The 112792-nt window shown below is 65.6% G+C and carries 107 protein-coding genes and 1 pseudogene (1 of these 108 running past the window's edge); 55 read left to right on the top strand and 53 right to left on the bottom strand.

The annotated features are described in order from the left end of the window. Window positions 1-15 precede the first annotated feature (15 nt). Complete coding sequence (locus ACNQVK_RS26625) at window positions 16-1368, top strand: flavin-containing monooxygenase (RefSeq protein ID WP_418031918.1); 1353 nt, start codon at window positions 16-18, stop codon at window positions 1366-1368. Then, window positions 1365-2279 (top strand): alpha/beta hydrolase, encoded by a 915-nt coding sequence (locus tag ACNQVK_RS26620; protein ID WP_418031917.1) that lies wholly within the window; start codon window positions 1365-1367, stop codon window positions 2277-2279. The genes ACNQVK_RS26625 and ACNQVK_RS26620 overlap by 4 nt, the downstream gene beginning before the upstream one ends. 8 nt (window positions 2280-2287) lie before the next feature. On the opposite strand, the gene ACNQVK_RS26615 is transcribed toward ACNQVK_RS26620, so the two are convergent. Then, entirely contained in the window at window positions 2288-3100 is an 813-nt protein-coding gene (locus ACNQVK_RS26615; protein ID WP_418031916.1) for an SDR family NAD(P)-dependent oxidoreductase, read from the bottom strand. Window positions 3101-3144: 44 nt separating this feature from the next. Between ACNQVK_RS26615 and ACNQVK_RS26610 the strand changes: the two genes are divergently transcribed. From ACNQVK_RS26610 to ACNQVK_RS26600, 3 genes are all read left to right on the top strand, one after another. Further along, entirely contained in the window at window positions 3145-3753 is a 609-nt protein-coding gene (locus ACNQVK_RS26610; RefSeq protein ID WP_418031915.1) for a carboxymuconolactone decarboxylase family protein, read from the top strand. Between the two features lie 85 nt (window positions 3754-3838). Next, on the top strand, window positions 3839-5440 hold the full coding sequence (locus tag ACNQVK_RS26605; protein WP_418031914.1) for a GMC family oxidoreductase: 1602 nt from the start codon (window positions 3839-3841) through the stop codon (window positions 5438-5440). 69 nt (window positions 5441-5509) lie between these two features. Continuing rightward, window positions 5510-6280, top strand: a complete 771-nt coding sequence (locus tag ACNQVK_RS26600) for an SDR family NAD(P)-dependent oxidoreductase (protein WP_418031913.1) — start codon at window positions 5510-5512, stop codon at window positions 6278-6280. 60 nt (window positions 6281-6340) lie between these two features. On the opposite strand, the gene ACNQVK_RS26595 is transcribed toward ACNQVK_RS26600, so the two are convergent. Further along, on the bottom strand, window positions 6341-7162 hold the full coding sequence (locus ACNQVK_RS26595) for a mycofactocin-coupled SDR family oxidoreductase (protein ID WP_418031912.1): 822 nt from the start codon (window positions 7160-7162) through the stop codon (window positions 6341-6343). Between the two features lies 1 nt (window position 7163). Next, on the bottom strand, window positions 7164-8351 hold the full coding sequence (locus ACNQVK_RS26590) for a cytochrome P450 (RefSeq protein ID WP_418031911.1): 1188 nt from the start codon (window positions 8349-8351) through the stop codon (window positions 7164-7166). A gap of 152 nt (window positions 8352-8503) precedes the next feature. On the opposite strand from ACNQVK_RS26590, the gene ACNQVK_RS26585 reads away from it, so the two are divergent. From ACNQVK_RS26585 to ACNQVK_RS26555, 7 genes are read left to right on the top strand one after another with little or no spacing between them, the layout of a single operon-like run. Next, window positions 8504-9277, top strand: a complete 774-nt coding sequence (locus tag ACNQVK_RS26585; RefSeq protein WP_418031910.1) for an SDR family oxidoreductase — start codon at window positions 8504-8506, stop codon at window positions 9275-9277. A 60-nt stretch (window positions 9278-9337) separates the two neighbouring features. After that, complete coding sequence (locus tag ACNQVK_RS26580; RefSeq protein ID WP_409549279.1) at window positions 9338-9580, top strand: ferredoxin; 243 nt, start codon at window positions 9338-9340, stop codon at window positions 9578-9580. Beyond that, entirely contained in the window at window positions 9558-10958 is a 1401-nt protein-coding gene (locus tag ACNQVK_RS26575; protein WP_418031909.1) for a cytochrome P450, read from the top strand. The genes ACNQVK_RS26580 and ACNQVK_RS26575 overlap by 23 nt, the downstream gene beginning before the upstream one ends. Window positions 10959-10979: 21 nt before the next feature. Next, window positions 10980-11843, top strand: a complete 864-nt coding sequence (locus tag ACNQVK_RS26570; protein ID WP_409549277.1) for an SDR family NAD(P)-dependent oxidoreductase — start codon at window positions 10980-10982, stop codon at window positions 11841-11843. Window positions 11844-11853: 10 nt separating this feature from the next. Next, a complete protein-coding gene (locus tag ACNQVK_RS26565; RefSeq protein ID WP_418034350.1) occupies window positions 11854-12780 on the top strand; it encodes a TIGR03564 family F420-dependent LLM class oxidoreductase in 927 nt (308 codons plus the stop codon). 21 nt (window positions 12781-12801) lie between these two features. Continuing rightward, complete coding sequence (locus tag ACNQVK_RS26560; protein WP_418031908.1) at window positions 12802-14178, top strand: NtaA/DmoA family FMN-dependent monooxygenase; 1377 nt, start codon at window positions 12802-12804, stop codon at window positions 14176-14178. An 18-nt stretch (window positions 14179-14196) separates the two neighbouring features. Beyond that, window positions 14197-15396 carry an acyl-CoA dehydrogenase family protein gene (locus ACNQVK_RS26555; RefSeq protein WP_409549274.1) on the top strand — a complete coding sequence of 400 codons (1200 nt, stop codon included), beginning with the start codon at window positions 14197-14199 and terminating at the stop codon, window positions 15394-15396. Here ACNQVK_RS26555 and ACNQVK_RS26550 read toward each other — a convergent pair. Then, window positions 15388-16032: a TetR/AcrR family transcriptional regulator gene (locus ACNQVK_RS26550; protein ID WP_418031907.1), complete on the bottom strand. Its 645-nt coding sequence runs from the start codon at window positions 16030-16032 to the stop codon at window positions 15388-15390. The genes ACNQVK_RS26555 and ACNQVK_RS26550 overlap by 9 nt on opposite strands. 141 nt (window positions 16033-16173) lie before the next feature. Between ACNQVK_RS26550 and ACNQVK_RS26545 the strand changes: the two genes are divergently transcribed. Next, window positions 16174-16737 (top strand): nuclear transport factor 2 family protein, encoded by a 564-nt coding sequence (locus ACNQVK_RS26545; protein WP_409549272.1) that lies wholly within the window; start codon window positions 16174-16176, stop codon window positions 16735-16737. 3 nt (window positions 16738-16740) lie between these two features. Here ACNQVK_RS26545 and ACNQVK_RS26540 read toward each other — a convergent pair whose 3' ends face one another. After that, on the bottom strand, window positions 16741-18231 hold the full coding sequence (locus ACNQVK_RS26540; RefSeq protein WP_418031906.1) for a class I adenylate-forming enzyme family protein: 1491 nt from the start codon (window positions 18229-18231) through the stop codon (window positions 16741-16743). A gap of 52 nt (window positions 18232-18283) precedes the next feature. On the opposite strand from ACNQVK_RS26540, the gene ACNQVK_RS26535 reads away from it, so the two are divergent. Beyond that, entirely contained in the window at window positions 18284-19369 is a 1086-nt protein-coding gene (locus ACNQVK_RS26535; RefSeq protein ID WP_025997290.1) for an IS630 family transposase, read from the top strand. Here the strand turns inward: ACNQVK_RS26535 and ACNQVK_RS26530 are convergent. Further along, window positions 19366-20187, bottom strand: coding sequence for a mycofactocin-coupled SDR family oxidoreductase (locus tag ACNQVK_RS26530; RefSeq protein WP_044517170.1), 822 nt, complete (start codon window positions 20185-20187; stop codon window positions 19366-19368). The two genes, ACNQVK_RS26535 and ACNQVK_RS26530, sit on opposite strands and share 4 nt — an antisense overlap. A gap of 39 nt (window positions 20188-20226) precedes the next feature. Further along, window positions 20227-21421 (bottom strand): annotated as a pseudogene (locus ACNQVK_RS26525) (acyl-CoA dehydrogenase family protein). A gap of 66 nt (window positions 21422-21487) precedes the next feature. On the opposite strand from ACNQVK_RS26525, the gene fabG reads away from it, so the two are divergent. The 5 genes from fabG to ACNQVK_RS26500 all read left to right on the top strand — a co-directional run bounded on the left by fabG (window position 21488) and on the right by ACNQVK_RS26500 (window position 26633). Next, window positions 21488-22276, top strand: coding sequence for a 3-oxoacyl-ACP reductase FabG (gene fabG, locus ACNQVK_RS26520; protein WP_418031905.1), 789 nt, complete (start codon window positions 21488-21490; stop codon window positions 22274-22276). Continuing rightward, the gene (locus ACNQVK_RS26515; protein WP_418031904.1) at window positions 22273-23493 is read left to right on the top strand and encodes an acetyl-CoA C-acetyltransferase; all 1221 of its coding nucleotides are present in this window, start codon (window positions 22273-22275) and stop codon (window positions 23491-23493) included. The genes fabG and ACNQVK_RS26515 overlap by 4 nt, the downstream gene beginning before the upstream one ends. Then, window positions 23490-24683, top strand: coding sequence for an acyl-CoA dehydrogenase family protein (locus ACNQVK_RS26510; protein ID WP_418031903.1), 1194 nt, complete (start codon window positions 23490-23492; stop codon window positions 24681-24683). The genes ACNQVK_RS26515 and ACNQVK_RS26510 overlap by 4 nt, the downstream gene beginning before the upstream one ends. A gap of 3 nt (window positions 24684-24686) precedes the next feature. After that, complete coding sequence (locus ACNQVK_RS26505) at window positions 24687-25355, top strand: GntR family transcriptional regulator (protein WP_090434129.1); 669 nt, start codon at window positions 24687-24689, stop codon at window positions 25353-25355. Window positions 25356-25445: 90 nt separating this feature from the next. Beyond that, window positions 25446-26633 carry a CaiB/BaiF CoA transferase family protein gene (locus tag ACNQVK_RS26500; RefSeq protein ID WP_418031902.1) on the top strand — a complete coding sequence of 396 codons (1188 nt, stop codon included), beginning with the start codon at window positions 25446-25448 and terminating at the stop codon, window positions 26631-26633. A gap of 91 nt (window positions 26634-26724) precedes the next feature. Here ACNQVK_RS26500 and ACNQVK_RS26495 read toward each other — a convergent pair whose 3' ends face one another. From ACNQVK_RS26495 to ACNQVK_RS26455, 9 genes are read right to left on the bottom strand one after another with little or no spacing between them, the layout of a single operon-like run. Further along, on the bottom strand, window positions 26725-27552 hold the full coding sequence (locus tag ACNQVK_RS26495) for a TIGR03619 family F420-dependent LLM class oxidoreductase (protein WP_418031901.1): 828 nt from the start codon (window positions 27550-27552) through the stop codon (window positions 26725-26727). After that, window positions 27549-27947 (bottom strand): PaaI family thioesterase, encoded by a 399-nt coding sequence (locus tag ACNQVK_RS26490; protein WP_418031900.1) that lies wholly within the window; start codon window positions 27945-27947, stop codon window positions 27549-27551. Before ACNQVK_RS26490 ends, ACNQVK_RS26495 begins: the two co-directional genes overlap by 4 nt. Beyond that, a complete protein-coding gene (locus tag ACNQVK_RS26485) occupies window positions 27944-29071 on the bottom strand; it encodes an NDMA-dependent alcohol dehydrogenase (protein WP_418031899.1) in 1128 nt (375 codons plus the stop codon). The genes ACNQVK_RS26490 and ACNQVK_RS26485 overlap by 4 nt, the downstream gene beginning before the upstream one ends. Then, window positions 29068-30579: a class I adenylate-forming enzyme family protein gene (locus tag ACNQVK_RS26480; RefSeq protein WP_418031898.1), complete on the bottom strand. Its 1512-nt coding sequence runs from the start codon at window positions 30577-30579 to the stop codon at window positions 29068-29070. Before ACNQVK_RS26480 ends, ACNQVK_RS26485 begins: the two co-directional genes overlap by 4 nt. After that, on the bottom strand, window positions 30572-32008 hold the full coding sequence (locus tag ACNQVK_RS26475; RefSeq protein ID WP_418031897.1) for a class I adenylate-forming enzyme family protein: 1437 nt from the start codon (window positions 32006-32008) through the stop codon (window positions 30572-30574). Before ACNQVK_RS26475 ends, ACNQVK_RS26480 begins: the two co-directional genes overlap by 8 nt. Next, entirely contained in the window at window positions 32001-33449 is a 1449-nt protein-coding gene (locus ACNQVK_RS26470; RefSeq protein ID WP_418031896.1) for a class I adenylate-forming enzyme family protein, read from the bottom strand. The genes ACNQVK_RS26475 and ACNQVK_RS26470 overlap by 8 nt, the downstream gene beginning before the upstream one ends. After that, window positions 33449-34222, bottom strand: coding sequence for an enoyl-CoA hydratase/isomerase family protein (locus tag ACNQVK_RS26465; protein ID WP_418031895.1), 774 nt, complete (start codon window positions 34220-34222; stop codon window positions 33449-33451). Before ACNQVK_RS26465 ends, ACNQVK_RS26470 begins: the two co-directional genes overlap by 1 nt. Before the next feature lie 31 nt (window positions 34223-34253). Next, window positions 34254-35069, bottom strand: a complete 816-nt coding sequence (locus tag ACNQVK_RS26460) for an enoyl-CoA hydratase/isomerase family protein (RefSeq protein WP_418031894.1) — start codon at window positions 35067-35069, stop codon at window positions 34254-34256. Between the two features lie 16 nt (window positions 35070-35085). After that, a complete protein-coding gene (locus ACNQVK_RS26455; protein ID WP_418031893.1) occupies window positions 35086-35880 on the bottom strand; it encodes an enoyl-CoA hydratase/isomerase family protein in 795 nt (264 codons plus the stop codon). Between the two features lie 91 nt (window positions 35881-35971). Between ACNQVK_RS26455 and ACNQVK_RS26450 the strand changes: the two genes are divergently transcribed. Genes ACNQVK_RS26450 through ACNQVK_RS26440 form a run of 3 tightly spaced genes read left to right on the top strand, consistent with a single transcriptional unit; the run spans window position 35972 to window position 38841 of the window. Beyond that, window positions 35972-36745: a FadR/GntR family transcriptional regulator gene (locus ACNQVK_RS26450; RefSeq protein WP_418031892.1), complete on the top strand. Its 774-nt coding sequence runs from the start codon at window positions 35972-35974 to the stop codon at window positions 36743-36745. Next, complete coding sequence (locus tag ACNQVK_RS26445) at window positions 36735-37607, top strand: enoyl-CoA hydratase/isomerase family protein (RefSeq protein ID WP_418031891.1); 873 nt, start codon at window positions 36735-36737, stop codon at window positions 37605-37607. Before ACNQVK_RS26450 ends, ACNQVK_RS26445 begins: the two co-directional genes overlap by 11 nt. A 52-nt stretch (window positions 37608-37659) precedes the next feature. Then, window positions 37660-38841 carry a thiolase family protein gene (locus ACNQVK_RS26440; protein ID WP_276127869.1) on the top strand — a complete coding sequence of 394 codons (1182 nt, stop codon included), beginning with the start codon at window positions 37660-37662 and terminating at the stop codon, window positions 38839-38841. A gap of 61 nt (window positions 38842-38902) precedes the next feature. On the opposite strand, the gene ACNQVK_RS26435 is transcribed toward ACNQVK_RS26440, so the two are convergent. Beyond that, complete coding sequence (locus ACNQVK_RS26435) at window positions 38903-39670, bottom strand: TetR/AcrR family transcriptional regulator (RefSeq protein WP_418031890.1); 768 nt, start codon at window positions 39668-39670, stop codon at window positions 38903-38905. Between the two features lie 264 nt (window positions 39671-39934). Between ACNQVK_RS26435 and ACNQVK_RS26430 the strand changes: the two genes are divergently transcribed. The 9 genes from ACNQVK_RS26430 to ACNQVK_RS26390 all read left to right on the top strand — a co-directional run bounded on the left by ACNQVK_RS26430 (window position 39935) and on the right by ACNQVK_RS26390 (window position 49488). After that, the gene (locus ACNQVK_RS26430; protein WP_418031889.1) at window positions 39935-40696 is read left to right on the top strand and encodes a crotonase/enoyl-CoA hydratase family protein; all 762 of its coding nucleotides are present in this window, start codon (window positions 39935-39937) and stop codon (window positions 40694-40696) included. Between the two features lie 41 nt (window positions 40697-40737). Further along, a complete protein-coding gene (locus ACNQVK_RS26425) occupies window positions 40738-41532 on the top strand; it encodes an SDR family NAD(P)-dependent oxidoreductase (RefSeq protein ID WP_418031888.1) in 795 nt (264 codons plus the stop codon). A gap of 17 nt (window positions 41533-41549) precedes the next feature. Then, complete coding sequence (locus ACNQVK_RS26420; RefSeq protein WP_418031887.1) at window positions 41550-42557, top strand: dihydrodipicolinate synthase family protein; 1008 nt, start codon at window positions 41550-41552, stop codon at window positions 42555-42557. A gap of 111 nt (window positions 42558-42668) precedes the next feature. After that, a complete protein-coding gene (locus ACNQVK_RS26415) occupies window positions 42669-43490 on the top strand; it encodes an enoyl-CoA hydratase (protein ID WP_418031886.1) in 822 nt (273 codons plus the stop codon). A gap of 4 nt (window positions 43491-43494) precedes the next feature. Next, window positions 43495-44745: an amidohydrolase family protein gene (locus tag ACNQVK_RS26410; protein ID WP_418031885.1), complete on the top strand. Its 1251-nt coding sequence runs from the start codon at window positions 43495-43497 to the stop codon at window positions 44743-44745. A gap of 8 nt (window positions 44746-44753) precedes the next feature. Further along, window positions 44754-46370, top strand: coding sequence for an acyl-CoA synthetase (locus tag ACNQVK_RS26405; RefSeq protein WP_418031884.1), 1617 nt, complete (start codon window positions 44754-44756; stop codon window positions 46368-46370). Continuing rightward, complete coding sequence (locus ACNQVK_RS26400; protein ID WP_418031883.1) at window positions 46367-47212, top strand: amidohydrolase family protein; 846 nt, start codon at window positions 46367-46369, stop codon at window positions 47210-47212. The genes ACNQVK_RS26405 and ACNQVK_RS26400 overlap by 4 nt, the downstream gene beginning before the upstream one ends. Beyond that, window positions 47212-48285 (top strand): acyl-CoA dehydrogenase family protein, encoded by a 1074-nt coding sequence (locus ACNQVK_RS26395; protein WP_418031882.1) that lies wholly within the window; start codon window positions 47212-47214, stop codon window positions 48283-48285. Before ACNQVK_RS26400 ends, ACNQVK_RS26395 begins: the two co-directional genes overlap by 1 nt. 12 nt (window positions 48286-48297) lie before the next feature. Further along, a complete protein-coding gene (locus tag ACNQVK_RS26390) occupies window positions 48298-49488 on the top strand; it encodes an acyl-CoA dehydrogenase family protein (RefSeq protein ID WP_418031881.1) in 1191 nt (396 codons plus the stop codon). Window positions 49489-49500: 12 nt separating this feature from the next. On the opposite strand, the gene ACNQVK_RS26385 is transcribed toward ACNQVK_RS26390, so the two are convergent. Then, on the bottom strand, window positions 49501-50601 hold the full coding sequence (locus tag ACNQVK_RS26385; RefSeq protein ID WP_418031880.1) for a DUF6670 family protein: 1101 nt from the start codon (window positions 50599-50601) through the stop codon (window positions 49501-49503). 196 nt (window positions 50602-50797) lie between these two features. On the opposite strand from ACNQVK_RS26385, the gene ACNQVK_RS26380 reads away from it, so the two are divergent. Beyond that, on the top strand, window positions 50798-51385 hold the full coding sequence (locus ACNQVK_RS26380; protein WP_418034348.1) for a TetR/AcrR family transcriptional regulator: 588 nt from the start codon (window positions 50798-50800) through the stop codon (window positions 51383-51385). Between the two features lie 13 nt (window positions 51386-51398). On the opposite strand, the gene ACNQVK_RS26375 is transcribed toward ACNQVK_RS26380, so the two are convergent. Then, entirely contained in the window at window positions 51399-52397 is a 999-nt protein-coding gene (locus ACNQVK_RS26375; protein WP_418031879.1) for an amidohydrolase family protein, read from the bottom strand. A gap of 16 nt (window positions 52398-52413) precedes the next feature. Then, window positions 52414-53052 (bottom strand): TetR family transcriptional regulator, encoded by a 639-nt coding sequence (locus ACNQVK_RS26370; RefSeq protein WP_418031878.1) that lies wholly within the window; start codon window positions 53050-53052, stop codon window positions 52414-52416. Window positions 53053-53163: 111 nt separating this feature from the next. Here ACNQVK_RS26370 and ACNQVK_RS26365 point away from each other — a divergent pair, with 111 nt between their 5' ends. After that, complete coding sequence (locus ACNQVK_RS26365) at window positions 53164-54909, top strand: CocE/NonD family hydrolase (protein ID WP_418031877.1); 1746 nt, start codon at window positions 53164-53166, stop codon at window positions 54907-54909. A 3-nt stretch (window positions 54910-54912) separates the two neighbouring features. On the opposite strand, the gene ACNQVK_RS26360 is transcribed toward ACNQVK_RS26365, so the two are convergent. Genes ACNQVK_RS26360 through ACNQVK_RS26350 form a run of 3 tightly spaced genes read right to left on the bottom strand, consistent with a single transcriptional unit; the run spans window position 54913 to window position 57742 of the window. Next, window positions 54913-56145, bottom strand: coding sequence for an amidohydrolase family protein (locus tag ACNQVK_RS26360; RefSeq protein WP_418031876.1), 1233 nt, complete (start codon window positions 56143-56145; stop codon window positions 54913-54915). A 9-nt stretch (window positions 56146-56154) separates the two neighbouring features. Further along, entirely contained in the window at window positions 56155-57303 is a 1149-nt protein-coding gene (locus ACNQVK_RS26355; protein ID WP_418031875.1) for a thiolase family protein, read from the bottom strand. 13 nt (window positions 57304-57316) lie between these two features. Then, a complete protein-coding gene (locus ACNQVK_RS26350; protein ID WP_418031874.1) occupies window positions 57317-57742 on the bottom strand; it encodes a Zn-ribbon domain-containing OB-fold protein in 426 nt (141 codons plus the stop codon). Window positions 57743-57833: 91 nt separating this feature from the next. Here ACNQVK_RS26350 and ACNQVK_RS26345 point away from each other — a divergent pair, with 91 nt between their 5' ends. Then, window positions 57834-60005 (top strand): molybdopterin-containing oxidoreductase family protein, encoded by a 2172-nt coding sequence (locus tag ACNQVK_RS26345; RefSeq protein ID WP_418034346.1) that lies wholly within the window; start codon window positions 57834-57836, stop codon window positions 60003-60005. Window positions 60006-60036: 31 nt separating this feature from the next. Beyond that, window positions 60037-61572, top strand: a complete 1536-nt coding sequence (locus ACNQVK_RS26340) for an aldehyde dehydrogenase family protein (RefSeq protein ID WP_418031873.1) — start codon at window positions 60037-60039, stop codon at window positions 61570-61572. 54 nt (window positions 61573-61626) lie between these two features. Here ACNQVK_RS26340 and ACNQVK_RS26335 read toward each other — a convergent pair whose 3' ends face one another. After that, entirely contained in the window at window positions 61627-62325 is a 699-nt protein-coding gene (locus tag ACNQVK_RS26335) for a TetR/AcrR family transcriptional regulator (protein ID WP_418031872.1), read from the bottom strand. A 59-nt stretch (window positions 62326-62384) separates the two neighbouring features. Between ACNQVK_RS26335 and ACNQVK_RS26330 the strand changes: the two genes are divergently transcribed. After that, window positions 62385-63446 carry an IS630 family transposase gene (locus tag ACNQVK_RS26330; RefSeq protein ID WP_016895231.1) on the top strand — a complete coding sequence of 354 codons (1062 nt, stop codon included), beginning with the start codon at window positions 62385-62387 and terminating at the stop codon, window positions 63444-63446. Here ACNQVK_RS26330 and ACNQVK_RS26325 read toward each other — a convergent pair. Then, on the bottom strand, window positions 63443-64663 hold the full coding sequence (locus ACNQVK_RS26325) for a cytochrome P450 (protein WP_418031871.1): 1221 nt from the start codon (window positions 64661-64663) through the stop codon (window positions 63443-63445). The genes ACNQVK_RS26330 and ACNQVK_RS26325 overlap by 4 nt on opposite strands. 89 nt (window positions 64664-64752) lie before the next feature. Then, window positions 64753-65538: an SDR family oxidoreductase gene (locus ACNQVK_RS26320; protein ID WP_418031870.1), complete on the bottom strand. Its 786-nt coding sequence runs from the start codon at window positions 65536-65538 to the stop codon at window positions 64753-64755. A gap of 160 nt (window positions 65539-65698) precedes the next feature. Between ACNQVK_RS26320 and ACNQVK_RS26315 the strand changes: the two genes are divergently transcribed. Further along, complete coding sequence (locus tag ACNQVK_RS26315) at window positions 65699-67186, top strand: aldehyde dehydrogenase family protein (RefSeq protein WP_418031869.1); 1488 nt, start codon at window positions 65699-65701, stop codon at window positions 67184-67186. On the opposite strand, the gene ACNQVK_RS26310 is transcribed toward ACNQVK_RS26315, so the two are convergent. Genes ACNQVK_RS26310 through ACNQVK_RS26300 form a run of 3 tightly spaced genes read right to left on the bottom strand, consistent with a single transcriptional unit; the run spans window position 67170 to window position 70507 of the window. Further along, window positions 67170-68837, bottom strand: a complete 1668-nt coding sequence (locus tag ACNQVK_RS26310; protein ID WP_418031868.1) for an acyl-CoA synthetase — start codon at window positions 68835-68837, stop codon at window positions 67170-67172. The two genes, ACNQVK_RS26315 and ACNQVK_RS26310, sit on opposite strands and share 17 nt — an antisense overlap. 33 nt (window positions 68838-68870) lie before the next feature. Next, window positions 68871-69488, bottom strand: coding sequence for a cysteine hydrolase (locus ACNQVK_RS26305; protein ID WP_418031867.1), 618 nt, complete (start codon window positions 69486-69488; stop codon window positions 68871-68873). Continuing rightward, window positions 69485-70507, bottom strand: a complete 1023-nt coding sequence (locus ACNQVK_RS26300; RefSeq protein WP_418031866.1) for a Rieske 2Fe-2S domain-containing protein — start codon at window positions 70505-70507, stop codon at window positions 69485-69487. The genes ACNQVK_RS26305 and ACNQVK_RS26300 overlap by 4 nt, the downstream gene beginning before the upstream one ends. A gap of 154 nt (window positions 70508-70661) precedes the next feature. Between ACNQVK_RS26300 and ACNQVK_RS26295 the strand changes: the two genes are divergently transcribed. Both ACNQVK_RS26295 and ACNQVK_RS26290 read left to right on the top strand, forming a co-directional pair. Next, the gene (locus ACNQVK_RS26295) at window positions 70662-71096 is read left to right on the top strand and encodes a nuclear transport factor 2 family protein (RefSeq protein WP_418031865.1); all 435 of its coding nucleotides are present in this window, start codon (window positions 70662-70664) and stop codon (window positions 71094-71096) included. A gap of 62 nt (window positions 71097-71158) precedes the next feature. Beyond that, complete coding sequence (locus tag ACNQVK_RS26290) at window positions 71159-71764, top strand: TetR/AcrR family transcriptional regulator (protein ID WP_418031864.1); 606 nt, start codon at window positions 71159-71161, stop codon at window positions 71762-71764. 11 nt (window positions 71765-71775) lie between these two features. Here the strand turns inward: ACNQVK_RS26290 and ACNQVK_RS26285 are convergent, their stop codons facing one another. The 11 genes from ACNQVK_RS26285 to ACNQVK_RS26235 all read right to left on the bottom strand — a co-directional run bounded on the left by ACNQVK_RS26285 (window position 71776) and on the right by ACNQVK_RS26235 (window position 82737). After that, window positions 71776-72771, bottom strand: a complete 996-nt coding sequence (locus tag ACNQVK_RS26285) for an aldo/keto reductase family protein (protein WP_418031863.1) — start codon at window positions 72769-72771, stop codon at window positions 71776-71778. A 9-nt stretch (window positions 72772-72780) separates the two neighbouring features. Further along, on the bottom strand, window positions 72781-73548 hold the full coding sequence (locus ACNQVK_RS26280; protein ID WP_418031862.1) for an enoyl-CoA hydratase: 768 nt from the start codon (window positions 73546-73548) through the stop codon (window positions 72781-72783). Beyond that, complete coding sequence (locus ACNQVK_RS26275; RefSeq protein WP_418031861.1) at window positions 73545-74396, bottom strand: SMP-30/gluconolactonase/LRE family protein; 852 nt, start codon at window positions 74394-74396, stop codon at window positions 73545-73547. Before ACNQVK_RS26275 ends, ACNQVK_RS26280 begins: the two co-directional genes overlap by 4 nt. Next, window positions 74393-75862, bottom strand: a complete 1470-nt coding sequence (locus ACNQVK_RS26270; protein WP_418031860.1) for an acyl-CoA reductase — start codon at window positions 75860-75862, stop codon at window positions 74393-74395. Before ACNQVK_RS26270 ends, ACNQVK_RS26275 begins: the two co-directional genes overlap by 4 nt. Beyond that, window positions 75859-77280 carry a hypothetical protein gene (locus ACNQVK_RS26265; protein ID WP_418031859.1) on the bottom strand — a complete coding sequence of 474 codons (1422 nt, stop codon included), beginning with the start codon at window positions 77278-77280 and terminating at the stop codon, window positions 75859-75861. Before ACNQVK_RS26265 ends, ACNQVK_RS26270 begins: the two co-directional genes overlap by 4 nt. An 88-nt stretch (window positions 77281-77368) precedes the next feature. Further along, complete coding sequence (locus tag ACNQVK_RS26260) at window positions 77369-77974, bottom strand: TetR/AcrR family transcriptional regulator (protein WP_418031858.1); 606 nt, start codon at window positions 77972-77974, stop codon at window positions 77369-77371. A gap of 12 nt (window positions 77975-77986) precedes the next feature. Then, on the bottom strand, window positions 77987-79000 hold the full coding sequence (locus ACNQVK_RS26255; RefSeq protein ID WP_418031857.1) for a TIGR03617 family F420-dependent LLM class oxidoreductase: 1014 nt from the start codon (window positions 78998-79000) through the stop codon (window positions 77987-77989). A 38-nt stretch (window positions 79001-79038) separates the two neighbouring features. Then, a complete protein-coding gene (locus ACNQVK_RS26250) occupies window positions 79039-80025 on the bottom strand; it encodes an alpha/beta hydrolase (RefSeq protein ID WP_418031856.1) in 987 nt (328 codons plus the stop codon). After that, on the bottom strand, window positions 80022-81041 hold the full coding sequence (locus tag ACNQVK_RS26245) for a phosphotransferase family protein (RefSeq protein ID WP_418031855.1): 1020 nt from the start codon (window positions 81039-81041) through the stop codon (window positions 80022-80024). The genes ACNQVK_RS26250 and ACNQVK_RS26245 overlap by 4 nt, the downstream gene beginning before the upstream one ends. Then, on the bottom strand, window positions 81038-82084 hold the full coding sequence (locus tag ACNQVK_RS26240) for a TIGR03857 family LLM class F420-dependent oxidoreductase (protein WP_418031854.1): 1047 nt from the start codon (window positions 82082-82084) through the stop codon (window positions 81038-81040). Before ACNQVK_RS26240 ends, ACNQVK_RS26245 begins: the two co-directional genes overlap by 4 nt. Next, on the bottom strand, window positions 82084-82737 hold the full coding sequence (locus tag ACNQVK_RS26235) for a TetR/AcrR family transcriptional regulator (RefSeq protein WP_418031853.1): 654 nt from the start codon (window positions 82735-82737) through the stop codon (window positions 82084-82086). The genes ACNQVK_RS26240 and ACNQVK_RS26235 overlap by 1 nt, the downstream gene beginning before the upstream one ends. A gap of 54 nt (window positions 82738-82791) precedes the next feature. Here ACNQVK_RS26235 and ACNQVK_RS26230 point away from each other — a divergent pair, with 54 nt between their 5' ends. Then, window positions 82792-83655 carry an SDR family oxidoreductase gene (locus tag ACNQVK_RS26230; RefSeq protein WP_418031852.1) on the top strand — a complete coding sequence of 288 codons (864 nt, stop codon included), beginning with the start codon at window positions 82792-82794 and terminating at the stop codon, window positions 83653-83655. Between the two features lie 44 nt (window positions 83656-83699). Here ACNQVK_RS26230 and ACNQVK_RS26225 read toward each other — a convergent pair whose 3' ends face one another. Then, window positions 83700-84608 carry an LLM class F420-dependent oxidoreductase gene (locus ACNQVK_RS26225; protein ID WP_418031851.1) on the bottom strand — a complete coding sequence of 303 codons (909 nt, stop codon included), beginning with the start codon at window positions 84606-84608 and terminating at the stop codon, window positions 83700-83702. A 78-nt stretch (window positions 84609-84686) separates the two neighbouring features. On the opposite strand from ACNQVK_RS26225, the gene ACNQVK_RS26220 reads away from it, so the two are divergent. Genes ACNQVK_RS26220 through ACNQVK_RS26210 form a run of 3 tightly spaced genes read left to right on the top strand, consistent with a single transcriptional unit; the run spans window position 84687 to window position 88397 of the window. Further along, complete coding sequence (locus tag ACNQVK_RS26220) at window positions 84687-85706, top strand: NAD-dependent epimerase/dehydratase family protein (RefSeq protein ID WP_418031850.1); 1020 nt, start codon at window positions 84687-84689, stop codon at window positions 85704-85706. Continuing rightward, complete coding sequence (locus ACNQVK_RS26215) at window positions 85703-87319, top strand: flavin-containing monooxygenase (RefSeq protein ID WP_418031849.1); 1617 nt, start codon at window positions 85703-85705, stop codon at window positions 87317-87319. The genes ACNQVK_RS26220 and ACNQVK_RS26215 overlap by 4 nt, the downstream gene beginning before the upstream one ends. Next, on the top strand, window positions 87273-88397 hold the full coding sequence (locus ACNQVK_RS26210; RefSeq protein ID WP_418031848.1) for an alpha/beta hydrolase: 1125 nt from the start codon (window positions 87273-87275) through the stop codon (window positions 88395-88397). The genes ACNQVK_RS26215 and ACNQVK_RS26210 overlap by 47 nt, the downstream gene beginning before the upstream one ends. Here the strand turns inward: ACNQVK_RS26210 and ACNQVK_RS26205 are convergent. Continuing rightward, window positions 88380-88988: a TetR/AcrR family transcriptional regulator gene (locus tag ACNQVK_RS26205; RefSeq protein WP_418031847.1), complete on the bottom strand. Its 609-nt coding sequence runs from the start codon at window positions 88986-88988 to the stop codon at window positions 88380-88382. The two genes, ACNQVK_RS26210 and ACNQVK_RS26205, sit on opposite strands and share 18 nt — an antisense overlap. A 68-nt stretch (window positions 88989-89056) precedes the next feature. On the opposite strand from ACNQVK_RS26205, the gene ACNQVK_RS26200 reads away from it, so the two are divergent. The 5 genes from ACNQVK_RS26200 (at window position 89057) to ACNQVK_RS26180 (ending at window position 93945) form a co-directional block, all read left to right on the top strand. Next, the gene (locus ACNQVK_RS26200; RefSeq protein ID WP_418031846.1) at window positions 89057-90115 is read left to right on the top strand and encodes a phosphotransferase; all 1059 of its coding nucleotides are present in this window, start codon (window positions 89057-89059) and stop codon (window positions 90113-90115) included. After that, complete coding sequence (locus ACNQVK_RS26195) at window positions 90099-90470, top strand: nuclear transport factor 2 family protein (protein ID WP_418031845.1); 372 nt, start codon at window positions 90099-90101, stop codon at window positions 90468-90470. The genes ACNQVK_RS26200 and ACNQVK_RS26195 overlap by 17 nt, the downstream gene beginning before the upstream one ends. Window positions 90471-90505: 35 nt before the next feature. Continuing rightward, window positions 90506-91627 carry an LLM class flavin-dependent oxidoreductase gene (locus ACNQVK_RS26190; protein ID WP_418034344.1) on the top strand — a complete coding sequence of 374 codons (1122 nt, stop codon included), beginning with the start codon at window positions 90506-90508 and terminating at the stop codon, window positions 91625-91627. A 15-nt stretch (window positions 91628-91642) separates the two neighbouring features. After that, entirely contained in the window at window positions 91643-92707 is a 1065-nt protein-coding gene (locus ACNQVK_RS26185) for a TIGR03857 family LLM class F420-dependent oxidoreductase (protein WP_418031844.1), read from the top strand. Between the two features lie 173 nt (window positions 92708-92880). After that, window positions 92881-93945 (top strand): cupin domain-containing protein, encoded by a 1065-nt coding sequence (locus ACNQVK_RS26180; RefSeq protein ID WP_418031843.1) that lies wholly within the window; start codon window positions 92881-92883, stop codon window positions 93943-93945. 81 nt (window positions 93946-94026) lie between these two features. On the opposite strand, the gene ACNQVK_RS26175 is transcribed toward ACNQVK_RS26180, so the two are convergent. Then, window positions 94027-95523: an acyl-CoA carboxylase subunit beta gene (locus tag ACNQVK_RS26175; protein ID WP_418031842.1), complete on the bottom strand. Its 1497-nt coding sequence runs from the start codon at window positions 95521-95523 to the stop codon at window positions 94027-94029. A 138-nt stretch (window positions 95524-95661) separates the two neighbouring features. Between ACNQVK_RS26175 and ACNQVK_RS26170 the strand changes: the two genes are divergently transcribed. Both ACNQVK_RS26170 and ACNQVK_RS26165 read left to right on the top strand, forming a co-directional pair. Further along, the gene (locus tag ACNQVK_RS26170) at window positions 95662-96717 is read left to right on the top strand and encodes an LLM class F420-dependent oxidoreductase (RefSeq protein WP_418031841.1); all 1056 of its coding nucleotides are present in this window, start codon (window positions 95662-95664) and stop codon (window positions 96715-96717) included. Then, entirely contained in the window at window positions 96714-97949 is a 1236-nt protein-coding gene (locus tag ACNQVK_RS26165) for a cytochrome P450 (protein WP_418031840.1), read from the top strand. Before ACNQVK_RS26170 ends, ACNQVK_RS26165 begins: the two co-directional genes overlap by 4 nt. A 72-nt stretch (window positions 97950-98021) precedes the next feature. On the opposite strand, the gene ACNQVK_RS26160 is transcribed toward ACNQVK_RS26165, so the two are convergent. From ACNQVK_RS26160 to ACNQVK_RS26135, 6 genes are all read right to left on the bottom strand, one after another. Beyond that, the gene (locus ACNQVK_RS26160; protein WP_418031839.1) at window positions 98022-99308 is read right to left on the bottom strand and encodes an amidohydrolase family protein; all 1287 of its coding nucleotides are present in this window, start codon (window positions 99306-99308) and stop codon (window positions 98022-98024) included. 36 nt (window positions 99309-99344) lie between these two features. Then, window positions 99345-100229, bottom strand: coding sequence for an SDR family oxidoreductase (locus ACNQVK_RS26155; protein WP_418031838.1), 885 nt, complete (start codon window positions 100227-100229; stop codon window positions 99345-99347). A gap of 39 nt (window positions 100230-100268) precedes the next feature. Beyond that, on the bottom strand, window positions 100269-100406 hold the full coding sequence (locus ACNQVK_RS26150; protein ID WP_234927090.1) for a YbdD/YjiX family protein: 138 nt from the start codon (window positions 100404-100406) through the stop codon (window positions 100269-100271). Then, complete coding sequence (locus ACNQVK_RS26145; RefSeq protein WP_418031837.1) at window positions 100406-102712, bottom strand: carbon starvation CstA family protein; 2307 nt, start codon at window positions 102710-102712, stop codon at window positions 100406-100408. Before ACNQVK_RS26145 ends, ACNQVK_RS26150 begins: the two co-directional genes overlap by 1 nt. A 114-nt stretch (window positions 102713-102826) precedes the next feature. Then, window positions 102827-104350, bottom strand: coding sequence for an ATP-dependent DNA ligase (locus tag ACNQVK_RS26140; RefSeq protein WP_418031836.1), 1524 nt, complete (start codon window positions 104348-104350; stop codon window positions 102827-102829). Between the two features lie 21 nt (window positions 104351-104371). Next, window positions 104372-104752: a glutamyl-tRNA amidotransferase gene (locus ACNQVK_RS26135; protein ID WP_418031835.1), complete on the bottom strand. Its 381-nt coding sequence runs from the start codon at window positions 104750-104752 to the stop codon at window positions 104372-104374. A 255-nt stretch (window positions 104753-105007) separates the two neighbouring features. On the opposite strand from ACNQVK_RS26135, the gene ACNQVK_RS26130 reads away from it, so the two are divergent. Both ACNQVK_RS26130 and poxB read left to right on the top strand, forming a co-directional pair. Next, window positions 105008-105775 carry an SDR family NAD(P)-dependent oxidoreductase gene (locus ACNQVK_RS26130; protein ID WP_418031834.1) on the top strand — a complete coding sequence of 256 codons (768 nt, stop codon included), beginning with the start codon at window positions 105008-105010 and terminating at the stop codon, window positions 105773-105775. A 72-nt stretch (window positions 105776-105847) separates the two neighbouring features. Beyond that, window positions 105848-107584, top strand: a complete 1737-nt coding sequence (poxB, locus tag ACNQVK_RS26125; RefSeq protein WP_418031833.1) for a ubiquinone-dependent pyruvate dehydrogenase — start codon at window positions 105848-105850, stop codon at window positions 107582-107584. Between the two features lie 4 nt (window positions 107585-107588). Here poxB and ACNQVK_RS26120 read toward each other — a convergent pair whose 3' ends face one another. Continuing rightward, a complete protein-coding gene (locus tag ACNQVK_RS26120) occupies window positions 107589-108263 on the bottom strand; it encodes a winged helix-turn-helix transcriptional regulator (RefSeq protein ID WP_418031832.1) in 675 nt (224 codons plus the stop codon). A gap of 132 nt (window positions 108264-108395) precedes the next feature. Between ACNQVK_RS26120 and ACNQVK_RS26115 the strand changes: the two genes are divergently transcribed. Then, on the top strand, window positions 108396-109211 hold the full coding sequence (locus tag ACNQVK_RS26115; protein WP_418031831.1) for a class I SAM-dependent methyltransferase: 816 nt from the start codon (window positions 108396-108398) through the stop codon (window positions 109209-109211). 29 nt (window positions 109212-109240) lie between these two features. Further along, window positions 109241-110305 carry a phosphotransferase family protein gene (locus tag ACNQVK_RS26110; RefSeq protein WP_418031830.1) on the top strand — a complete coding sequence of 355 codons (1065 nt, stop codon included), beginning with the start codon at window positions 109241-109243 and terminating at the stop codon, window positions 110303-110305. Window positions 110306-110326: 21 nt separating this feature from the next. Here the strand turns inward: ACNQVK_RS26110 and ACNQVK_RS26105 are convergent, their stop codons facing one another. Then, entirely contained in the window at window positions 110327-111088 is a 762-nt protein-coding gene (locus ACNQVK_RS26105; RefSeq protein ID WP_409549198.1) for a sulfite exporter TauE/SafE family protein, read from the bottom strand. Between the two features lie 189 nt (window positions 111089-111277). On the opposite strand from ACNQVK_RS26105, the gene ACNQVK_RS26100 reads away from it, so the two are divergent. Next, complete coding sequence (locus ACNQVK_RS26100; protein WP_418031829.1) at window positions 111278-111775, top strand: homocitrate synthase; 498 nt, start codon at window positions 111278-111280, stop codon at window positions 111773-111775. A gap of 4 nt (window positions 111776-111779) precedes the next feature. Here ACNQVK_RS26100 and ACNQVK_RS26095 read toward each other — a convergent pair whose 3' ends face one another. Together ACNQVK_RS26095 and ACNQVK_RS26090 are read right to left on the bottom strand one after the other, a co-directional pair. After that, on the bottom strand, window positions 111780-112445 hold the full coding sequence (locus ACNQVK_RS26095) for a nitroreductase (RefSeq protein WP_418034342.1): 666 nt from the start codon (window positions 112443-112445) through the stop codon (window positions 111780-111782). A 93-nt stretch (window positions 112446-112538) separates the two neighbouring features. After that, on the bottom strand, window positions 112539-112792 hold the 3' portion of the coding sequence (locus ACNQVK_RS26090) for a MarR family winged helix-turn-helix transcriptional regulator (protein ID WP_418031828.1). It continues 226 nt past the right edge of the window; only the last 254 of its 480 coding nucleotides appear in the window; the start codon falls outside the window, past its right edge; it ends in the stop codon at window positions 112539-112541.

Below are 112792 nucleotides of genomic sequence, written 5' to 3'. Positions count from 1 at the left end.
TGAAGGAGCACTGTGTTGCAGCGTTCACTGCCGCGGACCGCGATCATCGGCGCGGGCATCAGCGGGCTCACCGCCGGGAAGATGCTCAAGGACTACCGGGTGCCGTACACCACGTTCGAGACGTCGGACCGTATCGGTGGGAACTGGGCCTTCGGCAATCCGAACGGGCACAGCAGCGCGTACCGCTCCCTGCACATCGACACCAGCAAGCATCGGTTGTCGTTCAAGGACTTCCCGATCCCCGAGCACTTCCCGTCGTTCCCGCACCACTCCGACATCAAGTCCTACCTGGACGCCTACGCGAATGCCTTCGGGCTGTTAGACAACATCGAGTTCGGTAACGGCGTCGTGCACGCGGCCCGGATCGACGGTGGCGGATGGGAGATCGAGGATCAGGCCGGTGCCCGCCGCGAGTTCGATCTGCTCGTCGTTGCCAACGGTCATCACTGGGACCCCCGACTGCCGGAGTTTCCCGGGACGTTCACCGGTGAAGAGATCCATTCGCACCACTACATCGACCCGAAGGAACCGCTCGAGCTGACCGGCAAGCGGATCCTGGTGGTGGGTATCGGAAACAGCGCCGCAGACATCACCGTGGAGCTGTCGTCCAAGTCCCTGCAGAACAAGGTCACGCTGTCCACCCGATCGAGCGCCTGGATCGTACCGAAATACATTGCGGGACAACCGGGTGACAAATACTTCCGCACCAACCCGTACGTGCCGTTGTCCTGGCAACGCAAGTTGGTCCAGCTGATCGGCCCGATGCTCGGCACCGATCCCACGATGTACGGGCTACCCGCGCCGAATCACAAGCTCTTCGAAGCGCATCCGACGCAGTCGGTGGAGTTGCCGTTGCGGCTGGGATCGGGCGATGTCATCCCGAAGCCCAACGTGTCCCGCCTGGACGGTGCCACCGTGCATTTCGACGACGGGACCAGTGACGACTTCGACGTGATCGTCTACGCGACGGGCTACAACATCACCTTCCCGTTCTTCGACCACGATGTCGTCGATGCCCCCGACAACCACATCCGGCTCTACAAGCGGATGTTCAAGCCCGGTATGGACGATCTGGTGTTCATGGGTTTCGCACAGGCGATTCCGACGTTGTTCCCGTTCGTGGAATGTCAGTCCAGGCTGTTGGCGGCCTACGCGGTCGGACGCTACGCCCTGCCGCCGGTGGCCGAGATGGAGCGGGTGATCGATGCCGACCAGCAGCTGCACGGCGGACACTGCACAGACCGGCCGCGGCACACCCAGCAGGTGGACTACTTCTATTACGAGCACGACATCCGCACGCGCGAATTGGCCGCCGGGGCCAAACGGGCGGCCGGCCGCGTCGGCGCGACGGCCGGAGTGACGGCATGACCTACACCGAGCTCACGTTCCGTTCAGCCGGTGAGCGGTGCAGCGCCTGGCATTTCGCCGCGGCGGGTGATGGGCTGACCGGGGCGGCGGGACGTCCGGTGGTGGTGATGGCACACGGGTTCGGCGGAACGAAGGACTCCGGCCTGCAGCCGTTCGCGGAGCGGTTCAGCGCGGCCGGCCTGGACGTGGTGGCCTTCGACTATCGCGGCTTCGGCGCCTCCGATGGGCAACCGCGGCAGAGCGTTTCGGTCGAGCGCCAGATGGCGGACTACGGAGCGGCCATCGCTGCCGCCCAACAACTGCCGGGGGTGGATCGCGGCCGGGTGGTGCTGTGGGGATCGTCGTTCTCGGGTAGTCACGTCCTGCGGGTGGCCGCACAGTGCGCCGATGTGGCCGCGGTGATCGGGATGACCCCGCTGACGAGTGGGCTTGCCGCCAGTCGTGCGGCTGTCGTGCACCGCGATGTCGCATCGGCATTGCGCTGGACACTTGCGGGAGTGAAGAGCCGGGTGGCGGTGGCGGCGGGCCGGGCGCCGACGTTGATGCCGTTGGCGGCCAAACCGGGGGAGGCCGGTGCGCTGGCCCTCGACGGTGCATACGACAGCTATCACTCCATCGCCGGGCCGACGTGGCGCAACGAGGTCGATTCGGCCATCGGGATGGAGCTGGTGCAGATCCGCACCGGCGCCGCGGCCAAAGCACTGAAATGTCCTGTGCTGATTCAGATCGCCGACTTCGACCGGTTCGTGCCGGCCAACTCGGTGATGAAGACCGCGGTGCAGGCCCGGGCTCAGGTCCACCACTACCCGTGCGACCATTTCGACGTGTGGCCGGGCCATGACTGGTTCGACACCGCCGCCGCGGACCAGGTGAAGTTCCTGGCCCGGACCTTGGGCGCGGCGGACATGTGAGCGCGGCGTCACCCGAACTGGGTGATGCCGCCGTCGATGGCCAGAGACTGGGCGGTGATGTACGCGGCCTCGCCGCTCAGCATGAAGACCGTGGCATAGGCGATGTCCCAGGCGGTCGCCTGGCGTCCCAGCGGCCAGCGGATCTTTGATCTCCGCTCCACAGAGGCATCGCCGACCCGCCCGAGAGGGGTGTCGACCGGGCCGGGAATCACGTGATTCGCGCGGATGCCGCGGGGCGCACCCTCCAGGGCGACGTGCCGGCACAGCCCGAACAGCGCGGCCTTCGACGAGTCGTACGCGGGAATTCGGGTGCCACCCTTTACTCCCGCCACCGAGCCGATGAACACCAAGGCGCTTCCGTCGTCCAACAGCGGCATTGCCGCCCGGGCGACGAGGAAGTGCGATCGTACGTTGAGCGCGAAGAGGTCGTCCCATAACTCGGGAGATGTGCCCGCCAGTCCCTGCCCCATGCCGAATCCGACATTGGCGACCACACCGTCGAGCCCGCCGAGCTTCTCGTGGGCCTCGTGAACCAGACGTTCGCACGCGGAGGCATCACGCACGTCGGCGACTATCGCAATGCTCTCGCTGCCTTCCTCCGCGCAAAGGTCGGCTGTCGCCTTCGCGGCCGCCTCATCGATATCGACGCACACCACCTGGGCACCCTCACGCGCCGAAAGCACCGAGATGGCTCGGCCGTTGCCGAATGTGACTTCAGGGTCGGTTGACGGTCGTGACCCCGCACCGACGACGACGATCCGGCGGCCCGCGAGCCTGCCGCGGCCCGGTGCGGTGCCTGCTGATTCGGGGCTGAGCGTCATGGTTCGAACGTACCATCCATGCTGTACAGATGTACAGTGTGGCGATGACGCCAGAAGATGGGTCGGGGTGCCACCCGCGGATCACGCCGGTCCCGCCCGCGGAGTGGGATGAAAATGCCGTTGACGCTGTGGCTTCGGCCTTCTCGGCCGAGGCGGTCCGGCACTTTCGGCAGACCGGGGCTGCGCCGAATGTGTTGGCGACGATGGTTCGTCATCCGGCATTGGCCGGGGCGTTCAACAAGTTCGGCAATGTGCTGTTGCGCGAGCCGGCAATCGGTCATCGGGAACGCGAGTTGATGCTTCTCCGGGTGGCTTGGCGGACGCGCGCGCAGTACGAGTGGGTCCATCATGTGCGCCTGGCTGCGCAATATGGGCTCGACGCCGACGACGTGCAAGGCGTGATCGACGGTGCGAGCGACCGCTGGTCGGCGCTTGAGAGCGACCTTGTGGGGGCGGCTGATCAGCTTCTCGACAACTATCGGATCGACGATGAGACCTGGCGTCGCCTCGCCCGGCATCTCGATGAGCGTCAGTTGGTGGAACTGCCGTTCATCGTGGGCGCCTATACCTGCCTGGCGATGGCATTCAACAGCTGGAACCTTCAGGTGGAACACGGTGTTGACGCCAGTGATATCCCGCGGCTGCCGGACTGATCGCGGATTGTGGTGTGCTCGGCCTTCCGGATGTTGTACGGTCGTACAGCGCGCCACACGGTAGGGAAATGGGAAGGGGCACACCATGGCCGGGTACGACTACGTCATCGCCGGAGCGGGATCTGCCGGATGCGTGCTGGCCGATCGCCTCACCGAGGACCCTGGCGTGCGCGTGCTGCTGTTGGAGGCGGGAGGCGGTGACCGCAATCCGCTGTTCATGATCCCCAAGGGGTCCGGCAAGCTGTTCGACAGCCCGAAGCACATGTGGCATTACCGGACGACGCCATTCGGTCCGGGTGGTCAGCCCGAGCAATGGATGCGCGGCAAGGTGATCGGCGGGTCGAGCTCGATCAACGGGATGATCTACAACCGTGGGCATCGCGCCGACTGGGACGGGATCGAGCGGCTGGGCAACAAGGGTTGGGCTTGGGACCAGATGCTGCCCATCTTCAAGAGTTTCGAAGACAATGCGTTCGGGCCTTCCTCGACTCGCGGAACGGGCGGTCCACTCCATGTCTCGGTGCCCCGGGATCCCGATCCGCTGTGTGAGGAGATGGTCGCAGCGGGAGAGGCGCTCGGCCTGACCCGGGTGCGGGACATCAATGAGTCTGACGGCGAACGCATCGGATACGCCACGTCGACCATCAGGAACGGTCGCCGGGTGAGCGCTGCGACAGCATTTCTGAAGCGGGCGCTACGCCGCCCCAACCTCACCGTGCAGACGAACACGATGGTGCGCAAGGTCGTGTTCGAGGGGGGTCGGGCCGTGGGGTTGGAGGTGGCGTGTCGCGGCGCGACCGCGACTGTCCGGGCAACCCGGGAGGTGATCATTGCGCTGGGCAGCCTCAATACCCCTGTGCTGCTGCAGCAGTCGGGGATCGGCCCGCGTGAGGTGCTTGTCGCTGCCGGTGTCGACGTGTACCTGGATCGGGACCAGGTGGGTCGGGGGCTTCGTGAACACCGATGCGCGACCTTGCGGTTCCAGCTCAAGGAAGATCTCGGGTACAACCGCCTGCTGTCCAGTGCTGTAGGCCAGGCGCTGACCGGAGCACGGTACCTTGCAACCAGAAAAGGTCCCTTGGCCGCACCATCTTTCGATATCGTGGGCTTCGCCAAGACGCGCCCCGACATCGAGCGCCCGGACGGTCAGGTGATGCTCGGCCCGTGGACGATACCGCCGTACAACGTCGGCGAGCCGGTGGCCATCGAGCGCCAGGCGGGGGTGTCCTGCTTGGGCATGGTGCTGCGGCCAACCTCTGAGGGTTCCATCGAGATCACCTCCACCGATCCACTCGGCCCACCGCGAATAGATCCGAATTACCTTGGCACGGAATATGACCGCACGACCACGGCAGGCCTGGTCCGCCGGATTCGGGCACTGTTCGAGCAGTCCCCGATCGCCGAACGGATCAGTCATGAGACGTACCCGGGGCCGGCAGTGCAATCCGACGACGAGCTCGTCGAGGCGGTGCTCACCGGTGGCTACTGCGGGTACCACGCTGCCGGCAGCTGCGCCATGGGGCCTGACGATGACGATGTCGTCGATGGCCGACTGCGGGTACGCGGCGTCGAAGGACTTCGCGTAGTGGACTGTTCGATCCTTCCGACAATGGTCGCGGGCAACCTCAACGGACCGATCATGGCGATGGCGTGGCGGGCGGCGGATCTGATCCTGGAGGACCTGTGACCAGGAGAGTGCCTTGACCCCTGCCGACCCGCGCCGAGAGACAGCCTTCCCCGAACCCCGAGGAGTTTCATGACCAGCAGATTCTCACTAGAGGGCCGCGTGGCCGTCATCACGGGAGGCGGCACCGGAATCGGCCGCGGAACCGCACTGGTGCTTGCTGAGCACGGTGCGGACGTGGTGTTGGCGGGACGTCGTCCTGATCCATTGCAGGCCACGTCGAATGAGGTGACAGACCTGGGCCGACGTGCTCTTGCCGTCTCGACCGATGTCACCACCGCGGAGGCCTGCGATGCGCTGATCGGCGAGGCACTCGACAAGTTCGGACGAGTTGACATCCTGATCAACTGTGCCGGAGGCGCAGAGACGAAGTCGATCATGAAGTTCCAGGAAGACGAATTCGAAAAGGTGTTGGCGCTCAACTTCAAGGCCGTATGGCACCTGTCGAAGGCAGCTGCCCGTCCGATGATCGCTCAGGGTAAAGGATCGATCGTCAACATCTCCTCAGGTGCGAGTCTTCTTGCGATGCCGCAAGCGGCGCCATATGGGGCGGCAAAGGCCGCAGTGAACAATCTGACCGGATCGATGGCAGCTGCCTGGGCCAAGAAAGGTGTGCGGGTCAATGCGATCGCCGTCGGTGCGGTGCGGGCTGCGACACTCACAGACGATGCGGCGCGGTACGGCCTCGATCCCGATGCGATCGCGTTGACCAATGGGCTGGGTCGCCTCGGCGAACCTGACGAAATCGGCTATGGCGCCTTGTTCTTCGCATCGGACGCCGCCAGCTTCTGCTCCGGCCAGACGTTGTACATGCACGGGGCGCCGGGGCCCGCTGGAGTGTGAATCCAAAGGAATGAGCCCCGACGGGAGACTGTCGGGGCTCATTCCTTTTGTGGTCTGCAATTACTTGACGGCGAACCCTGCGTCGACCGGCAGCGTCATCCCGGTGACATAACGCGCGGTGTCGCTGATCAGGAACAGCACCGCGTTCGTGACATCGACGGGCTCCACGAACGGGATTGGAAGCAGGTTTCCTGACATTGCGCTGGAGTCGGGGTTCGCTTCGAAGACACGCGCCATGTGCTCATTGAAGATCATGGGTGTCGCGACCCCGGTCGGGTGGATCGAATTGACCCGAATCTGGTGTGGTGCATAGGCATAAGCGGCCGAGCGCATGAGGCCTACGACACCATGCTTGGAGGCTGCGTACGCGAAGGTGGCCGCGCTGCCATCACCGCCTCGGCCGACGAGCCCTTGCATCGAGCTGATGAGGATGATTGCTCCACCCGTCTGCTTGCGGATGATCGAGGGAGCCGTGGTGGCGATGGTGTGCCACACACCGTTCAGATTGGTGTCGACGATATCCCGGTACACCCGGGCGTCCAATGGATCCGGCAGTCCCATACCGACGACGCCGGCATTCGCGACTACGACATCGATGTCACCAAATCGAGCTATACCCGCATCGATTCCAGTTTGAAGGTCGTAAAGATTCCGGACGTCGGCGACCACAGGCTCGATGCGGCCTCCGGCGTCGGTTACCAGGCGGACGGTGTCGGCGAGATCGGCCTTCGAAGCCAGCGGGTATGGGATGGACTCGACATCGGCGCAGCGGTCGATGGCAATGATGTCGAAACCTTCGGCCGCGAGCGCCACCGCGTGACTGCGTCCTTGACCGCGCGCGGCGCCGGTGATGACCGCGACTCGGTTCTTCGGCTCGGTCATATCAGGACACCACCGCCGGCATGCTGTCCCAGCCCCGCACCGTCGAAGTGCGTGACCGATGTGCTCCAGACATGTCGATCTCCCACTCGGGCCACCGTTTGAGCACCTCCTCGAGAGCCACCCGGCCCTCGAGGCGCGCCAGGGGAGACCCGACGCAGAAGTGTGGGCCGCGACCGAACGTCAGATGGCCTCCTGGCTTGCGGTGGATGTCGAACCTGTCTGGGTCCTCGAAGTGCCGTTCGTCGCGATTCGCCGAAGCGAGCATCAGGAGTAGTGGCTTCCCGGCCGGGACAACCTGTCCCTGGAAAGCGACGTCGTCGGTCGTGATGTACCGCGCGACGTGCGGGCCTGGCGGCTCGTAGCGAAGCAGCTCTTCGATGGCAGTCGGGATGAGAGCGCGGTTTTCGGCCAGCTCCTTCCGCTGGTCGGGATGCTCGGCCAACACCTTGCCCATCCATCCGAACAAACGGCCCGTAGTCTCGACGCCCGCGCCGGCGACCACGGCGAGGAATACGATGAGCTCCTGCTTGACCAGTTTGCGGGTAATTCCGTTCTCGTCGACGAACTCCACGTTGAGCAGTTCGGTGATCAAGTCGTCAGAAGGGTTCTTCTCGCGCCATTCGACGTATTCACCGAACATTTCACCGGTGAAGTAGCGGTCTTTCTTGATCTCCATCGGCTTGCCTCGTTCGTTGCGCAAGACCTGATTGGCGTGCTCGCGAACGGCGGGCTGCTCGGAGTCCGGGATACCGGCGAGCATGCCGATGGTGCGCATCGGAAGCTCGGCGCCCAAGTCTTCGACGAAGTCGAATCGGTCCCCACCGACGAGCGGGTCCAGGCAGGCGACGCAGAACGCCCGGATCTTGTCTTCGATGGCGCGCATCTTCTTGGGTGTGAACGCCCGGGACACGATGGCCCGGTGAATCGTGTGGAGTGGCGGATCCTCATTGATGAAGATCCCGGGCGGCATCACCGGATCCGTCATGACGACTTCGAGGATGTCGCCTTTGGCCGAGCTGAGTCGTGCGGTGTCCTTGAGTGCCGCATCCACATCTGAGTAGCGGCTGACACCCCAGAAGTCATGCCGTTCGTTGTAGTAGACCGGGCACTCATCACGCAGCCGCCGGTACGTCGGATAGGGGTCGAGGTCAATGTCGAAGTCCCATGGGTCGTAATACAAATCGGTCAACGTCGGCTCCTCGGCAGGGATTGTTCGTGCACGCGTGACGCGGCTGCTGTACGACTGTATAGGACTCGGCGATCGACCGGCAACCATTTCGATGGGTGCTCACTGTTGTGCGGCGATCCAGTGTCCGCTATACATACGTACAGCAGCATTCGATGCTGGCCACAGACGAGGAGCCGGGTGAGTTGAGTCGAACAGCAGTGGTGACCGGTGGTGGGTCGGGCTTGGGCCGGGCCATCAGCGCCAAACTTGCGGCCGACGGACATCGGGTAGGCGTGATGGATGTCGACGCCGAAGCGGCCGAGAAGGTGGCCGCCGAAGTACGGGCTGCCTGCGGGACTGCCGTAGCGATAGCTGTCGACGTATCGGACGAGGCCGCCGTGATCGACGGATTCAACGTTGTCCGTGACACTTTCGGACCCGCGGAGGTTCTCGTGACCAGTGCCGCAATTGCGGGTTTCACCCGGTTCGACAAGATCACCCTCGATGAGTGGAACCGCTATATGGCGGTCAATCTCACCGGCACGTTCCTGTGCGCCCGCGCAGTCCTCTCCGATATGGTTGCCGCCGGCTGGGGCCGCATCGTGACCATCTCATCGGCGGCCGGTCAGCAGGGCGCTCCCCGCCAGGGGCACTACGCGGCCACCAAGGGCGGGGTCATCGCGATGACCAAGACCATCGCGCTGGATTACGCCCGCAAAGGCATTACGGCCAACACTGTCCCGCCGTTCGTGATCGACTCGCCGATGCTGCGGCAACAACAAGAAGCGGGCAAGCTGCCCCCGACCGAACATCTCACGCAAGCCATCCCTGCGGGGCGTCTCGGAGCCGGAGCTGACGTGGCCGCCGTGTGCTCTTTTTTGTGCTCTGACGGTGCCGGTTACGTGAACGGCCAAGTGATCGGTGTGAACGGCGGGGCGGTCGTGTGACAGCGGTCCATCGAAAACCGCTGGGAATGTCATTGTTCGGCGATCAAGGTGGGAGATAACGTGCGCGTCAAAGTGGATTCTGCACGGTGCCAGGGGCACACGTTGTGTGCAATGATCGCGCCGGAGTCATTCGAACTGGACGACGTGGACGGTCATGCCCGTGCCATCGCCGAAGACGTCCCGGACGAACATCGCGACCAGATGCTGGAAGCAGTCAATTCCTGCCCGGAACAAGCCATCGAAGTCCTGATCGACCAAGTGGTCTCGGCCCGCGCAGCTCATGGCCGGCGAACGGGGAACTGACGTGAGCACGTTGTCCGACAGCGCCGCCGACTCACCGAATCGCGCTGAGCAGCCGCGCTACCACTTCGATCGGCACCGGCCGGACTACCGCGAGAATTTCCTGGACATCAGCCATGAGATGCACCGTGAGTGCCCGATCGCGTGGACGGATACCTATGACGGACATTGGGTCGCTGCGGGGAGCCACGAGGTCTTCGAACTCGCACGGTGCCCACACATTTCGAATGACCACGACGTGCACAACCAACGACGCGGGTACAAAGGCATCTCCATACCGTTGATGGTCGAAGGCGAGAACTTCCGCGGCGGCATGCTGGAGATGGACGACCCCGAACACCGCTTCTATCGCACCGCACTCAACCCATACCTGTCGCCGGCGGCGGTGCGGCGCTGGGAGCCCTTCGTCGATGAGATCGTGCGGGCATGCCTCGATGACCACATCGAAAGCGGCCAGATCGATTTCGTCGACGATCTTGCCAACGTCGTGCCGGCCGTGCTCACCCTGGCCATGCTCGGAGTACGGCTGGACAAGTGGACGCTCTACAACGAGCCTGCGCACGCATCCGTTTACACGCCGCCCGATTCACCTGACGCCCCTCGCGTGCGCGAACTGTACGTGGCCATGGGTGTGGACCTGTTCACGAATCTGGTGGAGATACGGGAACGGCCCCGTCCAGGAATCATCGACGCCTTGGCGAATCTCAGGATCAACGGTGAAGCCCCACCGGACATCGAATTGATCGGCATGCTCAATCTGCTGATCGGCGGAGGTTTCGACACCACGACAGCGCTCACCGCGCATGCCCTGGAGTGGCTCGCCGAGAATCCCGGCGAAAGGACACGTCTCAGCATCAATCGTTCGGAACTGCTGAATCCCGCCACCGAGGAATTTCTTCGCTACTTCACTCCGGCACCCGGTGATGCCCGAACGGTGGCGCAAGACATGAACCTCAGCGGCGCGGTGTTGCAGGAAGGCGAGCGCCTCTGGCTGTCCTGGGCGATGGCCAATCGTGACCCCGCCGTGTTCAGCGATCCCGACGAAGTGATGCTCGACCGAAAAGGCAACCGTCACTTCAGCTTCGGTCTCGGCGTACACCGGTGCATCGGTTCAAACGTGGCGCGGACAGTCTTCAAGTCGATGCTCACCGCTGTGCTCGACCGCATGCCGGATTACCGATGCGATGCAGCGGACACCGTCCACTACGACACCATCGGTGTCATTCAGGGCATGCGTCATCTGCCTGCCACCTTCACGCCGGGGCGACGGCTCGGACCCGGTGTTGACGAGACGGTGGAGAAGCTCCAGGTCATCTGTGATGAGCAGGGCCTGGCCCGGCCTATCACGGAATTCAAAGAGGCAGCGAAGATTTCCGACTGATTCACGTCTGGGAGGGCGAGAATGAACAGCACCCCACCGGTTGTCGTCGTCACGGGAGCCAGTCGAGGCGCCGGCGCGGGGATAGCTCACGCGCTCGGCAGTCACGGCTGCACCGTCTATGTCACTGGCCGCACCCGTGACAGCAGTCCGGAACGACAGGCGGGCACCATCGACGAGACCGCCGCCCGTGTCAGCGCTGCGGGCGGAACCGGGATCGCCGTGGCTGTCGACCACGGCGATGACGATCAGGTCGAGGCGCTGTTCGAGCAGATCGCGCGTGACCACGGCCGGGTCGACATCTTGGTCAACAACGCAGCGATCATCCGCGACGAGATGATGGGGCGCACCAAATTCTGGGAAGAGCCGATCAACGTGATCGACACCTTGGACGTCGGCCTGCGTAGCAGCTACGTCGCCACAGTCCTTGCCGCGCCACTCATGCTGCCGCAACGGAAGGGCCTGGTGGCCTTTTCGTCGTCATCGGGTGCGGTCCACTATGCGTTCGGGCCCGCGTATGGCGTACCGAAGGCGGCCACCGACAAGATGGCGGCCGACATGGCCTTCGATCTGCGCGAGTTCGACATTGCCGCGGTCTCGATCTGGATGGGTTCGCTGTTGACCGACCGGGTCCGTAAGATCATCGCCGGCAATCCCGAAAAGTTCGGCCACATACTGGATTCCGCCGAGTCACCTGAACTGACAGGACACGTGATCTGGGCGCTGTTCAACGATCCCGACTTGATGCAGGTGAGCGGCCAGACGCTGATCGGCGCGGAACTGGCCGTCAAGTACGGCATTGCCGACGAGGATGGTCGTCGACCACGGTCATACCGCGATATGTTCGATGTGCATCCACCCCGCCAGCATGCGCACGTGATGCGCTGAGGGTATGGCGATGCGCATCGGCTTGACCGGCGGCGGTTCCACGGTCGACAAGATCATCGTTCACGCTCAGCAGGCTGAAGCCGATGGGTTCAGTACGCTGTGGTACGCCAGCGCTGTCGCCGGGGATCCCTTGGTGGCCATGGCGATCGCCGGACGTGCCACCTCATCGATAGAACTCGGCACGGCAGTGTTGCAGACCTATCCGTGCCATCCGTTGCTGCAGGCCAACAGGGTTGCGGCGGCCGCGAACGCGATGGGGCGGGCGGGCTTGACACTTGGTATCGGTCCCTCGCACGACGCGGTGGTCCGCGATGTTCTGGGTTTGTCCTATGCGAATGTCGCCGACAACACCGAGGAGTACCTCCGCATCCTCACGGCGCTGTTGGACGGAGAAGACGTCGACTTCGCGGGAGATCACTGGTCGCTGCACGGTGGCGGCCGGATGTCCGAGTTGGACCGCCCGGTGCCCGTGCTACTGGCCGCGATGGGGCCGCGGATGGTGCGGATCGCGGGCCGGTACGCCGACGGCGTGGTGCTGTGGATGGCAGGTGCCAGGGCAATCGAGACCCGCATCGCTCCTGCTCTTTTGGAGACAGCATCGGAAGCCGGACGTCCGGCTCCCCGGATCGTGGCCGGGTTGCCCGTCGCGGTGCACGCCGATGCCGATGAAGCACGCCGGGCTGTCACCGCGACAGCCGATGGCTACGCCGGCATGACCAACTATCAACGGATCATCGACGTGAGTGGGGGATCGTCGGCGGCTGATCTGGCCATCGTGGGAGATGAAGATGCCGTATGCGCCGGCCTGCAGCGTCTTCTCGATGCCGGAGCCACGGACATCTGGGTCCAACCGGTCGCGGTGGGCGCCGACCGAGAAGCCCGGCGGGCCTCGCTTCGCCGAACTCACGAACTCCTGCGCGATCTCGTGCGGGAATGAAATCTCGAAACGAGGATGCAAATGTCGAAACGGATGATCTTCACGCTGCTGCTGATGGACTCGATCGGCCACAATTTCCACGGCAGCTGGCGGCACCCGCGAGCTCGCAACCGGGAGTTCAAGGGCTTCGACCTGTGGGTGGAGCTGGCGAGGAAGGCCGAGGAGGCCAAGGTCGACGCCTTCTTCTTCACCGACGTGATCGGTGTACAGGGCGAGTTCAACGGATCGCGTGACGTGATCTTCGAGATGGCGATGAACGTGCCGATCGGGGACTGCACCATGGTGATCCCGGCGATGGCGCATCAGACCACGGATCTCGGTTTCCTGTACACGAGCTCGGTGATCCAGCATCACCCGTTCGTCTTCGCGCGCGCGGTGTCAACGTTGGACAACCTCACCAACGGCAGGGTCGGCTGGAACATCGTCACTTCGGCGAATGAGAAGGCCTTCCGCAACCTCGGGTTGCCCATCAGCCCCTCCCATGAAGAGCGCTACGCGTGGGCTGCTGAGTATGTCGACGTCGCGTACAAGCTGTGGGAGGGCTCCTGGGACGTCGATGCGATCGTCAACGACCCGGATGCCGGGGTGTACGCGGATCCGACGAAAGTCCACGACATCAACCACGAGGGCAAGCGCTACAGCGTCGAAGGCTTCAACTTGATGGAGCCGTCACCCCAACGCACACCGGTCCTGGCACAGGCCGGCGGGTCACCCGCGGGCCTGGACTTCGCCAGTAGCCATGCCGAGCTCATGTTCCTGTCTGCCATGACTTTGGAAACCATTGCCCTTCAGGTGGATACCGTCCGCAGGCTGGCGCGTGAGCGGGGCCGGCGCGACGGCGACATCCTCTTCCTCCAGGGCATGATGTTCATCATCGGATCGACCGATGAAGAGGCCTACCGTAAGTGGGGTGAGCTGGAGGAGTTCCGGAGCCAGGAAGCCCAAACTGCGTACTTCTCCAGCCTGAGTGGCCTCGACCTGGGGCAGTACGACCCGGCTACCCCGCTGGAAGACATCCTCGACCAGCTTCCGGGCATCCGTGGAGCATTTCTCTCCGTCATCAATGCCTGGCCCGAAGGCACCAAGCCGACGATCAGGGACTTCCTCACCTCGCTGTCACTGCCCCAGATGGTCGTCGGTTCACCGGAAACGATTGCCAAACGTCTTGCCGAGTACCAGAAAGCGGGCGTTGACGGCGTCCAGGTGATGAACGCGCTCATGCCGGAGAGCTACGACGACTTCTTCACCCACCTGGTGCCGGTCCTGCAAGCCGAGGGGCTGATGCAGAAGGAGTATCGACGCGGCACGCTGCGCGAAAAGCTGTTCGACTCGCCCACCGCGGACATCAGTGAACGGCATCCCGCCTACGGCTATCGGGGCATGTTCAGCAATGGATGACCAGCAGGAGGAGGCATAGTGCAGCTCGACTTCGACCCGGCGGTGGAGGCATTCCGAGCCGAATTCGCCGAGTTTCTCGATACACATCTGCCGCAGGCCGCGGTGGCTTCCGTGGAGCGATCATCGTCGAGTGCTCATGTTCCCGAGTGGGCGCGGCGATGGCAGCGCCTGATGTTCGACAACGGTTGGTTGCAGCCCGGATACCCACCCGAATTCGGCGGCCGCAACGCGACTGTCGTCGAGCAGTACGTGTACTTCGAAGAACTGTCCCGCCGCCGGGTCTATCAGACTTTCAACCCCCAAGGGGTGGGGATCATCGCCGCATCACTCATCCATTTCGGAACACCGGAACAGCAGAGTCGTTGGGCGATACCGATTCTGCGCGCGGAGATGACGGCGGCGCTGGGCATGAGCGAGCCTGGGGCCGGATCGGATCTGGCGTCATTGCGTACCCGCGCAGTCCGCGACGGCGACCACTTCGTGGTCAACGGTCAGAAGGTCTGGACCTCCGGTGCGCACGATGCCGACGTGCTGTTCACGCTGGTGCGAACCGATCAGAACGCGCCGAAACACAAGGGCATCAGCGTTCTGCTCATACCAACGGATCTGCCAGGCGTGACCCGCCGGCCGTTCGCCTCAGCCTGCGGCCCCGATGACATCGATTTCAATGAGGTGTTCTTCTCCGATGCGCGGGTGCCCGTCGACAATCTTGTCGGTGAACTCAACGGAGGGTGGCGAGTGGCCAACGGCTCACTCGGCCATGAGCGGACATTGCTGTGGCTGAGCTATGCCGACCGGTTGCAGGAGTTCATCGAGGACTGGAGACCTGCGTCGGACATTGACCGCGACGCCTACGCCACGTTGGTCATGGACGACTGGGCACTGCGCCTGATGGGGTCGGCGGAACTCGCCAGAACCTCGCGGGGAGTGGACGACCCGTCGAGGATGTCGGTGCTGAAACTGATGGGCTCCGAGGCGATTCAGGCGGCAGCCGAGGCCGCTTTCAACAATTCGGGTTCCGATGCGCTGACCGATCCCGTTCAGACCGGGTCATTCTCGCCCTACCACCTCGAGAGCTACACCAGTAGTTGGTTCACGAGATATCTGCGTAGTTTCGGTGCAACGATCGCGGGCGGAACGTCCGAAATTCAACGCAACATCATCGCCCAACGCGCACTCGGAATGCCGCGTGGTCGCACGGCGGATGGCTCAGCGTGAGGTTTGGGTCTTACGTCGGCGCGGCATAGCTTTCTTCTTCGGCGACACCGGCGGCTCGACGAGATCCAGGTAGCGTTCGAACGCTTCAGTGACCTCCGCATGGGCGGTCTTGACGCCGATGCCTTTCTCCAGGTTGAGGAACTTCGGCAGTCCGGAGATGAGTACCTGGAGCGCGGGCAGCGAGAGATCCCCGATCGGGCGGGCGTCCTCGCCGAACTTGGCCATCAGTGCGTCGAGTTGCATCTTGCGCACGTTTTCGGTCACCTTGGCGATCTCGGTGCGGATCGATTTGCGGTGGTTGCCCAGGGCCATGAACTCGGTGATGAGGGCACCGGTGGCCTCATCCCAGCTGTACTCCCATACGGCTCGCAGCGGATCGTCTGCGCGTGACGTGAGTAGCTCGGAGAGGTGAGTGACCCCGCGTTCGGAGTACCGCCGGATCGCGGCGATGAAGATGTCGTCGAGGGTGGGGAAGTAGTACTGCACGAGACTGGGGGTCACCTCGGCTTTTGCGGCCAGAGCGCGGTAGGTGACACTCGCGTAGCCCTCGTTGAGCATCATCCGCTCGACACAATCCAGCAGAGTGTCCCTGGTCTTGGACGTTTCGGCGCCCACCCGTCGCGACGTTGCTGCCATGGTCTCCTCGCTCGGTCGATACAAGCATTTTGACACTCGATTGATGCTGTACGTTCGTATAGTCTAATTTCGGAGTTGTAAACGCATGCGAGCGTGCGTCCCCTGGACGCCTTTCTTCTACCTGACTGAGCAGGAGTTCCGATGACTGTCGATTCCGCCCTGGATGGGCTTCAGCGAGACGTGCGGTTTCTGTTGGACCGAACCGAGATCCTCGACTGCGTTGCTCGACATGCCCGTGGATGCGACCGGCACGACGTCGATCTCATTGCCTCGGCTTACCATCCTGACGGCGTCGATGAACACGGCCACACCATCAATGCGGGTCCTGATTACGGCGCGTGGGCCAACGAAACCCATGCCGAAACATCGCGCGTCCACACTCACAACATCACCACGCACACATGTGAGATCGATGGCGATACGGCGCATGCGGAGAGCTACGTCATCGTGGTGCTGATCGGAATCGACGGCAAGAGCGCTCAATTCATCACAGGACGCTACATCGACCGGCTGGAGCGCCGAGACGATCAGTGGCGCATCGTCGTTCGCCGATCGACCGTCGAAGGGATGTTCCTCGCCGATGCGAGAGTGCTGCAATCGTCCTTTTTCACCGAGAAGGGTTATCTCGTGGGCACCCGCGACCGGTCAGACCTGTCGTATGACCGCCCACTGTCGTTGGACAACTCGGCACCGGCACGCTGGTAGCCGCTATCGGGTGTACAGCGCCGCGACGTCTCCCGGCCGCACCTTGAGGGCGGCGTTGCGGGGGAGTGCGTCGACCACCAGTACCGCCACCGGCACATGATGGCTCGGTAGCGCCTCGCGCACCAGGTCTTTCAACTCGGCTTCGGCGGGCACGACGGCATCGCGCCGCAGCTCGACCGCGGCGAAGGGAACCGCGCCGAGGCGGGCATCTGGAACGCCCACGACGCAGGCGTCGAGCACACTGGGATGTGAGATCAGAACCCGCCGAACCGTTTCCGGGAGGATCTTGAAGCCGCCGCGGTTGATCGCGCCGTCGCCGCGCCCGTGCAGTGTCACGAACCCGTCCTCGTCCATGGAGGCCAGATCGGTGGTGCGCACCCAGTCCGGTCCGATGACCTCGACGCGGGCTTCGAGCAGTCCGATGCTGCCCGCCGGAACCTCGGCGGAGGAGTCGGGGTTGACGATGCGGATGCGTACGCCGGGCAGCGTACGTCCGACGCTGTCGGGCTTGTCCGCGCCGTACCGGCGGTACAACTCGGGTGTCCAGCTGCACACCGACCCGGCGAATTCGGTTGCCCCGTAGGCCCATAGCAGTGGTATGCCGTAACGATTCTCGAACTCCGCCCGCAGCTCCGGCTCCAACGGTCCGGAACCGCCCGAGAGTCCCTCCAGCGACGCCAGATCCTCGGGAGGAACGTCGGCCTGCAGCAGCATCCGGAGGATCGCGGGCTGCACACCCGCCCGGGTGATCCGGTAGGTCTTGATCGCCTGAACCCACTCGGGGACGCTGAATTTCTCCAACAGCACCATCCGCTTGCCCGAGCACGGTGCGGCCAGCAGCTGGCAGACACCGATGCTGCCGAACGGCCAGTAGACCAGCGCGGGTGGAGCGTCGGGACCGACCACTTCGGTGCCCGCGCCGATCGTCATGCTCAGCACGGTGTGGGCGAGCACCTTGGTGGCGACCGGGATTCGCTTCGGCGGGCCGGTGGTGCCGCTGCTCAGGATATGCAGGCCGGACTGTCCCAGGGCCGGGTCGTGTCGGCTGCCGGGTTGCCGCGCCGCGATCACGCCGACCCCGAGCGGCGCACCGGACAACGAGATCCCGGCCGATCCGGCTGCGCGCACCGCGCCGTTGAGTTCCGGTGTCCAGTCGTCGATATCGGCGAGGATTGCCGGCAGCGCCAGGCTTTCGGCGTCGCGGGCGATCGCGGTGGCGGACTGGTACGAGTAGATCATCACCACCGGGCGGCGCGACGCGATGAACCCGAGGATCGCCGCGGCGTGGGCCACCCGGTTGCGCACGACGATGCCGACAGGCTCGTCGGGCTCAACGCCGGCGTCCCGCAGCGCGGCCGAGACCTGCTCGATGAACTGCGTGATCTCGTTGCCCGAATACCATTTTCGGTCGAACTCGATGAACGGCCGGTCGCCGTAGGCGCCCAGCCCGCTGGCCAGGCCGTCGGCGAAGTCCGTGGATACGGGGCTGGGCATGCCGGCCTAGTGTCCTGAGTCATTAATTACGATCTAGCTGTTAGACTGGGTCGTGCCGACTCCGCGTGCTGCCAAGATTGTGTTGACCGCTGATGAGCGGGCTGAGCTTGAGGGTTGGGCCAGGCGTCGGACTAGTGCTGCAGGCTTGGCGATGCGGTCGCGAATTGTGTTGGCAGCCGCCGATGGTGGGTCCAATACCGAACTGGCGCGGCGGCTGGATCTGTCGATCACCACGGTGCGTCGGTGGCGTAATCGGTTCGTCGTGGACCGCTGCGACGGATTGCTCGACGAGCCGCGCCCGGGCCGGCCGCGTGTCGTGGGTGATGAGCAGATCAAGGATCTGATCACTGCAACGTTGGAAACGACTCCACCGGATGCCACGCATTGGTCGACGCGGTCGATGGCCGATCACCTGGGCTTGAGTCAGTCGATGGTCTCGCGGGTCTGGCGCGCATTCGGATTAGCTCCACACAAACAGGATTCATGGAAACTGTCCAAGGATCCGCTGTTCGTGGAAAAGGTCCGCGACGTGGTCGGTCTGTACCTGGACCCGCCGGAGCGGGCGGTGGTGCTCTGCGTTGACGAAAAGACGCAGATCCAGGCTCTGAACCGCACCCAGCCCGTGTTCCCGATGCTGCCCGGTACCCCAGCGCGGGCCAGTCACGACTACATCCGCCACGGCACCTCGAGCCTGTATGCGGCCTTGAACCTGACCACAGGAACGGTGATCGGCTCACTGCACGCGCGCCACCGCTCCACTGAATTTCTCGCCTTCTTGAAGAAAATCGACGCCGAAGTCCCCGCCGATCTGGATTGTCACGTCGTGCTCGACAACGCCTCCACCCATAAGACCCCCGCCGTAAAACGTTGGCTGACAAGCCATCCCCGCTTTGTGCTGCACTTCACCCCGACCAGCTCATCATGGCTCAACCTGGTCGAACGGTGGTTCGCCGAGCTGACCACCAAGAAACTGCGCCGCGGCACCCACACCTCAGTGCGCCAACTCAACGCCGACATCCGAGCATGGATCGACACCTGGAACGACAATCCGCGCCCCTACGTCTGGACGAAGACCGCCGACCAAATCCTAGCCAGCATCGGGAACTACTGCACTCGAATTAATGACTCAAGACACTAGAACTGGGTGGAGCCCAGATCGACGGCCACGCGGCTGGCGGTGACATACCGTGACTCGTCGCTCGCCAGCCAGATCGCGGCATCAGCGATGTCCTCGGGTTCGGCGATGTAGTCCGGCAGGAACGGCGTCACCATCTGCATCAGGCCGGGGTTGGTGTCATTGGCCCGGTTGAGCGCGGCCAGCATGTCGCCGGTGCCCATCGGGGTGTTGACCGCACCCGGATGCAGGCTGTTCACCCGGATCTTGTGCTTGCCCAACTCGGCGGCGAACGCCCGGGCCATGCCGGCGACGGCGTGCTTGCTGGCGGTGTAGTGCACCATGAACGGCTGCATCTTGATGCCGGCGGCCGAGCTGATCAGGATGATGGACCCGCCACGGCCGCCGTCGATGATGTGCTGGGCACCGGCCATCACGGTGTTCCAGGTGCCGGTGACGTTGATGTCCATCACGTCGCGGAACGACTCCGGGGTGGTCTCGTTCCAGGGTTCGGGAACCGTGATGCCCGCGTTGGCCACGATGACGTCGAGCCTGCCGAACTCGGCGACGCCCTTACCGACGATCTCCCGCAGCGCGTCGTGGTCGCGGGTGTCGGCGGCGGTCGCGATGATGCGCTTGCCGGTGGCCTCGACGAGGCGCACGGTTTCGGTCAGATCCTCGGGGGTGGCCGAGTCGTAGGGCACGCTCGGTGGCAGCGGACCGGCGATGTCCACCGCGATGATATCGGCGCCCTCTTTGGCCATCCGGACCGCGTGTGCGCGGCCCTGCCCACGGGCAGCTCCGGTGATGAAGGCGACCTTTCCGGCGAGCCGCTCGGTCATGGATTCTCCTTGGTCAGTCTGTTGATTCGGTGGGTGGATTCAGTGCTGGCGCTGGGCGGCCTTGACCAGCCCGCCGCCGATGATGAGTCGCTGGATCTCGCTGGTCCCCTCGTAGAGGCGAAGCAGCCGGACCTCGCGGTAGATGCGTTCGACCGGGACCTCGCGCATGTAGCCGGTGCCGCCGTGGATCTGAACCGCGAGATCAGCCACGTTGCCTGCCATTTCGGTGCAGAACAGTTTGGCTGCCGAGGGGGCGATGCGGCGGTCTTCGCCGGACACCCACTTGGCCGCGGCGTCACGGACCAAAGCCCGGCCGGCCATCACCCCGGTCTGCTGGTCGGCGATCATCGCCTGCACCAACTGGAAGCTTCCGATCGGTTGGCCCCCCTGCGTCGCCGCGGCGGCGTAGGCGACTGATTCATCGAGCGCGCGTTGGGCGGATCCCACCGCGAGGGCCGCGATATGGACCCGGCCGCGCGCCAGGGAGGTCATCGCGGCGCGGTAGCCGACGTCCTCACTGCCGCCGACGAGTGCACTGTTCGGCACCCGTACGTCGGTGAAGTTGACATCGGCGGTCCAGGCGCCCTCCTGACCCATTTTGGCGTCCTTGGCGCCCACCTCGACACCGGCGGCGTCGGCGGGCACGAGAAACACGGCGATGCCAGGGCCGTCGGCATCGGCGGGACGGGTGCGGGCGAACACGACGAACAGGTTCGCGGTGGGTGCGTTCGTGATGAACCGCTTCTGGCCGTTGATCACCCAGTCCGCGTCATCGCCGGAGCCGTCGCGAACGGCCTTGGTGCGCAGGCCCGCCGGGTTGGATCCGGCGCCGGGCTGCAGTCAGGGCGAACGAGGCGACGACGTCGCCGGAGGCGATGCCCTCCAGCCACCGGGTTTTCTGTTCATCGGTACCGAACCCCACCAGAACCTGCCCGGCGATGCCGTTGTTGGTGCCGAACATCGACCGCAGGGCCAGCGAGGTGTAGCCGAATTCCATTGCCAGTTCGACATCCTGGGCCAGGTTGAGCCCGAGGCCACCCCACTGCTGGGGGATCGCGTAACCGAACAACCCCATGTCTTTCGCCTGCTCGCGCAGATCGTCGGGTACCTGATCGGTGGCCAGGATCTCGTTCTCGCGGGGCACCACGGCGGAGCGGATGAAGCTGCGGGTCTGCGCCAGGATCTCCTGGAAGTCCTCGTCGCTGACTTCGGTAGTGGCCGCGGTGGTGGTCACAGGGGAGCTCCATTTCGTCGCGCGGGATCCGCGGGGGTGATGAATCTCCAATATCGTATATGAAATATGATCTGCCTCAGACAGAGCCCCCGGGATCGAAAGTTAGGTGATCAGGTGTCGTTGCTGACCGGTCAGACTGCAGTGGTGACAGGCGGTGCCCAGGGTCTGGGCCTGGCCATCGCGAGACGCTTCATCGACGAGGGTGCCCGGGTGGTGCTCGGCGACGTCAACCTGGAGGCCACCGAGGCGGCCGCCGCCGAACTCGGCGGGCCCGAGGTGGCGACTGCGGTGCGTTGTGATGTGACGTCGTCCGCCGAGGTCGAGGCCCTCGTGCAGGCCGCGGTCGAGCGGTTCGGCCGCCTGGACATCATGGTGAACAACGCGGGCATCACGCGTGACGCCACCCTGCGCAAGATGACCGAGGAGCAGTTCGACCAGGTCATCGCGGTGCACCTGAAGGGCACCTGGAACGGCACCAAATCGGCCGCGGCGATCATGCGGGAGAACCAGCGCGGCGCGATCGTGAACATGTCCTCGATCTCGGGCAAGGTCGGCCTGGTCGGCCAGACCAACTACTCGGCGGCCAAGGCCGGGATCGTCGGCATGACCAAGGCGTCCGCCAAGGAACTCGCGCACCTCGGCGTGCGCGTCAACGCCATCCAGCCGGGGCTGATCCGCTCGGCGATGACCGAGGCCATGCCGCAACGGATTTGGGATCAGAAACTGGCCGAGATCCCGATGGGCCGCGCCGGTGAACCCGACGAGGTGGCCAAGGTCGCGCTGTTCCTGGCCAGCGACCTGTCGTCGTACATGACCGGCACCGTGCTCGAGGTGACCGGCGGTCGGCACGTATGAGCACCCGCGAGGCGGTCATCTGCGAACCGGTCCGCACCCCGATCGGCCGCTATGGCGGCATGTTTGCGTCACTGACGGCCGTCGAACTCGGTGTCGTCGCCCTCAAGGGCCTGTTGGGGCGCACCGGTGTGGCACCGGAGCAGGTGCAGGACGTGATTCTGGGGCACTGCTATCCCAACAGTGAGGCCCCGGCCATCGGCCGCGTGGTGGCGCTCGACGCCGGGCTGCCGGTGACCGTTCCGGGCATGCAGGTCGACCGCCGATGCGGTTCCGGGCTGCAGGCCGTGATCCAGGCCTGCCTGCAGGTGCGCAGTGGCGACAACGATCTGGTCGTGGCCGGCGGTGCCGAGAGCATGAGCAACGTCGCGTTCTATTCGACCGACATGCGTTGGGGTGGAGCCCGAAGCGGCGTGCAGCTTCACGACGGACTCGCACGGGGACGCACCACGGCCGGCGGGCAGTTCTATCCGGTGCCGGGTGGAATGCTGGAGACCGCCGAGAATCTGCGCCGCGACTACGGCATCAGCCGCGCCGAGCAGGACGAACTTGCGGTGCGCTCGCATCGAAGTGCTGTGGCGGCCCAGGAGTCCGGGGTTCTGGCCGAGGAGATCATTCCCGTGACGGTCCGCTCCCGTAAAGGCGAGACAGTGATCGACACCGATGAGCACCCGCGTGCCGACACCACGGTCGAGGCGCTGGCCAAGCTGAAACCTGTTCTGCTCAAGCAGGACCCGGAGTCCACCGTGACCGCGGGCAACTCCAGTGGTCAGAACGACGCCGCGTCCATGTGCATCGTCACCACCCCGGAGAAGGCCGCCGAGCTGGGCCTGCGGCCGCTGGTGCGCATGGTGTCGTGGGGTTCGGCGGGTGTCGCCCCCAACGTCATGGGCATCGGCCCGGTTCCGGCTACCGAGGTGGCCCTGGCAAAGGCCGATCTGCAGCTCAGCGACATCGACCTGATCGAGCTCAACGAGGCGTTCGCCGCCCAGGCACTGGCCGTGACGAAGGAGTGGAAGTTCGGCGAGGCCGACTTCGAGCGCACCAACGTCCGGGGATCCGGCATCTCGCTGGGGCACCCGGTCGGGGCGACCGGCGGGCGGATGCTGGCCACGCTGGCGCGGGAACTTGATCGGCGTCAGGCCCGCTACGGGTTGGAGACCATGTGCATCGGCGGTGGCCAGGGGCTGGCCGCCGTGTTCGAAAGGGTGACCCCATGACCAGACTCGCGCAAACCCTGGGGCTCACCGAGTTCCAGACCGAGATCGTCTCGACGGTAAGGCAATTCGTCGACAAGGAGGTCATCCCGACCGCCCAGGAGCTGGAACACTCCGACACCTACCCGCAGGCCATCGTCGACCAGATGAAGGAGATGGGCCTGTTCGGGCTCATGATCCCCGAGGAGTACGGCGGGCTCGGCGAGTCGCTGCTCACCTACGCGCTGTGCGTCGAGGAGCTGGCCCGCGGCTGGATGAGCGTGTCCGGGGTGATCAACACCCACTTCATCGTCGCGTACATGGTCCGCCAGCACGGAACCGACGCCCAGAAGCAGAAGTTCCTGCCGCGCATGGCGACTGGTGAGACACGGGGTGCATTCTCGATGTCCGAGCCCGAGCTGGGCTCCGACGTGGCAGCGATCCGCACCCGGGCCAAGAAGAACGACGACGGCACGTACACGATCGACGGCCAGAAGATGTGGCTGACCAACGGCGGCAGTTCCACCCTGGTGGCCGCGCTGGTGCGCACGGACGAGGGCGCCGACAAGCCGCACCGCAACCTGACCGCGTTCCTGGTCGAAAAGCCCACCGGCTTCGGTGAAGTCGTTCCCGGTCTGACCATTCCGGGCAAGCTCGACAAGCTGGGCTACAAGGGCATCGACACCACCGAGCTGATTTTCGACGGCTACCGGGCCAGTGCCGACGACGTCCTCGGCGGGGTCACCGGGCAGGGCTTCTTCCAGATGATGGACGGGGTCGAGGTCGGCCGCGTCAACGTCTCGGCCCGGGCCTGCGGCGTGGGAATCCGCGCCTTCGAGCTGGCGGTCCGTTATGCCCAGCAGCGGGAGACGTTCGGCAAGCCGATCGCCGAGCATCAGGCCGTGGCCTTCCAATTGGCCGAGATGGCAACCAAAGTCGAGGCCGCCCATCTGATGATGGTCAACGCCGCCCGGCTCAAGGACTCCGGCGAGCGCAACGACGTGGCCGCGGGCATGGCCAAGTATCTGGCCAGCGAGTTTTGTTCGGAGGTCACCCAGCAGAGCTTCCGGATTCACGGCGGGTACGGCTATTCCAAGGAGTACGAGATCGAACGGCTGATGCGCGACGCACCGTTCCTGCTGATCGGTGAGGGCACCAGCGAGATCCAGAAGAACATCATCAGCAAGCGCCTGCTGTCCGACTATCGGGTCTGAACCGTGTCCATCCCCGATTTCGCTTCTCGGCCACAGCTGGCCGAGGATGTGGCGCGACTGATCCGGCGCCGGATCTTCGACGGCACCTATCCGGCGGGCAATTACATCCGGCTCGAGCAACTGGCGGCCGAGCTGGGGATCAGCGTGACGCCGGTACGCGAGGCGTTGTTCGGCCTGCGCACCGAGGGGCTGCTGACCCAGCAGCCACGGCGCGGGTTCCTGGTGCTGCCGGTCACGCGGCGCGACATCGACGACGTGGCGGGCGTGCAGGCGCACATCGGCGGGCAGCTGGCGTCCCGGGCGGCCGGGCAGATCACCGACGGCCAACTCGGTGAGCTCGCCCGGATCCAGCGGGAGCTGGAGGACGCGTATGCGCAAGACGATCATGAGGCAGCGGTACGGCTCAACCATGCGTTCCACCGCGGTGTCAACCGGGCGGCCGAATCGCCGAAACTTGCCCAGCTGATGTCCCAAATCACCCGTTACGCACTGGAATCGGTGTATCCGACGGTGGAGGGCTGGCCCGAGCAGTCCACCCACGACCACCGCCGGATCCTGGCCGCGCTCAAGGCCCGCGACGGGGATGCGGCCCGCGACGCCATGGCCGAGCACCTGTGTGCCGCGTCCAAACCGCTGACCGAGCACCTCGACCGGCTGGGTGTGCTGGAGTAGCGAGTTGATCCGCGAGCAGACGCAAATGTACCCATTTCGGTAGGAAAACAGGGACTTTCGCGTCTGCTCGCCGAGGAAAAGGATGGGTGCATGGCAGGTGTTCTCGACGGGATACGGGTGCTCGACTACGGCCGGTTCATCGCGGCCCCCTGGTGCAGCGCGATCCTGGCCGACATGGGTGCCGACGTGCTGCGGGTGGAGAAACGCGAAGGCGGGGAAGACCGTTGGGTGCAGGCCGTCACCGAGGGCGGTGAAGGCGGCACCTTCCTGCAGTGCAACCGCAACAAGCGCTCACTCACGCTGGACTCCACCACTGCTGAGGGCGCGGAGATCACCCGCCGGCTGGTGGCGGAGGCCGACATCGTGATCGCCAACATGCCCGCGGCCGGGATGCGGGCCAGCGGGCTGGACTACGAGACACTCAAGGCGGTCAAGCCCGACATCATCCTGGCCAGTGCAACGGCCTACGGCGAGGGCGGTCCGTACAGCGAAAAGATCGGCTTCGACGGCGCCGGACAGGTGATGTCGGGGGCGGTCTACCGTCAGGGGCTGCCCGACCAACCGATCCGAACGGTGGTGCCCTACGCGGATTTCGGGACCGCGCTCACGCTCGCGATCGGCGTCATGATGGCGCTGTATCACCGCGACAAGACCGGGGAGGGGCAGCACGTCGAAGGCGCCCTGCTGCCCACCGCTCTGATGCTGTCGAACGCCTTCCTGATCGAGCGTGAACTGCTGCAGGTCGACAAGCCCCGGATGGGCAACAAAGGTGCGTCGGTCGCGCCGTGCGATCTCTATCGCACCGCCGACGACCAGTGGGTCCTGCTGCAGGTCGCCGGGCAGCCGATGTTCAAGCGCTGGTGCCGGCTGGTGGGTCGAGAAGAACTGTTCGACGATCCACGTTTCGCCAACGACGACATCCGCTGGGCCAACGGCGACATCCTCAACGACATCATGGCCGAGTGGTGTGCCGACAAGACCAAGGCGGCCGTGCTGGAGCTGTTGGAGAAGGCGAAAATGCCCGCCGCCCCGCTGCATTCCACGCAGGACGTGCTCGACGACCCGCATGTGCAGGCCATGGGCTACCTACAGCGGGTCCCGTTCCCAGGTGCGTCGCGCGATGTGCCGATCATCGAGACGCCGTTCCGGATGTCGGCGACGCCGGGGACGATCCGGCGACGGGCTCCGCTGTTGGGTGAGCACACCGATGAGGTGCTCGCCGAGATCGGTTATGACGCAGCGCAGATCGCCCAGTTGCGGACGAACCAGATCGTGTAAGAGTGAACCGTTGAGATTGCATACAGGGTCGTGAAGTTCGTGGATTCACGACCCTGTACGCAATCTCAACATCGCACGACCAGGTGTGAATCTACAGCGATTCGCCGATCGCATGAAGCGCCGCGAGCTGCTCGCAGAAGTGTTCGGCGCTGCGCGCCTGCACCGTGCAGTTGGCGACGGTGGCCCCGGCATCGCGCAACCGGCCCAGACGGCCTCGTGCGTTGTCTGGGTCTCCCAGCGGGTCCAGGGACACCCCGGGGGAGAGGACGACATCGAAGTCCGCAGGCAAGTGGTGCGGTGCGAGAAACTCGGCGATGGTGTCGGGCGAAAGGCCGAAAGGGACCCAGCCGGTGCCCAATTCGACGGCACGCCGTAGCGAGCGTTTGGTGCGCCCGCCCACCCAGACCTCGAGATCCGTCGTGGAGGCGTGCGGTTCGATGACGAATCCGTCGACCTCGCGTTGCCCCCACGCGGCCCGCAGTCGGGCGATGTCGCGGTCGGCCGCGGCCCCGCGGTCTTCCCACTGGGCGCCGAGCAGTTCGAATTCCTCGGTCAGTGACCCGACGCCGACGCCGAGGATCACTCGTCCGCCGCTGAGCCGGTCGAGGGTCCCATAGCTCTTCGCCAGTGCCACCGGGTGGTGATAGGGCAGCACCACCACGGCGGTGGCCAACCGGATGCGCCGGGTCCGGGCCGCCAGGAACGACAAGGTGGCCAGCGGGTCCCAGTACACCGTCCCGCGCACCGCGGCGGCGGAGGCGGGTATCCCGGTGTGCTCGGCACACGTGAGGTGGTGAAACCCCAAGCCGTCAGCCGCCTCGGCGATCAAAGCCAGCTCGTCGGGTCCGGCGTCGGCCTCCCACGGCGAGAACTCACCGGGATGCTGCATGACAATGGGTGTGGACAGTCCGAGCTTCACGACGTTGCCTCCTTGGCCTGGATCTTCGCAAAGCTGACGGTGGCCACGACGGCCAGGTCATCGTTCGGGACCGTGAAGATGTCGACCTGGATCACCATGGATCGCTTACCGGCGTGCACGATGCGGGCCACGGCCCGCGCGGCGCCGTCGGTCACCGGCCGTAGGTAACGCAGGTTGAGGTCCGAGGTCACCACGCTGTGGCCCGGTGGCAATTGACGCATGGCGAGCTTGCCGGCCGCGGTGTCCACCAGGGTGGCAAGCAGACCACCCTGCAGACCGCCGTTGGTGTTCACCACGTGTGGGGCCACGGGAAGCTCGACGACGGCCTCGTCGTCGGAGCCCGGGGCGTCCCGATAACCGATCAGCTCGAACAGTTCGAAGATGTTGGTGGTCATCGGTCTGCCTCGGTATAGCGGATGACACCGCGGATGTTGCGTCCTTCCAGCATGTCCCGGTAGGCATCGTTGATCTGGTCGAGCCGGTATTCGCGGGTCACCATGTCGTCGAGATTCAACTCACCCAGCTGATACAGGGTGAGCAGCTCGGGTATGTCGAACTGGGGATTGCCGCCACCGAACAGGCTTCCTTGCAGACTCTTCTGCAGCAAGGTCAAGCCGGCCAGGTTGAGCGTCGTCTCGGAATCGATCACGCTGCCCATCGCCGTCAGCACACAGGTCCCGCCCTTGGCGGTGAGCTGCATCCATGACTCGACGTCGCGGCCCTCGGTACGCCCGACAGTGACGATGACCTTGCGGCACATGCGACCACCGGTCGCTGCGGCCACTCCGGCCAAGGCGGTGGTTACGTCCGGATAGGCCTCGTGGGCCCCGAACTTCAGAGCCTGTTCCCGCTTCCATTCGACCGGGTCCACCGCGAAGATGCGCCGGGCCCCGGCGATGGCTGCGCCTTGCAGAGCTGCGATGCCGACGCCGCCGACGCCGACGATTGCCACGTCCTCACCGGGACGGACGTTGGCGCTGCGCACGGCCGAGCCGTATCCGGTGGTCACCCCACAGCCGACGAGGCACGCCACCTCGAAGGGAATTGTCGGGTCGATCTTGACCACCGAGGTCCGATGCACCACTACGTACGGGGAGAAGGTGCCGAGGAGGGACATGGGAATCACGTTCTGTCCCTTTGCCTGTACCCGGAACGAACCGTCGGACACCGATGCACCGGCGAGGAGGCCCATGCCGAGGTCACAGAGATTGCGCAGGCCGGTCTGGCAGGCCGGGCAGCTACCGCAGGACGGGATGAACGACATCACCACGTGATCCCCGACCTCCAGACCTTCGGTGTCGGGGCCGACTTCAACGATCACCCCGGCACCCTCATGCCCGCCCAGGATGGGGAAGTCGGCCATCGGGATGTCTCCGGTCATCAGGTGATGGTCGGAGTGACACAGCCCCGCGGTTTCCAGGGCCACCTTTACCTCGCCCTTGCGAGGGTCGCCGATCTCGATCTCCTCGATCGACCACGGTTGACCGAAGTCCCATACCAGGGCGCCTTTGGTTTTCATCGGTGGACACCTTCCCTCAACATGGCTCGCAACGCGGCGTTGTCGACTTTCCCGGTGCCCCCGCGGGGGAGGGCATCCTCCCTGTCGAGGAGCAGCCACAGCGTGGGCACCTTGAACGAGCTGATGATCGCGTGGGTGGCCGAGCGTAGTGCTTCGACGGTCAGCCCGTCGCCCACCACGGCCGCACCGACCCGGTTGGCAGGGCCGTCAGGAACGCTCACCACATGTGCTGCGCGGACCCCCGGAAGGGACCGCAGCGCTCGCGCCACTTCACTCGGATACACCGTGGCGCCACGGACCTTGAACATGTCGTCGGATCGGCCGCGGTAGAACAGGAACCCGTCGGCATCCAGGTGTCCGAGATCGCCGGTCGGGTAGTAGCCGTCGGCGGTGAACACCTGCTCTCGGCTACGCCGGCAGATTCCCCGCATCACGTGCGGGCCCCGGATCTGGATTGCCCCGGCTTCCCCGCGGGGCAGCACAACGCCGGTCTCGACGTCGGCGATGCGCACGTCCGTACCGTCGAACGGTCTGCCGCAGCTGCCCCAGGCCGATTCCGGCATGTCGGCGTCGGCCCTGAATCCGCAGTACGGGCCGAACGATTCGGTCATTCCCAACAATGACGCCCGCGCCCCGGGCCGTGACCGCATCCCGTCCGGCAGCAGCGCTTCCAGGCTTCCGGGCCGCAATGAGCTCAGATCCGCGGCGCCGGCGTGGCGGGCCAGCGCCTCGGCCTGCTCGGGCCAACCCCGGAACAGCGTGACCTGTTCGCGCTGAAGCAGTTCGAGCGTGGATTCGGGGTGGGGTACGGGTTCGGTCACCAGGGTGGCCCCGGCGACCAGGGCGGAGAGGATGCCTGCGCCGAAACCGCCCACCCAGAAGAACGGCATGGGCAGATACAGCCGGGTGTCGGCGGTGATGCACCGCGCCTCGAGCCCAGAGCGCACCGCGCCCAGGGCGCTCCGGTGCGAATGAACGGTCCCCTTCGGTGGCCCGCTGCTGCCCGAGGTGAACATGATGACCATCGGGTCGCTTTCGCGTACGCAGCTGGCCAGCGCGTCCGCAGTGCCACGCGCTCCGCTGAATCCCATTGCTTCCCCGGCGGTCCACACCGCGCGCAGCGCGGGTACCTGATTCCGGTCCACCGGGTATCGGTGGCCACGGAATTCCTCGACCGCGAACAGGAACTGCACCGACGCCATGCGTAATTGGGCCGTCAGTTCGCTTGGGCGCAGCAGTGTGCTCAGCGGCACCAGGACGGCGCCGATCCGCATCAGTGCGATCGCGATCCGGACCCAGTCCACCCCGTTGGGCATGATGAGCCCGACCCGAGACCCTTTGGTGATGCCCGCCGCGATGAATCCGGAGGCCAGTCCGGCTGTGCTCGTGTCCAGTTCGGCGTAGGTGAGACGAGCATCAGGGTCGGTCACCGCGGACTTCGAGGCCTGCGCAGACAGGGCGTGCGCGCGCACCAGCGCGTCGATGGTGTCGGGCTCCCGATCAGGCACTGAACAGCCTCGCGAGTGCGGGTAGATCGAGCTTTCCGCTGGAGAGCGTCGGCACGTCGCCGGTACCGCATACCGCGAACACCCGAGGGACCTTGTAGGCCGACAGCGTGGCGCGCAGCTCGCTGCGCACCGCGTCGATGTCGACGGGGTCGTCGGTGACGATGACTGCCGCGACGATCTGACCGCGAGTCGTATCGGGCAGGCCGAGGACGTGCGCGGTGAGTCCCAGTGCCGCCACCGCCTTCTCGACTTCGCCGGGGGTGACATTTGCGCCGGCGGTCTTGATCATCGCGCCCGCGCGGCCGAGGAAGTAGAAGTAACCGTCGTCGTCGACGCGTACCAGATCGCCGGTGTGAAACCATCCGTCGGCGTCGAAGCAGTCTTCGCGGTTGCGTCCGTAGTAGCCCTGCATGAGGTATGGCCCACGAACGCACAATTCGCCGGAGTCGAGCACCTTCGTGTCGAATCCGGGTGCGGGCCGGCCATAGCTGCCGCGACGATGCTCGGGTTGGTCGCCGTCGTCGCCGTCGACCAGGACCACACTGCCGGTCTCGGTCATTCCCAGCATGTTGTGCCGTAGCTCCGGATCGGCAGGCCGGCAGGCGGCCGCCATGACGGGGTAGAGGTTGCCTCGCGTTGCCGAGAAATGACGGTTCGGGTAGCTGGGATGGCTGCTCAGATGGCTGATGCCGGCGACGAATCCATTGGTGATGGTGGGGTTCTCGGCCTCCAGCAGGTCGAGGGTGGCTCCCGCGTCGGTCGCGTTCGAACAGATCAGGGTTGCCCCGGCGGTGATCGTGGCCAGCAGACCGAAGGCGAAGCCGCCGATCCAGAAGAACGGCGAGTTGCAGAACAGTCGGTCGGCCGCCGTGAGGCCGCGGATCGCGTTGAGGTTGCGCTGATGTCCGATCAGTGATGCGTGGGTGTGGACCACGCCTTTTGGGGAGCCGGTGGATCCCGACGTGTAGATGACCGCCAGTGGATCGGACCCGTCCACATCGTCTTCGAATTCGGTCGGGGTCGGGACGTCGGCGTGCGGCAGATCGAACAACACCTGTCGCAGGCACGGTGCGTCGATACCGGCGAGGCGTTGCGTGTAGTCGTGATTGCGGAAACTGCGGGCCGACAGCAGGATCGCGGTATCGCTGGCGTGCACCTGGGTATGCAGCTCAGTCGCGGTGAGGAAGGTGGAGTACGGCACCACCACCGCACCGATGCGGGCGGCCGCGAGCATCCCGACCACGAAATCGACCCCGTTGGGATAGAGCAGCCCGACGTGCGTGCCCTTACCGGCGCCGAGGGCGAGCAGACCGCCGGCCACCTCCGCGGAGCGGCGCTGTGCCTCGGCGTAGCTGATCCGTCCGTCATCGCAGATCAGCAGCGGGCGATCGGCGCACTCGCGCAGCAGCTCCGCAACGGTGTCAGACACGCGAGGCGAAATGGTCCCGTACGGCGCCGAGATCGGCCTTCCCCGAAGGCGTCCGGGGAATCGTCTCGACGATGGCGATGTCGGTGGGGATCTCGTAGCGGGCCAGTCGGCCGCCCAGGTACTCGAGAAGAACGTCGACGGTGGCTGTGCCGTGCAGTTCGACCATCGCCACCGGCGTCTCGCCCAGGCGGTCATCGGAGATGCCGATCACGGCCGCACCGCGCACCGCGGGGTGGCTCTCCAGGGCGGTGCGGACATCGTCGGGCATCACCTTGAACCCACCGCGGATGATGGCCTGGTCGGCGCGGCCGAGGATCCAGACGAATCCATCGGCATCGATACGTGCCAGGTCGGTGGTGCGCAGCCAGTCCGCGTCGGCATCGAACTGTGCCGGTTTGACCTCCAGCAAGCCCTTCTCGTCGGGCTCCAGCGGATTGCCGTCCTCGTCGACCACGCGCAGCCGGGCTCCGGGGTTGGCTCGGCCAACGCTGCCGCGCTTGACTTTCCAGTACTTCTGGTGATCTGCCAGCGTCCAGCCGGCCACCCCACCGCCGAACTCGGTCGCGGCATACGAGGTCAACACCGGGATACCGAACTTCTCGGTGAAGGCGTCGGCGTCATCGGCGGACAGGGGAGCGGTGCCGGAGGTGACCGCACGGACGCTGGCGAGGTCGCCGCGAGTCAGGTCGGAGTGCAGCACCATGCGCAGCGCGGCCGGGACCAGCGATACCGCCCGCGGTTGGTGCTCCCGTACGGCGTCGGCCCAGCGCGTGAGGTCGAATTTGGCCAGCAGCACGAATGATCGGGCTTCGGCGATACACAGCAGCACCCGGTACACACCGCCGACGTGCACCAGTGGCGAGTTGACGATCGCCACGCCGCGCCGCAGTTCGGTTGGAGACGAGGCATTTTCGGGGTCCCGGCCGATGACGCTGCGGGCCAGCATGTCGTAGGTGAGGTCCACCCGCTTGGGCGGGCCGGTGGTTCCGCTGGTCAGCATCCACACCGCCACACCCGGACGCCCCGCATCCTGGGAGGGGCGCTGGGCGGGGCTGACCCCGGGTTCGGTGTCGAGATCGCGGATCGTCACCGTTGTCGTCGCAGGCGAGGGGGTGGACAGCGCGGCGATGTCCTCGGCCAGGCCGATGAGCACCGGCAGCCCGAGGGCTTCGATGTCGGCGCGGGTGCGCTCGTCACCGCGGGACGGGTTGATCACGACGACGGTTCCGCCTGCGGCCAGCACCCCGAGCAGCGCCGCCACATGTGCGGGCTGATTGCGCAGCATGATGCCTACCCGCGTGCCGGACGACACCGCACTGATGCGCCGCGCCAGCGTCGCGACCTGCCCCCAGGTGTGCCATTGGCCGTCGTACTGGATGGCGTTCGCGGCCGGATCCAGGGCGAGGACGTCGTCGATGCGTTGTGAAAGGGGATGGGCCATCAGCGGATCCGGGGTGCTGTCTTGGGCAGGGGGCGCTCGGCCAGCTCGGCCTTGGCGATCGGGTTGCCCAGCCGGGTGTAGATGAGGCCCTGGTCCATGGCGGCGCGGTAGGGCTTGTCCAGGGACTCCCAGATCGCCTTCACGGTTCCCTGCGTGGCCGTCGGCGGCTTCGCGGCGATGGTGGTGGCGATCTGGTTCGCGCGGTCCCACAACTGGTCCCTGGCCACCACTTCGGTGACAAGTCCGATGCGCAGCGCCGTCTCGGCGCCGACGCGCTCGTCGTTGCCCATCAGCGCCATTCGCAAGGTATCGCCGAGCCCGACCCGCCGCATCAGGCCGATGGGCTCCAGCGCCGACACCAGACCCGCGCTGACGTGGGAATCGAAGAACGTGGCTTCCTGCGAGCAGATCACGACGTCGGCTTCGTTGACGAAATACAGCGCGCCGGCCGTGCACATGCCCTGCACCGCGCAGACCACCGGTTTCCACATCTTCTGCCACTTCGGGCTCAGCAGTTCGCCGGGATCCTCGTGGTTCCAGACGATCTCGGGCTGACCATAGCTGGACTTCACGTCCAGGCCGGCGCTGAACGCGCGGTCGCCCGCGGCCCGCAACACCACGGCATTGATGCCTTCGTCATCTTTGATGGCGTGCCAGGCGTCGCGCATCTCATTGCACATGGCCCGGTTGAACGAGTTCAGCGCGTCGGGCCGGTTCAGCGTGACCGTGGCGACCCGTGATCCGTGGTCGAAGTCGAGGAGCAGTGTCTCCATCAGTGCTGTCTCCTCTTCGCGCGAGCGCTCATCAGCGTGCCTGCCAGTTGGGCTTGCGCTTCTCCACGAATGCCCGGGGTCCCTCCAGCGCATCCTCGGTCCGGACCACGCGCTCGCGGAACGTCTCGGCCAGGATCTCGCCCTCGTGCAACGGCAGATCGAGGGTCTTGTGAATGGCCAGCCGGGTTCCCCGGACCGCCAGCGGGGCGTTGAGGCAGACCGTGTCGGCGATCTCGTGGGCACGTGCCAGCAGCTTGTCATGTTCGACGATCTCGGTGATCAGTCCGAGTTCGTAGGCGCGCTCGACCGTCATGCGTTCGTGCTTGCCCATCAAGGCCATTCGCAACGCCACCGACCGCGGCAGGGCCTTGGCCAGTCGCACCATCTCGCGGGCGGCGACCAGGCCGATGCTGACGTGTGGGTCGAAGAACGTCGCCTTGTCCGAGGCGATGACGATGTCGCCGGTGGTGACCCAATCCAGGCCGGCGCCGCAGCAGATTCCGTTGATCGCCACCACGACGGGCTTGGCCATGCTGCGGAACGGCGGGGTGCCCTCCTGCGGCGCTTCCCACTGTTCGTAGGTGGACAGATACGGCCGTTCGTTGAGCACCTTTCCGTCGCCGGGGATCTCCTTGACGTCGGCGCCGGTGCAGAATGCGCGGCCGGTGGCGGTGACGATCATCAGCCAGACGTTGTCGTCGTTCTCGGCCTGGTCATAGGCGGCCCGCAACTCGGTGATCATGTGTGGGGACAGCGCATTGAGCGCGTCGGGCCGATTCAAGGTGATGGTGGCCTTGTGGCCGTCCACCTCGTACTTGATGGTGTCGTATGTCGCAAACGCAGTCATCTGTCCTCTTATTGTCTTATCGGCCTTGGAAATCCGGGTCGCGGCGGTCCCGGAACGCGGCCAGGCCCTCTTTGAAATCGGTGGTGCGGCAGGAGAGTTCCAAGTTGGACAGCTCCTGGTTGAGTGACTGGGAGAGCGTTGCGTGCTGGCCGTAGGCGATGGCCTGCTTGGCCAGCCCGATCGCGACGGTCGGTCCGGCGGCCAGCCGCGCCAACAAGGAGTCCACTGCCTCATCGAACTGGTTGGCGGCAACCGCATCGTGGATCAACCCCCAGTCGGCGGCCTGGGACCCGGTGACCTGCTCGCCGAGCAGCAGCATGCGCTTGGCCCTGGCCACCCCGGCCAGCCGGGGTAACAGCCAGGTCGCGCCGGAATCGGGGGTGAACCCGCGGCTCATGAACGGTTCCCAGAAGGTGGCGCCGGTGTCGGCGATGGTGAAGTCGGCGGCCAGTGCCAGGTTGCAGCCCAGCCCGACGGCCCAGCCCCGTACCGCACACACCACCGGCAGCTGGATGGTGGCGACCAGTTCGATGACGCGGTGCGCGGTGTGCGGGATCCGGCGGACCAGATCGCCGGTGCGGGGCCGCTGACCTGAATCGTTGGTGGCGACCCAGTCGGCCCCGGTGCAGAAGTTGTCACCGGCCCCGGTGATGGCGATCGCCCGCAGGGAATCGTCGTAAGCGGCCGCCGACAAGATGCCGACCAGCTCGTCGATCATCTTATGGTTCAACGAGTTACGCCGCGCCGGGCGGTCGAGGGTGATGCGCAGGGTGGAGTCCGCGCGGGACGTGGTCACCGAACCGTCACTCACCTGGATTCCAGCCTTTCCCAATCCATACAGTTGCCCATACAGTAGGCGATGCGGTTACTATCTTGTACAAGTTAGCAAGGAAAGGTCGCTGATGGAAGGACGCGCCAGGCGCATCCGGCAGCCTCGGGTTGCCGAGATCGTCGCGTCCAAACTGCGCGATGACATCCTGTCGGGCCGACTGCGGGAAGGCGACATCCTGCCCACCCAGGAGAGCCTGTTCCAGGAGTTCGGGGTCAGTCCACCGGCGTTGCGTGAGGCCATTCATCTCCTGGAGACCGACGGGTTGATCTCGGTCCGCCGCGGAAATGTCGGGGGAGCGGTGGTGCAGATGCCGTCGGCAGACCGCACCGCCCACATGATCGGCATGGTGCTGCAGACGCGGGCCGCCACGCCGGCCGACGTCAGCGAGGCCCTGCTACACCTTGAGCCGATCTGTGCGGGAATGTGCGCCGCGCGGGAGGACCGCGCCGTCGAGGTGGTGCCGTATCTGCGGGCCGAGATCGACCGTCAGGCAGACCAGTTCGACGACATCTCCCAGTATGTGCCCAACGCCCGCCGGTTCCACGAGGCCTTGGTATCCCGATGCGGCAACGAGCCGATGATCTTGCTGATCGGCTCGCTGGAGCTGATCTGGTCCACGCACGAATCCGGGGTGTGGACAGGTGAAGGCGAGGCGGGCATGACAGCCCCGACCATGCGGGCCGCATTGCGGGACCACCAACGGCTGGTGGACGCGATCGCCGACGGCAACACGGCCCGGGCGACCAAGCTCGCGGCCGACCATCTCACCGCGGCGCGGCGCACCACGCTGGCCGCTGACAACGACAAAACCATTGAAGCGAGGTTGATTTCGCATGACAGATGACCGGGTGCTCTTCGAGGTCGATGCGGACCACCGCATCGCCACCATCACGCTGAACAATCCCAAGCAGCGCAATTCCTATGACGCCGCGATGCGCGACGAGGTCGCGCGCTACCTCGACATCGTGGCCGACGACGACGACTTGACCGTGGTGCTGCTGCGCGGGGCCGAGGGCGTGTTCAGCACCGGTGCCGACATGAACAACGCGTATGGCTGGTATGGCGAGAAGGAGAGGGGCGAGGCTCCCAAGAAGAGTCGCCCAAGCCAGCGGCGCCGACTGACGGTGGACCGCAAGTCTTTTGGCTTTTACCACAACTTCATGGGCTTCCCGAAGGTCACCGTGGGCGAGATCAGCGGTTACGCACTGGGCGGTGGATTCGAGATGGCGTTGATGACCGACATCTCGGTGATCGCCCGTGATACCAGGATCGGGATGCCGGCCACCCGGTTCCTCGGCCCGGCGCTGGGCAGCCTGCACATGTTCTTCCACCGCCTCGGGCCGGTGCTGGCCCGGCGGATGCTGCTCACCGGGGACATCGTCGAGGCCGGTTCGATCGAGCACCTCGGCGTCTTCACCGACACGTGCGATGCCGATCAGGTGACGGCGCGGGCGCAGTACTGGGCGGCCAAGGCGGCCAAGATGCCGGCCGACGGGGTGGTGATCGCCAAGGAGGCGTTCCGGCTCGTCGAGCAGAGTCAGGCATACCAGGGCGAGGAGGTGGCCAGCTACATCTTCCACGCCTACGGCACCAACCTGCAGTTTTCGCCAGGTGAGTTCAACTTCGTCAAGACCCGCGCGCAGCATGGCACGAAGGAAGCGTTCCGCCTGCGCGACGAGCATTTCCACGTCCCCGAACCGCAGTAGAAACCCGTCCTGATACCGTTACAGAAACACGATATAGCGTAAAGGTGGAACCATGCCAACACCCGTCATCGTGGGCGCTGCCCGCACAGCGATCGGCCGTTCCTTCAAGGGGACCCTGGTCAACACCCCGCCGGAAACCCTGATCACCACCGTCCTGCCCGAGGTCGTGCGTCGCGCCGGCATCGCCCCAGAGGCCATCGATGATCTGATCTTCGCCGAATCCAACTACGGTGGCGGCGACATCGCGCGCTACGCAGCCGACGCACTGGGCTGGCAGTCCGTGCCCGGCCAGGCCGTCAACCGGCACTGCGCCGGATCGCTCACCGCGATCGGCAACGCGTCGGCCCAGATCGGCTCCGGCATGGAGCGGGTCCTGATCGCCGGCGGTGTGCAGTCGCTGTCCTCGTCGCCGCTGATGAAGTGGCGCGTTCCGGGATTCGGGCCCGAGATCGAGTTCATCGAACCGTGGATGACCCCGACGCACGTGGAGACCCCCGATGCGCCGATGCGGGACATGTCGATCACGGTCGGCTGGAACACCGCACAGGCCGCCGGGATCACCCGCGAGGACATGGACGCCTGGGCCGCGCGGTCGCACCAGCGGGCCATCGCCGCGATCGACGCGGGCAAGTTCCTCGACGAGATCGTGCCGTTGAAGGTCAACCAGCCCGACGGCTCGGTCATCGAGTTCAGCGTCGACGAGCACCCGCGCCGCGGCACCACCGCCGAGAAGCTCGCCGAACTCAAGGTCCTGCACCCGGAGATCGAAGGATTCTCCATCACCGCGGGCAACAGCAGCGGCACCAACGACGCTGCCGCTGCTGTCGCGCTGGTCGGCGACGACTACGCGGCCGCGGAGAACCTCAACGTGATGGCCAAGGTCCGGGCGTGGGGCGCGGTCGGCGTCGCCGCTCGTGACACCGGACTGGGCGGCGTCGAGGTAATCGGCAAGGTCCTGGACCGGGCCGGGCTCAAGCCCTCGGATGTCGCGCTGTGGGAGATCAACGAGGCGTTCGCCTCGGTGCCGATCGCCGCTGTGCGCAAGTACGGCATCGACGAGGAACTGGTGAACTTCTCCGGCAGCGGCTGCAGCCTCGGCCACCCGATCTCGGCCTCCGGTGCCCGCATGGTCACCACCCTGATCTACGAACTGCAGCGCCGCGGTGGCGGTATCGGCGTGGCCGCGATGTGCGCCGGCGGCGGCCAGGGTGGCGGGCTGGTCATCGAGGTCTAGAGAAGGTTGGCCCTGTGTCCCCGGCGCGAACATCCGAGAAGGATGTGCCGGGGACGCGGAGTCAGCTGGCCGCGGCCTTCCGGCGGGCAGGTGCCTTCTTGGCCGGTTTACCGGCATTCGCCTCGATCCGCTGCGCGGCGTGGTCGAGGATGCACTCCAGGCCGTACTCGAAGTTCTTCTCGTCGGCCGCCCCGATGCGGTGCCCCTCGCTGGTGACCTGCGCCAGCAGCGGGGTCACCTCGGGGTCGATGACCATGGTCTCTTCGTAGTCGCCGGGCGCGTTGTCGGTGGCCCGGTTCTTCTCGTAGAGGCGGTGCAGCACAACCGACCCGCGGACGTGTACAGACACGGCGGAATACGTGTCGAAGGCGTCCTCGACGGACAGTCCTGCCTCGACGAGTCCGGAGATCGCGGTCTCCATCTCCTGCACGCCCAGGCGGGCGGCGCGCGGGCTCAGGGCCGAGCGAATGAGAATGAGATCACACAGAATGGGGTTACCCATGAAGGCTTTTCGCATGGTCCTGGCGTGGTTGGCCAGTGACTCGCGCCAGTCCTTGGCCTCCACGTAGGGGGTGGCGACGACGAACTCGCGCAGTGCGCGGTCGGTCATCGCATTGAGCAGGTCGTCCTTCTTGCGGAAGTACCAGTAGATGCTCGTGACACCGACGCCCAGATGTTTGCCCAGCAGCGGCATGCTGAGGTTGTCGATCGACACCTGCTCGGCGAGTTCGAAAGCGCCGTTGATGATGTCGTCGGGATTGATGGACCCGCGTTCGCGCCGTTGACGTTTCTCAGCGGTCGGTTGCTTTGCCACTGCGGGCACCTCCATCGAAATCGAATCTGCTCAAGTCGTCCCTGTGCCGCGGTTCAATCGCAGGTGAATTTACCGCCGGCCGCCACCTGAACTGCGCCTATGCGCGCGTGTCGCGGGGTCTTGTCGCTGTCAACCTTACCGGTAGCCCTTCCGTGGGTGCCTTCCACCGTTGGCGACGACGCGTCGCTCGGGCATGGCCGACGGGGTGCCGCCTTTGTACTGTAAACACTATAGTAGGCTTTTCCGGGTTATTGGGCTTCGTGAGCGAAGGGGCAATTGGTGTCGGAAGAAGTTCTGCGGGAGCGTCGGGGTCGGACGCTCGTCATCACGATCAATCGTCCGGAAGCGCGCAATGCGTTCAATCTTGCGGTGGTCCAAGGGCTCGCCGATGCCATGGACGAACTCGACGACACCCCCGAGCTGTCGGTGGCCGTCCTCACCGGGGCCGGCGGAAACTTCTGCGCAGGCATGGACCTCAAGGCGTTCGCTTCGGGGGAACTGCCCTACGTTCCCGGGCGCGGCGCGGGTTTCACCGAGCGTCCGCCGCGCAAGCCGCTGATCGCCGCTGTCGAAGGGTTCGCCCTCGCCGGTGGGACCGAGCTGGTCCTGGCGACCGACCTCGTGGTCGCCTCCAAGGTCGCGAAGTTCGGCATCCCCGAGGTCAAGCGTGGTCTGGTCGCCGGGGGCGGTGGCCTGCTGCGGCTGCATCAGCGCATCCCTTACCAGAAGGCGATGGAACTCGCGCTCACCGGCGACAGCTTCACCGCCGAGGAGGCCGCCGCATGGGGTTTCGTCAACAAACTGACCGAGCCCGGTGAGGCGCTCGACGGTGCGCTCGGACTTGCCGATCGGATCACCGCCAACGGCCCGCTGGCCGTGGCCGTGACCAAGGAGATCATCGCGTCGTCGGCGGAGTGGTCGGCCGACGAGATGTGGAAGAAGCAGGGCGAACTGCTCGGACCCGTCTTCTCCTCCAACGACGCCAAGGAAGGTGCGATCGCCTTCGCCGAGAAGCGCGCACCCAATTGGACCGGTTCCTAGGCCTGCGGGCAGGAGCGAAGCGGCCGGGGAACTGATTCGTCATGGATCTCGGATTCGCAGGTGCGGCCACCGTCGTCGTGGGCGGTGGCCGGGGGATGGGCTTCGCGACGGCCCGATGTCTGGCCGAGGACGGTGCGCGGATCGCGATCCTCGGGCGGTCCCGCGACGTACTCGACGCTGCCGCAACGGAGCTGGTCCGCCTGGGATCGCCGGAGGCGGTGGCGATCGTGGCCGATACCTCGGACAGCTCCCAGGTCGAGCGGGCCTTCGCCGACGTGGGCGAGCGTTGGGGTGAGATCAACGCGCTGATCAACACGGTCGGCCCGGGGGCCGCGGGCAACTTCGAGGAGCTGACCGACGACCAGTGGCAGGAGGCGTTCGACGCCGGCCTCATGGGCATGGTGCGCTGCGTGCGTACGGCGTTGCCGTTGCTGCGCAACGCCGAATGGGCGCGCATCGTCAACTTTTCGGCCCACTCCACCCAGCGGCAGAGCACGCGGCTGCCGGCCTATACCGCGGCCAAGGCTGCCGTCAACAGCGTGTCCAAGAACCTGTCATTGTTGCTGGCCAAGGACGAGATCATGGTCAACGTGGTTTCCCCGGGCAGCATCTCGTCGGAGTCGCTGCGGGGCTGGGCCGGCACGGTGGGTGTCGACGGCGACGACCCATATGCGTTGATGGCCGCCATCGACGAGCATTTCGGGCATCCCGCCCACCTGCCCCGTGCCGGACTTCCCAGCGAAATCGGTCCTGTCGCAGCATTTCTCGCATCCAAGCGCAACTCGTACATGACTGGTGCGAATATCAACGTCGACGGCGGTAGCGACTTTATCTGACCCAGGAGGAGCACGATATGGCGACGGCGGCCGAAGCGCGGGACTGGGCGCGGGATGCACTGCGTGGAATCGGTGACTCGCTCTATACCCCGTTCCGCGGAACCGACGGCGACGACATCGACTGGGATGCCTACCGGCACCTGGTGCGTTACTGCGCCGGCGATCTCGCTCACCAGATGCTCTGGTGCACCAGCGGTTTGGCCGAGTTCTGGGCGCTGACCCTGGCTGAGCGCAAGCAACTGCTCGAGGTGGCGATCCAGGAGGGACGCCGGGCCAATCCGGGTGTCGTGATTCAGGCCTGCACCGCGGCGACGTCGGCCAAGGACTGTCTGGAGCTCACGCTGCATGCTCAGCAGGCGGGAGCCGACATCGTCTACATCCAGACGCCGATGATGGAGGCGCACGCCGGAGAGGGCGTTCTGCGCTTCTTCCGCTACATCGCCGATCGCACGGATATCGCGCTGGGAATGTTCAACTCACCGTCCTCGGGGTACGTGCTGACACCCGACGAAAGCGCCCGGATCGCCGAGGCGATCCCGGCCGTCTGCGCCACCAAGGAGGGGGCGTTCCGGCCCGCGGCGAGCCGCCGACTGCATGAACTGGCGCCGTATCTGGCGGTCTGGGAATGCGACACCACGGTGTACCGGGCCGGCTGGCTGCGGGAGGGCATCGTCTGCCCGGCCCAGTTGGGCACGGCCGGATACCTCTATGAGACCCCGCAGCGCCGCATCTTCACCGAGTACTGGGACCTGGTGTACGCGGACCGGCTCATCGAGGCGATGGACTTCGGCCGGGAGTCCGGGTTGGACCAGTTCAGCCTCGACATGGGGTCCTGGTTCACCTGTTATCCGGGCCGCGCCGACTATTTCACCCACTGGGCCGACGCGTTCAAATACGCGGCCTCGGTGCTGGGCCTGCCCATCGGCGACTACCCGCATTCCCGTCCGCCCCAGGCAATGCTGCCGGATGCTGCGAAGACCCAGATCGAGACCGCTTATCGAAAGCTCGGTTTGATCGGCGCCTGAACCGTCTTTATGCAGGTCGAAGCGGCAGCGCCAGGCTTGCGGAATGCACTACCGATAGGTATACAGTATGTATGTCTGAACGGCTGGTGTGGCATCGGGAGGTAGCGGCGCATGACGGTCGCTGACAGTGTGGGAACCGAGGCGGTCCTCTATGAGGTCACCGACGGAGGGGTTGCGGTTATCACCCTCAACCGTCCCGATCGGCTGAACTCCTGGGGTGCGGACATCTCCGCCGGTGTCTACGCGAGTTTCGATCGCGCCGAAGCTGATCCGGCGGTCCGGGCGATCGTGCTGACCGGTAGCGGACGCGGGTTCTGCGCCGGCGCCTACATGGGCGCCATGCAGGATCTGGGCGCCAGCATCAACGAAGACACCGATGTCAGCAAGATCGTCGGCGAACGTCACCCGCACTTTCTCACCGAGTTGCGCAAGCCGGTCGTCGCCGCCATCAACGGGGCGTGCGTCGGCATCGGCCTCACCCACGCGCTGATGTGCGATGTCCGATTCGCGGCGGCCGGCGCGAAATTCGCCACCGCCTTCCCACGCCGCGGGCTGATCGGCGAATACGGCATCACCTGGATCCTGCCTCGACTGGCCGGCTGGGGCGCCTCGGCGGACCTGTTGTTGTCCGGCCGGACATTCTTCGCCGAGGAGGCCGCCGCGCTCGGGTTGGTGAAAGAGGTTGTCGCGCCTGAGGATCTGCTGACCCGCGCCCTGGAATACGCGGAGGATCTGGCCCGCAACTGCTCGCCGGCTTCAATGGCGGTGATCAAGGGCCAGCTCTACGGCGACGCCAATGACAACGTCGTCGACGTCAGCGACCGCGCCGAGAAACTCATGCACGAGTCCATGGTCCGCCCCGATCTCGTCGAGGGCATCACCGCATTCTTCGAAAAACGGCCCCCGAACTTCCCGCCCCTGAAAGAAGGTTGATGACATGACCGAAGCTCCCGAACGGCTTCCGTACCTCGCCGTCGACGTCGACAACCATTACTACGAGCCGATCGATGCGTTCACCCGGCACCTGCCCAAGGAGTTCCGGAGCCGTGGCGTGCAGATGGTGCAAGACGGCAAACGCACCATGGCGATGTTCGGTGGGACGGTCAACCATTTCATCCCCAACCCCACCTTCGATCCCATCATCGAACCGGGCTGCCTGGATCTGCTGTTCCGTGGCGAGATCCCCGAAGGGGTGGACCCAGCGTCACTGATGAAGGTCGACCGGCTCGCTGACCATCCCGAGTACCAGAATCGCGATGCCCGGGTGAAAGTCCTGGATCGCCAGAGCCTGGAAACCGTGTTCATGCTGCCGACCTTCGCCTGCGGTGTGGAGGAAGGGCTCAAGCACGACATCGAGGCCACCATGGCCTCGGTGCACGCCTTCAATCTGTGGCTCGACGAGGACTGGGGATTCGACCGGCCCGACGGCCGCTTCGTATCGGCGCCCATCATCTCGCTGGCCGATCCCGAAAAGGCTGTCGAGGAAGTCGAATTCGTGCTGAGCCGCGGCGCCAAGCTCGTCTGTGTGCGGCCGGCGCCGGTACCGGGTGCGGTCAGGCCCCGCTCACTCGGTGACCCGCTGCACGATCCGGTGTGGGCACGCCTGGCCGAAGCCGGCGTCCCGGTCGTCTTCCATCTCTCTGACTCCGGGTACATGGCGGTCCCGGCGTTGTGGGGCGGTAGCGGGGTGTTCAAGGGGTTCGGCAAGCGTGATCCGCTCGACATGGTGATCATGGACGACCGCGCCATCCACGACACCATGGCTTCGATGATCGTGCACCAGGTGTTCACCCGGCATCCCAAGCTCAGGGTCGTGAGCATCGAGAACGGCTCCTACTTCGTCTACCGGCTGATCAAGCGGCTCAAGAAGGCCGCCAACAACGCGCCGTATCACTTCACGGAGGATCCGGTCGAGCAGCTGCGTAACAACGTCTGGATCGCGCCGTACTACGAGGATGACGTGAAGCTGCTCGCCGACACCATCGGCGTCGACAAGATCCTGTTCGGTTCCGACTGGCCCCACGGCGAGGGGCTCGCGGATCCGACCACGTTCACCGCCGACATCCCGCAGTTCCCCGAGTTCAGCCTCGAGGACACCCGGAAAGTCATGCGCGACAACGCGCTTGCCCTGCTCGGTGACGTGAACCGGACCGCCCCTGGCGCCCGGCACCTCACGGTACCGGCGTAGTCGCCGGCATGGCCGAGTGGACGATCGGCGCCGTCGTCGATGCGATCGCCGAGGCGGTACCCGACCGGGAGATGACGGTGTGCGGCACCCGCCGCACCACCTTCGCGCAGGGGGCCGAACTGACCCGGCGGCTGGCCAACTTTCTGGCCTCGCGCGGGCTGGGCGCGTACCGGGAGCGTCGGGATCTGAACCGGTGGGAATGCGGTCAGGACGTGGTCGCGCTCGTGATGCACAACGACCGGTACCCCGAGATGGTGATCGGTTGCCTCAAGGCGCGGACGGTCCCGGTGAATGTGAACTACTACTACTCGCCGGGTGAGGTGGCCGACCTGCTGGCCTACCTGAAGCCCCGCGCGGTGATCTACCACCGATCGCTGGGGGCCAGGTTCAAAGATGTCCTCGGAACAGGCACAGTCGAGGTGCTGATCTCCGTCGACGACGGTGACGGTGCCGAGTTGCCGGGTGCGGTCTCCCTGGAAGACGCACTCGCCCAAGGGGATACGGAGCGTTCAGGCTCGGCTTCGCCCGATGACCTGCTGATGGTCTGTACGGGTGGCACGACCGGTCGTCCCAAGGGCGTGATGTGGCGTCAGGGCGACATCTACGTGTCATCGATGAACGGCGCCGACCACGACCAGGTGGGCGAGATCCACGACAAGGTGGCCAATGCCGGCCCGCCGTGGTTCGCGGTGTCGCCGTTGATGCATGCCGCCGGGATGTGGACCGCGTTCTCCGGTCTCCTCTCCGGCCAGACCGTGGTGCTGCACGACACCAAGCCACGCTTCGACCCGCGCACGGTGCTCGAAACCGCGCAGCGGGAGCGGATCGGGCTGATGACGATGGTCGGCGACGCCTACGCCGCGCCGATCGTCGAGGAGCTCGGCCGGCGTTCCTACGACCTGTCGTCGATGTTCGCGATCGGCACGGGTGGCGCGGCCACCAACCCGAAACATCAACGTGCGCTGCTGGAACACATCCCGCAGATCACCATCATCAACGGATTCGGCTCTTCGGAGACCGGCAACATGGGATTCGGCCACACCCAGCGCGAGACCCCGACCGCCGAAACCTTCCAGTTGCGGGCCGGTGGGCTCGTGCTCGCCGACGATTACTCCCGCTTCCTCGATCCCGGCGACGCCGAGGTGGGCTGGGTGGCGCGCAACGGCCGAATCCCGCTCGGCTACTTCAATGACGAAGCGGCGACGGTGAAAACCTTCCCCGAGGTGGCCGGTGAACGGGTGGTGGTCTCGGGTGACCGCGCCTCGCTCGACGCCGACGGCACCCTGCGCCTGTTGGGGCGGGACTCGTTGGTGGTCAACACCGGTGGCGAGAAGGTGTTCGTCGAGGAGATCGAAGAAGTCCTGCGTGCACATCCTCAGGTGGTGGATGCGCTGGCCGTCGGTCGGCCCAGTGCGCGGTGGGGTGAAGAAGTCGTCGCGCTGGTGGCAGTGCGGGATGCGGTCGACGCAGCAGCTCTCCGGGAGCACTGCGCGACCCGGCTGGCCCGGTTCAAACTTCCCAAGGATGTGTTGTTCGTCGAGGAGATTCGCAGACTCGGCAACGGCAAGGCCGACTATCGCTGGGCGAAGAGCCTGGCCTCGGAACAGGCGGAGATCAAAGCATGACACGCGCAGAGAACCGAGTGATCGACTGTCTGGCCAACGTGCACTTCGGCGAGACCGAGAACCAGCCCACCTTCATGAAGAAGGTGCGCGACGACTACTTCAAGGGTCCGAAGTCGATGTATGACCCCATCGACCTGTCGGAGATGCTCGACGAGATGGACACCCACGGTGTGCGCAAGGCGATCCTGATGGATTCCCTGGCCAAACCGTCGGTGACAGCGCGAAAGTTTGTCGAGGCGCACCCCGACCGCTTCGCGCTGGCGATGGGTGGGGTCAACCTGTTGCGCCCCATCCCGTCGCTGCGTGAACTCGCAGCCGTTGTGGCCGACCTCCCGGTCGCCTATACCGTTGTGGGACCCAGCTTCTGGGGAGACGGGCAGTACCCGCCGAGCGACGCGGTGTATTACCCGCTGTACACCAAATGCGCCGAGATGGAACTGCCGCTGTGCGTCAACACGGGCATTCCCGGCCCGCCGATTCCGGGTGAGGTGCAGAACCCCATCCACCTCGACCGCGTCTGCGTGCGGTTCCCGGAGTTGAAGCTGTGCATGATCCACGGCGCAGATCCGTGGTGGGACATCGCGATCCGGATGCTGATCAAATACCAGAACCTGCGGTTGATGACGTCGGCGTGGTCGCCGAAGCGACTGCCGGAGAGCCTGTTGCACTTCATGCGGACCCGTGGCAAGGGCAAGGTCATCTTCGCCTCGGATTTCCCGGTGTTGCGGATGCAGCGCGTCGTGCCCGAGGCGCTGGCGCTCGACCTGCCGGCTGATGTGCTGGACAACTACCTCTACAACAATGCCGCGGAGTTCTTCTTCGGCGAGAATCAGGAGAGCTGATGGACCGCTACGAACTGCGCAGGCTGGATTACAGCCTGACCGAGGACCACATCGACCTGCAGACCGCGTACCGGCAGTTCTTCAAGACGCACTCCGACATCGAGACGGTGCGTGCGGCCGAACCATCGGGCTTCGACAAGAGTCTGTGGGAGCGGTTGTGCGCCATGGGTGCCACCACGATGGCACTCCCGGAAACCGTGGGCGGTGACGGGGCAACGCTGGTCGATCTGACCCTGGTGGCCGAGGAGATCGGCCGCTCGCTGGCCCCGGTGCCGTGGATCGACCATGTGGTGGCGGCGCGGCTACTGGCCCGACTTGGCGCGCTGGACGCCGACGACGCAGAGGAGATCGTCAACGGAACCCGGTTGGTCGCCTTCGACCCCCAGCAGGTTGCCCCCAGCGGCACTCGGCTGATCCCGGCCGGCTCCGTTGCCGACCACATCATCGTTCGGGACGGCAAGGATGACGGTGCGGTTGCGCAGTTGAGTTTCTCGACGCGCCCGGCCCGGGTGGACAACATCGGGAAGCTCCCGATGGCCTGGGTGGATCCGGCGACCGCTGACAGCCGGGTGGTGCTGGCCGATGGTGAACAGGCGCTGGCGGCCTATCAGCGCGCGTTGGATGAATGGCGCCTGCTGACCGCGGCGGCTCTGGTGGGTCTGGTCGAGGAAACCATGACGATCGCCGCCGAGTTCGCCAAGTCCCGGTACACCTTGGGCGTACCGATCGGGACGCTGCAGGGTATTTCACACCCGCTGGCCAACATCGCGATCACTGTCCAGAGTGGGCGTGGTCTGGTGCGCCGGGCGGCGTGGTTCCTCGACAACGAGCCCGACGAACGGCCCGAACTCGCGCCGTCGGCGTTCGTGTTCATGGCCGAAGAAGCCGCCAAGGCCGCCACCACGGCGGTACACGTGCAGGGTGGCCTCGGGGTGTCCGCGGAGGCGGCAGCCACCGCGTATCTGGTGCGTGCCCGCGGCTGGGCGCTGGCCGGCGGTGATCCGGGCGCGACCGCGGTGCACATCGCCCGCATCGTGGCGGACCGCGAGAGTCGTGAAGTTTCAAAGGTTTAGGGGATAACTACAGTGGATTTCTCACAGGTCGAACTGTCCGCCGAGGACGAGGCTTTCCGCACCGAGGTACGGGATTTTCTGGCGCGTGTGGTGACCGAAGACGTCATCCGGCGGGATCGCGAGACCGGCGACAACTTCGACGAGGGTGTGCACCTGGCCCTGGGCGCCGCAGGCTATCTGGAAAAAGAATGGAAGACCGAGGCCGACGGCGGGTTCTCCCGGGTGCGCAGGCGGATCTGGGAGCTGGAGAAGCGCCGCGCCGAGGTGCCCTGGGTGACCTGGGGGACCACTGCCATGGTGGCGCGATCGGTCGCGAAGTTCGCCTCCCCGGAAATCCGCGACGACGTGCTGCGCGGGGTGTTCGACGGCACCGTTCGGTTGTGCCTGGGCTACACCGAACCCGAGGGTGGCTCTGATGTGGCGACCTGCAAGACCCGCGCGGTCCGTGACGGCGACCAATGGGTTGTCAACGGTTCCAAGATGTTCACCACCGGCGCGCACAACTGCCAGTACGTCTTCCTGATCACCAACACCGATCCGGAGGCGCCCAAACACAAGAGCCTCACCATGTTCCTGGTGCCTCTGGATTCGGAGGGTATCGAGATCCAGGGCATCCGTACCGTCGACGGTGACCGCACCAACATCGTGTACTACTCCGATGTTCGGGTCGACGACAAGTACCGACTCGGTGACGTCAACGGCGGTTGGACGGTGGTCCGTGAACCGCTCGACGCCGAGCACGGCGCGGTCGCGGCCGCCGACGACGGCCTGGCCGATGTCGCGATCATGATGCATCAGGCCGGATTCATGGCCGAGGCTGCCGACAACGTCGCAGCTCTGGTCGGCACCCCGGATGCCAGTGGCCGTGCCGCGGTCGACGATGGCTCGGTCGCATATCGGTTGGGGCGCAGTGTGGCTCGGTTGGAGGCATCGCTGTCTTCGCCCAGCATTTTCGGTCGGGTGGCGTTGGCACAGACCATGCGTGACATCGCCCCGGATCTGATGGACATCGCGGGATCAGTGGCCGCACTGCCGATCGGGGCCGACGGGGGAGCCGATGACCGCAGTGAGTACGTGTACCGCTTCGCGCCGCTGGTCGGCATCTACGGCGGCACCCTCGAGGTGTTCCGCAACATGATCGCTCAGCATGTGCTCGGCCTCGGCAAGCCAAATTATTCGGCCCCCAAGGCGAAGGCTTCATAGCGTCCGGGCAAACTACATGTCCGAGGGTGCCGAGATCTCGATCGGCGTGCGCTGGGTATCGACCCATTCGAGGTATCCGGAACCGTCGACGGGTTTTCCGAGGTACTTGCCGCGAAAGCTGTACGCGCCCACGTAACCACGGCCGTGCCCGTACCGCAGCGGGGTGTCGACGCTGCAGTCGAGGGTGAGCACGGGGCTGTTGCCGTCGCTCACGGTCCACTGAAACCGTTGGGGGACAGCCATGCTGCGTCCGAGGTCATCGATCATCGGGGTGTCGCGGTACTCGATCACGTCCATCCGGGTGTCGGCGTAGACGTCGGTCTTCCCGCCGAGGACGCGCAGATGCGCCAGGCGGCAGGCGATTCGGCCGCGGGCACGGACATCGGTCAGCAGGAACTGGGTGTTGTCGTCGAGATTGACGATCTGGTAGGTGAAGAAGTCGACCGGAAGTTTCAGGCGGTCGGGCAGCGGCCGTGAGGTCAGCGACTGATGGGTCAGGAATCGCGCGTACTCGACGGTGCCGAGCCCGCTCACGGTGCTGACTCCCGACTCGTCTTCGATGGTTCCGGAGTAGGTGGCCAGCAGGCTGAGGTGGTCGTAGACGGGGCTCTTCACGAAGTACGAGACCTGATCAGTGGCGATCAGTTCCAAGTCCGCCGAAAAGTGTTGGTAGCGGGCGGTTACGGTGACGCGCGGATGGGTCACGTCGATGGTGAGATCGTCGCCCCAGCGCAGGTGTGCCCCGTCGTCGGTGAAAGTGCAGTCATGGGCCGTGTCGTAGGCGCGGTAGTGGTGCTGGTCCGGCGCGGCCGTGGAGGACAGGACAGTGGCGGTGTGCCTGGCATCCGGGGCGGTCAGATAGTCGTTGTCGAACAGTTCCGTGCCGGTCGCCCCGATCAGCGTCATCGTGTTCAAGTAGCGGTGGGGTGCCGGCAGTTGTGGGATGAAGACGCCGTAGTGGGTTGCGGTCCACGGCCCGCTGGTGGCATGTGGGCGCAGCATGCTCGCGGAGTCGAAAGGTTGCCGCGATGCCGGCACACGCCGATCGACGAGAGGCCGCAGCCCGTCGAGAACGAGCCGTGAAAGCGCTCGCGAGATGGGTTGGCCCGTCATCGGTGGCCTCCGTCGCTGATCGATGCCATAACGCCCCCAATCGGTGTCCGCGGTCCGGTCCGCTACACGTCCCCAAGCGGTAACCTACGATGAAGTGACCGATAGGTCAATTCAAGTGAGTGAGTGTGGTCGGTGGATGAGTCGGCAGTTCGATAGCGTCATGCGCGTGCGACCTCAGCGAACCGGCACCAAGGGCATGCCCCGCGAGCAGCGTGAGCAGACCATCCTGGCGGCCGCGTCGGCCGAGTTCGCGGCATCGGGTTACGCCGGTGCGCACATGAGCGTCATCGCCGCCAACGCCGAAGTTTCGAAAGCGCTTGTGCTGTCCTACTTCGGCTCGAAAGAGGACCTCTACGTCGCCTGTGTGCGGCGTGCGGGCGAAACGTTGGCCGGTGCCATCGGCGACGCGATACCCGTGCAGTCGGCCGGCGCGACCGACGGTGAACGAGTGCTCGAGGCGATCTTCGCCACCCTGGCTGACCGGCCCAGCGATTGGCCGGTGCTCTACGACCGGTCGGTGCCTGCCGGTCGTGCGCGCGACGCCGCGCGCGAACAACGCACCATCCTGCGGCAGCAAGCCGCAGGCGGGGTCAGTCGGGCGCTGGCCGCCGTCGGCCTCGACGACCCGGGCGACCTCTCCGCGGCCACGGTGGTGTGGGAGCACATAGTCTCGGCGTTGGTGAAGTGGTGGCAGCACCACCCGGACGAATCTGCCGCGGACATGACCGCGCGGGCCCGCCGCGTACTCACTGCCGCGTCGGGCCGTCCGGCCGACCGCGGCTAGAGGGTGTGAGCTGTCAGATGCGCAACAGAGCTTCGGCGTTGTTGTGCGCGATGGCATGCATCTGTTTTTCGGGAAGCCCTGAACCGGTGAGGAATTCGGTGACATTGTCGCGCTTGACGTACGGGAAGTCCTCGGAGTAGATGATCCGGTCGGCGCCCAGTTCGGCCACCACGTGGTCGAGCTGATGCTGATTGAACATCCCCGATGGGGTTACCCAGATCTGCTCGCGGTAGTAGTCACTGACGTTGCGATCATGTCCCGGGCGTACCAACGCGAAGGTCTCATCCAGCCGTTCGAGCCAGAACGCCATCACTTCACCCCAATGCCCGCTCAGCAGTTTCAGGCCCGGATGGCGATCCAGCGCACCGGACAGGATCAGGCGGATGACGTGGATGCCTGCCTCGGCGTGCCAACCGAATGCGGGTCCGGAGAACATCACTGCAGCGGCCGCAGGCCAGTCGCCGAAGTAGTACGGCCGCGAGACCTGCGGGTGGGGTAGTCCAGGATGCACGTAGATGGGCAGGTCCACCGCTTCTGCCGCGGCGAGTATCGGGTCGAAACGGGACTCGTCGAGGAACAGTCCGTCGAATGTTCCGGCGATCAACGTGCCGACGAACCCGAGGTCGCCGACACAACGGCGCAGTTCCTCGGCGGCGGCGACGGGATCGTAGAGGGGCAAGGTGGCGAAGCCCCGGAATCGGTCGGGATGTTCGGAGATCTGTTGCGCCAGATCGTCATTGACCTGACGGCACAACTCCACCGATTCCGGTGCGGCCAAGGTGCTCGGGCTGCCGTTGCCGTGGGAAACCACCTGAACATCGACACCGACGGCATCCATGTGAGCCAGCCGATTCCCGCCGAGGCGGGTCGCCGCGTCACGGTCGTCGTTGAACACCGAGCCGAACTCGGCGAGTTCTTCGAGCGGTAAGCCGCTGGGCGGGCCGCCCAGCTGTAGAACCTGCCGGCTCACCTCGGGGTGTTCGAAGTGTTCCTCGACGGTGACGATGCGCATCAGTCGGCTCCTTCGATCATGGTGATACTTCTGGTGGCCGGGAGGACTCCGGCGCCAATATGTTCTGGATTGCCGGCGCGACGAGCGTAACCAGCTTCTCGCCGTCGGCGTCGACAAGCGCGGGCACACCGACGATTCGGCGTCCCAGCACGAGCCCAACCAGCATCGATGACGCGAGCCCGGCGCGGAGTACGGCGTCATCGCCGACACCGCGCTGTCCAACGGCGTTGAGCAGTCGTGCCTGGATGAACTCGCGCAATTGCATGCTCGCCTGCTCGTTGACGACGGCACCGCGAAGCATCGCCATCAGCGGCTCGGAGTCCCGCGCGGCGCCCTCCCACACGGTCAGGAAGGCGCGCACCACCCGTTCGCCGAGACCTTCATCGGGCCCATCGAAAGCGCCGCTCAGGTGCGCCAATGTGTCTGGCGAGATTGACATCACCGCGGCGAACAGTTCGTCTTTGGACCGGAAGAACTGCATCACCAGCGCGGCGTCGACGCCCGCGTCGGCGGCGACCTGCCTGATGGTGGTCGCGACGTAACCATTGCGCGCAAAGCGGGCACGGGCGGCGTCCAGGATGGCCTGCCGGCTCGTGCTGACACCGGGCCGGCGCCCGCGCCGGCGCTCCGTAACCCGGTTGCTGTTCACGGCCACTCTGCGAACGTACTCCGCAAGCACAGATATATCAACAGCGGTTGATTTCTGTGCATCGTCGCGCCTACGATCTCCGAAGCGAGCCGCCACACGGGTGGAAAGGAGACGGCCATGGCCCATGAAGACGCACTGTTCATGCCCTCCAGTCCCCTGGAGCCCGGCGACAGGTACGGCGTGCTCAGCGGGTTCGATCCGGGGACGCGCACCCTGCCGACGGGCTTTCGTCTCGCGCCCGCTTTCCGGACGTTGCCGGTCGACATCGTCCTCGACAAGGACGTGGCCGTCACGATGCGTGACGGAGCGACAACCTATGTCGACATCTTGCGGCCGGTGGGGGACGAGAAGGTGCCGGTGATCGTGGCGTGGAGCCCGTACGGCAAAAGTGAGGGCAGTGCTCCGGCGGCGATGGGTGTGTTCGGTCTGGTCGGCCTGGACAACGGAATCGTGTCGGGACTGCACAAGTTCGAGGGGCCCGACCCGGCATATTGGTGTGCCCAGGGTTATGCGATCTGCAACCCCGACGTGCGGGGCGTCTCGGATTCGGAGGGAGACAGCGTTCTATGGGATCGGCAAGAGGGTGAAGACTGCCACGATCTGATCGAGTGGCTGGCTGTCCAGGAGTGGTGTACCGGCAAGGTGGCGATGAGCGGCACTTCCTATCTCGCTGTTGCGCAATGGTTTGCCGCGGCCGAACAACCTCCGCATCTGGCGGCGATCAATCCGTGGGAGGGGGTCAGCGACGTCTACCGCGATCTGGTGATGCGCGGTGGGATGCCCGACACCGGATTCGCCAGGCAGTTGCGAGACCACAGCTTCTGGGGCAATGGTCGCAAGGAGGACATCCTTGCCGAGGCGGAGCGGTACCCCTTGATGAACGGCTTGTGGGAGAACAAGATTCCTCGTGTCGACCGGATCGACGTCCCGGCCTACGTGGTGGCCAGCTATTCCAACTCGCTGCACACGGTGGGTACGTTCCGGGCCTGGCGGGGTTTGGCCTCAGAGCGGAAGTGGCTGCGTATTCACAACACTCAGGAGTGGCCCGACTACTACGACGAGACGAACCGCGAGGATCTGCGCCGTTTCTTCGACCACTTCCTCAAGGGCGAGGACAACGACTGGGAGCAGACCCCGCGCGTGCGCTACGCCGTTCTCGACCTGGAAGGCGGCGGACAGGTCGAACTGCCGGCGGACCGGTTCCCGCCGTCCGGTGTCGTCTATGCCAAGTACTACTTGGACGGCCGCTGCGGCACTTTGTCTACGGAGGCACCCACGGCGGAGGCGACGGCGGGCTACGACGTGGAAACCAATCCTGGCCTGGCTTCGTTCATCGTCCGGTTCGACCATGAGACCACGATGGTCGGCTACCCCAAGGTGCGACTGTGGGTCGAGGCCGAGGGCGCAGACGACATGGACCTGTTCGTGTTCGTCCAGAAGCTCAATGCCCAGGGCGCACCGCTGCAGGAGTTCACCGTGCCCAACCACTCGGCGACGATCCACGACCTCACCGAACACGGAGCGTCGATCCTGCGGTACAAGGGCTCCAGCGGTCGTCTGCGGGTCTCGATGCGGCACTTGGACGAGTCGGCGTCGACCGACGAAATCCCTGTCCACAGTTTCGATCGCGTCGAGAAGTTGGCGTCCGGAGAGGTGGTCGACGTCGAGATCGACCTGTCTCCGATCGGTTTGGTGTTCTACCCCGGCGAGCAGTTGCGGCTGGTGATCAGTGCGAAGAATCTGTTCGGGTCGTGGATGCCCGGACTCCGGGAATACGTGCCGCAGAACAGCGGTCACCACCTCATCCACACCGGGGCATCCCGCGCCTCGTATCTGCAACTGCCCGTGAAGACGGACGGCTGAGCGTCAGACTTCGGCGAGCGAGGGCGGTTTGGCGGCTTCGGGATCGGGATTGGCGATCGGCAGGCCCATGAACCGCCGCGCGTTGTCACCCATGAAGTCATAGGTGCGACGGATGTCCATGCCCTCGGCGTACTTCCAGAAGCCCTTGGGCTCGGCCAGCCCTTCGGGATGCGGATAATCCGAACCGAACAGCACCTTGTCCCACCCGACCGTCTCCACCACATCGGACACACAGCCCTCCCAGAACGGGCTGACCCAGATGTTGCGGCGGAACACGTCGTGCGGATGTTCGGGGAAGTTCTGCGGCATCTTCTTGTACAGGTCGGCGAAATCGTGGAACAGCGGGAAGATCCAGCTGCTGCCGTTCTCCACACTGGCGATGCGCAGCTTCGGGAACCGGGTCAGAGTGCCGTGGCAGATCAGTGCGGTCAGCATGTCGGCGATCTCGCGGTGGCCCAGCACCATCCAGCGGAATGCGCTCTGCGCCATGAAGTTCTGGGTGTAGGGCGGTTCCCACTTGTTGACGTAGTCGTCGAGCGGGGGATAACTGGCGTGCAGGACGATCGGCAGGCCGGCGGCCTCGACGTCCCGCCAGAACGGGTCGAATTCCGGCAGGGCAGGCGAGCGCCAGCCGTGCAGGCCGTTGACCGGGCCGGGTTTGATCAGGGCGACTTTCGCGCCGTGGTCGAGGATCCATTCCAGTTCACGTTGCGCCGCATCGACTTCGGACAGATTGATGATCGGTGTGGAGAAGACCCGGTCGGCGTAGGCGAAGCTCCAGTGTTCGAGGATCCACTGGTTGAGTGCGTGAACGATCGCCAGCGTCAGCTGCGGGTCATCGGCACTGGAGTGCTCGACCAGGCTGCCCAGGGTCGGGTAGTTCAGCGCCTCGACCACACCCTGGCGATCCAGTTCCTTGACCCGGTCCTCCGGGTTGCGGGTGGCTTCGGGCGCGTCGATGGCCTTGCCCTGCATCTCGCGCAGGGTCAGACCTTCGGTGTTCTCCCCGGCGAAGAACTTCTCGTGCGCCCCGGGTGCCGCGACGCGCTCGAAGGTCGGGTTGGGGATGAAGTCGGTGACCCGGCTGTTGATCACCACCCGGGTCTGGCGGCCGATCTGGGCGTACTGCACAGCGCGCGAGTACTTTTCGGGAAGGAACTTGGTCAGCGCGTCGCCGGTCTCGTACATGTGCTGGTCGGCGTCGAAAATCGGTGCTTCCCTGAACTGTTCAGTCATGATCTTTCCTCAGAGCGTCAGTACGGTCGCGCCGGCGGTGCCGGGTGCGCCGTAGAGCTGGGCGAAGCCGACACGCGGGTTGCCGGGCACCTGCCGGTCACCGGCCTCTCCGCGTAGTTGGCGTACCAGTTCGTGGATCTGGCGAAGGCCCGAGGCGCCGATGGGCTCGCCGTTGGCGATCAGGCCGCCGTCGGTGTTGACCGGCAGTGATCCGCCGATCTCGGTGGCGCCGTCGGCCAGCAGTTTCTCCTGGTCGCCGTCGGCGCAGAATCCACATTCGGCCATATGGATGATCTCGGCGCCGGCGTCGGTGTCCTGCAACTGCACGACATCGACGTCTTCTGGTGCCACCCCGGCCTTCTCGAACGCGGCACGCGCGGCGTACACCGTCGGCGCCACGTCCTCTTCGACCGGTGCGCAGGTGGTGTTGACCTCGTAGGCGCCGTAGCGCCGGGTGCGAACCTCGACGGCCTTGAGATACACCGGCTTGTCCGTGTAGCGGTGGGCTATGTCGGCGCGGCACATCACCACCGCAGCCGCACCCTCGTCGGGCGCGCAGAACATGTACTGGGTCAGCGGATAGTTGAGCATCGTCGAGTCGAGGATGTCGTCCTCGCTGATCGGCTTGCGCCGGAACGCGTTCGGGTTCAGGGCACCGTTGCGGAAGTTCTTGTTGGCCACCTTGGCCAGCGTGCGCTGCGAGATGTTGTGCTCGTGCAGGTATCGGTTGGCCTTCATGCCGAAGAACTGGGTGGTCAGGTACTGGCCGTTCTCCGCGTACCAGCTGGGCATCCCGACCAGGGCGGGATCCTCGGTGAACGCACCGCGAGGATGCTTGTCCAGGCCGACGGCGATGCCGATGTCGTAGTCGCCGAGCCGGATCCCATCGGCGCAGGCCTTGGTGGCACTGGCCGCGGTGGCGCACGCGTTGAACACGTTGGTGAACGGGATGCCGGTCAGCCCGACCATCCCGACGATGGCGTCCGGGTTGGCCACCGTCCAGCTGCCCCCGGTGGCGGCACCGATGTCTTTCCAGTCGACTCCGGCGTCGGCGACTGCGGCGAAGATCGCGTCGACGCCCATCTGCATCGCGGACTTGCCCTCGAATCGGCCGAACGGGTGCAGGCCGACGCCGATGATCGCTACGTCATTGGTCATGTGCGCGGCCTCTCTAGACGGGCTGGAAGGCGAAGGTGACAATTTCGTTGCCCTCTTCGTCGGTGGTGAACGGGATCATGGTGAGTTCGACGTCCATGCCGAATTGCAGTTTGGCCGGGTCGTTTTCGGTGAGGCGGCCTTCGACGCGCAGGACGGGGCCGGTGTCGTCGGCGAGTTCGACCAGGCCGACGCCGAAGGGGACGAAGGCTTTCCCGGTGGGTCCTTTGTAGGGGGCGCCGGGTGGGAAGCCCTGGGTGGTCCAGGCGATGACGGTGCCGCGTCGGGGCAGCAGGGCCTGTTCGGTGTCGCCGCCGGAGCATTTGGGGCAGCGAGCCTGGGCGGGGAACGTGGTGGCCGTGCAGTCGGTGCAGCGGCTGCCGATCAGCTGGGGTTCGGCGTCCGGCCAGGTCGAGATCTCCGGCGCGAGGGCCTTCTGCATACGTCCGATCCTCCGTGTTCGGCCAAAAATGTCTAGCAACTGTAACTCTTACAGTAACGTAGTCCAAGTGACCGAGCGCAAGGCTGAGTCCATGGCTGACACCAAGCCCACGTTCTGCCGGATCTGCGAGCCGCTGTGCGGCATGATCGCCACAATCGAAGATGGCCGTCTGACTGCCCTGCGGCCGGACAAGGACCACCCGCTGTCGGCGGGATTTGCCTGTCAGAAGGGCATCGCGTTCACCGAGGTGGTCAACGACCCCGACCGGGTCACCAGACCTCTGAAGCGGACCGGGGACGGCTTCGAACCCGTGAGCTGGGATGCCGCGCTCGACGACATCGCGGCCAGGCTCACCGAGATCCACCGGAGCCACGGTTCGGGTGCGTTCGCGTGGTACATGGGAAACCCCGCGGCCTTCAGCTACTCGCACCTGTTCGCCGCGATGGCGTTCGCCAAGGGGATCGGTGGTGACAGCCATTTCTTCAGCTCCTCGACCCAGGACACCAGCAGCCGGCTGCTGGCCAACCAGTTCCTCTACGGGGCGCCGTTCCCCGTGCCCATCCCGGACCTGATGCGTACCGACCTGCTGGTCATGCTCGGCGCCAATCCGGTGGTGTCGCACGGCAGTTTCCTCACCGCGCCGCGCATCAAGGACCGCATGCACGACATCGTGAAGCGCGGCGGACGGGTCGTGGTGGTCGATCCCCGGCGCAGCGAGACCGCCGCGCAGTTCGATTGGCTCGGGATCATCCCGGATTCCGATTCGTATCTGCTGTTGTCGATCCTGCAGGTGCTGTTCACCGAGGGGCTCGTCAGCGCGCGGGCCAGGACGCAGGCCGAGGGCCTGGACTGGCTGCGGGAGCAGTGCGCACCGTTCACTCCGGAACGGACACAGCAACACACCGGGATCGACCCGGAGACGGTGCGCGCGTTGGCCCGCGATCTCGCCGGCACCGAACGGGCCGCGGTCTACGGCCGGCTGGGCACCTGCGTCGGCCGGAACGGCACGCTGACCACCTACCTGCTCGACGCCGTCAACCTCGTCGCCGGCAATTTGGACACCCCGGGCGGCAGCGTGTTCAGCACGCTGGGCATCCCCGGTCAGAAGTGGGGATCGATGGCGATGGGCGCCTCGCTGCGCCGCAGCTACCAGAACAAGCGGACGCGGGTCGGCGGGTTCCGATCGGTCATCGGGGCCGAGCCCGCGGCGTTCATGGCCAAGGAGATCACGACACCCGGCCGTGGTCAGGTGAAGGCGATGTTCATCGGTGCCGGCAACCCCGTGCTGTCGGTACCGAACGGCCTGGAGTTGGAGCAAGCGCTGGAGGCGACCAACCTTTCGGTCGGTCTGGACCTCTACGTCAACGAGACCACCGCACACTGCGATTACGTGTTGCCCGTGACGACGATGTATGAGCGGGACGACTTCGCGGTCACGTTCCAGATGTTCCAGGCCACGCCGTTCCGTCAGGCCACCGACGCGGTGGTGACACCGCGCGGCCAGGCCCGCACCGAATGGGACATCGTCGTCGACCTGATCAGCCGGATGAAGGTCCGCACACCGGTTTTCGTCGCACTTCGGCTGGCAGCCAAGCGGGCGGCGCGACGCGGCAAGCGGCTCAGCCCGCGGCCGGTGATCGACATGATGATCCGGATGGCCGACGGCGGTGACCGTTTCGGGCTGCGCCGCGGCGGCCTGACGTTCCGCCGCCTGGCCGAACAGCATCCGCACGGCGTGGTGGTGGCACCAGAAATCCGTACCGGCGTGCTCGGCGAGGTCGTGGTGTACCCGAAGGGGCGGATCCGGCTGGCACATGAGGACATCGCCTCGGAGATCACTGCCATGTCGCGACGAGCCAAGCCCGATGGCTACCCTCTGCGCATGATCGGCATGCGCGAACCTCGCTCGGAGAACTCCTGGTTGCACAATTCGCCGCTGCTCATGCGCGGCAAGAGGATTCACCGTGCGCTCATGCACACCGATGATGCCGCGGCGCGTCGCCTGGCGGACGGTGACGCGGTGCGGGTGCGGTCGCCCTATGGCCAGATCGACATCGCGCTGTCGCTCACCGACGACATCGTGCGCGGCACCATCGCGATACCGCACGGCTGGGGCCACCGGGGGAGCGGTGGCTGGCGGATCGCCAACCAGGCCGGCGGGGCCAACGTCAACCAGTTGATGTCGAGTGATCCGGCCGATGTCGAGGCGCTCGCCGGCATGTCCTGGCTGACCGGGGTGCCGGTGCAGGTGGAAGCCTGCTGATTTCTATACTGTAAGTGTTACAGTTGAGCGCGTGAGCGAAGTCGTGGACGAGGCCGTCACCAGTGTGGACATCGGACGGCGGGCCGCCGGGCGGGCCGAGAAGCGCATGCTGATCGACGGTGCGCTGGTATCGGCGGCGTCCGGTGCGGAGTTCGACAATCTCAGCCCAGCCACGGGCCTGGTTCTGGGGACCACCGCGGCCGCCGGCGCCGAGGACATGGATCGAGCGATCGGAGCGGCCCGGCGCGCGTTCGACGAATCCGACTGGAGCGCCGATCGCGGATTGCGTCAGCGCGTACTGGCCCAGCTGCAAGAGGCCATCGAATCCGAAAAAGCCGACCTGCGTGAGGAATTGATCGCCGAAGTCGGCTGCCCGGCGATGACTACGGAGAATGCCCAGCTGGACTGGCCGCTGGCCGATGCGCTGCGATACCCGGCCCGGCTGATCGACGAGTTCGAATGGGAGCGCACGCTCGACGGCGGCGGGCTGTTCGGTGACCGCAACGCCCGCACGGTGGTCAAGGAGGCGGTCGGTGTGGTCGCCGCGATCACCCCGTCGAACTTCCCGGTCGAGGTGATCCTCAACAAGCTCGGGCCGGCCCTGGCGGCAGGCAACACCGTGGTGCTCAAACCCGATCCGAACACGCCGTGGAACGCCACCCGGCTGGGCCGGTTGATCGCCGAGCGCACCGACATGCCGCCCGGCGTGGTCAACGTCGTCTCGACGCCGTCGAACGAGGTTGCGGGACTTCTGGGCACCGATCCGCGGGTCGACATGGTCTCGTTCACCGGATCCACTGCCGTCGGCAGGCATTTGATGCGGGTCGGTGCGGACACCATGAAGCGCACCTTCCTCGAACTCGGCGGCAAGTCGGCGATGATCGTGCTCGACGATGCCAAGCCCGGCCACATCATCCCCGGAGCGATCGGGGCGTGTGTGCACGCGGGGCAGGCGTGTGCGGCCAACACCCGGATGCTGGTGCATCGCAGCCTGTTCGACGAAGCGGTCGCCAATGTGACCATGGCATTCGGTGCGGTGCCGGTGGGCGATCCCGCGTTGCCGACCACACTGGTGGGCCCGCTGATCAGCGCGGCGCAGAAGCAGCGCGTTCTCGATGCCATCGACGGTGCCCGTCGCGACGGAGCCGACATCGCGGTCGGTGGCGGCGTACCGGACGGATTGCCCGAGTATCTGACCGGCGGGCACTTCGTCGCACCCACCGTCATCGTCGGGGCCGACCCGAGCTCGTCGATCGCGCAGGACGAGGTCTTCGGTCCGGTGCTGGTGATGATCCCGTTCGACGATGACGACGAGGCCGTGCGGATCGCCAACGACAGTGCGTTCGGCTTGGCCGGCGCGGTGGTGTCGGCGTCGTCCGAGCGCGCGATGGGAATCGCACGACGCATCCGCACCGGGGCCATCGGTGTAAACGGCGGCATGTATTACGGTGCCGACGCGCCATTCGGCGGGTTCAAGAACAGCGGTGTCGGACGGCAGTGCGGGATCGAAGGTTTCACGCAGTACACCGAGACCAAGACCATCGGCTGGCGCCTGCCCCGGCGGTGACGTTCCACGCGCGAGCAGACACGAAAGCACCCGACATTGCGGGTTTTACGGTACCTACGCGTCTGCTCGGCAGAATGATGCGGCGCGATCGAGGATGCTGTCGAGAATGTGGTCGAAGTTGATGTCGTCGGCCATGCCGATCCGGTAGCCCCGCCCGGGGATCGAGGCAATCAGCGGCATGGCCTCGGCGTCGAGTACCTGCTCCCAGTACTCCCGCGGGAACTGGTCATCGGCTGTTCTGCTCTGCAGGCGCTGCAGTACGGCCGAGCTACGCACCAGCACGGAAATGGCCGTGTACGTGTCGAGTGCCTGCCTGGCGGTGAGGCCGGCGGCCACCAGTGCGGCCACCGGCTGTTCGATCTTCTCGAGCGCGGGCCGGGCCGCCGGTATGCCGCGGGTGCCGCGGATCAGGATGAGATCGCACACGATCGGATTGTTGGTGAACGTCTTCCGCATGCGGTGGGCATGGGCGCGTAGAGATTCGCGCCAATTGCCGGCCTCGATGGACAGCACGCTGAAGTCGTAGTCGAGCAGGACACGCTCGGTCATCGCGTCGAGCAGCTCGTCCTTGCGGCGGAAGTACCAGTAGATGCTGGTCACCCCGACATCGAGATGACGGGCAAGCTGCGGCATGCTGAGGTTGTCGATCGATACCTCGTCGGCCACTTCGAAAGCGCCGCGCAGGATTTCGTCGACGCTGATCGACCCGCGTTCGCGGCGACGTCGTCCGTTGGTGCTTGCGGGCGTGGCCATTGCAGCGCCCGGCTAGTGTCGCGCGTCATTAATTAGTTTACAGTGTGCGATGATGGTGTATGCCGTCATCTGCGTTGGTGATCAGTGATGAGGATCGTGCGACATTGCAGTCGTGGACACGGTCCTCGACGATGCCTGCCGGCCATGTTGAGCGGGCCCGGATCGTGTTGGCCGTGGGCGATGGTGCGGGCACGTCGGGAGCGGCCCGACTGGTGGGGGTGTCGCGGCCGACGGTGATCAAGTGGCGGGATCGGTTCGCCGCGTTAGGCATTGACGGTCTGGACGATGAACCCCGTAGTGGTCGACCTAAGACTGTCGATGACGCGGCGATCCTGGCGGCCACACTCGATCCGCCGCCGGATTCGTTGGCGGTGACGCACTGGTCGAGTCGTCTGCTGGGTAAGTACCTCGGCGTCGGGGATGCCACCGTGGCCCGGGCGTGGCGACGCTACGGGGTCAAACCGTGGCGCCGCCAGACGTTCAAGTTTTCCACCGACCCCGAACTGGAAGCCAAAGTTCGTGACGTCGTCGGGCTGTATCTGAACCCGCCCGAGAAAGCGATCGTTTTGTGCGTAGACGAAAAATCGCAGATTCAGGCACTGAACCGGACCCAACCGATCCTGCCGATGCGCCCGGGTCTGCCAGAGAAGGCCACACACGACTACCAGCGCAACGGCACCGCGACCCTGTTCGCGGCACTGGAGATCGCGACCGGGAAAGTGACCGACCGCTGCTATGAACGTCACGGCAAAGCCGAGTTCCTCGACTTCCTCAAGACCGTGGCCCGGGCGTATCCGAGGCGCCGGCTACATGTGGTGTGCGACAACTACCACACCCACAAGCATGCGGACATCAACGCGTGGCTAGCCAAGAATCCGCGTGTGACACTGCATTTCACCCCGACATCAGGTTCCTGGCTGAACATGGTCGAAGTGTTCTTCTCGATCATCACCCGCCAAGCGATCCGCCGGGGATCGTTCGACAGCGTCAAAGAACTCATCGCAGCCATCGGCGCATTCATCGACGGTTGGAACCAACGTTGCCACCCATTCGTGTGGACCAAGACCGCCGACGAAATCCTGCCCCACGCCCGTAAAACAAATTCAGACGCGCGACACTAGCGGATCGGCTCGAAGGTGACGGGTATGGCGGTGGGAGACCGGAACGGCTGACCGAAGATGTGCGGATCGTCGTCGGTGACCAGCTTGAGGTTGCGTACCCGGCTCAGAAGGCTCTCCATTGCCACCCGGGTTTCCATCCGGGCCAGGTGCAACCCCATGCAGGTGTGCTCGCCGGCCGCAAAGGTGATGTGCGGAACCCGCTTTCGGAAGATGTCGAACTCCTCCGGCCGTTCCCAGCGGTTCTTGTCGCGGTTGGCCGATCCCATGCACACATCGATCACCGCACCGGCGGGCAGTGCCACGCCGTCGAGTTCGGTGTCCTGGGTGGTCGAGCGTTGCACCGTGGTGAGCGGGGTTTCGTAGCGCAGCCCCTCCTCGATGGCCTGCCCGATCAGCTCGTGGTCGGCTTGCACCGCGGCGAACTGCTCGGGGTGGGTGAGCAGCAGATAGATCAGGTTGCCCGAGGACCGGTAGGTGGTCTCCAGACCGGCAGGCAGAAGCAACCGCAGGAACGAGTAGATGGCCTCGTCGGTGAGCTTCTCTCCGTCGATCTCCGCGGTGACCAGATCGCCGATGATGTCGTCGGTGGGATGGGAGCGGCGCAGGTCGATCTGGCCGAGGAAATAGTCTTTCAAGGCCGCAGATGCTTCGAAGGCGCGCTTGTACTTCACCGTGTAGCTGATCAGCTCGACGGCGCGCTGCCGGAACCATGACAGGTCTTCCTCAGGTAGACCGAGCAGCTTGGAGATCACCCGGGTGGGGAACTCGAAGGTGAAGTCGCGCACCAGATCAGCGCTGCCGGATTCGATGAACTCATCGACGAGCGCCTCGCAGATCGGGCGGACGACCTCGGGCTCCCAGCGCTGCAACGAGCGTGACTTGAACGCGGACGAGACCAGGTTGCGGTGGTCGCGGTGGGTCTTGCCCTCCATCGCCAGGATCGACGGGCCGATGAACAACCCGATGGTGTTGTCATAGATCTTCGAGTTGAACGACTTCCCGTCCCGGAAGACCGTGTTGACCGCCTCGAAGGACACGGCGGCGAATTGATGTTCCGGCAGAAGCGATTCCGGTGTCTTCGACCAGTCCATCACCGAGCCGCGGAACACGCCGTGCCTGGCACGGTGCCGCGCGAAGATCGGGTAAGGGTCACGCAGCAGGCTGGCGGTGTCGTCGACCGGCTCGTCGACGGTCAGGTCCTGCACTTCACTACCCACAGCTCACCTCACCGCTCGCGACGAACTCATCTCCCAGATCATATTACTGTAAATCTTACAGTAATACGATCTGGGCTGGTTCGGGCCGATCAGAGCGCGATCGGGGCGCCGTTGCTCATCGCGGCGATGAAGCCGCCGTCGACCTGGATGTCCTGGCCGTTGATCCAGCGCGCCTCGGGGGAGGCCAGGAAGGCGATCAGGGGAACGATGTCCTCGACGGTGGCGTGCCGGCCCACTGTCGCGCGGACCATATCGAGCACCTCCTTGCCCATGGTCTGCTCGAAATCGGACAGGATGGGCGTCTGGACCGGGCCCGGGCTCACCGTGTTGACCCGCACCCCGTACTTGCTCCAGGCCGGCCCCGAGATCCGCTTGACGAACAGGATCGCGGCCTGCTTGGAGGTGGTGTAGACCGGGAAGTCCGGATCCTGCCCGGTCTGCCACCGTGCCACCGCATCCCCGTCGGTGAGTTCGAGCAACCCGTCGAGGATGTCGATGCGCTGTTGCCAGCCCAGGGCTGCGGTCGACGCCACCGTGACGATCGAGCCGCCGTGGCGCAGCAGCGGCAGCATGCCTTCGGCCATCAGTCGCATGCCGAGATAGTTGACCTTGAGGACGTCGGCGGCCGGCGCGGTGCCCGGCACCCCCGCGACATGCGCCAGCATGTCCCAGCCGTCGCCGATCTCGCTCATCAGGCGCGCGATGTCGGCCGCGTCCCGCAGGTCGCACGTGGCGTGCTCCGACGCCGGGGTGTCATTGGGGCGCACGTCGACAGCGAGCACATGGTCGCCCCGGTCGAAGAAGTGCGCCGCGGTGGCCGCCCCGATTCCGGATCCGGCTCCGACGACGACGATTCTGCGTGCGCTTTCCGACATGCGACGACCTTCCACTGAAGTAACGACAGTAAGGATGACTGTAAACAATTCGGGCCACTCGGACAATCGACTTCGGCCTGCTCGGTGGGTGCTACCGTTAGCCTTACCGGAGGCAGCTCCGGAATGTGGGCGACGCGTGCCTGGCGAGGAGACGGATTCGATGAGCGCGATCGAGGAGCGTGCGGCAGTGCAGCCGCAGCGCGACGGTCTGGATGAGCTGCTGGCGGCCCAGCGCAGGTCGTTCATCGCCGATGGACCGCCCGATGTCGCGCTGCGCCGCAACCGCATTGACCGGCTGCTCGCGATGGTGTTGGACAACTCCGAGGATTTCGTCGCCGCCACCGCGGCCGACTACGGGTCGCGGTCGCGCTCGGCGGCGTTCTTCGCCGAGATCCTGGGCATGCTCTCGGTCATCGAGCACACCAGGGCGCATGTGCCGCTGTGGATGCGCGCGACGAAGTTGATGCGGGCCGCCCGGTTCGCCGGGCTGCGTGCCGAGGTGGTGCCGAGCCCACTCGGTGTCATCGGGATCATCGGGCCGTGGAACTTCCCGATCCAGTTGACAGTGCTGCCTGCGGCCGCGGCCTTCGCCGCGGGCAACCGGGTGATGATCAAGATGTCGGAGGTCACCCCGCGCACCGCCGAACTGATGGCGGCGACCGCGCCGAAGTATTTCGATCCGACCGAGTTGCAGGTCGTGACCGGCGGGCCCGATGTCGCCGCGGAGTTCGCCGGCCTCCCGTTCGACCACCTGTTCTTCACCGGTTCACCCTCGATCGGTGCGCTGGTGGCGCGCGCGGCCTCGGACAATCTGGTTCCGGTGACACTGGAACTGGGCGGTAAGAACCCGGTGGTGGTGTCTCCGGGTGCTGACATCGAACGGGCGGCCAGCCGAATAGCCCAGGCGCGCATGGTTAATGGTGGCCAGGTGTGCGTGTGCCCGGACTATGTCTTCGTGCCGGAGGCGCAGGTGGACCGGTTCGTCGAGATCGCGCGGAGAACCCTGAGCAGTCTGTTTCCCACCATCATCGGCAACGCCGACTATTGCTCCTCGGTGAACCAGGCCAACTTCGACCGGGTGGTCGGCCTGATCGCCGATGCCCGTGCCCACGGGGCCCGGATCGACTCCGTCGTTCCGGCGGGGGAGGTGCTGCCCGATCCGCGGACGCGCAAGATCGCCCCGACCATCGTGCGTGACGTCGATGACCGGATGCGGATCGCGGGCGAGGAGGTATTCGGACCGGTGCTGGCGGTGCGCGGTTACTCCAGGATCACCGAGGCTGTCGACCACATCAACGCCAACCCGTCGCCGTTGGTGGCCTACTGGTTCGGGCCCGACGATGCCGATTTCCGCCACTTCGTCAGCCATACCCGCAGTGGCGGAGTAGCCCGCAATGACTTTGCCGCGCACATGATCCCGTCCGAGGCCCCGTTCGGTGGCGTCGGACGCAGTGGGAGCGGCGCCTACCACGGCAAAGCCGGATTCGATGCGTTCAGCCACTACCGCACGGTGGTCGGCACGGACCTGCCGTTCAGCGTCACGGGCCAGGCCGCCCGGCCGTTCAGCGCTTCCATGCGAGTCAGTGCCGAACTCAGCCTGCGACGTGCCCGCAGCCGAACCGCAGCTCGGCTCAAGAAGTTTCGCTGACCGCCTGCTCGCGGGCCCAGCGGTAGTCGGCCTTGCCTGCCGGGCTGCGTTCGATGACCGGGCGGAACACCACGGCCTTGGGCAGCTTGTAGCGGGCGATCGAGGATTCGGCGTGCCGGATGAGCTCGTCGGCCCCAATAGTGTTGTCGGCGAGCGCGTCCTCGCTCAACGCAACGATAGCCACTACTTCCTGCCCCCAGCGTTCACTGGGCCGGCCGGCCACCACGACGTCCCGCACTGCCGGATGTGAGGCGATCGCGGATTCGACCTCCTCGGCGAAGATCTTCTCGCCGCCGGAGTTGATGGTCACCGAGTCGCGGCCGAGCAACTCGATCGCCCCGCTGTCCAGATGGCGCGCCCGGTCACCCGGTGTCGCATATCGGACGCCGTCGATGACCGGGAACGTGGCAACGGTCTTGGCGGCGTCACCCTTGTAGCCCAGCGGCACGAACCCGCGCTGAGCCAGCCAGCCCAGTCCCTCGTGACCGGCGGAGAGGACCGCGGTGAAATCCTCGGCCACCACACAGGTATCGGGTCCGGCGTTGAACGTTCCGGTCGACACGGCACCGGGGGCCGACATGTGGCTCATCTGGGCGCCGGTCTCGGATGACCCCACCCCGTCGATGACGATGAGGTTCGCCTTGGCGTCGATGAGTTGTTGCTTGACGTAAGGGGTCAGCTGCGCCCCTCCGTTGGCCACTACGGACAGGGAGGAGACATCCGCAGTGCCGTCGCGAAGGCCGGTCTTGATGGCATCCAGGAGTGGGCGCGCCATGGCGTCACCCACCACCGTCGCCACCAGCACCTGTTCGCGTTCGATGGTGCGTACCACGTCTTCGGCATCGAAACGGTCGACCACACTGGGAAATACGATGGTCTGGCCCGTGGTCACGGCCGTCATCGCCCCCCACTGGGCGGCGCCATGGATCAGTGGCGGCAGGATCAGCAGCCTGGTGCCCGGATTGTCGACCGCACGCCCGACGATCTCTTCGACGGACTGCGCTTTCTCGCCGGTGACCATGTTGCGTCCGCCGAAGGCGGTCATGAAGATGTCGTGCTGCCGCCACAACACGCCCTTGGGCATGCCGGTGGTGCCGCCGGTGTAGAGCACGTAGAGGTCGTCGGGACTGGGCTCGACAGGCACGGTGGCCTCCGTCGACGCGCCGACGATCGACTCGTAATCCACTGCGCCGTCGAGCAGTTCGTTGCCGGAGCCGTCGGCGATCTGGATCAGCACCCGCAGCGCAGGCAGATCGGGGAGTATCTCGGCCACGCGCGGTGCGAACGCGGCGTGGTACACGAGCGCGGACGCGCCGGAATCGGCCAGCAGATACTGCAATTCATTCTTGACGTAGCGGTAGTTGACATTGAACGGCGCGACGCGGGCCCGGAAGGCGCCGAGCAAGGATTCGACGAATTCGGGACCGTTGTAGGCGTAGATGCCCAGCAGGTCCTGGCCTACCTCGTGGCCGGCCAGTTCACCGCGTTCGGTCTGTGCGCCCAGCCCACGCGAATGCAGGTACGCCGCCAGACGATTCGAGCGGTCCACGATCTGGCGGTAGGTATAACGCCGGTCACCCTGGACGATCAGTGGGCGGTCGCCGATGGCGGTTGCGACGGCCTCGGCGACGGCCGGAACGGTGAACTGCACGGGTTTCTCCTAGGTGCGGGGGAGGGTCGTGGGTCAGTGCTGCCAGGCGTGCAGCAGGTCCTCGGTTGTGGTGACGGTGGCCAGCAGGGACAGCGTGTTGTCGATGACCGCGTCGGCGTAGGCCGTCGGAATCCCGGCGACCGCGTCACGGGGCAGCACCACCCGGTACCCGGCGTTGACCGCGTCCATCACCAGATTGATGATCGCGATGTTCACCGAGACCCCCACGGCCACGATCGTGCGGACCCCGAGGTTGCGCAGGATCGCGTCCAGGTCGGTGCCGCCCATCGGGCCCAGGCCGTGCCAACGGGACAGCACGAGGTCGTCCGGTTCCGGGCCGAACTCGGGAAGCAACGTGGCGCCCGGGGTGCCTGGCAGAATGCCCACGTCGTTGAGGCCGATGGCGAAGATCTTGGCGTTGTGGTTGGAACCCAGCCCATCCGGGCGTCGCTGCACCAGGCAGTGCACCACCCGGGCCGAGGCGGCCCGCGCTGCCGGCAGCAGCCGGGCGATGTTGGGTAGTGCCTCCCGGCGGGCCTCGTCGGCCAGTGCGGCCAGCCCGGCGTCGGGACCGACCACGGCGCCTTGGCATTCCTGGGTGATGATCGCGGTGTGCTCGGGGGCAACCAGTTCGGTCAGGTCGATCTTCATACGTGTGCTGCGGCCCGGTTGTCGTAGACGGGAGGGACTTCGTAGAACTGGGTCGCCCACTTGCGCATGGCCATATACGGTTTCGCGTCGATCTTGGCCAGCGGCGGATGCTCGACGTACTTCTGGTAGCGCCAGATGTCGCAGTCCTCCCACACGGTCTTGAGGAACTGTTTTTCGACTTGTTTGCGTACCTGCTCGGGCGGGATGTCGGAGGTCTCACCCGGGAGTTTGGGCCACCAGATCGAATAGAACATGTCCGACACCTCGTCATCGACCGGTGTGCAGGCGAAGATCAACCGGTGGTTGGACGAGCCCTCGAACGCGCTCATGGCGAAGCCGAGCCCGGAGAAGTGACTGTGAATCCGCAGCGCCATCTTGTCCGGATCGTCACTGCGAGCATCGGGCCAGCCCGTCAGGAACCGCCATTCCTCGTCGACATGCTCCCAGTGCAGGCACACCGGGGTCACGGTCGCGCCGTGGACGTAGCGGAAATGTGAACTGTCCGGACCGTTCTCGGCCACGATCTGCGGGTGCACCGGTATCGCGTCAGCCCGGCTGGAGAACTCCGGGTAGGGGCGGTAATACGCGTCTGGGTCGGTTTCGAACTGCGGGAACTTGTGGAAGATGTCGGGCAGTTCCCACTGTGGCTCCTTGCCATCGGGCTGGTACCACATGAAGATGCAGCCGTACTGCTCCTTGACCGGGTAGGAGCGCAGCCGCAGACCACGGTTGGGCTTGTCGGGCTGATACGGGATGTAGGTGTTGTTGCCTTCGGGACCCCACCGCCAGCCGTGGAACGGGCACTCCACGCAATCGCCGACGACCTTGCCGCCGTGACCGATGTGAGCGCCCAGATGCTTGCAATGGGCTTCCAGCACATGCAGCTCGCCGGACTCGTCCCGGTAGGCGGCGAGGTCTTCACCGAAGTACTTCAGCGCCTTCACATCGCCGACCTCGTACTCGGCCGACCAGCCGATCATGAACCAGCCGGTGACCTTCCAGGTGAACGGCACTTTCATGTCCGCTGCCCTCCCGTTTCACTGCTCTCGCAATACGTACGGAAGACATTACAGTAGCTCTTTCTGCATCGAAAGGGCGCACAGTTGGAATCGGTCGACGCTCAACTGAAGCTCTTACCGTATAGTTCGCCGCAGCCGACCAGGAGGTGATCCGTTGTCCGACGACATCGAGGCGATCAAGCAGCTCAAAGCCCGCTATTGCCGGTTCCTGGATACCAAGGACATCGACGCGTGGCGGGCACTGTTCGTCGACGACGTGGTGGTGAAGCTCGACATGGCCGTCTCCACCGGAGGTGCCGACCCGCAGACGGCCCCACCGTTGAACAGCTTCGACGAGTTCTTCCCGGTGGTGTGGGGTGGTGTCGAGAACGCGGCCACGGTGCACCACTGCCACACCCCCGAGATCATGCTGACCTCCGATACCACCGCGACCGGCATCTGGGCCATGGAGGACATGTTGTTCTTCCCCGATGGCGGCGAACTGCACGGGGCGGGCCATTACCACGAGACCTACGAAAAGCGTGACGGCACATGGCAGATCACGAGTCTGCACCTGACCCGGACCCTGCTGAAGTTCAAGACCCCATAGCCGGTTCGCCAGCTGTCGCACAAGCGGCAAACTCCACGTGATCGGGCTTGTACGATCCATGAATGGCCAAGCCGCTCATCCCCGTCGAGGCGATACTTGAGCGCTCTTTGGCGATCCTGGACGCCGAGGGCGCCGATGCGCTGACGACACGACGGCTCGCGGCCGAGCTGAAGATCTCGACGCGCACGCTCTACCAGCAGGTCGGCAATCGCGACGAACTCATCCGCGCGTTGGTTTCCCGGCACTTCTCGGCGCTCCGGCTGGAGTTTCGTGAGCACAGGGACTGGGAGACCACCGTCCTGCAGTGGTGCAAAGGGCTGCATGACGCCTTGCGAGCACATCCGTATCTCACTGAACTGATGACGATCGATGACCGTGCCGCTGTGATGGACTATGTAGACGAGTTGATGAAATCGACTTTGAATGAGGGGATTCCGAAGAGTCTCGCGGTCGATTGTTCACGAGCCCTGGTGAATCTCACCATCAACCACACAGTGATGGAGGTGCGCGCACTGCACGAGCCCAAACTGTCGGAAGGCTCGGCAGCTGAGCACCGTCGTATCGAAAAGAACTTCCTGACGACGATTCGATGGATCCTGGTCGGAGTGCGCGCCGACGCTCACGCACAGGCCGAGCGTTCACGCACGCGGGCGACCGCCGAGAAGTAATCAGGCCGGCGTTACCGGCGCAGAACACCCTCGACGGCACCCACTGCGAGTTTGGGTTGGGTCACCGCCACCGCGCCCAGAACGCTGTCGATACGCGCGAGGATCCCCTCGTCGAGTGACACACCAGATGCCGCGGCGTTGGCATACACCTGCTCAGGGCGCGATGCTCCGGTGATCGCCGACGCCACCTCCGGACGCCGCAACACCCACGCAAGCGCCATCGTAGCCAGGTTCAACCCGGCATCTGCTGCGATCGGGACCAACTGTTGAACGGCATCGAGGACGTCGTCGTTGTACCGGCCCCGGGCAATGCCCATGGTCGGGCTGGCGAACCGGCTGTCCGCCGGAACCTCCTGTCCTGGTTTGTATTTACCCGTCAACACCCCCTGGGCCAGCGGCGACCAGACGATCTGGGAGACCCCGCGTGACGCGCACAGCTCGAACACCTCGGCCTCGGGGCCGCGCCACAGCATCGAATACTGGGGCTGGGAGGATACGAACAATCCCTCTCCGCCGATCTCGACGGCAGCCCGGATCTGCTTCGGGGTCCATTCGCTGAAACCGATGTAGCGCGCCTTGCCGGACCGGACCACGTCCTGGAACGCTTCAACCGTCTCCTCCAACGGCACATTGATGTCGAAGCGGTGGGCCTGATACAGGTCGATGTAGTCGGTTCGCAGCCGTTGCAGTGACGCATCGAGTTGCTTGTGGATCTGCGCGGCGGACAGACCGAAGTCGGCCGGGTCCTCCGACATCGGTGCGAACAGCTTGGTGGCCAACACATACGTGGCGCGCGGATGTGCCGAGAGGATCTCACCCCACGCTGACTCGGCGCTGCCCTGGCCGTAGGCATTGGCGGTGTCGAAGAAGTTGATCCCGGCGTCCAACGCGGCGGCGGTGCAGGCCCTGGTCTGGTCGAACTCGATCCCGCCGGAGAAGGTCAGCCATGACCCCAATGAGATCTCGGAGGCCTGTAGATCGGATGTACCCAGCTGTCGGTAACGCATCAGTGCCTCTCAGTGATCGGATTCGGGGGTGCGTTGGCGCGCGACGGTAGCCCTGCCGGCCGCGCCGAACGCCTCAAGGTCATAGGTTCGGCCGACGCTGAGGGCGGTTTCGGCGGCCAGGGCACCGGCCAGGGACAGGTCCTCTCCCCGCGCGTAGAGGCCTAGCATCTCGCCGACGGCGGTATTGCCGGGAATGCGGTGCGCGATCGCCATGACGGTGTCCATCAGATCGTCTTGGGGCACTACCTGATTCACCAGTCCGAGGCGCAGGGCCTCGTGCGCGTCGACGAATTCCCCGGTAATCGACATCTGCCGCGCCTTTCGGATCCCGACGGCGCGGGGGAGCAGTGCCGTGAGACCCCAGGTGGGGACGACACCGAGCAGTGCGTGGGTGTCGGCGAAGCGGGCCTTCTCCGACGCGATGATGAACGAACAGCTCAGCGCCATTTCCAGGGCACCCGATACGCACGCGCCGTTGACCGCACAGATCGTCGGCGTGCGCATGGCACGTAGAGCGACTGCCGGTGTGATGTCGAGCGGACCACCGTTCTCCCCGGGACCTCGTTCGAGCTGTTTGAAATCGACGCCCGCCGAGAACACCGGGCCCGCGCCGGTGAGAACCACGGCACGGATACCGTCATCGCGGTCCGCGGCGGCGAGGGTGTCACGCAGCGCGGACCGCACCGGTCCGTTGAGCGCGTTCTTCGATTCGGGACGGTCGATCGTGAGGATACGAACTCCGTCGTCGTCACGAATCTCTAAGTACGGCAAAGTCATCGTCTGTTCCCATTGTCGGATGCGCCATGCGGTGAGGTGATTCGCAGCAGGGCCCCGCGATGTGCGGCCGTCACGTACAGCTCGTCCTCGGTGGCTCCGAAGCAGACATTTGTCGGCAACGCACCCGACCCCAGTTCGGCTCGTCCCATGGTCTCTCCGGAGGCGCTGACCCGATCGAGCCGATCCCCTCCGGTCAGTGCGACCCAGGCGCTCCCATCAACGCCGACTGCCATGCCGTCAGGCCATCCGCCGGCGAACTGGCACAGCGTTTCTCGTGCCTCCCAGCGGCCGATGTCATAGGAATACAGGGCTGCCTCGCTCGTCGAGGTGACCATCAGGCGGCTGTTGTCGGGGCTGAAGCCGAGACCGTTGAGGAACAGCGGGCCGTCGTCGAGGATCAATTCGGAGGCGCCCGTATCGGTATCGACTGCCCAGATCCAGCCCGCCAGGTTCGGGTCGGGGTGAAAGAAGTCGACTTCGTCGCGGGTGTCGGTGACCCACAATCGGCCGTCGGGCCCGAAGGCCAGGTCATTGGGCGCACCCATCCCGGTGGCCAGGTGGTCGACCGCACCGTCGCGGATCACCTGGACGCCGGGCTCGGCCGCGCCGCTACCGCCGAAGATGCCACCGTTTTGCGCGACGTAGAAGGTACCGTCCGGCCCGACAGCCAGACCGTTGGGGCCGCCGCCGGTGACGATGCTCTCGACGGCACCGCCGGGCTCGATCAGATAGACGCAGCCGTGACTGATCGAGGTCACCGCGATCCGCCCGTCGGGCAGACACGCCGGCCCCTCGGTGAATCCCAGTCCTTCGGCCAGTACGTCCGTTCTTATCGGGAAGCTCGTCATGCACTGCCACCGAGCAGTTCGGGGGCCCGCCACAACGGAAAGACTCGATCGGGTTCGCAGTGCTCGTCGACGATCCACTTGCACATACGGCGTACCGGCTCGATGGCGTCCTGCGGAATTTCGAAGTTCACGCTGGCCGCGTAACCCAGCGAGACGAATCGCTGCGCCCCGAACAATGCCAGTCGGTCTCTCAGTCGGGTCTTCAGGGATTCCGGATAGATGCCGATCGTCTGGGTATACGCGTTGACGGCGTCGGTGACCTTGTCGATCGAGTCGACCGGCACGATGTTGGCGACCCGGCCGGACAGCATCGTCGAGTAGTGCACCGGTTCGTCGAGTTGGGACACCACGATCGCCCCTTCGGCGTTCTCGCCGCCGAAGACCCGGTACCAGTCCTCGGTCAACCGCGACCCTTCGATGTTCTCCAGGAGCGTCTTGTTGACGACTTTCGGTGTGGTGCTGATGAAATCGGGCAGGTTGACCATGGCTTCGTAGACGAGTTCGCCCAGTCGGTTGGCTCTTTCGAGCCCCGTCTCGTCGGTTCCGGACAAGACGTAGATGACCCGCGCGTTCACGCAGCCCTCCTGGTTGCCCGCGCCGATATCGCAGGCAGCGCGCTGGGCGACCTCATGCACGGTTTCCTCGCTGTCGAAGGCCTCCGGGCCGATGATGGTGGCGCTGCGCTTGGGATCGAGCGCGATCAACTCGAGACCGGGCTGGATGTAGCGGGTCACATGTTTCACCGAAGCCAAACCACCCCAGGCTACGATCTTTTCGATGTGCTCGGGACGATAGAGCTGTTCCTCGACCGGCTCGTCGCCACCCTTCCAATACCCGACGGCCAGGTGGCGTGTGATCGGGTGGTCGGGCGCGATGTCGTACAACGTCCGGGCGATTGCCACTGCCGTCAAGGGATCGTTGGACGGCGCCTTGATGATCGCGTCGCTGCGGGTCAATGCGGTTCTCAGCACGGTGATTCCGGCGACCAGGCCGCCGTTGCCGGCCGGGATGTGCAGGGTTCGCGCGCCGAATGCCCGGACCTTGATCTCCCGGCCGTCGATGAGAGTCTGCGGTACCCAGCCCTCCAGGTAGTCGATGCCGACCTGGATGTCGGCAAGTTCGCGCATCTGCTCGCGGTTGAACATCGCGGGCAGCGCGACGTACCCCGTGCGAAGGATCGACTCGGACATCGGGTTCGACACCAGGCACGCCTCGAAAGCCTCCTGGATGTGGACATTGGTGTCGAAGGCCAAAGCGGTGCCCAGTTCGGTGAGAACGTCGAGGATCTCGTCGAACGTGACGTCGTAGAGGTCGGCCAATTCGGCGGGGCTTCGCAACGGCAGCCGTTCGACGTACTTGGCCGGATCCGGCGCGGCGAAGGTGTGGTCGAGCCGGCCGGCGAACGGGATCAGGTCGTCGGTGATGAGCTCGCCACGAATGAACAGAGGAACGGTGAACTCGCTCATCCCTGGAACTCCTTGAGGAAGTCGATGGCTTCGTTCTGCACCTCGTGCGTGGCGGCGCAGGAGATCTTGTCCTCCTCGGCGTCTTTCTTCTCCGAGAAGCGCACGATGTCGTGCTCCAGCGCCACGGTGGTGCGTCCGCACGGGCACGGCTCAGAGAAGTCCAGTGTGACCTCGTCGCCTGTCATGACCGCACCCCAATGGCTTTGGTTGTATACGTCGTACACCGCGAAACGCCCGGTCTGCCTTCCGGAGCGAGGGGAGGGCTCGTTGGTGACCGGGTCGAGGACGAATGGGATCACCCATGGCTGGATGTGGTAGCGACCCTGTTCGCAGGCGAAGTGCACGCCGTTGTGCTCGGAGAACGAATAGCCCTCCTGGATCCGCGGTACGCCGTAGAACTGCCTGATCACGTCCATGTAGTTCTCGGGCAGCACTTGGCCTTTGGCGCCGCCGCCGGTGAGGATCGCTGAATCGGGGGCGAAGTCGGCACGCACGCCCTCGGCCAGTCCGGCAGAGGCCAGGGCGTACATCAGCGGATAGGTGTTGAGCATGAAGACCCGTTTGCCGGCCAATTGGTTGGTCAGGCGGGTGAGGAATTCAGGGACCTCGGTGGCCTGACGGGTCTGCATGGCGATGAATTCGTCCTTGCGGGCGGCCAGCTTGGGGTCGAGCTCGAGCCGGTCCAACTCGCCCTTCGCCGCCGCGGCGCGCATCTTGTTGGCCAGGAACATCAAATCGGTGTCCATCGCCCCGGAATACAGTGCGTGGAAACGACTTTCGTCACCACCGGTGAACTCGCGCTTGAGCCACGGGACCATCCGGGTCATGCCGAACCGGCCCTCGCTGTAGTTCGGCCAGATCACATCCACGGCTGGCCGGAGTTCGTCCTCGGTGGGTTCGTTGCCGAAAGTCTGGAACACCATCATCTTCCAGATCTGCATCCCCTCGACGGTGGTGTCGTCGTCCTTGGGGATGATCGAGAACGTGCCGGTGGTGCCCGACGAGGTGACGAGTTGCACGGGCGTCTGGCTTTCCAGACAGTCGAGCCATTCGTCGATGCTCTCGGCACCGCTGACGTCCACCTGAGAGAGGTCATAGCAGGTCAGCTTGTCGAGCCAGCGGGTCAGCAGGTCCCAGCGCTTGTTGTCGAGCAGCGCGGCCGGGTAGGACTTGTAGGCGGTGTGAGAGAACATCAGCGGCACGATGTCGTCGAACTGCTCCACTGAGGCGACACCGAGGCGGTCGGTGAGCTTGCGGACCATCTCGATGGTGTCGCGGTGCTGGGCGAAGCGGAGCGTCATCGCTTCGCGCTGGAGTTCCTCGAGGTCGCCGCGGGGGATGCTGTGCATCGTGGTCACCGACTCACCGCAGTAGGTGAGTGGATGGTTCATGAATGTCTCGACGTCGTGGGATGTCACTTCTCGCCTCCGATTGAACTGACGGGGTCCTTTGGCTACCGGGCGCACGCCGTGGCAGGGTGCAGGAATTTAAGGTAACAACGGTTTTTTAACCGTAACCCCGTGTGGCGCCGGATACAAGAGCGTTCGTGGTTCTCGTCTCGGCGAGTACGCCGGCCAGGATCCAGCCGACGGACGTGCCGAAATTGGTCTCGGACTCCAGGTCTGCGTCAGAGGATTCCCGGGACAGCTTGGGTTCGCGTGATGCGCGGACTTCCATCACGGTGTGGTTGATGGTCAGATTGACCAAGGCGCGAGAACAGTCGAGTGCGATGCGCGGTGGAATGCCCTCGCGCACAGACACATCGATCAGATCGCCGAGGTAGTCCATGATCGGCGCGGCATCGGCGTTGGTCATGAGCTCGGTGAGGTGCGGATGGGCGAGTAGCGCCTCGCGCAGGCGGTGACACCACTGCTCGGCCGTCGCCTCCCACGTGCCCTGGCGGTGAAACTCCACGCGCACCCGTGACAGGTGGCGCGCCACCAGCGCGCGGATCAGTTCGTCCCGACTGCCGATCTGCTGGTACAGCGTGCGGGTCGAGATCTTCAACTCGGCAGCCAGTCGGCGCGTGGTCAGGCTCTCGACCCCTTCGGTGTCGAGAAGTGTCAGTGCGCGCTCGTAGATCGCGTCGGCGGCGATCAACGGCCTGGGCACCTCCGGGCCCGATCAGCCCAGTCGTTGAACGGCGCTGACCAGATCGGCCACGTTGTCCGGATCCGGCGTATAGCCGGGGAAGTAGCAGCAGACGTCGGACGCATAGGCGCCATAGCGTTGATGGATCTGCATGGCGCATTCCTCGGGGGTGCCGACCACGCCGTAGGTCCGTACGGTGTCCTCGTCGATGAGTGTGGCCATGCCCGGATAGTCCCCGGCCTTCGACAATTCGTTGAGGCGAGGTTGGAGGTGCTCCAGCCCCTCGGCTTCCAGGACCGGGCGGTAATTGGGTGTCGACGCGTAGAAGGCGATCAGGTTCGCGACTCGAGAGACCGCGTGCGCGATTTGTTCCTCCGAGCGTCCGACCGCCACCATGGCTTGGGCGATGATCTGCAGGTGGGACAAAGTGCGGCCGGAGCGCTGAAGTCCCTCATCGATTGCCGGGACGGTCCGCTCGGAGAAGTGACGGGCACTGTTGAACGGCATAACCAGCAGCCCATCGGCCACCTCGGCGGCCTTGCGGGTCATCAACGGCCCCAGTGCCCCCATCAACACCGGCGGGGGCCCGAACGGATTGGCTCCGGGGTCGAAGTTCGGGGGCATCAGGGTGTGAGTGAAGTACTCGCCGCGAAACTTCAACGGTGCCTTTCCTTCCCAGGCATCGAAGATGGCCTTCACGGCGGCGACGGACTCGGCCATGCGGGCAGCGGGCTTGCCCCACTCGCTGCCGTAGCGCTTCTCGATGTGCACCCGGATCTGTGAACCCAGGCCGAGGCGAAACCGGCCGGAGCTGTAGCACTGCAGATCGTAGGCGGCGTGCGCCAGATGCAGCGGGCTGCGCGGGCCCGCGATCGCCACGTTGGTCATCAGCTCCAACTCGGTCTCGGCCGCGGCAACCAGGAGTGGGAAGAAGACGTCGTGTTGTCCCTCGAACGAGAACGCGCCGTCGGCGCCGAGCTCAGCGATCTGCCGCGCGCTCTTGCTTGCTCTGTCTGGCGCGCCATCGACCTGCAGCTGAATTCGCACGAGTGACCATCCTCTCGCCCGCGCCTGGTTCCGGCGCGCTAGAAAACCACTGTTGTTTTAACCCACGGGGAGCTGAGTTGGCAAGCCCGCGTCCAGCCAACGCTCGATTGCCGCATAGCTGTCCTGGGCGTTGCGCTGCAGGCATTGCATGTGCCCGGCGCCGGCACCACCTCGAAGTCGAAGTTGTCTGTCACGGAATCGTGCACCCGCGTGATCGTGTCGAAAGTCGTTGTTTCGCCGAGGTTATTGTCGATGAGCAGGGCATCGTGTTCGCCGACCACCGCCAAGGTCGGTATGGTCACGCTGCGGATGAGGGGCCCGGCAAGCGCGGCGTCGCGCAGTTCGGCCTTGGTCGCCGCACCCTTGATGGCACCGTCAAAGGCCATGACCGCGGGATCCGTGGCGGGACCCCAGAACCGGAGTTCGTCGACACCGAGGCCTTCGCGGGGAACGAGGTAGTCGCCGTCGACAAGGCCGGCCAGTTCGGGTTTGCCTTCGACGGCGGGGACGAAGGCAAAGTCGAACAGCTCGTCACCCATCTCGGCCGTGCCGTCGACTGGCAGGTATCCGGTCAGTACCAGGGCGTCCGGGCCGCCGTGATCGGCGACGCTCGTCCCGCTGATCACCGAACCTATCGAGTGGCCGACCAGCACGATCCGGGAAAACTCCGGAACCCCGGTGATCGCGCCGTTTCGTATCGCACCGATCACCTGCGCGATGCCGTCACCCTGCGCACTGACCGTGACCTCCCGGCCCGGAGGTCGGGAACTGTGGCCGCAGCCGATCCGGTCGAGGTTGAGGGTTGCGATGCCACGTTCGGCGGCCCATGCGACATACGAGTACCGCTTCGGTTCCATCGGCCAGTCCCAATACCGGTGATCGGCACCGGCGCCGTGGACCAAGATGTGCAGCTCGTCGCGACGAAGGTCGTCGGGGACGGTCAGCCAGCCAGACAGGTGCCATTCGGGCCATGACGAGCCGGCGGTGGCCTCGGTGGTGAGTGACAGGTGGCGGCGGTTGATCATCGCTGTGCAGCCTGTTCGATGATCCGTTCCCATTCGCCGACGACGATGTTGTCGTTGTCGATGGTCTCGACGGGCATGCCCCACTTGAGCATTGCGCGCGTACCGGTGACGCACAGGATCGTCGCGCCGAATGCGGTCCAATAGTCCCGATTGCCCACGGTGCGACCCGTTTTGGCCTCCCAGTACGCCCATGTCTCGTCTGCGGTCGGTATGCCGGTGGCCGGCCGGTCGGTGAGCAGGCGGGTGAAGGCCTCCTGCATCACGCAGTAGCCGATGTCGGCTGCCGGGTTTCCGATGTAGGCCACTTCGAAGTCGACGAGAGTGTGGACGCTGATTCCGCGCAGCAAGGCGTTGCCCAGGCGGGCATCTCCCATGCACAGCGCGGGATCGTTGTCGGCCTCAGCGGGAATGTGGTCGGCGAGCCAGTCGATGATGGCCAGTTGCCGCGGTACCAGGTGCGCCGGCGCGGCGTCGGTGAGTGATCGTCGCCAGTAGGCGAGCACGTCGACCACGCCGTTGGCCCCGTACTTGGCCGGCACGGAGCCCGCATCGATCGCGTGCAGGCCGCCGAGCGTATCGAGGAACGACCACCAGGTGGCGCGTTGAGTCTGGGTGTCGGTATCGCGGAACCAGCCGTCCCCGTGAAAGCTCGCCGGCGTGTCCTCGGGCACGCCATGGCCGTCGACAAGCTCCATGACGAAGCATGGCACCCCTAGCGTCTCGCCGGCGGTGTCGATGGCGAGGACCTCGGGGACGGGCGCGCCGGCCTGCCGGGCGGCTGCCAGGATCCGCCCCTCGCGGGCGGCATCGCAGTCGTAGACCAGGCCGCCGTCGTTCGCGGCCTTCAGCACGACGGCCCGTTTTCCCGCGGCGGTGAGCAGATCGAGTCGCCAAGCACCGCTGGAGTTTCCGCCACCTATCCGGTCGGCCTCGATACCGACCAATGACGGCTCGAGGGTGGTTCTGAGCCAGGACGTGAGCCGCTGGATGTCCAGCTCGCCGGTTGCGGCGCTCACAGCTGGTATGCCTTCACGATCGGGGCCAGCTCTTGCGGCGTCGCGCCGTGCATGATGACGCCGTCGCAGCCTATGGCGAGCTGGTTGCGGATGGCTGTGGCGCATTGTTCGGGACTTCCTGATGCCGACGGCGCCAGCCACTCGTCGGGGAACAGTGTCGCGATGTGTTCGAGTTGCTCGGTGGTGGCCAGACCGTCGATCGAACCAGGGATGCTCTGCACCACGTCGTCTTGGCGGAACCGTTGCAGCACGGCGGGGTCCCAGTCGTTGATCGTGATCATGAGTTCCCCGTAGCCCTGGAGATAGGTGGCCAGCCGCCCGACAGACTTCTTGAGCCGCAACGACTCCGGGATGTGATCGCCGATGGTGGCGAAACACGACCAGACCTTGACCCGGTCGGGATCGCGTCCGGCCCGTTCGGCTGCCTGTTTCGCCGTCTGCACGCTGCGCTGGGTGGCCTCGTCGGTGAAGTAGGTGTGCAGGATGACCTCGTCGAAGCAGCGCCCGCCCAGCTTGAGCGAGTTCGGACCGAGGGCGACCAGGCTCATCGGCAGGTAGCCATCCAGCGAGCTGTCGAGTTGCAGGACCGGCCACGAGCCGCACGGCCCGTCATGACCGAGGATCGTCTCGCCACGGAAAAGCCGACGCATGATGCCGACGAAATCCTCCAGTTGAGCTGTGGTGATGTGCGGGATGCCGAAGACGTCCTGCATGAGCTTCACCCCGCGGGCCAGGCCGAGCACAAAACGACCGTCGGTCAGGCTCTGGACGGTGCGGGCCATTCCCGCGGTGATCATCGGGTGGCGCGTGTTGTGGTTGGTGGCGGCGCAGTGGATGAGGATCCGGTCGGTGACTGCGCCGGTGGCGCCACACAGTGCGCCGATCTCCTTGAGGTTGAAGCGCTCTGAGATGAACGCGGTGCCCAGGCCCATCTGCTCGGCCTCACGGACCTCGGTCAAGCCGGTCCGAGCGGTGGTGGGCTGGCCGCCCAGCGCATAGAAGCCGAGTTCAGGATGGTGGGGGCGGGTCGTCGCGTCGCTCATCAGGCGTCCTTTGGGGTGAGGGCCTGCCGCCACATGGCGATCAGGGATGTGTGGACTCCCTTGGCGCGCCGGTCTGATCCTGTGGTCCAGGTGTTTTCGATGAGCAGGCGCTGACCGGTGCCGGTCATCGACGTCACGAGAGCCAGGTAGGTGACATCGGGCTGCAGGGCAGGGTCGATCGACCCGTCCTGCTGGCCGGCCTTGAACAGCTCGAAGAACGGATCGCCGGCAACGTGGGAGATCGTGGCCCGCTCGGCGTCTTCCTCGCCGGACAACCCTTGCTCGCGGAAGGAGAAGTCGTAGAAACTGAAGAAACGGGTCATCTCGGGGTGCGCCCTGGCGTACTCGAAGCTGAGGTCGAACCGTGCCAACAAGAGTTCGCGTGCATTGGCCTTCTTCGGTAACCGGGGTTCGAGATACGCCTCCAGTTCGGCGATGAGGGTCCGAGCGGTGTGCAGGACGGCAGTGCCCAGTGTGGGGAAGTACTTGTAGAAAGTCGGGCGGGTGATGCCCGCACGGTCGGCCAGGTCGCCCACTTTGAGTGGGATGTTTCCCTCCGCGACAAGATCCACCGCGGCTCGGACAACTGAAATGCGTTGTTGTTCGGCCAGATCCAGCCAGCGTTGGGACGGGGCCCGTGCACCTTCTGCCATGAAAGCGCACATTACCATTGACATGGTGTTAACGGATAGGCCACGATTCTCGGCATGTCACGTAATCGTTCAACCGTCGTGCAGGGCAGTCCCACCGTGTTGGTGACCGGAGCAGGGCGCGGGCTGGGCCATGTCGCCGCAGTCAGGCTCGCGGCTTCGGGCTGGCAGGTCTACGCCGGCGTGCGCAACGCTGCCGACGCCCAGCGGATGGCCGAAAAAACAAATGTCACATCGGTTATCGTCGACGTCACAAACGAAGAGCATCTGGCGAAGCTGCCCTCGCAACTACCCGAACGGCTCGACGCGTTGGTGAGCAATGCCGGGGTCGCGGTCGGCGGGCCGATTGAGACCTTGACCCTCGACGACCTGCGCTGGCAGTTGGACGTCAACGTGATCGGTGCTGTCGGGGTCACCCAGGCCGTGCTCCCGTTGATTCGCAAAGCACACGGACGCATCGTGTTCATCTCCTCGACCAGCGGTCGGGTGGCCACCCCCTCGCTGGGCGCCTACGGGGCCTCCAAATTCGCATTGGAAGCCATTGGCGACTCGCTGCGAAATGAACTGCGGCCCTGGGGGATCACAGTCAGCCTGATCGAGCCGGGTCAGATCGACACCGATATGAGCAAGGGCTCTCACGAGCAACATGAGGAGAACATCGCCAAGATGAGTCCTGGGCATCAGAAGTTGTACGCCAAGCACTCCGAGGGAATGCACAAGGCGATCGACCTGATGGACGGCGTGATCTCCTCGCCGGAGGAGATCACCGTGGCGATCGAACGTGCGCTCACCGACAAGCGCCCACGCGCGCGCTATCTCGTCGGCAAAGGCTCGCGGGCACACGCCTACACCCGCATCCTGCCGTCGCCGATGGCCGATGCCATCTTCTCCAAGGCGACCGGGATCCCGAAGCGGGTGTAGGGGCGGACCCGGGAGCGTCAAAAAGTTTGACGAGATCGCGCGGGCTAACCGATCATCTCCGCGCCGAACGCCTTGATGTAGTCGAGCGCGTCCTGTGGGCTGCTGCCATCGACATGAACGACGGCCCAGGTCGCGCCGTACTCAGCGAGCTCGGAGAGCACGTCGCGGGTATGCGTCACCGACGCGTCGTCATCGAGATCGACGAACGGACACACCACCTGGATGTCGACCGTCGACGGGTCCCGGCCGGCGTCGGCGAGCCGATTGCGCAGTCGCGCTGCGGCGGCCCCGAACTGCTCGGCATTCTCGATGGCCGCGGTGCGCATCGTCGACGCCATCCCCGCCGCGGCGATGATCGGCATCCATCCGTCACCGTGTTCGACGACTCGCCGAATGGCTGCGGCGCCGTTCCCGCCGATCCAGATCGGCGGATGGGGCCGCTGGATCGGATGTTGCAGATGGACCACGCCGACGGCCTCGAAATCAACACCGGTAAAAGGTGTTTCCGGTTCGGTCCAAATAGAACGCAGTGCCGTCAGGGCCTCGTCGAGCAGCTCGGCGCGGCGGTCGATGTCTACGCCCACCGCCGAGAACTCCGATCGCAGGTAGCCCGCTCCGACGCCCGCGATGAGCCGGCCGCTTGATACCAGGTCGAGGCTTCCCAGCGCCTTGGCCGCCAGGTACGGATTTCGGAACGGGAGCACGTACAGGTTGGTCATCAGGCGAATCCGCGACGTGACCGCCGCCATGAAACTCAGCGCGGCGATCGGGTCCAGGGTGTTGTGGCCGCCGTTGTTCCGCCACTTGACCGACGGAGCTGGATGCTCGCTGAGCGCGACGGCCGAGAAGCCCGCAGCCTCGGCCTGGGTGGCGACTCCGCTGATGACGTCGGACTGCAGGAAATCGTCAGGTGCGGTGGGCAGCTCGCTGGGGTATTCCAAGGTGTATTTCAAGGATCTCCCCAATCCGGTCCGATACTGTAAGCATTACCGTAGCATCGATCGCTGGTCGTCAACTGGGATGGAGTAGCGATGGATCGCCGGCGAAAGGTACTCGTGATGGGCGCAAGCGGAAACGTGGGCGCCTGTGTCACCCGACAACTCGTCGCGCGCGGCGACGACGTGCGGGTGCTGCTGCGGCGGAGTAGTTCGACCAAGGGCATCGACGGTCTCGACGTCGAACGGTTTTACGGGGACATCTTTGACACCGATGCGGTGGCGGCGGCGATGGCCGACCGGGACGTGGTGTTCTACTGCGTCGTCGACACCCGCGCCCATCTGGCTGACCCGGCGCCGCTGTTCTCCACCAACGTCGAGGGCCTGCGCAACGTCCTGGACGTCGCGATGGATGCCGACCTGCACCGCTTCGTCTTTCTCAGCACCATCGGAACCATCGCCGTCGGCGACGACGGCGCCACCGTCGACGAGGACACGCCGTTCAACTGGGCCGGCAAAGGAGGGCCATACATCGAATCGCGGCGTCAGGCCGAAGATCTGGTGCTGTCCTACGCCAGGGAACACGGACTGCCCGCTGTGGCGATGTGTGTGTCCAACCCGTACGGACCGCCCGACTGGCAACCGAGACAGGGCGCGCTCGTCGCGATGGCCGCGTTCGGCAAGTTGCCCGTGTACGTACGCGGCGTCGGCTCGGAGGTGGTCGGGATAGACGATGCAGCCGATGCGCTCATCCGGGCCGCCGAGCACGGCCGGATCGGTGAACGCTACATCGTGTCCGAAGGCTATATGTCTCAGCGGGAGATGTTCACCACGGCCGCGGAGGCCGTGGGTGCGCGGCCACCGCGATTCGGTATCCCCATGGCCCCGCTGTATGCCTTCGGATGGTTCGCCGGCGTGTCGAACCGATTGTTCGGCACCGACTTTCCGATGAACCTCACCGCCGCGCGACTGATGTGGCTGACCTCGCCTGCGGATCACGGCAAGGCGACGCGTGAGCTGGGGTGGAAACCGGCACCCACCGCCGAATCGATCGGCCGGGCCGCTCAGTTCTACGTCGACCGCAAGAACCGCGACGAGAAGGTCATCGACTTGTGAGCACCGTTGATTTCGACGCGATCGTCGTCGGCGCCGGGTTCTCCGGCTTGTACGCGTTGCACCGGCTGAGGGAACAGGGTCTGCGGGTCCGGGTTCTGGAGAAGGCAGATGCCGTCGGCGGCACCTGGCTGGTCAACCGGTACCCGGGTGCCCGCTGCGACATCGAGAGCATCGAGTACTCCTACAGCTTCAGTGATGCCATCCAGCAGGAGTGGGTCTGGACGGAGACGATGCCGGCCCAGCCGGAGATCGAGGCGTATCTGAACTTCGTCGCCGACCGGCTCGACCTGCGCCGCGACATTGCGTTTGGTACCGAGGTCGTCGCCATGACGTTCGATGAACGTACGTCGCAGTGGGCGGTCGCCACCGCCGACGGTCAGACCTTGCGCACACCGTTCGTGGTGGCGGCCACCGGGATTCTGTCGGTGCCCGTGGAACCGGATATTCCCGGGATGAGCCGTTTTACCGGCACGTCGCTGTTCACGAGCCGCTGGCCGCGCGAGGGCATCAACCTCGCAGGCAAGAGCGTCGGGGTGATCGGTACCGGCTCCACCGGTGTCCAGCTGATCCCCGTGGTGGCCGCGCAGGCCGCGCAGCTGACGGTGTTCCAACGCTCGCCTGCATTCACGCTGCCGTGGGAGGTGCGCCCGTTCGAACCGGGCGAACTCGACGCGCTCAAGACCGAGTATGCGTCGATCCGGGCTGCGCAGCGTGAGCATCCGGTCGGTGCGGCTCGGCTCAGTGCGTTCTCGGTGCTGCTCGACATGCTCGTGCGGCCGCCGGTGAAATCGGCCTCGCCCGAGGAGAAACGGCGCGCGGTAGAGGACTACGGCGTCATGGGTGCGCTCAACTGGGGTGACGTCTTCTTCGACATCGACGCCAACCGGATGGCCACCGAGCTGTACGGCCAGGCGGTGGCTCGCATCGTCACTGATCCCGACACGGCGGCGTCGCTGACACCCAGCCATCCATTCGCGTGCAAGCGGCCGATCATCGACCAGGGCTACTACGAGACCTACAACCGGGACAACGTGACTCTCGTCGACCTGCGCAAGGGCGCTATCCGCGAGGTGACGGCTACCGGGATTTCCACCGAGCAAGGCGATTTCGACCTCGACGTGATCGTGTACGCCACCGGGTTCGATGCGATGACCGGTGCGCTGAGCCGGATCGACGTGCGGGGACGCGACGGGGTCGTGCTGGGGGAGTACTGGTCCAAAGAGGGCGCGCTGTCCTATCTGGGCTTGGCCGTGGCCGGGTTCCCGAACCTGTTCACCATCCAGGGGCCGGGAAGTCCTTCGGCGGCGACGAATTTCGTCGCGGCCCTGGAGCAGCACGTGGAATGGATCGCGGACTGCATCGCCTATCTGAGGCGCGGCGGGTACTTGACTATCGAGGCGACACCCCAGGCGCAGGCCGAATGGGTTGAACACACCACTGCCCTGGTGGCGCCCACGGTGCTGGTGCACCCGACCTGTAACTCCTGGTACAACGGCGGCAACGTACCGGGTAAGAAGCGGATGTACCTGGGATACACCGCGGGCATCCCCGAGTACCGTCGCCGCTGTGACGAGATCGCAGCTGACGGCTACCCGGGATTCACCATTGCTTAGGGCTACCCGCATAGCGTGGGGGCTCGGTGGCGTGGTGCCGCGCTCGGTGGGCGCACTGGCAGACGCGGGGGGTTGGAATCCGCTGTCGGTAACCGGCCTGCGGCAACTCGGCGAGGTCACCCTCGACGAGCTCGTGGTGACCGGTATGACGCTGACCGGCCCGCCGCCGCAGCTGCCGCGACCACTGGGTGAATACCAGTGGGCCGCCGACGAACTGGGTGCACTCGAAATCGACGCGGCGCACGCGCCGCCGGATGCTCTGCAGGTCAAACACATCAGGCCTCGCCGGTTCGGCGCGCTGACGTTCGAGGAGCTGGTCTTCGACCACGAGCCCGCGTTGCCGGCCTCCGTGCTGGCCGACGGTCACGGCGGAGCCGCCACGGCCAGAGTGCGGTTGTACCGCTGTGGCGACGATGGGCGGCCCTGGCTGATCTGGGTGCACGGGGCCGGTCAGGGTGATCCGATGGATCTACTGGTCGCGCGGGTTCGACGGCTGCGGGATCTGGGGTTCAACGTGGCCCTGCCCGTGCAGCCGGGGCACGGTGCACGGCGGCAGTCGTGGCCGGAGTATCCCGCCCGCGATCCGCTGGCCAATGTCGCCGGCACGATGCGGGCGGTGTCGGAGGTGCGGGCGCTGATCGGCTGGCTGGAACCGCAGGCCTCGTCGATAGCGGTGGCCGGTTTGTCGCTGGGCAGCGCGGTGGCAGCACTGGTGTCACATCTGGATTGCCGGGTCGACGCGGTGGCGCTGTATACGCCGATCCTGGGCCTCAACACCATGATCGGGATGCATGTGGGCCGTTGGGGAACGGCTGGGCAGCAATCGGCCCGGGAGTTGCAGTCGGCCACAGTGGCGGCGATGACCTCGGTGATCGATCCACTGCGCACCCGGCCGCACGCCGCGCGGCGCCTCATCGTCGGTGCCTGGCATGACCAGATGGCCATGCGCAGTTCGGCGCTGGCCATGCACGAACAGTGGGGCGGCGATGTCTACTGGCACGACGGCAGCCATGTCGGGCACCTGTTCTCCGGTGCGGTGCAGGATGTGACCGAGCGGTTCCTAGCCACCGTAGGTTGACGTGATCCTGGCCCGCACACAGTTGATCTCGTGGTCGAGATCGTGATCTTCGGGCAGGACGACCCACTGGAAAGCGATCCCGAAGATCGATCCGGTGATATCGCGTAGGGCCATGTCGACGTCGATGTCAGGCCGCAGCGAACCGTCGACGACACCCGCGCGCAGGCCGGCTTCGACCTTTACGGCCGCGCCGGCCAACTGGGTGCGCACGCCGGCGCGCAGAGGCGAAGTGGTCTTCACTGCCTCGAATGCCGATACGAACATGGCCCGGGTGACCGCGGCATCCTCGGCGTGAATCTCCTGCACGCGGTCGAAATGTGCCAGCACCTGCTGCAATCCGGTGGCGCCCGGTTCGGGGTCGGGGTTCAGGCGTGCCACGTACACATCCTGGAAGGCTTCGAGGATGGCGTCCTTGCTGCCGTAGCGGGCGTGCACCATTGCTCGGCTGTATCCGGCCCGCCTGCCGATCTCGGCGGCAGTCGTTGCTTCCCAGCCCTTTTCGACGATCAACTCGGCTGCAGCCTGCAGCAGCCGGCGCGAGGACTGCTCGACGCGCTCCGGCTGGGAAAGACCCTGGGCTGGGGAAGGCACCCTTGCATATTAGACGGTCGACAACTAACTTAGTTGTTCAGCGTCAAATTTCTGTGCGGAGGTCAAAGATGACATCGGTCGCAGTGCCTGTTTCCGAACCGGTGCCGAGGGGCATCGATGAGGTCACCGCGCCCTGGTTGACGGAGGCGCTCGGCGCACAGGTGACGGCGGTTCGGGCTGAGCGGATTGCCTTGGACACCGGCTTCTCCGCGGCGTTGTATCGGATCCACCTGAGCGGATCCGATTATGTGCCAAAGACTTTGATCGTCAAACTGCCTGCCGACTCGCTGGCGCGTGGCGGGATGGAGATGCTCGGGGGCTACCGGCGCGAGCTGTACTTCTACCGACATGTCGCGCCGGATGCGCCTATGGCCACACCGCGCTGCTATGTCGCCCGGATGTCCGGTCCCGACTTCGTGCTCGTGCTCGAAGACCTGCAGGATTGGGAGAACGCCGACCATCTGGCAGGCCTGTCCCTACCGCGTGCCCGGCTCTGCATCGAACAGTTGGCCGGCTTGCACACTTGGTCGGCAGGCGTCGATGGTGCGGTGCTGCAGGAATTCCCGAGCATCGACAGCCCGATGACGCGGGACCTGTTCCTGCCCGCGTTCACGCCCGGGTGGCAGCTCTACCGAGAGCACACCCGTCAGCCGGTGCCTCCGGCGGTCGCCGCCTTCGCCGAACGGTTCGCGGAGCTCGCACCCGCCGCGCTCGGTGCGCTGTCGGACCGGAACATGCTGCTGCACGGAGATATCCGGGCCGACAACATGTTCTTCCGCGACGATGCGCTCAAGGTGGTGGACTTCCAGCTGACGGTCCGCGGCGCGGGTGCGGCCGATATTGCCTATCTGGTAAGTCAGGGTCTGCCCACCGAGGTGCGCCACGGCCGTGATGCGGAGCTGCTGCGCGAGTACGTCAGCCAGGTCGACGGGTACCTGTTCGACGAGGCCTGGCGGCACTACCGTTTCGCGACCGCCCTGCTGCTGTACATGCCGGTGGTCGCCCTGCTCACGTGGGACGTCGCCCCCGAACGGTCCCGTCAGCTGTGTCTGACGCTCATCGACCGGGCTGTCGCAGCCATCGAAGACATCGACGCCCTGGAGGTGTTTCATGAGGAGCGCCCGTGAAGTGGTAGAGCAGTACAACTGGGTGGTGTGGAACGAGAAGGACTTCGCCCTCGCCGATGAACTGCTGGGGGACAACGTCATCCGCCACGATGTAGGCGAGGTGAAGGTGCTCACCCATGAAGAGGCGGTCAACCGGGTGGTCGACCACTGGGCGATGTTCGAGACGATCCGGTTCGACCTGAACCTGATTGTCGCGGGTGACGACGGTGAGCACGTCGCGATCGTCTACGAATCTCCGATGACATTTCCTGACGGCAACGCCATGACGGTCAGCAGTATGGAGATCTTCCGGGTGGTCGACGGCCGGATCACCGAAGTGTGGAACTGCGGTTACAAGCAGGGCGTCTGGGCGTGAGCCGTCGCGGCGCCAGGCGCTTCCGGGTGGGGCTGATGGACCCCGTGATGGCCGCCCGCCCGACTGCCGATGCCGTCAGTAGGGCGAACTACCTCGGCGCGGTGGCCAGCCGGGTGGACTCCTACTGGGTTCCCGATCACATCAACGGCCAGACTCCGAAACCGTTGTGGGACAAGAAGTACACGGTGGCGGCCAGGATGCTGCAGTCACCCGATGCCGCGATGGAAGCGTGGACGCTACTGGGCAGCCTCGCCGTGCGGCGTCGGTTCAGGAATATGCGACTCGGCGTAGGCGTCACCGATACCGGGAAACGACACCCCGCTGTCACCGCTCAGGCCGCGGCCACCCTCAACCTGCTCACCAGAGGCCGCGCCATTCTCGGCATCGGCCCCGGCGAACGCGTCGGCAACGAACCCTACGGCGTCGACTGGACCAGGCCGGTGGCCCGATTCGAGGAGGCCCTCGCCACGATCCGGGCACTCTGGGATTCCAAAGGCGAACTGGTGAACCGTGATTCACCCTACTTCCCAATGCGCGACGCGATCTTCGACTTGCCGCCCTATCGCGGAGAATGGCCGGAGATCTGGGTTGCTGCCCACGGTCCGCGGATGTTGCGCGCCACCGGTCGCTACGGCGATGCCTGGTTTCCGGGCTTCGCGCACCGGCCCGAGGATTACGCCGCGCGATTGGAGATCGTGCGGTCGGCAGCCTCGGACGCCGGCCGCGACCCGCTGGCCATCACGCCCGCGGTGTGGATCCCGGTCGTCACGGCGTCGAGTCGGGAGGCCGTCGACGAGGCGCTCGACTCGCTGGCGGTGCGGGCCTGGTCTCTCAACGCCCCGGCCGACTTCTATACCCATCACGGCGCCGAGCACCCGATGGGCGCGGGATACGCCGGGATGCAGGACCATGTGGCGTTCACGATGGACGAGGCGACGATCACCGAGAAGGCGGCGCAGGTTCCGCGCGATGTGGTCAGGAACATGATCTTGAACGGCACTCCGGCCGATGTGCTGGAGCAGGCCGCGGTGTGGCGGGATCACGGTGTGCGTCACCTCGTGGTGGTGAACTTCGGCCCGATGGGCCCCTCGCTACGCACCGGCCTTGCTACGTTGTTGCCGTTCAACACCGTGGTGCGGCGACTGAAAAGATTGTGAACAAAGGGGTTTCGAATGTCAGAACCGGTTCTCGACGAACTTGGCTACTACCTGTTGGCCGGTGCGGGCGGTGAGGGCCCGGCCACGCTGATGGACGAGGCGCGCCGTGGCGAGGAACTCGGCTTCGGCACCGCGTTCATCTCCGAGCGGTGGAATGTCAAGGAAGCGTCCTCGCTCGTCGGCGCCGCCTGTGCGGTGACCGATCGGATGCAGATCGCGACGGCTGCGACCAATCACAACACCCGCCACCCGCTGATCACCGGATCGTGGGCCACCACGATGCACCGGCTGTCAGGGGGCAGGTTCACCCTCGGCATCGGCAGAGGCGTCGCCGCGATGTACAACGCGTTCGGGGTGCCTGCGGTGACCACCGCGCAGATGGAGGACTTCGCGCAGGTCATGCGCAAGCTGTGGCACGGCGAGGTGGTCTTCAATCACGACGGTCCGATCGGCAAGTACCAGGTGCTGTTCCTCGATCCCGATTTCAACGAGGACATCCGCCTGGCGATCGTGGCGTTCGGGCCGCAGACACTGGCCCTCGGCGGACGGGAGTTCGACGACGTCATCCTGCACACCTACTTCACGCCGGAGACGCTGCAACGCGCGGTGAAGACGGTCAAGGAATCCGCCGAGCAGGCCGGCCGTGATCCGGACAGCGTGCGGGTCTGGTCCTGCTTCGCCACCGTGGGCGATCACCTGCCCGAAGAACTACGGCTCAAGAAGACCGTGGCCCGGCTCGCCACCTACCTGCAGGGCTACGGAGACCTGCTGGTCAGCACCAATAACTGGGATCCCGCTGTGCTGCAACGATTCCGGGAAGACTCCGTCGTCACCTCGATTCCGGGCGGCATCGACCACAAGGCCAGCGCCGAGCAGATCGAGCACATCGCCACGCTCATCCCCGACGAATGGCTGGAACCGTCGGCCACCGGCTCGGCACGCCAGTGTGTGGACCGCATCCGCAAGGAGTTCGACTACGGCGCCGACGCGGTGATCATGCACGGGGCCACCCCCGACGAGCTCGAGCCGATTGTCACCGAATACCGGGCCACCCAGGAGTCGTCGGGCTCCGGAGAATAGAAGAGCGGGGGCGCGTCATCCGCTCCCCGGCGGTGTCAATGGGGGCTGGCAGGGGTGCGGATGTCCAGCCAGCCTGGGGGGTAGATGGTGGCCAGCACCGACGACGGCGTGGGGTCCGGTGAGCGAAGGTTCTAGCCGTACAACGGTTGAGCCTGGACAGAGGAGAGCACCTCATGACCACCACACTGAATCCACCGACATCACCTCACCGCAGCGCGCACGCCATCTCGCTGCTCGCCGGCGAGATCGTCGAGGAGAACGACTTCGGTTCCATCCGCCGGGTGAACGCCGACAACTTCCCGATTCTGCGGGGCATGTCGATCAAACGGCTGGTGATCAACCCGGGGGCGATGCGGACGCCGCACTGGCACGCCAACGCCAACGAGTTGACGTACTGCGTCGCAGGAACTGCCCTGGTGTCCATCCTCGATACCGGTAACCGCTTCTCGACGTTCACCGTGTCGGCCGGCGAGATGTTCCATGCCGATTCGGGTTCGCTGCACCACATCGAGAACATCGGCGCCGACCCGGCGGAGTTCATCGTGACGTTCGGGAACGAGCGGCCCGAAGACTTCGGATTGGGTGCCGCGTTCGGCGCGATGACCGACGCCGTGCTGGGTAACACGTACGACCTGGACGCGGCTGAGTTCTCCACACTGCGCCGCGACACTGCCGACCGCAAACTCGCGCTGCGTCGGGGTGGGGCGGTGATACCCGACACCGCTGGGTTCACCGATCCGCACAAGTTCGCGGTCGAAGCGATGACACCGCCGGTCAGCTCAGCGGTCGGATCCGCCCGCACCGCCCGGGTCCAGTACTGGCCCGCGCTGAAGGACCTGTCGATGTACTCGCTACGGATCCGGGAAGACGGTATGCGGGAACCGCATTGGCATCCGATCACGGCCGAGATGGGCTACGTGCAGAGCGGCTCCGCTCGGATGACCGTGATGGATCCCGATGGCGCACTGGATACCTGGGAGCTCAGTACGGGCGACGTGTATTTCGTGCCGCGGGCCTATCCGCACCACATCGAGGTGGTCGATGCGCCCGACCTGCACTTCCTGATCTTCTTCGATCAGCCCACGCCGGGCGACATCGGGTACCGCAACTCGGTGAGCGCCTATTCGCGGGAGGTGCTGGCCGCCACCTTCAACACGCACATCGACGATCTGCCCGATTTTCCGTTCACCCCGGTCGATCCGCTCATCGTCGGGCGGTGCAACCCGACCCAGCCGTAATGGCCGGCACTGCGAGCGACCGTAAAATGCCGGTTTTCGCCGGTGTGTCGTGTACAGACACGGTCGCTCGCGGTGCTCGGGTCAGGGCGTGATCACGGTGCGGTACACCGGTTCGGCGACCGCCTGACGGCTGAAGATGCCGTGCTGCAGGGTGACCAGCAGGGCGTTGCGGGTCTCCTCGGGCGAGATGAGCTCATCGAACCCGAGGTGGCCCGCCGATCGGAAGGAAGCCTCGAGTTCCATGCGCTTGAGCACCTCGGTGTAATCCTCGCCGGCGTGGGTGGCGGCACTCAGCGCAGCCGCGCCCATCGCACCCATGGTCGCTCCCGGGTAGGCAAACGTGGCGACCTGATCGTCAAAGCCCAGCAGCGACATCACCATCGACCCGAATCCGAAGGCCTTGCGCAACGTCACGTGCAGCTTGAGCGTCGTCGCGGCGGTCTGGGCGGCGAACATGCGTGCCCCGCTGCGCAACACGCCGCTGCGCTCGGACTGACTGCCCGGCAGCATGCCGGGGTTGTCGGCCAGGAAGATGATCGGGAGGTGGAACGAGTCGGCCACGGTGATGAAATGGGCGGCCTTGTCTGCAGCGTCGGCGTCGATCGAACCGGCCGTCACCTGTGGCTGGTTGGCCACCACCGCGACCGGATAACCGCCGAGATGGGCCAGCGCACAGATGATCGCGCGGCCGAACTTCGGTTGGACCTCGAACCAGTCGGGACGGTCGAAGATCTCGTCGAGCACCGCGCGCATGTCATAGATCTGCCGGTTGTCGCGGGACACGATGTCGAGGATTTCCGGGGTGGGTCTCGGGTCCGCGGTGTCGTCGGCCAGGCGGGTCGGGGGATATGACCAAGCGCTCGACGGGAAGTACGACAGGTAGCGCCGGATGTCGTCGATGACGGTCTCGTCGTCCTCGGCGTAGTTGTGAATCACGCCGCTGGCCAGTGCGACGTTCGGACCGCCGAGATCCTCCTTGGAAATATCCTCTCCGGTGGACTCTTTCACCACCGGAGGCCCAGCCGTGAAGATCGCCCCTTGGCGGCTCATGATGCTGAAGTCGCAGACCGGGGCCACCAGGGCGCCGTGGCCCGCGGACGGGCCCAGGATCGCCGATATGGTGGGAACCTTGCCCGAGCATCGGGCCTGGGCGATCAGATCGGTCGGCGTGCGGCCATAGTGCTCACCGCTGGGGCGAAAACCCGCGCCTTCCAACAACATCACCAGTGGGATCTTGTTGCGCAACGCCAACTCGGCGAGCCGATACCGTTTGGCGTTGCCGCCCGGGCCGATGCTGCCTGCCAGTGTCGTGAAATCCTCGGCGCCCACCATCACCGGGGTGCCGTCGATGCGGCCCGCGCCCGCGATGAGGCCGTCGGCGGCGATGTCGCCGCCCACCAGCGTTCCGAACTCCTGGAAGGTGTCGGGATCCAGCAGCCGTGCGATCCGCGCGCGGGCGTCGAGCTTGCCCTTGCCGTGGTGCTTGGCCAACCGCTCCGGCCCACCCATGCCATGGGTGTGCTCACGTCGGCGAGCAAGGTCCTCGAGTGTTTCCTTCCACTCCGGATCGTTCGTCATCCCGCTGTCCTCACTCGTCGCGCAGTGCCCTGGGGGCTCAGCCTACCGCCGTTGACCATACTGAATTGCTTACTGTAGCGTCGATCAGGTGGGGTGTTTGTGCATGATCGAAGAAGCTGGCAAAGGCGCGAGCCGCCGATGAGTGACCCGGTTCCCCGTGCCGTCAAGATCGACCGCGGCATCCCCAGCAGGCTTGCCGAAGTCCCGGACATGGCCCGTGAGCTGGAGGCGCACGGCTACGACGGGTGCTGGACCGGCGAGATCAACCACGACCCGTTCCTGCCCCTGGCGATCGCGGCCGAGCACACCGAGCGGATTCAGATCGGCACCAGCATCGCGGTGGCCTTCGCGCGCAGCCCGATGACCACGGCCCAGCTGGGTTGGGATCTGCAGACCTACTCGGGTGGACGTTTCATCCTCGGATTGGGCACCCAGATCCAGCCGCACATCGAGAAGCGTTTCAGCATGCCGTGGAGTCACCCGGCACGCCGCATGCGCGAGTACATCGAAGCGCTGCATGCGATTTGGGGCTGCTGGCGCGACGGCACCAAGCTGAGGTTCGAAGGCGAGTTCTACACCCACAAGATCATGACGCCGATGTTCACCCCAGAACCGTCGGCGCTGCCGTTGCCCAAGGTGTTCCTGGCCGCGGTGGGTGAACTGATGACCGAAGTATGCGGCGAGGTGGCCGATGGGCTGCTGGCCCACGCGTTCACCACCCGCCGCTATCTGGACGAGGTGACCACGGTCGCGGTGCAGCGCGGAATGGACCGCAGCGGGCGTGATCGGGCCGACTTCGAGTTGTCCTGCCCCGTCTTCGTGGTCACCGGCGCCGACGAACAGGAGATGGCCGCGGCCTCGGTCGCGACCCGCAAACAACTCGCGTTCTACGGCTCGACACCGGCCTACCGCAAAGTCCTGGAGCTACACGGCTGGGGGGATCTGCACACCGATCTGCACCGGCTGTCGCTGGACGGACAGTGGGATGCGATGGGGGAGCTCATCGACGACGAAGTGCTCGGCACCTTCGCCGTCGTCGCGCCGATCCCCGAATTGGCCGCGGCGTTGCGGCGCCGCTGCGACGGCGTCATCGACCGCGTGCTGCCCGGTTTTCCCGCCGCTGTGTCCCCAGAAACCGTGAACGCGGTGCTGCAGGAGTTTCGTGAATGCCCGCCAGTGAGGAGCAACGTATGACCGTCCGCACCATTGACGATGTCGCCAGGATGTTCGCCAGCCCGGCGGCGTACACCGACGAGGTCACACTTCACGCGGACCTGACCCACCTGCGGGCCAACGCCCCGGTGTCCTGGGTCGAGGTGCCCGACTACGCGCCGTTCTGGGCGATCACCAAGCACGCGGACATCATGGAGATCGAGCGTGCCAACGACATCTTCACCAACTCGCCGCGCCCGGTACTGGTCACCCGCGAGGGCGACGAGCAGCAGGCCGCGATCGGCATCCGGACGTTGATCCACACGGACGACCCGGTGCACCGCGACCTGCGGGCGATCGGAGCCAACTGGTTTCGGCCGAAGGCCATGCGCGCGTTGAAGGATCGCGCCGATGAACTGGCCAAGCGGTTCGTCGACAGAATGGTCGACGAGGGGCCGGAATGCGATTTCGTGCAGCAGGTCGCCGTGAACTATCCGCTGTACATGATCATGACACTGCTCGGTGTGCCCGAGTCCGACTTCGCGTTCATGCTCAAGCTCACCCAGGAGCTGTTCGGCAGTGACGACGACGAGTTCAAGCGCGGCACCAGCATGGAAGAGCAGGGCATGGCGCTGCTCGAGATGTTCCAGTACTTCACCGAGCTGACCGCCTCGCGTCGGGCGAATCCGACCGACGACTTGGCCTCGACGATCGCCAACGCCACGCTGGACGGGGAGCCGCTGTCCGATATCGACACGGTTTCCTACTACGCGATCATCGCCGCTGCCGGCCACGACACCAGCAGTGCCAGCATTTCCGGCGGGATGCACGCGCTGCTGCAGAATCCCGACCAGCTGGCCCGGCTGCAGAACGACATGAGTCTGATGCCGCTGGCGGTCGAGGAGATGGTCCGGTGGACGACACCGGTCAAGGAGTTCATGCGTACCGCGCAACAGGACTACGAGATTCGCGGTGTACGCATCGCGAAGGGCGAGTCGGTACTGCTGTCCTATGTCTCGGGGAACCGCGACGAGGACGTCTTCGTCGATCCGTTCCGCTTCGACGTCGGACGGGATCCCAACAAACACATCGCGTTCGGCTACGGTGTGCATTTCTGCCTCGGTGCCGCACTTGCCCGGCTGGAGATCAACAGCTTCTTCTCCGAGCTGCTGCCGAGGCTGCGCTCCGCAGAGCTCGCCGGCGAACCGCAACACATGGCCACCACGTTCGTCGGCGGTCTCAAGCACCTGCCGGTGCGCTATTCGCTGCGCTGACACGCGAAAACAACGAAATGGCTGTTATCCCGGTCGGATAACAGCCATTTCGTTGATCTGGGCGATGAAGGACTAACTGGAACCCGAGTTGCCTCGGGCCGCGGCGTGCAATGCGTCGCCGCGGGTGCCCTGCTCGTGGTGGCTCAGCGCCTGGATCGAAACATCGTGGCCCTCAGCAGCTTTGCGCAGCGCACCGACGGTGGCCTGCTCGCGCGGGATATGGCTGAAGGGGTCGAACGAGTACCATCGCATGGCGTTCTCGTGGGTCATCTTGTTGATCTCGTCGTCGGGAACGTTGTTCTCGGTCAGCACATCCCACAGCTCCTCGGGCGCGCCCGGCCACATCGAATCGCTGTGCGGGTAGTCGGCCTCCCAGCAGATGTTGTCGACCCCGATCTTGTCGCGCAGGGCCACCCCCACGGGGTCGGAGATGAAGCAGGTCAGGAAGTGCTCGCGGAACACCTCGCTGGGCAGCTTGCCGCCGAAGTTCTGGTGCGTCCACGTCGAGTGCATCTCGTAGGTGCGGTCGACGCGCTCGAGGAAATAGGGAATCCACCCGGTACCGCCCTCGGACAGCCCGACCTTGAGATCCGGGTAATCCTTGATCGGCTTCGACCACAACAGATCCGCCGCGGCCTGCACGATGTTCATCGGCTGCAGGGTGATCATCACGTCCAGTGGTGCGTCCGGGGCGGTGATGGCGAGCTTGCCGGACGACCCGATGTGCACGTTGAGCACGGTGTTGGTGTCGCACAACGCCTTCCACAGTGGCGTCCAGTAGTCGTCGTGGAAGCTTGGGTAACCCATGGCTGCCGGGTTCTCGGTGAACGTGAGCGCATGCACGCCCTTCTTGGACACGCGCCGCACCTCGGCGGCGCACAACTCGGCGTCCCAGATCACCGGAATCGCCATCGGGATGAAGCGGGCGGGATAGGCGCCGCACCATTCGTCGATGTGCCAGTCGTTGTAGGCCTGGACCAGGGCCAGGGAGAACTCGGGATCCTCGGTGGCGAACAGGCGGCCGGCGAAGCCGGGGAAGGACGGGAAGCAGATCGAGCCGAGGATGCCGCCTGCGTTCATGTCCTTGACGCGCTCGTCGACGTTGTAGCAACCCTTGCGGATCTCGTCGAGGCCCTGTGGTTCCAGGCCGTACTCCTCCTTGGGCCGCCCAGCGACCGCATTCAGCGCGACGTTGGGGATCACGATGTCGCGGAACTGCCAGGTGTCGCTGCCGTCGGGGTTGTGCACCAGGCGCGGTGCCTCGTCGGCGTACTTCTTCGCCAGGTGATTCTTGAACATGTCAGGTGGTTCGACGATGTGATCGTCCACGCTGATCAGGATCATGTCGTCTTTATTCACGGACGCGCTCCATTCACGACTGCCTTACGGTATGGCTCACAGTTTAGCTTCGGTGCCGGCTTGTTGGACCGGAGTTGGGCCCACATATCCGGGCGGATCGGCCGAGTCGACCCACAGGTCGACACGAAGATCCGCGCCGGGTACGCAGTCATAGACCGAGAGGTCGGTGACGCCCGATTCGAGCAGCACGTCCTCGCACAACAGGGCGCGACCGGTGTAGTCGCGTGCGGGCCGGTTGAGCACCGCGTAGGCGGCATCGGAGTAAACCTCAGGACGGCGGGAGCGCTTCATCGACTCTTCGCCGCCACGCAGATTCAGGATCGCCGCGGTCGCCACCGAGGTGCGTGGCCACAATGTGTTCGATGCGATCCCGTACGGTCGGAGTTCCTCGGCGAGTGCCAACGCGCACAGCGACATCCCGAACTTCGCCATCATGTAGGCCGTCGGTGTCAGCCACTTCGGCTCGAGCCGGATCGGCGGCGAGAGCGTCAGGATGTGCGGATTCTCGCGGCCTTTCATGTGCGGGATGCAGGCCTGCGACACCGCGTAGGTGCCACGGACCTGGATGCCGTTCATCAGATCGAAGCGCTTGAGCGGCACCTCCTCGACCGAGCCCGTGTTGATGGCCGAGGCGTTGTTGACGCAGATGTCGATGCCGCCGAACTGTGCGACCGCCTTGGCCACGGCCTCGGTAACGGTGTTCCCGTCACGGATGTCGCCGACGATCGGCAGGGCGTGCCCGCCGGCTTCCTCGATCTCTTTGGCGGCGGTGTAGATGGTGCCCGGAAGTTTGGGGTGCGGTTCCGCGGTTTTCGCGATCAGCGCGACGCTGGCGCCGTCGGCGGCGGCGCGCTTGGCGATGGCCAACCCGACACCACGGCTGGCGCCGGAGATGAACAGCGTCTTCCCGGAGAGCGACATACTGAATAGGTTACAGTATGCGCATTCAGGACCACCGGCTCAGCAGCAGCGCGCTCCCGGGTTGGCCTCGGTGTTGCGGTGCCGCATCTTCCAGTAATCCCGCTCGGACAGCACCGGCTCACCCGGGTGAGTCAGCTCCCGGTGTGCGACGTAGCGCCGATAGTGGTTGTCGCCCATCAATGTTGACCAGTACCACCCGACGTGGCGTGCGGCCTGGCGTGTGCTCCGGGCAAGGCGTCCCACTGCTTCTGCACCTCCTTCTCGACCGGCGTGGCGATCAGTCCGGACGGTGCGAAGATGCGCGAGGGCACCTCCTCGTCGACCGCCAGCGGCCGACCGGTTCCGCGTAGCGCCTGCAGTGCCATCACCACGCCGGCCACGAACACGATCAGCACCAGCACCGCGAAGACCACCGACAGGGTGCCCTGGATGAAGGTGTTGCGGATGACCGCGTCGATCTGGTCGGGGTTCTTCGCTGCGCCGAACGTCGACTTGCCGGCCTCCTGGGCCGCGACGTACTGCGAATGTTGCTTCCAGTAACCGACTTTGGGATCGGCGGAGAAGATCTTCTGCCACGATGCCGTCATCGTCACCGTCAGATCCCACAGCAGCGGAAGTCCGGGGATCCAGGCCCACTTCACCAGTCCGCGCTTGATCACCACGACGGTGACCACGGTCAGTGCGATGGCGGCCAGCAGCTGATTGGCGATGCCGAACAGCGGGAACAACGTGTTGATGCCGCCCAGCGGGTCGGTCACGCCCATCAGCAGGATCGAGCCCCACGCGGCGACGACGATGATCGAGCACGCCCAGGCGCCCACCCGCCAGCTGGGGTTGCGCAGTTTCTTCAACGGCCCGCCGAGATTGCCCAGACCGTCGGAGAGCATGAATCGGGCCACCCGGGTGCCGGCGTCGACCGTGGTGAGGATGAACAACGCCTCGAACATGATCGCGAAGTGGTACCAGAACGCCTTGAGGCTCTCCCCGCCGAACACCTGGTGCAGTACCTCGGACATACCGAACGCCAGGGTGGGCGCACCGCCGGTGCGCGACACGATCGAATGCTCACCGACGCCCTCGGCGGCCGCGGTGATCTCCTGGGCGGTGATCGGCTGGCCGGACAGGCCAAGGCCGTTGACGTACTCGGCCGCGGTCTGCGCGGTGGTCCCGGTCGCCGCCGTCGGCGCGTTGATCGCGAAATACAGGTGCTGGTTGAGGATCGCGGCGGTGATCAGGGCCATGATCGCGACGAACGATTCGGTGAGCATGCCGCCGTAGCCGATCAGCCGCATCTGGCTTTCCTTCTCCAGCAGCTTGGGCGTGGTGCCCGACGAGATCAGCGAGTGAAAGCCCGACAGTGCGCCGCAGGCAATGGTGATGAACAGGAACGGGAACAGCGAGCCGGCGAACACCGGGCCGGTGCCGCTGGTGGCGAACTGCGAGATGGCGGGAGCCTGCATCACCGGCCGCGCGATCAGGATGCCGACGGCCAGCAGGGCGATGGTGCCGACCTTCATGAATGTCGACAGGTAGTCACGCGGGGCCAGTAGGAACCACACCGGCAACACCGAGGCCGCCAGGCCGTAGACGATGATGCACCACGACAGGGTGACCTTCGAGAGCGTGAACCAGTCGACACCCCAGGAGGTTTCGGCCACCCAACCGCCGGAGATCACCGCGAGCAGCAGCAGCGCCACGCCGATGAGGGAAACCTCCGACACCCGGCCGGGGCGGAAGAAGCGCAGATACAAACCCATGAAGATGGCGATCGGGATCGTCATCGCGATCGAGAAGACGCCCCAGGGGCTTTCGGCCAGTGCGTTGACCACCACCAGGGCCAGCACCGCCAGCAGGATCACCATGATCACCAGCACGCCGACGATCGCCGCAACGCCACCGACCACACCGAGTTCGTCGCGCGCCATCTGGCCCAGCGAGCGGCCGCGCCGGCGCACCGAGATGGACAGCACGAGGTAGTCCTGGACGCAGCCGGCCACGACGGCGCCGACGATGATCCAGATGGTGCCGGGCAGATAGCCCATCTGCATCGCCAGTACCGGGCCGACCAGCGGCCCGGCGCCGGCGATCGCGGCGAAGTGATGACCGAACAGCACGCGCCGGTCCGTCGGCATGTAATCCGTGCCGTTCTCGAAAAGCTCGGCCGGAGTGGCGTTGTCGTCGCGGGGCCGGACGATCTTCATCTCGATCAACCGGGCGTAGAACCGGAAGCCGATGATGTAGGTGCAGATCGCGGCGATCACGAACCAGACCGCATTGACGGTCTCACCGCGGAAGAAGGCGATCACCGCCCAGGCGACGGCACCCAGCACCGCGATGGCCGCGAAGATCGCCTTGTGCTTGGCGGTGATCGGTGACCGGTCGATGATCGCCACCGGCGGGAGGTCTTTGTCGGCGCGGATATAGGTGACGTCGCCGTCGTGCTCCTCGATGCGATCCGCCGGTGGGGCATCCGGTGTTGCCACGGTCTCTCCTCGCTCGCCCAGTGTCGTACGCGTCGTGTGTGATCTTTTCATCGAGCCAAACCGCGCGGCATCGAATCCCGGTTTCCGAACCGTAGCCGGGAAACGGTGGGCAGGTCAGGTGAGGAATGCGCGCACCGTGTCGATCGTGTCTGCCTGGTCCGGGGCTTTGTCGTCCCGGTAGCGCAGCACCCTGGCGAAGCGCAGCGCGACGCCACCCGGATACCGGCTCGACCGCTGGACACCGTCGAAGGCGATCTCGACAATCTGCTCGGGCCGGACCGTGACCACCCAGCCGTCGTCGTCCACCTGCAATTCGTGAAACCGCTCGGTCTGCCATGCCAGCATCGCGTCGGTCATGCCCTTGAACGTCTTGCCCAGCATCACGAATCCGCCGGTCTCCGGATCTCGCGCGCCCAGATGGATGTTGGACAGCTTGCCGGTGCGCCGCCCCGAACCTCGCTCGACGGCCAGCACCACCAGATCCAGCGTGTGCACGGGCTTGACCTTGAGCCAACCGGCCCCGCGGCGGCCGGCCTCGTACGGTGCCGTCGGCGCCTTGGCCATCACCCCCTCGTGCCCGGCGGCCAGTGTCCGGTCGAGGAACAGTTGCGCGACGGCAGGGTCGGCGGTGACGACGCGATCGACGCGCCGGTCTTGCGGTACCAGTGCGTCGAGGGAGGCCAGCCGCTGTTCGGTGGGCAGATCGAGCAGGTCCTGACCGTCGACGTGCAGCAGATCGAAGAAGAACACCGACAACGGTTCGAGATCCCTGGGGGTCTTGCGGCCGAACCGGGCGGCGGTGACCTGAAAGGGGTGCGGGCGTTCGTCCGGCCGCAGAGCGATGGCCTCGGCGTCGGCGATCAGATCGGTGGCGGCCAGTGCCAGTGTCGCCTCGACCACCTCGGGTAGTCGGTGGGTGACGTCGTCGAGGCTGCGCGTGAACACCGACACCTCCGATCCCTTGCGGTGGATCTGCACGCGGGCGCCGTCCACCTTGGCCTCCAGAATCGCTGTACCGCCGAGCCGTTCGAGTGCGTCGGCGACCCCGGTCGCGGTCTGCGCGAGCATCGGCCCGACCGGGCGCCCGACCTGTAACCGGAACTCGGACAAGGCGGTACGGCCACCGGTCAGCGCTACGGCGGCCACGGCGGGCAGATCACCGGCGAGCATCGCCGCGCGCCGGACTTCGGCCGCCGGTATGCCGGAGGCCCGGGCCACGGCGTCGGCCATCACCCCGGTCAGGGCGCCCTGGCGCAGTTCGCCGCCCAGGAGCCGGCGCAGGAAGGTCTGTTCTGCGTCGGTGGCTGTGGCGAAGAGGTCACGCACCAACTCGGCACGCAGCGCCTGAGAGCCCTTGCCGGAGACCGTGCCGATGCGGGTGAACCGCGCGTCGACCCCGTCAACCGTCAGCTCTGGGCCCTCTGCCGGTGCGGGCAGTGAACGCAGCGCCGCCCACCCGACACCGATCTGGCGTTGGGGGAGTTCCCCGGACAGCCAGGACACCGTGACCGCCACCGTCCGGGCATCGCCGTCGGCGGCGGCCGCCGACAGCAGGGCGGCGATGCGGTCGATCTTGGCCAGCCGCGCCGACGTCCCCGCGATGTCGGCAGAGGCGGCGGCGACGTCGGCGAGCAACACGCCCTCAGCGTGCCACGGGGCTCAGACAACCTCCGGCGTTTGGCCGAGCACCCGCGTCAGGATGGCGGCCTGCGATTGCAGGTCAGCCGCCCGTTCGTGGTGCCCGTTCGCGATGTATTGGTCTGCCGCCGTGAGTCGTTCATCGACCTCGGCCTGAATGAGGCCGCGAATCTCACCGTCACTGAGCGTCCGGCGGGCGACCTCGGTCGAGCCCACCCCGGTCACCGCACCCGCGATCGCTCCACCGATACGGGTATCGGTCTGGTCGGCCTGCGGCGTCTCCGCGTTGTCGATGGCGCTCAGTGCCGACCGGAGGGCGGTGACGCCGGCGGTATCGCGGGACTTGCGCGCCGACAGCAGGGACTCGCGCAGGTGGTCACGCCAGTGCTGGGCAGGTGTCATGGCAGGCGAACTTAACGGGGTTGTGGGGTGGCGTCGAGGGATTTACGCACGCTCTCTGCACCGCGAGCGACCGCCAAGGTACGCAAAATGCGGCGTGCCGGCGTACAGACACGGTCGCTCGCGGTGCAGAAGGGAGGTGCTGAAGGGTGCAGGAGGGAGCAGGAGGTAACCGCAAGGGGAACCCGAAAGGCTTACGGGAAGGGTTCATGGGATAGGTTGCTTTACGATTTCGGTCATTTTTGGAAAGGAAGCTAGATGGAGATCGAAGGCAAGAAGGCGATCGTCGTCGGCGGCGCGTCGGGCTTCGGCCGGGCCACCGCTGAGGCATTGGCCAAGCGTGGCGCCAGCGTGGCCGTGCTCGACCGGCCGCAGTCCAAAGGACAGGAAGTGGCCGACGCGTTCGGCGGCTCGTTCTACCCCGTCGACGTCACCGACTTCGACGGCACCGAAAAGGTGCTGGAGGAGGCCGTGACCGCCCTGGGCGGCCTGCACATCATCGTGACCACGGCAGGTGGCGGCATCGGCGAGCGCACCATCAAGAAGGACGGTCCGCACAGCCTGGACTCGTTCCGCTCCACCATCGACCTCAACCTGATCGGCACGTTCAACATCAGCCGGCTGGCGGCCTGGCACATGAGCAAGAACGAGCCGGTCGATGCCGAGGCCGAGGAGCGCGGCGTCATCATCAACACGGCCTCGATCGCGGCGTTCGAGGGTCAGATCGGTCAGGTCGCCTACACCGCGTCCAAGGCCGCCATCGCCGGGATGTGCCTCACCATGGCGCGCGACCTGGGCAGCCTGGGGATCCGCGTTCTGGCCATCGCGCCGAGCCTGTTCGCCACTGGCCTGACCGAAGGCATCCCCGACGAGTTCGCCGCGGTGCTGACCAAGGACGCCGCGTTCCCCAAGCGTCTGGGTAAGCCCGAGGAGTACGCCAAGCTCGCCGTCGCGATCGCCGAGAACCCGATGCTCAACGGCCAGTGCCTGCGTTTGGACGCCGGACAGCGCTTCGCCCCCAAGTAGAGTGAATTCCGGCGTGATCGAGGGCGCGTCCAGCGTCACCGATCACGCCGGAATCGCGTACCGGGAGGCGTCATGGCGACGATTGCAGACCAAGTCATCTCCGCGCTGACGTTGAGCGGGGTACGGCGGGTCTACGGCCTCCCCGGCGACAGCCTCAACGGATTCACCGACGCCATCCGGCGTGGCGGCGAGATCAGCTGGCAGCACGTCCGCCACGAGGAGACCGCCGCGTTCGCCGCGGCCGCCGACGCCGCACTGACCGGCCAGCTGGCCGTGTGTGCGGGCAGCTGCGGGCCGGGCAATCTGCACCTGATCAACGGGTTGTTCGACGCGCAGCGCAGCCGCGTCCCGGTGCTGGCGATCGCCGCACACATTCCGCGCACCGAGATCGGTTCGGAGTACTTCCAGGAGACCCATCCCCAGGACCTGTTTCGCGAGTGCAGTGTGTACTGCGAACTGGTCAGCACCCCCGAGATGGCGCCGCGCATCCTCGAGATGGCGATGCGAGCGGCCGTCGAGGAGAACGGGGTCGCCGTCGTCGTCATCCCCGGTGAGATCTTCCTGCAACGCGCGGGGGAGACCGGCTGGACCACACGCCCGGTGCGTCCCACCCGGTCCATCGTGCGGCCGGACGACGAGTCGGTGCGCCGGGCCGCCGACATTCTCAATGCCGGTGAGCGCGTCACCATTCTCGGCGGCGCCGGGGTGGCCGGTGCGCACGACGCCCTGATCGAACTGGCGTCCACGCTGCAGGCCCCGATCGTCCATGGCTTGCGGGGCAAGGAATTCATCGAGTACGACAACCCTTTCGACGTCGGCATGACCGGGCTGCTCGGCTTCGCCTCGGGCTACAAGGCCATCAAGGAAGCCGACACCCTGCTGATGCTGGGCACCGACTTCCCGTACCAGCAGTTCTATCCCGAGGGCGCCACCGTCATCCAGGTCGACATCCGCGGGCGCAACCTCGGCCGCCGCACCCCGATCGACCTCGGCCTGCGCGGCAGCGTCGCCGACACCCTGGCCGCATTGCAGCCCCTGCTGCGGCCCAAAACCGACCGCGAACACCTCGATCGATCCCTGAAGCACTACCGCAAGACCCGTGCCGCGCTCGACTCGCTGGCCGTCAACGATCGTGACAAGACCCCGATCCGGCCGGAATATGTTGCCGCGCTTGCCAACCGGATCGCCTCCGACGATGCGGTGTTCACCTGCGACGTCGGGTCCCCGGTGGTGTGGGCGGCCCGCTACCTGACCATGAACGGGCGGCGCAGGCTGATCGGGTCGTTCAACCACGGCACCATGGCCAACGCGCTGCCGCACGCGATCGGCGCACAGACCGCGTTCCCCGGCCGGCAGGTGGTCGCCCTGGCCGGTGACGGCGGCCTGACCATGCTCTTCGGTGAGCTGGTGACGCTGATCCAGAACCGGCTGCCGGTCAAGCTCATCGTCTTCAACAACTCGTCGCTGAACTTCGTCGAGCTCGAGATGAAGGCCGCGGGCATCGTCACCTTCGGCACCGACCTGGTCAACCCGGATTTCGCCGCGGTGGCCCAGGCCATGGGCATGTTCGGCCGGCGGGTCACCGAACCGGCGGACCTCGAACGCGCCATCGCCGATGCCTTCGCCCACGACGGTCCCGCCGTGGTCGACGTGCACACCGCGCGCCAGGAACTGTCGATACCGCCGGCGATCACCGTCGAGCAGGCAAAGGGCTTCTCGCTCTATGCGATCCGGACCATCCTGGCCGGTCGCGCCGACGAACTCCTGGACCTCGTCACCACCAACGTCGCCCGCCGGATCCTGGACTGATCGCTCAGGCCGGCCGGGGGATCGCGGCCGCCGTGCTCTGGCCCAGCCATTTCGGGATGGCCCGGCGGACGTCGGCAGATCCGGACAGGGCGACACTGCCGTCGAGCACCGCCCGGGCCCAGCCGGTATCGCCGCGCCAGATCTCGATCAGCGTGCGCAGGTTGGTCTGCACCGTCCCGGCGACGTCGTAGCCGGGATCGAAATCGCAGACATCGGCCTGCCCGTCGCTCACCGTCAGCCACCACCTCGACGCCTTGGGCGCGACGCCGTCGAAGACGAACGCGATCGTGGTGCGCGACCGGGGCCAGTCGGCGATGGGAACGGTGCGGCGCATGTCCCACATCAGCAGGTGCGGATCGAGATCCTCCTCGCCGAGATCGCCGATCCACCGCACACCCCACGATCCGAGCGCATCGACCACGCCGGCCAGTTCCTGCCCGGACTCGGTGAGGGAATAGCTTGTCCGTCCGTCGATTTCCGAGCGTTCGACGACCCCGGCGCGGGTCAGCGACTTCAGTCGCTTCGACAGCAGTGCCGGCGACATCTTCGGGACCCCGCGGCGCAGGTCGTTGAAGTGGGCGCTGCCCCGCAACAGTTCCCGGACCACGAGCAGGGTCCAGCGTTCGTCGAGCAGCTCCATGGCCTTGGCCACGGGACAGAACTGGCCGTATGTCGACATCGGCGGTCCACCTCCACGGAGAGTGCGCAGTGCCATAAGTACACCGCTGTCAGGGTCCGGAAGCCAGTACAGATCCAGAACCGGTGCCGCTACAGATCTGGTACTGGATTTGCCGCACCGAGTGAGATCACGATGAACACCATGACCACTGACAGCGAGCTTGAGGCCAAACACCGGGCGTTGTGGGCGCTGGGTGACTACGCGGCGATCGCCGCCAACATCGTGCGGCCACTGGGACCGGTACTGGTCGAAGCCAGCGGCATCGGTCCCGGTGACCGAGTTCTCGACGTCGCGGCCGGAACCGGCAACGCCGCCATCCCCGCCGCCGCGACCGGTGCGCGGGTCACCGCCAGCGACCTGTGCCCGGAACTGGTCGAAGAGGGACGGCGGCTGGGAGCGGACGCCGGCGTGACCATCGACTGGGCCGAGGGCAACGCCGAGGCGCTGCCCTACGCCGATGATTCCTTCGACGCCGTGCTGTCCTGCATCGGGGTGATGTTCGCGCCGCACCATCAGCAGGCGGCCGACGAACTCGTGCGGGTCACCCGCCCGGGTGGGCGGATCGGTCTGATCTCCTGGACACCACAGGGGTTCATCGGACAGCTGTTCGCCACCATGAAGCCATATGTGCCCGCGCCGCCGCCCGGGGTGTCCCCGCCGCCGAAGTGGGGAGACGAGGACTACGTGCGGGGCCTACTGGGCGACCGGGTCGGCGAGTTGACCTGTGAGCGAAAAGAACTCGACGTCGCGTTGTTCCCCGACGGCGCGGCGTTCCGTGACCACTTCAAGGCCAACTACGGCCCGACCATCTCTGCCTACCGGGCCATCGCCGCCGATGCCGATCGGGTTGCGGCACTGGACGCCGACATCGCCGCCCTCGGCGACCGGTTCCTCGCCGGCTCCACGATGCGGTGGGAATACCTACTGACACTGGCGAACGTGCACTGAGCGGGAAGGGCAGCTGGCACCATGGCTGCATGCCCGACGATGTGCAGGAATTGCCGACTCTCAGTGCTACCGATCAGGACGCCATTCAGCGGTGGTTGCAGGATGAGCGGATCGGAACGACCCTGACCGATGTGGCCCCGCTGACCGGCGGGACCCAGAACATCGTGGTGGGCATGAGCGTCGACGGTCGCCGAATGGTGCTGCGGCGCCCGCCTTTACACCCCCGGCCGACCAGTGACAAGACCATGCTTCGGGAGATCGCGGTGCTGCGCACCCTGGCGGGCTCGGCCGTACCGCATCCGGGTTTCGTCGCCGCCTGCACCGATCTCGACGTGATCGGCGTGGTGTTCTACCTGATGGAGGAGGTCGACGGGTTCAACCCGGGCACCGAGGTGAGTCAGGCCTACCGCGACGATGCCGAACTGCGCTACCGCGTCGGGCTCTCGTACGCGGGGAGCCTGGCCGAACTGGGCAACGTCGCCTGGGAGAACAGTGAACTCGCCGCCATCCGCCGGCCAGGATCCTTTCTGGCCCGGCAGGTTCCGCAATTCCTGGGGCTGCTCGAGAGCTACCGCCACGAGCAGTATTCTCCCGACTCGTTGACGGGCGTGGGGGAGCTGGCGCAATGGCTGGAGGACAACCGGCCGGCCGACGCCGAGCCGGGCATCATGCACGGTGACGCGCACCTCAACAACGTCCTGTTGCGCAGGGACACTCCCGAACTGGCCGCGTTCATCGACTGGGAGATGTGCACGATCGGCGATCCGCTCCTCGATCTCGGATGGATGCTGGTGTGCTGGCCCGACGACCCCAACCCGATCAATGCGGGGTCGGCACTGGCCGCCCTCGGTGGTCTGGCACACCGCAGTGAACTCATCGAGGCCTACCGCGCCGCGGGAGGCCGCCAGACCGATCAGCTCGATTGGTATGTGGCGCTGGCCTGTTTCAAACTCGGCATCGTCATCGAGGGCACCTGGTCGCGGTACCTGGCCGGCCTGGCCAGCCGCGACGCAGGCGAGCAACTGCATGCCTCGGCCGAGAACCTCCTCGCGCTGGGGACGCGGGTCGCCAAGGGGGACAACCCGTTCAGCTGACTCTCTCGCGCGCGAGGGACATCAATACGTGTCGAGCGCGAGCTTGACGGCAAGGGCCACGCCGGCCGCGCCGATCAGGAAGCGCAGCGGGGTGGCCGGCGCGTGACGCACGATCACCGGGCCCAGGCGTGAGCCGATCAGGCAACCGGCACCCAACGGGATGACGGCCGGCCAGTACACCGGGGCCACCACGATGAACGCAACCGCGGCAACCGAATTGGCGACACCGAGGATGACGTTCTTGGCGGCGTTCGCGTGCGCCAGCGTCGCGCCGCCGGTCCGCAGCAGCAGCGCCAGCAGCAGCACCCCGGCGGCGGCCCCGAAGTAACCGCCATAGATGGTGATGAGGAAGATGGCCCCGGCTTCCATGGCGACCTTGATTCGATGTTCACGATGGTCGGCCACCCGTGTCTCCCTCTGGCGGCCGCGCGGCAGCAGAATCGCCACCGAAGCGAACGCCAGCAGGAACGGGACGATCTTCTCGAAGCCCTCGGCCGGCGTGCACAGCAACAGGGCCGCGCCGAGTGCCCCACCGGCCACCGCGACCGGAATGATCCGTTTGATCCAGGCTGTCTGCCCGGCAAGCTCGGGCCGTGACCCCCACACCGAACCGACGCCGTTGAACACCAACGCCACGGTGTTGGTCACATTCGCGGTGACCGGCGGCAAGCCGATGAGCAGCAGTGCGGGATAGGTGGCCACCGAGGCCAGACCGGCGATACTGCCGGTGAGTCCGCCGCCGATACCGGCGACGACGAGCAGGACGACCTCACCGACGCTCATGCCGTTCCCACTCCGCCGAGACTACGGAGTCAAAGTGTTTGCGTGACCGGGCGGGCTGCGTCTAGCATCGCCAACGTGCCAAGGCGACTTGTAGTAGCAACCCGCAGCGGGGTCTGATCAGACCGACCCCTCGCTGTGGGTCGTTCGCTACTTCGTCGGTCACTTCCTCTAACCAGAGAAGACCGGCACATGCATATCACTTCATCGGCACCGCAATCCGACCCGGCGCCGTCGTTCGCCGCCCATTTCACCGGCCCGCTGCCGCGTGGCCTGCGCGAAGCCGGCCAGGCCGCCTCCTGGGACCAGTTCCTGGACGAATACGCCGCCGGCCCCGGAGCGTTGAAACTGGGCCAGTGGGCCTGCACCGATATGGAGCGTTCAGCCAGCAGGCTGGGGCCGCAGGCTCGCCACTACCAGGCCACGCTGGCCCTGGGCGACACCATCAGTACCTTGACCGCGGCGGCGAGCGGGCCCGTCGCAGCTCTGACCGAGATGCTCTACGCGCGGGGGATCACGGTCGAGACCAGGTCGTTTCATCAGCTGCCCACCGGCGGTCGGACCGCGACGTTCATCGAAGGCTGCGACGGCCTGCACAGCGAGTGGGCCATGGGGCTCGCCGATGATCCGGAGCAGTCGGCGCTGTACGCCGTGATCGCCTGCGCCAATCGGCTGATGACCGCGGCGTGAGCGGCTACCCGTCGACGAAGGTGACGGTTTCGCTCAACGGCGCGCGGCCGGTACGGATGTAGCTGACAGCCGGGTCTTCGTAGCCGATCGACATGCCGCAGAACAAGGTGAGTTCGGGCGGCGGCGACAGCACGTCGGCGACCGAACTGCGGACCTGGGACCACGCCATCTGAGGGCAGCTGTGCAGGCCTTCGGCGCGCAGCAGCAGCATCACGGTCTGCAGGTACATCCCGGCGTCGGACCACTGGGCCGGGCCCAGGTTGCGGTCGATGTAGCAGAACAGCGCCGCGGGCGCGCCGAAGCAATCCCAGTTGGCGATCGCGGCGCGTTGACGGGCTTCCCAGTCGTCGCGGGCGATACCGAGGGCGCTGTAGCGCTCCTTGCCGAAGGCGGCGCGGCGGTCGCGATACGGCGCCTGCATGTCGGCCGGGTACATCTCGTACTCCCGCTCGTCCCATGGCATGCCGGTGGCGACGCGTTCGGTGGCCCGCTTCTTGAGTTCGGCCAGCGGCGCTCCGGTGACCACGTAGATGGTCCACGGCTGGATGTTCGAACCGGACGGCGACCAGGCGGCGGCCGTCAGCACGCGCTGCAGCACTTCTGCCGGAACGGGTTGATCAGTGAATCCGCGCACCGCCCGTCGGCTGGTGACCGCGTCATAGACGTCCATCATCGGGTGCCTCCCGGAAACTTAATCGTCGCGTTTGCGACTATCTTATTCAAGACGATCGCGGACGAGATTATTCCCGGAGCGGGCAGGGCCTCAGGACTCCGGTTGGGGGCTGAACCGGGTGAGGATCTCCTTCAGTTGATCGGCCTCGCCGGGGCGCAACGTCGACACCAGTCGCTCGGCCAGTGGCCGCGCGGCAGCGTGCGCGGCATCGAAAAGTTCGAGGCCCTCGCGGGTGATCTCAACCGCCCGCACCCGACGATCACCCGGAACCGGCTTACGCACCGCCAGGCCCTTGTGTTCCAGATCGTCGATGACGCGCATGATGGCGGACTTGTCGGAGCCCG

The organism is Mycobacterium sp. 134 (assembly GCF_048282715.1).
Classification (GTDB): domain Bacteria; phylum Actinomycetota; class Actinomycetes; order Mycobacteriales; family Mycobacteriaceae; genus Mycobacterium; species Mycobacterium septicum.
Note: the sequence above shows the minus strand (reverse complement) of the source record. Positions and strands in the feature narration are given on the sequence as shown.

Bases quoted from the DNA above. Each gene is read 5' to 3' on its own strand.
- ACNQVK_RS26620 (WP_418031917.1), top strand. From the start codon at position 1,365: ATGACCTACACCGAGCTCACGTTCCGTTCAGCCGGTGAGCGGTGCAGC.
- ACNQVK_RS26615 (WP_418031916.1), bottom strand. From the start codon at position 3,100: ATGACGCTCAGCCCCGAATCAGCAGGCACCGCACCGGGCCGCGGCAGG.
- ACNQVK_RS26610 (WP_418031915.1), top strand. From the start codon at position 3,145: ATGACGCCAGAAGATGGGTCGGGGTGCCACCCGCGGATCACGCCGGTC.
- ACNQVK_RS26605 (WP_418031914.1), top strand. From the start codon at position 3,839: ATGGCCGGGTACGACTACGTCATCGCCGGAGCGGGATCTGCCGGATGC.
- ACNQVK_RS26600 (WP_418031913.1), top strand. From the start codon at position 5,510: ATGACCAGCAGATTCTCACTAGAGGGCCGCGTGGCCGTCATCACGGGA.
- ACNQVK_RS26595 (WP_418031912.1), bottom strand. From the start codon at position 7,162: ATGACCGAGCCGAAGAACCGAGTCGCGGTCATCACCGGCGCCGCGCGC.
- ACNQVK_RS26585 (WP_418031910.1), top strand. From the start codon at position 8,504: ATGCTGGCCACAGACGAGGAGCCGGGTGAGTTGAGTCGAACAGCAGTG.
- ACNQVK_RS26575 (WP_418031909.1), top strand. From the start codon at position 9,558: ATGGCCGGCGAACGGGGAACTGACGTGAGCACGTTGTCCGACAGCGCC.
- ACNQVK_RS26570 (WP_409549277.1), top strand. From the start codon at position 10,980: ATGAACAGCACCCCACCGGTTGTCGTCGTCACGGGAGCCAGTCGAGGC.
- ACNQVK_RS26565 (WP_418034350.1), top strand. From the start codon at position 11,854: ATGCGCATCGGCTTGACCGGCGGCGGTTCCACGGTCGACAAGATCATC.
- ACNQVK_RS26560 (WP_418031908.1), top strand. From the start codon at position 12,802: ATGTCGAAACGGATGATCTTCACGCTGCTGCTGATGGACTCGATCGGC.
- ACNQVK_RS26550 (WP_418031907.1), bottom strand. From the start codon at position 16,032: ATGGCAGCAACGTCGCGACGGGTGGGCGCCGAAACGTCCAAGACCAGG.
- ACNQVK_RS26545 (WP_409549272.1), top strand. From the start codon at position 16,174: ATGACTGTCGATTCCGCCCTGGATGGGCTTCAGCGAGACGTGCGGTTT.
- ACNQVK_RS26540 (WP_418031906.1), bottom strand. From the start codon at position 18,231: ATGCCCAGCCCCGTATCCACGGACTTCGCCGACGGCCTGGCCAGCGGG.
- ACNQVK_RS26530 (WP_044517170.1), bottom strand. From the start codon at position 20,187: ATGACCGAGCGGCTCGCCGGAAAGGTCGCCTTCATCACCGGAGCTGCC.
- fabG (WP_418031905.1), top strand. From the start codon at position 21,488: ATGATCTGCCTCAGACAGAGCCCCCGGGATCGAAAGTTAGGTGATCAG.
- ACNQVK_RS26515 (WP_418031904.1), top strand. From the start codon at position 22,273: ATGAGCACCCGCGAGGCGGTCATCTGCGAACCGGTCCGCACCCCGATC.
- ACNQVK_RS26510 (WP_418031903.1), top strand. From the start codon at position 23,490: ATGACCAGACTCGCGCAAACCCTGGGGCTCACCGAGTTCCAGACCGAG.
- ACNQVK_RS26500 (WP_418031902.1), top strand. From the start codon at position 25,446: ATGGCAGGTGTTCTCGACGGGATACGGGTGCTCGACTACGGCCGGTTC.
- ACNQVK_RS26490 (WP_418031900.1), bottom strand. From the start codon at position 27,947: ATGACCACCAACATCTTCGAACTGTTCGAGCTGATCGGTTATCGGGAC.
- ACNQVK_RS26485 (WP_418031899.1), bottom strand. From the start codon at position 29,071: ATGAAAACCAAAGGCGCCCTGGTATGGGACTTCGGTCAACCGTGGTCG.
- ACNQVK_RS26470 (WP_418031896.1), bottom strand. From the start codon at position 33,449: ATGGCCCATCCCCTTTCACAACGCATCGACGACGTCCTCGCCCTGGAT.
- ACNQVK_RS26465 (WP_418031895.1), bottom strand. From the start codon at position 34,222: ATGGAGACACTGCTCCTCGACTTCGACCACGGATCACGGGTCGCCACG.
- ACNQVK_RS26460 (WP_418031894.1), bottom strand. From the start codon at position 35,069: ATGACTGCGTTTGCGACATACGACACCATCAAGTACGAGGTGGACGGC.
- ACNQVK_RS26450 (WP_418031892.1), top strand. From the start codon at position 35,972: ATGGAAGGACGCGCCAGGCGCATCCGGCAGCCTCGGGTTGCCGAGATC.
- ACNQVK_RS26445 (WP_418031891.1), top strand. From the start codon at position 36,735: ATGACAGATGACCGGGTGCTCTTCGAGGTCGATGCGGACCACCGCATC.
- ACNQVK_RS26440 (WP_276127869.1), top strand. From the start codon at position 37,660: ATGCCAACACCCGTCATCGTGGGCGCTGCCCGCACAGCGATCGGCCGT.
- ACNQVK_RS26435 (WP_418031890.1), bottom strand. From the start codon at position 39,670: ATGGAGGTGCCCGCAGTGGCAAAGCAACCGACCGCTGAGAAACGTCAA.
- ACNQVK_RS26425 (WP_418031888.1), top strand. From the start codon at position 40,738: ATGGATCTCGGATTCGCAGGTGCGGCCACCGTCGTCGTGGGCGGTGGC.
- ACNQVK_RS26420 (WP_418031887.1), top strand. From the start codon at position 41,550: ATGGCGACGGCGGCCGAAGCGCGGGACTGGGCGCGGGATGCACTGCGT.
- ACNQVK_RS26415 (WP_418031886.1), top strand. From the start codon at position 42,669: ATGACGGTCGCTGACAGTGTGGGAACCGAGGCGGTCCTCTATGAGGTC.
- ACNQVK_RS26410 (WP_418031885.1), top strand. From the start codon at position 43,495: ATGACCGAAGCTCCCGAACGGCTTCCGTACCTCGCCGTCGACGTCGAC.
- ACNQVK_RS26405 (WP_418031884.1), top strand. From the start codon at position 44,754: ATGGCCGAGTGGACGATCGGCGCCGTCGTCGATGCGATCGCCGAGGCG.
- ACNQVK_RS26400 (WP_418031883.1), top strand. From the start codon at position 46,367: ATGACACGCGCAGAGAACCGAGTGATCGACTGTCTGGCCAACGTGCAC.
- ACNQVK_RS26395 (WP_418031882.1), top strand. From the start codon at position 47,212: ATGGACCGCTACGAACTGCGCAGGCTGGATTACAGCCTGACCGAGGAC.
- ACNQVK_RS26385 (WP_418031880.1), bottom strand. From the start codon at position 50,601: ATGACGGGCCAACCCATCTCGCGAGCGCTTTCACGGCTCGTTCTCGAC.
- ACNQVK_RS26380 (WP_418034348.1), top strand. From the start codon at position 50,798: ATGCCCCGCGAGCAGCGTGAGCAGACCATCCTGGCGGCCGCGTCGGCC.
- ACNQVK_RS26375 (WP_418031879.1), bottom strand. From the start codon at position 52,397: ATGCGCATCGTCACCGTCGAGGAACACTTCGAACACCCCGAGGTGAGC.
- ACNQVK_RS26365 (WP_418031877.1), top strand. From the start codon at position 53,164: ATGGCCCATGAAGACGCACTGTTCATGCCCTCCAGTCCCCTGGAGCCC.
- ACNQVK_RS26360 (WP_418031876.1), bottom strand. From the start codon at position 56,145: ATGACTGAACAGTTCAGGGAAGCACCGATTTTCGACGCCGACCAGCAC.
- ACNQVK_RS26355 (WP_418031875.1), bottom strand. From the start codon at position 57,303: ATGACCAATGACGTAGCGATCATCGGCGTCGGCCTGCACCCGTTCGGC.
- ACNQVK_RS26350 (WP_418031874.1), bottom strand. From the start codon at position 57,742: ATGCAGAAGGCCCTCGCGCCGGAGATCTCGACCTGGCCGGACGCCGAA.
- ACNQVK_RS26345 (WP_418034346.1), top strand. From the start codon at position 57,834: ATGGCTGACACCAAGCCCACGTTCTGCCGGATCTGCGAGCCGCTGTGC.
- ACNQVK_RS26335 (WP_418031872.1), bottom strand. From the start codon at position 62,325: ATGGCCACGCCCGCAAGCACCAACGGACGACGTCGCCGCGAACGCGGG.
- ACNQVK_RS26330 (WP_016895231.1), top strand. From the start codon at position 62,385: ATGCCGTCATCTGCGTTGGTGATCAGTGATGAGGATCGTGCGACATTG.
- ACNQVK_RS26320 (WP_418031870.1), bottom strand. From the start codon at position 65,538: ATGTCGGAAAGCGCACGCAGAATCGTCGTCGTCGGAGCCGGATCCGGA.
- ACNQVK_RS26315 (WP_418031869.1), top strand. From the start codon at position 65,699: ATGAGCGCGATCGAGGAGCGTGCGGCAGTGCAGCCGCAGCGCGACGGT.
- ACNQVK_RS26305 (WP_418031867.1), bottom strand. From the start codon at position 69,488: ATGAAGATCGACCTGACCGAACTGGTTGCCCCCGAGCACACCGCGATC.
- ACNQVK_RS26300 (WP_418031866.1), bottom strand. From the start codon at position 70,507: ATGAAAGTGCCGTTCACCTGGAAGGTCACCGGCTGGTTCATGATCGGC.
- ACNQVK_RS26290 (WP_418031864.1), top strand. From the start codon at position 71,159: ATGGCCAAGCCGCTCATCCCCGTCGAGGCGATACTTGAGCGCTCTTTG.
- ACNQVK_RS26285 (WP_418031863.1), bottom strand. From the start codon at position 72,771: ATGCGTTACCGACAGCTGGGTACATCCGATCTACAGGCCTCCGAGATC.
- ACNQVK_RS26280 (WP_418031862.1), bottom strand. From the start codon at position 73,548: ATGACTTTGCCGTACTTAGAGATTCGTGACGACGACGGAGTTCGTATC.
- ACNQVK_RS26275 (WP_418031861.1), bottom strand. From the start codon at position 74,396: ATGACGAGCTTCCCGATAAGAACGGACGTACTGGCCGAAGGACTGGGA.
- ACNQVK_RS26270 (WP_418031860.1), bottom strand. From the start codon at position 75,862: ATGAGCGAGTTCACCGTTCCTCTGTTCATTCGTGGCGAGCTCATCACC.
- ACNQVK_RS26250 (WP_418031856.1), bottom strand. From the start codon at position 80,025: ATGATCAACCGCCGCCACCTGTCACTCACCACCGAGGCCACCGCCGGC.
- ACNQVK_RS26240 (WP_418031854.1), bottom strand. From the start codon at position 82,084: ATGAGCGACGCGACGACCCGCCCCCACCATCCTGAACTCGGCTTCTAT.
- ACNQVK_RS26235 (WP_418031853.1), bottom strand. From the start codon at position 82,737: ATGGCAGAAGGTGCACGGGCCCCGTCCCAACGCTGGCTGGATCTGGCC.
- ACNQVK_RS26230 (WP_418031852.1), top strand. From the start codon at position 82,792: ATGTCACGTAATCGTTCAACCGTCGTGCAGGGCAGTCCCACCGTGTTG.
- ACNQVK_RS26220 (WP_418031850.1), top strand. From the start codon at position 84,687: ATGGATCGCCGGCGAAAGGTACTCGTGATGGGCGCAAGCGGAAACGTG.
- ACNQVK_RS26200 (WP_418031846.1), top strand. From the start codon at position 89,057: ATGACATCGGTCGCAGTGCCTGTTTCCGAACCGGTGCCGAGGGGCATC.
- ACNQVK_RS26195 (WP_418031845.1), top strand. From the start codon at position 90,099: ATGAGGAGCGCCCGTGAAGTGGTAGAGCAGTACAACTGGGTGGTGTGG.
- ACNQVK_RS26190 (WP_418034344.1), top strand. From the start codon at position 90,506: ATGGACCCCGTGATGGCCGCCCGCCCGACTGCCGATGCCGTCAGTAGG.
- ACNQVK_RS26185 (WP_418031844.1), top strand. From the start codon at position 91,643: ATGTCAGAACCGGTTCTCGACGAACTTGGCTACTACCTGTTGGCCGGT.
- ACNQVK_RS26180 (WP_418031843.1), top strand. From the start codon at position 92,881: ATGACCACCACACTGAATCCACCGACATCACCTCACCGCAGCGCGCAC.
- ACNQVK_RS26175 (WP_418031842.1), bottom strand. From the start codon at position 95,523: ATGACGAACGATCCGGAGTGGAAGGAAACACTCGAGGACCTTGCTCGC.
- ACNQVK_RS26170 (WP_418031841.1), top strand. From the start codon at position 95,662: ATGAGTGACCCGGTTCCCCGTGCCGTCAAGATCGACCGCGGCATCCCC.
- ACNQVK_RS26165 (WP_418031840.1), top strand. From the start codon at position 96,714: ATGACCGTCCGCACCATTGACGATGTCGCCAGGATGTTCGCCAGCCCG.
- ACNQVK_RS26155 (WP_418031838.1), bottom strand. From the start codon at position 100,229: ATGTCGCTCTCCGGGAAGACGCTGTTCATCTCCGGCGCCAGCCGTGGT.
- ACNQVK_RS26150 (WP_234927090.1), bottom strand. From the start codon at position 100,406: ATGGGCGACAACCACTATCGGCGCTACGTCGCACACCGGGAGCTGACT.
- ACNQVK_RS26135 (WP_418031835.1), bottom strand. From the start codon at position 104,752: ATGACACCTGCCCAGCACTGGCGTGACCACCTGCGCGAGTCCCTGCTG.
- ACNQVK_RS26130 (WP_418031834.1), top strand. From the start codon at position 105,008: ATGGAGATCGAAGGCAAGAAGGCGATCGTCGTCGGCGGCGCGTCGGGC.
- poxB (WP_418031833.1), top strand. From the start codon at position 105,848: ATGGCGACGATTGCAGACCAAGTCATCTCCGCGCTGACGTTGAGCGGG.
- ACNQVK_RS26120 (WP_418031832.1), bottom strand. From the start codon at position 108,263: ATGTCGACATACGGCCAGTTCTGTCCCGTGGCCAAGGCCATGGAGCTG.
- ACNQVK_RS26115 (WP_418031831.1), top strand. From the start codon at position 108,396: ATGAACACCATGACCACTGACAGCGAGCTTGAGGCCAAACACCGGGCG.
- ACNQVK_RS26110 (WP_418031830.1), top strand. From the start codon at position 109,241: ATGCCCGACGATGTGCAGGAATTGCCGACTCTCAGTGCTACCGATCAG.
- ACNQVK_RS26105 (WP_409549198.1), bottom strand. From the start codon at position 111,088: ATGAGCGTCGGTGAGGTCGTCCTGCTCGTCGTCGCCGGTATCGGCGGC.
- ACNQVK_RS26100 (WP_418031829.1), top strand. From the start codon at position 111,278: ATGCATATCACTTCATCGGCACCGCAATCCGACCCGGCGCCGTCGTTC.
- ACNQVK_RS26095 (WP_418034342.1), bottom strand. From the start codon at position 112,445: ATGGACGTCTATGACGCGGTCACCAGCCGACGGGCGGTGCGCGGATTC.